This window comes from Kribbella rubisoli (assembly GCF_004217145.1).
In the GTDB taxonomy this organism is placed as follows: domain Bacteria; phylum Actinomycetota; class Actinomycetes; order Propionibacteriales; family Kribbellaceae; genus Kribbella; species Kribbella rubisoli.
Genome location: NZ_SHKR01000015.1, coordinates 228,862 through 343,271, shown reverse-complemented (window position 1 = coordinate 343,271; position 114,410 = coordinate 228,862). Strand labels below are relative to the sequence as shown.

The 114,410-nt window shown below is 68.1% G+C and carries 105 protein-coding genes (2 of these 105 only partly in view); 44 read left to right on the top strand and 61 right to left on the bottom strand.

What is annotated here, in order from left to right:
• Window positions 1-110: the 5' portion of a YciI family protein gene (locus tag EV645_RS31090; protein WP_130447612.1), read on the bottom strand. It extends 238 nt beyond the left edge of the window; 110 of the gene's 348 nt are visible here — the first part of the coding sequence; the start codon lies at window positions 108-110; its stop codon lies beyond the left edge, outside the window.
• 163 nt (window positions 111-273) lie between these two features.
• On the opposite strand from EV645_RS31090, the gene EV645_RS31085 reads away from it, so the two are divergent.
• Window positions 274-2,352: a hypothetical protein gene (locus EV645_RS31085; protein WP_130447611.1), complete on the top strand. Its 2,079-nt coding sequence runs from the start codon at window positions 274-276 to the stop codon at window positions 2,350-2,352.
• The gene (locus EV645_RS31080; protein WP_130447610.1) at window positions 2,349-2,993 is read left to right on the top strand and encodes an HAD family hydrolase; all 645 of its coding nucleotides are present in this window, start codon (window positions 2,349-2,351) and stop codon (window positions 2,991-2,993) included. The genes EV645_RS31085 and EV645_RS31080 overlap by 4 nt, the downstream gene beginning before the upstream one ends.
• Here the strand turns inward: EV645_RS31080 and EV645_RS31075 are convergent.
• Window positions 2,990-3,388 (bottom strand): DUF6855 family protein, encoded by a 399-nt coding sequence (locus tag EV645_RS31075; protein WP_130447609.1) that lies wholly within the window; start codon window positions 3,386-3,388, stop codon window positions 2,990-2,992. The two genes, EV645_RS31080 and EV645_RS31075, sit on opposite strands and share 4 nt — an antisense overlap.
• A 65-nt stretch (window positions 3,389-3,453) precedes the next feature.
• On the opposite strand from EV645_RS31075, the gene EV645_RS31070 reads away from it, so the two are divergent.
• The 4 genes from EV645_RS31070 to EV645_RS31055 all read left to right on the top strand — a co-directional run bounded on the left by EV645_RS31070 (window position 3,454) and on the right by EV645_RS31055 (window position 6,450).
• Window positions 3,454-3,774: an ArsR/SmtB family transcription factor gene (locus tag EV645_RS31070; protein WP_130447608.1), complete on the top strand. Its 321-nt coding sequence runs from the start codon at window positions 3,454-3,456 to the stop codon at window positions 3,772-3,774.
• A complete protein-coding gene (locus EV645_RS31065; protein WP_130447607.1) occupies window positions 3,771-4,199 on the top strand; it encodes an SRPBCC domain-containing protein in 429 nt (142 codons plus the stop codon). Before EV645_RS31070 ends, EV645_RS31065 begins: the two co-directional genes overlap by 4 nt.
• A 173-nt stretch (window positions 4,200-4,372) precedes the next feature.
• Window positions 4,373-5,359 (top strand): calcium-binding protein, encoded by a 987-nt coding sequence (locus EV645_RS31060; RefSeq protein WP_130447606.1) that lies wholly within the window; start codon window positions 4,373-4,375, stop codon window positions 5,357-5,359.
• Window positions 5,360-5,544: 185 nt separating this feature from the next.
• Window positions 5,545-6,450 (top strand): hypothetical protein, encoded by a 906-nt coding sequence (locus tag EV645_RS31055; RefSeq protein WP_242000777.1) that lies wholly within the window; start codon window positions 5,545-5,547, stop codon window positions 6,448-6,450.
• Between the two features lie 4 nt (window positions 6,451-6,454).
• Here the strand turns inward: EV645_RS31055 and EV645_RS31050 are convergent, their stop codons facing one another.
• Window positions 6,455-7,885, bottom strand: coding sequence for an alpha-amylase (locus tag EV645_RS31050; RefSeq protein ID WP_130447605.1), 1,431 nt, complete (start codon window positions 7,883-7,885; stop codon window positions 6,455-6,457).
• Window positions 7,886-7,962: 77 nt separating this feature from the next.
• On the opposite strand from EV645_RS31050, the gene EV645_RS31045 reads away from it, so the two are divergent.
• Window positions 7,963-8,913: a zinc-binding dehydrogenase gene (locus EV645_RS31045; protein ID WP_242000776.1), complete on the top strand. Its 951-nt coding sequence runs from the start codon at window positions 7,963-7,965 to the stop codon at window positions 8,911-8,913.
• Window positions 8,910-9,899, top strand: a complete 990-nt coding sequence (locus EV645_RS31040; protein WP_242000775.1) for an RNA polymerase subunit sigma-70 — start codon at window positions 8,910-8,912, stop codon at window positions 9,897-9,899. The genes EV645_RS31045 and EV645_RS31040 overlap by 4 nt, the downstream gene beginning before the upstream one ends.
• A 24-nt stretch (window positions 9,900-9,923) precedes the next feature.
• Here EV645_RS31040 and EV645_RS31035 read toward each other — a convergent pair whose 3' ends face one another.
• The 3 genes from EV645_RS31035 to EV645_RS31025 are packed head-to-tail and all read right to left on the bottom strand — an operon-like array spanning window position 9,924 to window position 11,607.
• A complete protein-coding gene (locus EV645_RS31035) occupies window positions 9,924-10,235 on the bottom strand; it encodes an antibiotic biosynthesis monooxygenase family protein (RefSeq protein WP_130447604.1) in 312 nt (103 codons plus the stop codon).
• Between the two features lie 10 nt (window positions 10,236-10,245).
• Window positions 10,246-10,560, bottom strand: coding sequence for a hypothetical protein (locus tag EV645_RS31030; protein WP_130447603.1), 315 nt, complete (start codon window positions 10,558-10,560; stop codon window positions 10,246-10,248).
• A 57-nt stretch (window positions 10,561-10,617) separates the two neighbouring features.
• Complete coding sequence (locus EV645_RS31025) at window positions 10,618-11,607, bottom strand: aldo/keto reductase (RefSeq protein ID WP_130447602.1); 990 nt, start codon at window positions 11,605-11,607, stop codon at window positions 10,618-10,620.
• A 120-nt stretch (window positions 11,608-11,727) separates the two neighbouring features.
• Between EV645_RS31025 and EV645_RS31020 the strand changes: the two genes are divergently transcribed.
• The 8 genes from EV645_RS31020 (at window position 11,728) to EV645_RS30985 (ending at window position 21,966) form a co-directional block, all read left to right on the top strand.
• Window positions 11,728-12,612, top strand: coding sequence for a helix-turn-helix domain-containing protein (locus tag EV645_RS31020; protein WP_130447601.1), 885 nt, complete (start codon window positions 11,728-11,730; stop codon window positions 12,610-12,612).
• 61 nt (window positions 12,613-12,673) lie between these two features.
• Window positions 12,674-14,272, top strand: a complete 1,599-nt coding sequence (locus EV645_RS31015) for a DHA2 family efflux MFS transporter permease subunit (protein ID WP_130447600.1) — start codon at window positions 12,674-12,676, stop codon at window positions 14,270-14,272.
• Between the two features lie 82 nt (window positions 14,273-14,354).
• Window positions 14,355-15,671 (top strand): epoxide hydrolase family protein, encoded by a 1,317-nt coding sequence (locus EV645_RS31010; protein WP_130447599.1) that lies wholly within the window; start codon window positions 14,355-14,357, stop codon window positions 15,669-15,671.
• A 54-nt stretch (window positions 15,672-15,725) separates the two neighbouring features.
• Window positions 15,726-16,685, top strand: a complete 960-nt coding sequence (locus EV645_RS31005) for an ArsR/SmtB family transcription factor (protein WP_130447598.1) — start codon at window positions 15,726-15,728, stop codon at window positions 16,683-16,685.
• 214 nt (window positions 16,686-16,899) lie between these two features.
• Window positions 16,900-18,099, top strand: coding sequence for a ferredoxin reductase domain-containing protein (locus EV645_RS31000; RefSeq protein WP_242000774.1), 1,200 nt, complete (start codon window positions 16,900-16,902; stop codon window positions 18,097-18,099).
• A gap of 18 nt (window positions 18,100-18,117) precedes the next feature.
• On the top strand, window positions 18,118-19,275 hold the full coding sequence (locus tag EV645_RS30995) for an ROK family transcriptional regulator (RefSeq protein WP_130447596.1): 1,158 nt from the start codon (window positions 18,118-18,120) through the stop codon (window positions 19,273-19,275).
• Between the two features lie 129 nt (window positions 19,276-19,404).
• Window positions 19,405-21,207, top strand: coding sequence for a bifunctional metallophosphatase/5'-nucleotidase (locus tag EV645_RS30990; protein ID WP_242000773.1), 1,803 nt, complete (start codon window positions 19,405-19,407; stop codon window positions 21,205-21,207).
• 402 nt (window positions 21,208-21,609) lie between these two features.
• Window positions 21,610-21,966, top strand: coding sequence for a hypothetical protein (locus EV645_RS30985; protein WP_130447594.1), 357 nt, complete (start codon window positions 21,610-21,612; stop codon window positions 21,964-21,966).
• Here EV645_RS30985 and EV645_RS30980 read toward each other — a convergent pair.
• From EV645_RS30980 to EV645_RS30970, 3 genes are all read right to left on the bottom strand, one after another.
• Window positions 21,963-23,441: a GntT/GntP/DsdX family permease gene (locus EV645_RS30980; protein WP_130447593.1), complete on the bottom strand. Its 1,479-nt coding sequence runs from the start codon at window positions 23,439-23,441 to the stop codon at window positions 21,963-21,965. The two genes, EV645_RS30985 and EV645_RS30980, sit on opposite strands and share 4 nt — an antisense overlap.
• An 86-nt stretch (window positions 23,442-23,527) precedes the next feature.
• Window positions 23,528-24,205, bottom strand: coding sequence for a GAP family protein (locus EV645_RS30975; RefSeq protein WP_130447592.1), 678 nt, complete (start codon window positions 24,203-24,205; stop codon window positions 23,528-23,530).
• A 4-nt stretch (window positions 24,206-24,209) separates the two neighbouring features.
• Window positions 24,210-24,425, bottom strand: a complete 216-nt coding sequence (locus EV645_RS30970) for a hypothetical protein (RefSeq protein ID WP_130447591.1) — start codon at window positions 24,423-24,425, stop codon at window positions 24,210-24,212.
• A 176-nt stretch (window positions 24,426-24,601) separates the two neighbouring features.
• Here EV645_RS30970 and EV645_RS30965 point away from each other — a divergent pair, with 176 nt between their 5' ends.
• Genes EV645_RS30965 through EV645_RS30955 form a run of 3 tightly spaced genes read left to right on the top strand, consistent with a single transcriptional unit; the run spans window position 24,602 to window position 28,691 of the window.
• Complete coding sequence (locus tag EV645_RS30965) at window positions 24,602-25,579, top strand: lysylphosphatidylglycerol synthase domain-containing protein (protein ID WP_157997189.1); 978 nt, start codon at window positions 24,602-24,604, stop codon at window positions 25,577-25,579.
• A gap of 35 nt (window positions 25,580-25,614) precedes the next feature.
• Window positions 25,615-27,570, top strand: coding sequence for a hypothetical protein (locus EV645_RS30960; protein WP_130447589.1), 1,956 nt, complete (start codon window positions 25,615-25,617; stop codon window positions 27,568-27,570).
• 2 nt (window positions 27,571-27,572) lie between these two features.
• A complete protein-coding gene (locus EV645_RS30955) occupies window positions 27,573-28,691 on the top strand; it encodes a S1C family serine protease (RefSeq protein ID WP_130447588.1) in 1,119 nt (372 codons plus the stop codon).
• Here EV645_RS30955 and glsA read toward each other — a convergent pair.
• The 9 genes from glsA to EV645_RS30910 all read right to left on the bottom strand — a co-directional run bounded on the left by glsA (window position 28,688) and on the right by EV645_RS30910 (window position 40,401).
• The gene (glsA, locus tag EV645_RS30950; protein WP_198681960.1) at window positions 28,688-29,632 is read right to left on the bottom strand and encodes a glutaminase A; all 945 of its coding nucleotides are present in this window, start codon (window positions 29,630-29,632) and stop codon (window positions 28,688-28,690) included. The two genes, EV645_RS30955 and glsA, sit on opposite strands and share 4 nt — an antisense overlap.
• A gap of 43 nt (window positions 29,633-29,675) precedes the next feature.
• Window positions 29,676-31,466: an SLC13 family permease gene (locus tag EV645_RS30945; RefSeq protein WP_130447586.1), complete on the bottom strand. Its 1,791-nt coding sequence runs from the start codon at window positions 31,464-31,466 to the stop codon at window positions 29,676-29,678.
• Between the two features lie 16 nt (window positions 31,467-31,482).
• Window positions 31,483-33,153: an AbgT family transporter gene (locus EV645_RS30940; protein ID WP_130447585.1), complete on the bottom strand. Its 1,671-nt coding sequence runs from the start codon at window positions 33,151-33,153 to the stop codon at window positions 31,483-31,485.
• Window positions 33,150-34,664 carry a leucyl aminopeptidase family protein gene (locus EV645_RS30935; RefSeq protein WP_198681959.1) on the bottom strand — a complete coding sequence of 505 codons (1,515 nt, stop codon included), beginning with the start codon at window positions 34,662-34,664 and terminating at the stop codon, window positions 33,150-33,152. The genes EV645_RS30940 and EV645_RS30935 overlap by 4 nt, the downstream gene beginning before the upstream one ends.
• A gap of 44 nt (window positions 34,665-34,708) precedes the next feature.
• On the bottom strand, window positions 34,709-35,191 hold the full coding sequence (locus EV645_RS30930) for a DUF1269 domain-containing protein (protein WP_130447584.1): 483 nt from the start codon (window positions 35,189-35,191) through the stop codon (window positions 34,709-34,711).
• An 83-nt stretch (window positions 35,192-35,274) separates the two neighbouring features.
• Window positions 35,275-36,228, bottom strand: coding sequence for an RDD family protein (locus EV645_RS30925; RefSeq protein ID WP_130447583.1), 954 nt, complete (start codon window positions 36,226-36,228; stop codon window positions 35,275-35,277).
• Between the two features lie 20 nt (window positions 36,229-36,248).
• Window positions 36,249-38,858, bottom strand: a complete 2,610-nt coding sequence (locus EV645_RS30920) for a LuxR C-terminal-related transcriptional regulator (protein WP_130447582.1) — start codon at window positions 38,856-38,858, stop codon at window positions 36,249-36,251.
• A 174-nt stretch (window positions 38,859-39,032) separates the two neighbouring features.
• Entirely contained in the window at window positions 39,033-39,875 is an 843-nt protein-coding gene (gene qcrC, locus EV645_RS30915; RefSeq protein ID WP_130447581.1) for a cytochrome bc1 complex diheme cytochrome c subunit, read from the bottom strand.
• 25 nt (window positions 39,876-39,900) lie between these two features.
• Complete coding sequence (locus tag EV645_RS30910) at window positions 39,901-40,401, bottom strand: hypothetical protein (RefSeq protein WP_130447580.1); 501 nt, start codon at window positions 40,399-40,401, stop codon at window positions 39,901-39,903.
• A 362-nt stretch (window positions 40,402-40,763) separates the two neighbouring features.
• Between EV645_RS30910 and EV645_RS30905 the strand changes: the two genes are divergently transcribed.
• Window positions 40,764-42,347 carry a DUF4139 domain-containing protein gene (locus EV645_RS30905; RefSeq protein WP_130447579.1) on the top strand — a complete coding sequence of 528 codons (1,584 nt, stop codon included), beginning with the start codon at window positions 40,764-40,766 and terminating at the stop codon, window positions 42,345-42,347.
• Between the two features lie 4 nt (window positions 42,348-42,351).
• Here EV645_RS30905 and EV645_RS30900 read toward each other — a convergent pair whose 3' ends face one another.
• Both EV645_RS30900 and EV645_RS30895 read right to left on the bottom strand, forming a co-directional pair.
• Entirely contained in the window at window positions 42,352-43,911 is a 1,560-nt protein-coding gene (locus tag EV645_RS30900; RefSeq protein ID WP_130447578.1) for a multicopper oxidase family protein, read from the bottom strand.
• A complete protein-coding gene (locus EV645_RS30895; protein ID WP_242000772.1) occupies window positions 43,904-44,275 on the bottom strand; it encodes a hypothetical protein in 372 nt (123 codons plus the stop codon). Before EV645_RS30895 ends, EV645_RS30900 begins: the two co-directional genes overlap by 8 nt.
• 102 nt (window positions 44,276-44,377) lie before the next feature.
• On the opposite strand from EV645_RS30895, the gene EV645_RS30890 reads away from it, so the two are divergent.
• Window positions 44,378-45,259: a LysR family transcriptional regulator gene (locus EV645_RS30890; protein WP_198681958.1), complete on the top strand. Its 882-nt coding sequence runs from the start codon at window positions 44,378-44,380 to the stop codon at window positions 45,257-45,259.
• On the opposite strand, the gene EV645_RS30885 is transcribed toward EV645_RS30890, so the two are convergent.
• Complete coding sequence (locus tag EV645_RS30885) at window positions 45,251-45,748, bottom strand: DUF2505 domain-containing protein (RefSeq protein WP_130447576.1); 498 nt, start codon at window positions 45,746-45,748, stop codon at window positions 45,251-45,253. The genes EV645_RS30890 and EV645_RS30885 overlap by 9 nt on opposite strands.
• 11 nt (window positions 45,749-45,759) lie before the next feature.
• On the bottom strand, window positions 45,760-46,206 hold the full coding sequence (locus tag EV645_RS30880; protein WP_157997187.1) for a GNAT family N-acetyltransferase: 447 nt from the start codon (window positions 46,204-46,206) through the stop codon (window positions 45,760-45,762).
• A 293-nt stretch (window positions 46,207-46,499) separates the two neighbouring features.
• Here EV645_RS30880 and EV645_RS30875 point away from each other — a divergent pair, with 293 nt between their 5' ends.
• The gene (locus EV645_RS30875; protein ID WP_130447574.1) at window positions 46,500-47,102 is read left to right on the top strand and encodes an RNA polymerase sigma factor; all 603 of its coding nucleotides are present in this window, start codon (window positions 46,500-46,502) and stop codon (window positions 47,100-47,102) included.
• Here the strand turns inward: EV645_RS30875 and EV645_RS30870 are convergent.
• Window positions 47,089-47,664, bottom strand: a complete 576-nt coding sequence (locus EV645_RS30870; RefSeq protein WP_130447573.1) for a TetR/AcrR family transcriptional regulator — start codon at window positions 47,662-47,664, stop codon at window positions 47,089-47,091. The genes EV645_RS30875 and EV645_RS30870 overlap by 14 nt on opposite strands.
• 73 nt (window positions 47,665-47,737) lie before the next feature.
• Here EV645_RS30870 and EV645_RS30865 point away from each other — a divergent pair, with 73 nt between their 5' ends.
• The gene (locus tag EV645_RS30865) at window positions 47,738-48,694 is read left to right on the top strand and encodes a zinc-binding dehydrogenase (RefSeq protein WP_130447572.1); all 957 of its coding nucleotides are present in this window, start codon (window positions 47,738-47,740) and stop codon (window positions 48,692-48,694) included.
• Here the strand turns inward: EV645_RS30865 and EV645_RS30860 are convergent.
• The 3 genes from EV645_RS30860 to EV645_RS41965 all read right to left on the bottom strand — a co-directional run bounded on the left by EV645_RS30860 (window position 48,691) and on the right by EV645_RS41965 (window position 50,079).
• A complete protein-coding gene (locus tag EV645_RS30860) occupies window positions 48,691-49,128 on the bottom strand; it encodes a hypothetical protein (RefSeq protein ID WP_130447571.1) in 438 nt (145 codons plus the stop codon). The genes EV645_RS30865 and EV645_RS30860 overlap by 4 nt on opposite strands.
• Before the next feature lie 196 nt (window positions 49,129-49,324).
• On the bottom strand, window positions 49,325-49,555 hold the full coding sequence (locus tag EV645_RS30855) for a hypothetical protein (RefSeq protein WP_130447570.1): 231 nt from the start codon (window positions 49,553-49,555) through the stop codon (window positions 49,325-49,327).
• Window positions 49,556-49,656: 101 nt separating this feature from the next.
• Window positions 49,657-50,079, bottom strand: a complete 423-nt coding sequence (locus tag EV645_RS41965; protein WP_157997186.1) for a MarR family winged helix-turn-helix transcriptional regulator — start codon at window positions 50,077-50,079, stop codon at window positions 49,657-49,659.
• A 151-nt stretch (window positions 50,080-50,230) separates the two neighbouring features.
• On the opposite strand from EV645_RS41965, the gene EV645_RS30845 reads away from it, so the two are divergent.
• Window positions 50,231-51,157 carry a hypothetical protein gene (locus tag EV645_RS30845; RefSeq protein WP_157997185.1) on the top strand — a complete coding sequence of 309 codons (927 nt, stop codon included), beginning with the start codon at window positions 50,231-50,233 and terminating at the stop codon, window positions 51,155-51,157.
• A 73-nt stretch (window positions 51,158-51,230) separates the two neighbouring features.
• On the opposite strand, the gene EV645_RS30840 is transcribed toward EV645_RS30845, so the two are convergent.
• Window positions 51,231-51,797 carry a putative glycolipid-binding domain-containing protein gene (locus EV645_RS30840; RefSeq protein WP_130447567.1) on the bottom strand — a complete coding sequence of 189 codons (567 nt, stop codon included), beginning with the start codon at window positions 51,795-51,797 and terminating at the stop codon, window positions 51,231-51,233.
• 40 nt (window positions 51,798-51,837) lie between these two features.
• On the opposite strand from EV645_RS30840, the gene EV645_RS30835 reads away from it, so the two are divergent.
• Both EV645_RS30835 and EV645_RS30830 read left to right on the top strand, forming a co-directional pair.
• Window positions 51,838-53,193, top strand: a complete 1,356-nt coding sequence (locus EV645_RS30835; protein ID WP_198681957.1) for an ADP-ribosylglycohydrolase family protein — start codon at window positions 51,838-51,840, stop codon at window positions 53,191-53,193.
• Window positions 53,194-53,260: 67 nt separating this feature from the next.
• The gene (locus EV645_RS30830; RefSeq protein WP_130447566.1) at window positions 53,261-54,496 is read left to right on the top strand and encodes an MFS transporter; all 1,236 of its coding nucleotides are present in this window, start codon (window positions 53,261-53,263) and stop codon (window positions 54,494-54,496) included.
• On the opposite strand, the gene hpnH is transcribed toward EV645_RS30830, so the two are convergent.
• Genes hpnH through hpnC form a run of 7 tightly spaced genes read right to left on the bottom strand, consistent with a single transcriptional unit; the run spans window position 54,493 to window position 62,946 of the window.
• Window positions 54,493-55,488 (bottom strand): adenosyl-hopene transferase HpnH, encoded by a 996-nt coding sequence (hpnH, locus tag EV645_RS30825; protein WP_242000799.1) that lies wholly within the window; start codon window positions 55,486-55,488, stop codon window positions 54,493-54,495. The two genes, EV645_RS30830 and hpnH, sit on opposite strands and share 4 nt — an antisense overlap.
• Before the next feature lie 2 nt (window positions 55,489-55,490).
• On the bottom strand, window positions 55,491-56,963 hold the full coding sequence (ispH, locus tag EV645_RS30820) for a 4-hydroxy-3-methylbut-2-enyl diphosphate reductase (protein WP_130447564.1): 1,473 nt from the start codon (window positions 56,961-56,963) through the stop codon (window positions 55,491-55,493).
• Window positions 56,960-58,864, bottom strand: coding sequence for a squalene--hopene cyclase (gene shc, locus EV645_RS30815; RefSeq protein WP_130447563.1), 1,905 nt, complete (start codon window positions 58,862-58,864; stop codon window positions 56,960-56,962). The genes ispH and shc overlap by 4 nt, the downstream gene beginning before the upstream one ends.
• Window positions 58,861-59,883 carry a polyprenyl synthetase family protein gene (locus EV645_RS30810; RefSeq protein ID WP_130447562.1) on the bottom strand — a complete coding sequence of 341 codons (1,023 nt, stop codon included), beginning with the start codon at window positions 59,881-59,883 and terminating at the stop codon, window positions 58,861-58,863. The genes shc and EV645_RS30810 overlap by 4 nt, the downstream gene beginning before the upstream one ends.
• A gap of 14 nt (window positions 59,884-59,897) precedes the next feature.
• Window positions 59,898-61,238, bottom strand: a complete 1,341-nt coding sequence (gene hpnE, locus EV645_RS30805) for a hydroxysqualene dehydroxylase HpnE (RefSeq protein ID WP_130447561.1) — start codon at window positions 61,236-61,238, stop codon at window positions 59,898-59,900.
• Complete coding sequence (locus tag EV645_RS30800) at window positions 61,235-62,104, bottom strand: squalene/phytoene synthase family protein (RefSeq protein WP_130447560.1); 870 nt, start codon at window positions 62,102-62,104, stop codon at window positions 61,235-61,237. Before EV645_RS30800 ends, hpnE begins: the two co-directional genes overlap by 4 nt.
• The gene (hpnC, locus tag EV645_RS30795) at window positions 62,101-62,946 is read right to left on the bottom strand and encodes a squalene synthase HpnC (protein WP_242000771.1); all 846 of its coding nucleotides are present in this window, start codon (window positions 62,944-62,946) and stop codon (window positions 62,101-62,103) included. The genes EV645_RS30800 and hpnC overlap by 4 nt, the downstream gene beginning before the upstream one ends.
• A 118-nt stretch (window positions 62,947-63,064) precedes the next feature.
• Between hpnC and EV645_RS30790 the strand changes: the two genes are divergently transcribed.
• The gene (locus EV645_RS30790) at window positions 63,065-64,255 is read left to right on the top strand and encodes a PucR family transcriptional regulator (RefSeq protein ID WP_130447559.1); all 1,191 of its coding nucleotides are present in this window, start codon (window positions 63,065-63,067) and stop codon (window positions 64,253-64,255) included.
• On the opposite strand, the gene EV645_RS30785 is transcribed toward EV645_RS30790, so the two are convergent.
• From EV645_RS30785 to EV645_RS30770, 4 genes are all read right to left on the bottom strand, one after another.
• Window positions 64,211-65,479, bottom strand: a complete 1,269-nt coding sequence (locus EV645_RS30785; protein ID WP_130447558.1) for a wax ester/triacylglycerol synthase domain-containing protein — start codon at window positions 65,477-65,479, stop codon at window positions 64,211-64,213. The two genes, EV645_RS30790 and EV645_RS30785, sit on opposite strands and share 45 nt — an antisense overlap.
• A gap of 29 nt (window positions 65,480-65,508) precedes the next feature.
• Window positions 65,509-66,279, bottom strand: coding sequence for an SDR family NAD(P)-dependent oxidoreductase (locus EV645_RS30780; RefSeq protein ID WP_130447557.1), 771 nt, complete (start codon window positions 66,277-66,279; stop codon window positions 65,509-65,511).
• A 35-nt stretch (window positions 66,280-66,314) separates the two neighbouring features.
• Entirely contained in the window at window positions 66,315-66,512 is a 198-nt protein-coding gene (locus EV645_RS30775; RefSeq protein WP_130447556.1) for a hypothetical protein, read from the bottom strand.
• Window positions 66,513-66,688: 176 nt separating this feature from the next.
• Window positions 66,689-66,952 carry a hypothetical protein gene (locus EV645_RS30770; protein WP_130447555.1) on the bottom strand — a complete coding sequence of 88 codons (264 nt, stop codon included), beginning with the start codon at window positions 66,950-66,952 and terminating at the stop codon, window positions 66,689-66,691.
• Between the two features lie 225 nt (window positions 66,953-67,177).
• On the opposite strand from EV645_RS30770, the gene EV645_RS30765 reads away from it, so the two are divergent.
• Window positions 67,178-67,954, top strand: a complete 777-nt coding sequence (locus EV645_RS30765; protein ID WP_130447554.1) for an NPP1 family protein — start codon at window positions 67,178-67,180, stop codon at window positions 67,952-67,954.
• 29 nt (window positions 67,955-67,983) lie between these two features.
• On the opposite strand, the gene EV645_RS42380 is transcribed toward EV645_RS30765, so the two are convergent.
• The 12 genes from EV645_RS42380 to EV645_RS30705 all read right to left on the bottom strand — a co-directional run bounded on the left by EV645_RS42380 (window position 67,984) and on the right by EV645_RS30705 (window position 84,453).
• Entirely contained in the window at window positions 67,984-68,577 is a 594-nt protein-coding gene (locus EV645_RS42380) for a TetR/AcrR family transcriptional regulator (protein ID WP_198681956.1), read from the bottom strand.
• Window positions 68,574-69,509: a GTP-binding protein LepA gene (locus EV645_RS30755; RefSeq protein ID WP_242000770.1), complete on the bottom strand. Its 936-nt coding sequence runs from the start codon at window positions 69,507-69,509 to the stop codon at window positions 68,574-68,576. Before EV645_RS30755 ends, EV645_RS42380 begins: the two co-directional genes overlap by 4 nt.
• 157 nt (window positions 69,510-69,666) lie before the next feature.
• A complete protein-coding gene (locus EV645_RS30750) occupies window positions 69,667-72,177 on the bottom strand; it encodes a X2-like carbohydrate binding domain-containing protein (RefSeq protein ID WP_157997184.1) in 2,511 nt (836 codons plus the stop codon).
• A 90-nt stretch (window positions 72,178-72,267) separates the two neighbouring features.
• The gene (locus tag EV645_RS30745) at window positions 72,268-73,719 is read right to left on the bottom strand and encodes a glucose-6-phosphate dehydrogenase (protein WP_130447553.1); all 1,452 of its coding nucleotides are present in this window, start codon (window positions 73,717-73,719) and stop codon (window positions 72,268-72,270) included.
• Window positions 73,720-73,767: 48 nt separating this feature from the next.
• Window positions 73,768-75,030 carry a hypothetical protein gene (locus EV645_RS30740; RefSeq protein ID WP_130447552.1) on the bottom strand — a complete coding sequence of 421 codons (1,263 nt, stop codon included), beginning with the start codon at window positions 75,028-75,030 and terminating at the stop codon, window positions 73,768-73,770.
• A gap of 26 nt (window positions 75,031-75,056) precedes the next feature.
• Window positions 75,057-77,078 (bottom strand): HelD family protein, encoded by a 2,022-nt coding sequence (locus tag EV645_RS30735; RefSeq protein ID WP_130447551.1) that lies wholly within the window; start codon window positions 77,076-77,078, stop codon window positions 75,057-75,059.
• 121 nt (window positions 77,079-77,199) lie between these two features.
• Window positions 77,200-77,577, bottom strand: coding sequence for an antitoxin YezG family protein (locus EV645_RS30730; RefSeq protein ID WP_130447550.1), 378 nt, complete (start codon window positions 77,575-77,577; stop codon window positions 77,200-77,202).
• Window positions 77,574-78,230 carry a DNA/RNA non-specific endonuclease gene (locus tag EV645_RS30725; protein WP_130447549.1) on the bottom strand — a complete coding sequence of 219 codons (657 nt, stop codon included), beginning with the start codon at window positions 78,228-78,230 and terminating at the stop codon, window positions 77,574-77,576. The genes EV645_RS30730 and EV645_RS30725 overlap by 4 nt, the downstream gene beginning before the upstream one ends.
• 40 nt (window positions 78,231-78,270) lie before the next feature.
• Window positions 78,271-80,910 (bottom strand): alkaline phosphatase family protein, encoded by a 2,640-nt coding sequence (locus EV645_RS30720; RefSeq protein WP_242000769.1) that lies wholly within the window; start codon window positions 80,908-80,910, stop codon window positions 78,271-78,273.
• Between the two features lie 123 nt (window positions 80,911-81,033).
• On the bottom strand, window positions 81,034-82,383 hold the full coding sequence (locus EV645_RS30715; RefSeq protein ID WP_130447547.1) for an ABC transporter permease: 1,350 nt from the start codon (window positions 82,381-82,383) through the stop codon (window positions 81,034-81,036).
• On the bottom strand, window positions 82,383-83,321 hold the full coding sequence (locus EV645_RS30710; protein ID WP_130447546.1) for an ABC transporter ATP-binding protein: 939 nt from the start codon (window positions 83,319-83,321) through the stop codon (window positions 82,383-82,385). Before EV645_RS30710 ends, EV645_RS30715 begins: the two co-directional genes overlap by 1 nt.
• Before the next feature lie 115 nt (window positions 83,322-83,436).
• The gene (locus tag EV645_RS30705; protein WP_198681955.1) at window positions 83,437-84,453 is read right to left on the bottom strand and encodes a ferritin-like domain-containing protein; all 1,017 of its coding nucleotides are present in this window, start codon (window positions 84,451-84,453) and stop codon (window positions 83,437-83,439) included.
• A 104-nt stretch (window positions 84,454-84,557) separates the two neighbouring features.
• On the opposite strand from EV645_RS30705, the gene EV645_RS30700 reads away from it, so the two are divergent.
• A complete protein-coding gene (locus tag EV645_RS30700; RefSeq protein WP_130447544.1) occupies window positions 84,558-84,971 on the top strand; it encodes a cupin domain-containing protein in 414 nt (137 codons plus the stop codon).
• Here EV645_RS30700 and EV645_RS30695 read toward each other — a convergent pair.
• Window positions 84,968-86,752: an ABC transporter ATP-binding protein gene (locus EV645_RS30695; protein WP_130447543.1), complete on the bottom strand. Its 1,785-nt coding sequence runs from the start codon at window positions 86,750-86,752 to the stop codon at window positions 84,968-84,970. The genes EV645_RS30700 and EV645_RS30695 overlap by 4 nt on opposite strands.
• Window positions 86,745-88,496, bottom strand: a complete 1,752-nt coding sequence (locus EV645_RS30690) for an ABC transporter ATP-binding protein (protein ID WP_242000768.1) — start codon at window positions 88,494-88,496, stop codon at window positions 86,745-86,747. The genes EV645_RS30695 and EV645_RS30690 overlap by 8 nt, the downstream gene beginning before the upstream one ends.
• Window positions 88,497-88,660: 164 nt before the next feature.
• Here EV645_RS30690 and EV645_RS30685 point away from each other — a divergent pair, with 164 nt between their 5' ends.
• From EV645_RS30685 to EV645_RS30675, 3 genes are read left to right on the top strand one after another with little or no spacing between them, the layout of a single operon-like run.
• The gene (locus EV645_RS30685; RefSeq protein WP_130447541.1) at window positions 88,661-91,210 is read left to right on the top strand and encodes a winged helix-turn-helix domain-containing protein; all 2,550 of its coding nucleotides are present in this window, start codon (window positions 88,661-88,663) and stop codon (window positions 91,208-91,210) included.
• Between the two features lie 54 nt (window positions 91,211-91,264).
• Window positions 91,265-91,504 carry a hypothetical protein gene (locus tag EV645_RS30680; protein WP_130447540.1) on the top strand — a complete coding sequence of 80 codons (240 nt, stop codon included), beginning with the start codon at window positions 91,265-91,267 and terminating at the stop codon, window positions 91,502-91,504.
• On the top strand, window positions 91,501-92,226 hold the full coding sequence (locus EV645_RS30675; protein ID WP_130447539.1) for a DUF4386 domain-containing protein: 726 nt from the start codon (window positions 91,501-91,503) through the stop codon (window positions 92,224-92,226). Before EV645_RS30680 ends, EV645_RS30675 begins: the two co-directional genes overlap by 4 nt.
• Here the strand turns inward: EV645_RS30675 and EV645_RS30670 are convergent.
• On the bottom strand, window positions 92,216-92,674 hold the full coding sequence (locus EV645_RS30670) for a nuclear transport factor 2 family protein (RefSeq protein ID WP_242000767.1): 459 nt from the start codon (window positions 92,672-92,674) through the stop codon (window positions 92,216-92,218). The genes EV645_RS30675 and EV645_RS30670 overlap by 11 nt on opposite strands.
• 54 nt (window positions 92,675-92,728) lie before the next feature.
• On the opposite strand from EV645_RS30670, the gene EV645_RS30665 reads away from it, so the two are divergent.
• Entirely contained in the window at window positions 92,729-93,238 is a 510-nt protein-coding gene (locus tag EV645_RS30665) for a winged helix-turn-helix transcriptional regulator (RefSeq protein WP_130447538.1), read from the top strand.
• Here the strand turns inward: EV645_RS30665 and EV645_RS30660 are convergent.
• From EV645_RS30660 to EV645_RS30650, 3 genes are read right to left on the bottom strand one after another with little or no spacing between them, the layout of a single operon-like run.
• Window positions 93,215-93,619 carry a hypothetical protein gene (locus EV645_RS30660; RefSeq protein WP_130447537.1) on the bottom strand — a complete coding sequence of 135 codons (405 nt, stop codon included), beginning with the start codon at window positions 93,617-93,619 and terminating at the stop codon, window positions 93,215-93,217. The two genes, EV645_RS30665 and EV645_RS30660, sit on opposite strands and share 24 nt — an antisense overlap.
• A gap of 30 nt (window positions 93,620-93,649) precedes the next feature.
• The gene (locus EV645_RS30655) at window positions 93,650-94,006 is read right to left on the bottom strand and encodes a VOC family protein (RefSeq protein WP_130447536.1); all 357 of its coding nucleotides are present in this window, start codon (window positions 94,004-94,006) and stop codon (window positions 93,650-93,652) included.
• Between the two features lie 54 nt (window positions 94,007-94,060).
• Window positions 94,061-95,257: an ROK family transcriptional regulator gene (locus EV645_RS30650; RefSeq protein WP_130447535.1), complete on the bottom strand. Its 1,197-nt coding sequence runs from the start codon at window positions 95,255-95,257 to the stop codon at window positions 94,061-94,063.
• Between the two features lie 119 nt (window positions 95,258-95,376).
• Here EV645_RS30650 and EV645_RS30645 point away from each other — a divergent pair, with 119 nt between their 5' ends.
• The 6 genes from EV645_RS30645 to EV645_RS30620 all read left to right on the top strand — a co-directional run bounded on the left by EV645_RS30645 (window position 95,377) and on the right by EV645_RS30620 (window position 102,124).
• On the top strand, window positions 95,377-96,312 hold the full coding sequence (locus EV645_RS30645; protein WP_130447534.1) for an ROK family protein: 936 nt from the start codon (window positions 95,377-95,379) through the stop codon (window positions 96,310-96,312).
• 31 nt (window positions 96,313-96,343) lie between these two features.
• On the top strand, window positions 96,344-98,059 hold the full coding sequence (locus EV645_RS30640; RefSeq protein WP_130447533.1) for an ABC transporter substrate-binding protein: 1,716 nt from the start codon (window positions 96,344-96,346) through the stop codon (window positions 98,057-98,059).
• Window positions 98,060-98,122: 63 nt separating this feature from the next.
• Complete coding sequence (locus tag EV645_RS30635) at window positions 98,123-99,121, top strand: ABC transporter permease (RefSeq protein ID WP_130447532.1); 999 nt, start codon at window positions 98,123-98,125, stop codon at window positions 99,119-99,121.
• Window positions 99,122-99,205: 84 nt separating this feature from the next.
• The gene (locus tag EV645_RS30630; protein WP_130447531.1) at window positions 99,206-100,138 is read left to right on the top strand and encodes an ABC transporter permease; all 933 of its coding nucleotides are present in this window, start codon (window positions 99,206-99,208) and stop codon (window positions 100,136-100,138) included.
• Window positions 100,119-101,096, top strand: coding sequence for an ABC transporter ATP-binding protein (locus EV645_RS30625; protein WP_242000766.1), 978 nt, complete (start codon window positions 100,119-100,121; stop codon window positions 101,094-101,096). The genes EV645_RS30630 and EV645_RS30625 overlap by 20 nt, the downstream gene beginning before the upstream one ends.
• Window positions 101,093-102,124, top strand: coding sequence for an ABC transporter ATP-binding protein (locus EV645_RS30620; protein ID WP_130447529.1), 1,032 nt, complete (start codon window positions 101,093-101,095; stop codon window positions 102,122-102,124). The genes EV645_RS30625 and EV645_RS30620 overlap by 4 nt, the downstream gene beginning before the upstream one ends.
• A gap of 40 nt (window positions 102,125-102,164) precedes the next feature.
• Here the strand turns inward: EV645_RS30620 and EV645_RS30615 are convergent, their stop codons facing one another.
• A complete protein-coding gene (locus EV645_RS30615; protein ID WP_130447528.1) occupies window positions 102,165-102,938 on the bottom strand; it encodes an SDR family oxidoreductase in 774 nt (257 codons plus the stop codon).
• 12 nt (window positions 102,939-102,950) lie between these two features.
• Window positions 102,951-103,751, bottom strand: coding sequence for an alpha/beta hydrolase (locus EV645_RS30610; protein ID WP_130447527.1), 801 nt, complete (start codon window positions 103,749-103,751; stop codon window positions 102,951-102,953).
• Window positions 103,752-103,910: 159 nt separating this feature from the next.
• Between EV645_RS30610 and EV645_RS30605 the strand changes: the two genes are divergently transcribed.
• The 3 genes from EV645_RS30605 to EV645_RS30595 all read left to right on the top strand — a co-directional run bounded on the left by EV645_RS30605 (window position 103,911) and on the right by EV645_RS30595 (window position 109,012).
• Window positions 103,911-105,281, top strand: coding sequence for an MFS transporter (locus EV645_RS30605; protein ID WP_157997183.1), 1,371 nt, complete (start codon window positions 103,911-103,913; stop codon window positions 105,279-105,281).
• Between the two features lie 332 nt (window positions 105,282-105,613).
• Window positions 105,614-107,599, top strand: a complete 1,986-nt coding sequence (locus EV645_RS30600) for a heparinase II/III domain-containing protein (RefSeq protein WP_242000764.1) — start codon at window positions 105,614-105,616, stop codon at window positions 107,597-107,599.
• Window positions 107,600-107,707: 108 nt separating this feature from the next.
• Window positions 107,708-109,012, top strand: coding sequence for a peroxidase family protein (locus EV645_RS30595; RefSeq protein ID WP_198681954.1), 1,305 nt, complete (start codon window positions 107,708-107,710; stop codon window positions 109,010-109,012).
• On the opposite strand, the gene EV645_RS30590 is transcribed toward EV645_RS30595, so the two are convergent.
• The 3 genes from EV645_RS30590 to EV645_RS30580 form a co-directional block, all read right to left on the bottom strand.
• Window positions 108,990-110,330, bottom strand: a complete 1,341-nt coding sequence (locus EV645_RS30590; protein ID WP_130447524.1) for an NAD(P)/FAD-dependent oxidoreductase — start codon at window positions 110,328-110,330, stop codon at window positions 108,990-108,992. The two genes, EV645_RS30595 and EV645_RS30590, sit on opposite strands and share 23 nt — an antisense overlap.
• A gap of 132 nt (window positions 110,331-110,462) precedes the next feature.
• The gene (locus EV645_RS30585) at window positions 110,463-110,960 is read right to left on the bottom strand and encodes a sigma-70 family RNA polymerase sigma factor (protein WP_130447523.1); all 498 of its coding nucleotides are present in this window, start codon (window positions 110,958-110,960) and stop codon (window positions 110,463-110,465) included.
• Between the two features lie 97 nt (window positions 110,961-111,057).
• Window positions 111,058-111,768 (bottom strand): alpha/beta fold hydrolase, encoded by a 711-nt coding sequence (locus EV645_RS30580; protein WP_130447522.1) that lies wholly within the window; start codon window positions 111,766-111,768, stop codon window positions 111,058-111,060.
• A gap of 129 nt (window positions 111,769-111,897) precedes the next feature.
• Between EV645_RS30580 and EV645_RS30575 the strand changes: the two genes are divergently transcribed.
• Together EV645_RS30575 and EV645_RS30570 are read left to right on the top strand one after the other, a co-directional pair.
• Complete coding sequence (locus EV645_RS30575) at window positions 111,898-113,628, top strand: L-aspartate oxidase (protein WP_130447521.1); 1,731 nt, start codon at window positions 111,898-111,900, stop codon at window positions 113,626-113,628.
• A gap of 58 nt (window positions 113,629-113,686) precedes the next feature.
• On the top strand, window positions 113,687-114,410 hold the 5' portion of the coding sequence (locus EV645_RS30570; RefSeq protein ID WP_130447520.1) for a class I SAM-dependent methyltransferase. The gene runs 26 nt beyond the window's last position; only the first 724 of its 750 coding nucleotides appear in the window; its start codon is at window positions 113,687-113,689; its stop codon lies beyond the right edge, outside the window.

Genomic DNA, 114,410 nt, shown 5'->3' with positions numbered 1-114,410 from the left:
GCGTCCTTCGCCTCCTGCACGACCGCGTGCGCCTCGTCGGCGACCTTGGGCAGTTCCTCCTCGGTGATATCCATCGCGCCGTCTTCGAACGAGATCAGGTACTGCGTCATCTGAGCGCTCCTTGTCCCGCGGCCGCTGTCCGGCCGCCTCTCACCCCTGCTACGAACGGCGTACCCCGGATCCGACAGATCCGGCGAAGAAAGTCTCACAGCTGCTGTCCAGTTCCTGACAGCACGCTGGCGCCCGGCGTGCCGGGCACGAAAGGGTTGACGTATGACGGACAAGCACCGTGAAGCGACCGGCTTTCAGGAGCAAGCGCCGTACGACGAATCGATCGACCTGCGCACCGATTTCGTCATGGTCTACGGCCTCAACGACACCACAGCGCAGCGCATCGCCCGGTGGCGGGAGGCCGGGTATCGCGTCCACCTGATGACCGGCATCTCGTGGGGCACGTACCAGGACTATCTCGACGGGCGGTGGGACGGCTCCGACCACTGGGCCGACGCTCAGACCACTGGCGACGGCAAGCCGATCCTGCACGGTCAGAGCACCGACATCCCGTACATGGTCCCGACGTTCAGCTTCACGGAGTACCTGGTCCAGAAGCTCCGCCCGATCATCGAGCTCGGTGTCGAGGGCATCCACCTCGAGGAGCCGGAGTTCTGGGCGCGGGCCGGCTACTCGGAGTCGTTCAAGCGCGAGTGGCAGGCCTTCTTCAAGGAGCCGTGGCAGCCGCCGCACAGCAGTCCCGAGGCGCACTTCCGCGCTGGACAGCTCAAGCAGCATCTCCTCTCCCGCAGCCTCGACCGCGTCACCTCGGTACTCCGCGACGAAGCGCTCCAGCAAGGCCGTGAGGTGCGGTTCTACGTCCCGACCCACAGCCTGCTGAACTACACGCAGTGGCAGATCGTCAGCCCCGAATCACGCCTGCGGACGCTGCCCTCGATCGACGGCGCGATCGCGCAGGTGTGGACCGGGACCGCCCGGACACCGAACGTGTACGCCGGCAAGGTCGCCGAGCGCACGTTCGAAACGGCGTACCTCGAATACGGCATCGCGCAGGACCTGACCCGCGGTACCGACCGGCGGATGTGGTTCCTGCACGACCCGATCGAGGACCACCCGGACCGCACCTGGGAGGACTACCTCGCCAACTACCAGCGCACCCTCATAGCGTCGCTCCTGCACCCGGGCGTCTCGCGGTACGAGGTGGCGCCGTGGCCGAACCGGATCTTCAACCGCCCGTACCTGCGCGAGGGAACCGACGAACGGGAGCTCATCCCGCCGGATACCGCGACCAGCTACCTGATCGCGATGAACAGCCTGCGCGATCTGGACCAGCCCGACGTGCGATGGGATCAGGAAGGCCCGCGGATCGGAATCGCGCTGTCGGACACCGCGATGTTCCAGCGCTGGTCCCCCGGCGGCGAGAGCGGGCACTACGACGGTCTGCAGGACGCGCTGGCGCTGGAAGGTCGTGAGCAGCTGCACTTCTCGGACTTCTACGGTCTTGCGCTGCCGCCGCTGTTCGACGGGCAGCGGGTCGCGCCGGTGCAGCTGGAGAACGTGATCGATACACCGGATGCGCTGGACGATGTCGACGTACTGGTCCTGAGCTACGAGTTCCAGAAACCGCTCGCGCCGAGCATCCACTACGCTCTCGCCGGGTGGGTCAACCGCGGCGGCAGCCTGCTGTACGTCGGCGATGGCGCCGATCCGTATCACGCGATCCGCTCGTGGTGGACCGGCCGCTACGACACCTGCGCCGATCACTTGGCCGAGGCGCTCGGGGCGGGCCGCGACGGCATCCAGTCGATCGGGAAGGGCCGGGTCCGATTCCTGCCGGTCCGCCCGGCCGATTTCACCGAGTCCCCCGAACGCGCCGACGAACTGGTCGCGGCGATCCGCGAGCTGGCCGAGGCGGGCGGTCATACCTGGCAGTCGACCAACTGGTTGTCGGTGCAGCGCGGTCCGTACCTGGTCGGGGCGGTCCTTGACGGGACCCACGTTGTCGAAGGCAACTATCTCGATCTGCTCGATCCGGCGCTGCCCTTCGTCTGCCGGCGCGAACTGGGCCCGGGGCAACTGACCTGGCTCCGCGACCTCAGCTACGACGAGCAGCCCTTGCTCGCCTCCGCCGGCCGAATCGAGGGCTGGAGCTCCGACGAGACCGGCATCCGCTTCACCTGCGAGGCTCCCCGCGGAGTACAGGTCACGACCGCCCTGCGCGTGCCGTCCGAGCCGACTGCCGTCAACGGCGACGACATCGAGGCGCGCTACGAGGACAACATCCTGTGGTTGCGTCATCCTGGCAATCCGGGCGGGACCCACGTAGAAATCAGGTTATGACGGATGCGGTGGTCTTCGATCTCGACGGGGTGCTGATCGACTCCGAACCGCTGTGGGACGACGTACGGCGAGGCGTCGTGGCGTCCGCCGGCCGGGACTGGCCTGCGGACGCCACGGAAGCCTTGCAGGGTATGAGCACGCCGGAGTGGTCGGCGTACCTGACCGACGTCGGGGTACCTGGGTCGGCCGAAGAGGTGGCGACCAGGGTCATTGATGGGATGGTGGAGCGCTATCGGTCCCACTTGCCGTTGTTGCCGGGCGCCGTCGAGGCGGTGCAGCGGCTGGCGAGTCGCTGGCCGTTGGGGTTGGCGTCGTCATCGCCGCGGCGGCTGATCGACACCGTGCTCGAGTCGGCACAGCTGACCGACCACTTCCGCGTCACGGTCTCCACCGAGGAGGTCGGCGCGGGTAAGCCGTCCCCCGCGGTCTACAACGAGGTGGTACGGCGGCTCGGGGCGGACTCGTCCCGGGTCGTCGCCATCGAGGACTCCACCAACGGACTGCGCTCGGCGTCGGCGGCGGGGCTGCGGGTCATCGCCGTACCGAATGCGAGCTACCCGCCTCAGGACGACGCGCTCGCCCTGGCCAGCGTCGTCGTCCACTCCCTCGACGAGGTCACCGTGGAGGTGGTCGAGGGCTAGAGCGCGCGGACGCGGTTGTTGCGCGGGTTGTGCTCGAGTTCGACGAGGCCGAGGACTTCGAGGACGGGCGGGACGTAGTTGGCGAAGCGGCCGCGGTAGCCCTTGCGGAGGCCGTACCAGCCGCCGACCGGATTGTCCTCGGAGCGCGCCCAGGCCTCGACCGTGCCCGGTGCGGCCGGCTTCTGCTCGTCGGCGTTGCCGAGCGGCATCCAGTCACCGTGCGCCTTCAGCATCGCGTGGAGATCGTCGATGCAACGCACGTCGTAGCTGAGCTTCGTCGTCCCGACCCGGCACACGAGGGCCGACTCGTCGCGATACACCTGGTACTGCGAGCTGCCGGGCGGCGTGGTCAGAACCCACGGATCCGCGGCCGTTCCCGAACCTTGTCCGTCCATGACTCCCCCTCTTGGTCCACTTTCGGTTACCGTAACACTCAAGTTACCGAGATGGGAGATTGCCAGTGGAACCGCGTGAGGCCGCGCCCGCGCTCGACGCGCTGGGTGACGCGAACCGGCGGGCGATCGTCGAGATCCTCGGCAGCGGCGCGCTGTCGGTCCGGCAGATCGCCGAGCAACTGCCGATCAGCCGACCGGCCGTGTCCCGGCACCTGCGGTTGCTGAAGAACGCCGGGCTCGTGAGCGACGTACCCGATGGGAATCGTCGGGTGTACCAACTCCGCGAGGAGGGCGTGGAGGCGGTGCGCGCGTACTTCGCGGAGGTGTGGGGGTCGGCTGCAACCCGGTTCCGGATCGTCGCCGAGAACACTGCGGAAGAGCGATGATCGAGCCTCTGGTAGTCGAGTTCGACGTGGACGCATCGGTCCCGCACGCGTTCGACGTGTGGACGCGCAAGTGTGCGAGTTGGTGGCCGACCAGTCACACCGTCAGCGGTGATCCGTCGGCGATCACTTTCGAGCCGTTGCCGGGCGGGCGGATCGTCGAGACCGGACCCGACGGCGCAGAGCACCTGTGGGGCGAGGTCCTCGATTGGGAACCGCCCGGGCGGCTGCGATTCGTGTGGCACCTCTTCTTCGACCGCAGCGAGGCCACCGAGGTCGAGATCACGTTCAACCCGCGCGGCGACGGCACCGTCGTCCGGCTCGAACAGACTGGCTGGGACAACCTTGGCCCAGCCGGCCGCCCACGCCGCGACCGAACGGGGGCGGCGTGGGCGGCGATCACCTCGCGCTACGTCGCGGCCCTGTAATCCATATTGTTGGCTTCCCCCACGATCTCCCTAGTTTCCCCTTGTGTGCCGTGCATACGAGCGCCGAACGAATTCGGTTCAGTGTGAACCGTCTTGTGTCGGCGCCCGTGTAGGGCCCATACATTCCGGCGAGTCGACTCGAGACGGCCGTGAACAACAGGGGAGAAAACATCATGAGTACTGTGGCAAAGCGTGTTCGGCGCGGACTCGCCGTAGCAGCTGTCAGCGCCGGCATCGCCGTGAGTCTTGTCAGTACGGCGTCCGCCGCGCCGGCCGGCAGCGTCGTGATCGACACCGGCCAGCTGATCGTCACCGGCACGAACCACGCCGACAGCATCACCCTCAGCGTGCCGGCCGCCGACACTTCGGTGGTCGAGGTCGACTTCGGTGACGGTACGGCGAAGCGCGTCGTGAAGCGGGCCGACTTCGGCCAGATCCACGTGGACAGCCGGGGTGGCAACGACACCGTACGCATCGACTACGGCGCCGAGGTGCAGCAGCCGGCCACGATCATCGACACCGGGAACGGCAACGACACCGTGTTCGGTGGCAGCGGCAACGAACTGATCCGCACCGGCGCCGGTAACGACAGCGTCGACGGGAACCGCGGCGCCGACACGGCGCTGCTCGGCAGCGGACGCGACACGTTCACCTGGGATCCGGGCGACGGCAGCGACGTCGTCGAGGGTGGTCGCGACCAGGACACGATGGTGTTCAACGGTGCGGCCGTCGCGGAGAAGTTCGTTGCCTCTGCCAACGGTGCGCGGCTGCGGTTCACCCGGGACGTGGGCAACATCGTGATGGACACCGACAATGTCGAGCGGCTCACGCTCAACGCCCTCGGCGGCGCCGACACCGTCACCGTCGGCGATCTGCGCCGTACCGATGTCCAGAAGGTCACCGTCGATCTCGGCGCACAGCTCAACACCAGGGGCGGCGACTCGGCGATCGACGCGGTGACCGTGACCGGCACCGCCGGCCGGGACCACATCCGCGTCTCCGGCTCCCACGGCGACGTGCGGGTGTCCGGACTGCGGGCCGACGTACAGCTGAAGGACGCGGAACCCACGGACCAGCTCACCGTCGACACGCTCGCGGGCAACGACCGGGTTTCCACCGGCAGGCTGGCGCGGGGCACCATCGGTCTCAGCATCCTCTGACCACCTCTGCCCGGCGTCCGCTCCCCCGGACGCCGGGCACTGCGCCGCGGGGCGCTGGGCCGGCCGGCGCAACTTTGGTCTCGCTGTGGGCATCAGGACAGGTGAGGGCCTTGCAGCGGAAGGGCGGTCATCCGTCTCCTGGGGCTGCCGCCGGGCGCTGAGCACCAGTCCGGGGGAGGACAGAGATGAATCGAACGCTCGTCGCAGGAGCCGTCGCGGCCGTACTCGCGGTCGGCTTCCTGCCGACATCAGCCGGCGCGTCGCCGCGCGCCACGACGGAAGCCTGTGCGGTGGATCTGGGATCGGTCACTGCCGGCGGCGACAGCTGGATGCAGTTCATGGCCGCGACCTCACCGCCGACCCGCACGTACGACCACATCGTCGGACGGGACGTGTATCCGGACGGTCAGGTCCGGCTCAGCGCCACGATGAGCGCCGACGCGAACGCGGCCGGCCCCGAGCCCAGCGGCTATCTCGTCCTGGGCGACGCCCTCTACAAGAGCTTCTACGCGGTCAACTTCGCGGACGGCGAGATCCTGCGCTCGGGCCTCAGCCGCATCGGCGGAGGCTGGGCCAGTTTCACCGCGGTCGACCAGTCGACGTACTCCAGCGGCTCGTTCTACCGGACGAACACCTACGGTCTGAGCGGCGACGGCGTGCTGTTCCGCTGGACCGTGGATACGCAGGGCGGGTGGCGGAACAAGGCGTCGTACCCCGGCTTCTCCGCGGTGAAATCGATGACGCTGATCAGCCAGACCCGGACCTACGACACCTTCCTGGCCAACACCCGCGGCGGGGCGCTGTACACGATCCACATCCCGACGGCGACGCCGATGAAGCCCGTCGTCAAGCTCGTCCGCGGCTCGACTTGGCAGGGCTTCGAAGCGCTGGTCGCAGAGAGGTGCGGGCAGTACGGCACGCTGCTGCTCGGCATCGACAAGGACACCAAGTCCGCCTATCTGTACGCCGTCGGCCACGCGAACGGCACCGCGACCGTCATCCAGAACCGCGGCAAGCTCCCGGTGAGTCTCGACGACCCGGTGTACTTCCACTGGACCGGCCCGGCCGCCGCACCGCCGTTCGGCGAGTGACGCTTCAGGAGACCTTGGCGCCGGCGTGTAGGGCGAGGCCGTCGGTGGCTGCGATGTCGGCGCGGAACCAGCCGTCCGAGTCGACGGTGTACGTCGGTCCGCTGCAGTGGCCGGGTGTGTAGTCGCCGTGGAAGACGTCGCAGTACACCCCGGCCGGGAGGTCGGTGTGGAAGCTGCGGCCGGTCAGGGCAGAGCTCTCGTCGTTGAGGACGAGGTACCCCTTGGTGCCGCGGCCGAAGGCGATCGCGTCGTTGCCGTTGTCCCACCATTCGGTGACGGCGGTCCCCCGCGTCGTGTTGTGGAAGCCGACCATGTTCGCGATCACGCGCCACTCGTGCTCGCAGCGCCACCGATTCGCGAAGCACGTCGTGTCGACGGTCTGCCCGGTGTTCGTCGACGGCGGGCCTTCGTCGTTCGAGCTGTACTCGTAGCTCGACATCACCTTCGGCGTACCGTACGTCCACGCCAGCATGAACGCGTTCGCCATCGCGTACCGGCCGTTGTCGCGGAACGTCAGTACGCCGCTCCCCCGCTGCGTGTCGTGGTTGTCGGTGAACACGACCGCGTGATCCGACGGCAGCGGCTCGGCGAACGTGTGCAGGTACGCCAGTCGCTCGGTGTTGAAGACCTTCGCGAGATCCGTCCCGTACCGGAACTCCAGCACGTCACCGTTGCCGACGTACTCGTCCGGGGTGATCGGCTCGCCCGCGCCGTAGATGACCTCCTGATAGAGGTACGCCGGACCCGACAGCTTCGCCTTGATCGCGGCGATGTCCGCGGCCGCCATGTGCTTGGAGGCATCCAGCCGGAACCCGTCGACGCCGATCGACAGCAAATCGTTCAGGTACGCCGCGATCCGGCCGCGCACGTAGTCGGTATCCGTCGCGAGATCCGCCAGGTCGACCAGCTCGCAGTTCTGCACCTCGTACCGGTCGTTGTAGTTGACGATGTCGTCGTTGCCGTTCCGCCCGCAGTGGTGGAAGTCCTGGTTCTGGTAGATCCCCGGGTAGTCGTAGTGCGTGTACGACGAGCCCGCGCTGCCGGCCCCGCCGGACGAGCCGCCGGTCATGTGGTTGATCACCGAGTCGACGTACACCTTGACGCCCGCGGCGTGACAACTGTTGACCATGGCAACGAACTCGGCGCGGGTACCGCGGCGGGTGTTGTCGATCTTGTAGCTCACCGGCTGGTAGTCCTGCCACCACGGATACCCCGACCCGGGCAGCACGACATGCTCCTGCGGCGGCGAGACCTGCACAGCGCCGTACCCCTTGGGACCGAGCACCGCGCCGCACTCGCGGCCCACGCTGTTCCAGTTCCACTCGAACAGCTGGACGATGACGTCCCGATCTCCGCTCGGCGCAGCCTGCGCGACCGGCACGCTCAACCACACCATCGACAAACTGGCCAGCAGCACGAGCACACGGCGAATCATCAGCACTCCCTAGGGGCGTCGGGAAACTTCATCAAACCAGACCGATTCCTTTTCGTCGCGGGGCCGGTCTACCTGACATGGAAATGCGAGCGCTGAAGCAGATGTCTTTCGACGGTCCTCGGGACATGCGACTGATCGCCGATACGGCGGTGCCGGTGCCTGGGCCGGGTGAGGTGTTGATTCGGGTCGCGGCGGCGGGCATCAACTTCGCCGACCTCTCGAAGAGTTATGGCGTGTTCGGCGGTGGACCGACGCCGCCGTACCTGGCTGGGTTCGAGGCGGCTGGGGAGATCGTGGCGGTAGGTGACGGGGTGAGCGAGGCGCGCTTGGGAGAACTCGTCGTCGGGATCGGGGACGGTGCGTTTGCGGAGTACATGGTGTTGCCGACGGCCGTGCCGGTGCCTGCGGGGTGGACGGCGCAGGACGCGCTGGGGATGGTGGTGAATTGGCCTACCGCGCTGGCTGCGCTGACGACGCTCGGCCGCGTTGCCGCCGGAGAGACCGTGATGATCCACGCGGCCGCGGGTGCGACCGGGCAGGCGGCGGTGAAGATCGCCAAGCACTATGGCGCTACGGTCATCGGCACCGCGTCGCCGAGCAAGCACGAGGTCGTGCTGGCGCTGGGTGCCGACCATGTACTCGACTCGCGGAGCGATGCGCTCGCGGCCGACGTACTGCGGCTCACCGGCGGCGTCGATCTGGTGGTGGAGACGGGAGGGACCTTCGAAGCCAGCCTCGCGGCCGCCAAGCGGGTCACTGGTCGGGTCGTCGTCATCGGAGCGGCAGGTGGCGAGGCTGCGATCACCAACTGGGACCTGGTGTACAGGCATCAAGTCCACGTGATCGGCTTCAACCTCGGAGTTCTCATCGAGACCGCGCCGCACATCTTCGGCGAGCTGTTCGGGCTCATCGCCGCCGGCGTCCTGTCCCCCGGTCGACCCACCACCTACGACCTGGCCGACGGGCCGAAAGCGCTCGCGGAACTGGAAGCCCGCGCGACCGTCGGCAAGCTGGCCCTGCTGCCTTGAGACAATTGCGTATGGGCTCGGACGAGCAGTTCGCCGCGGACACCGAGCGGTACCGGCGGGAACTGCTCGCGCTCTGCTACCGCATGGTCGGCTCCGCGCACGACGCCGAGGACCTGGTGCAGGAGACCTACCTGCGGGCCTGGCGCTCGTACGCCGGTTTCGAGGGCCGCGCTTCGATCCGTTCCTGGCTCTACAAGATCGCCACCAACGTCTGCCTCACGGCCCTCGACTCGCGACAGGGCCGGATGCTGCCCTCCGGTCTGGCCGGCCCGTACGACGGACCCGACCGCCCGCCGCTCCCCGCCGTACCGGGCGAGGTCTCGTGGCTCGAGCCCCTCCCGGACAGCTGGATCGCACCGGCCGCCGACGATCCGGCTGCGGTGGTTGTCGCCCGTGAGTCGGTGCGGCTCGCGCTGATCGCCAGCCTCCAGCTCTTGCCGCCACGCCAACGCGCGGTTCTTATCCTGCGCGAGGTCCTGGCGTTCCCGGCGACCGATACCGCGGAGATCCTCGGCACCACCACGGCGGCGGTCAAGAGCGCCCTGCAGCGGGCCCGTTCGACCCTCGACGAGGTGGAGCCCGACGAGCTCCTCGAGCCGACCGACCAGCGGGCACGCGCATTGCTCGACGGCTACATCACGGCCTTCGAGCGCTCGGACGCCAACCTGCTGGAGCAGGTACTCCGCGCAGACGCCACGCTCGAGGCAACACCGTTCCGCGACTGGCAATCGGGCAAGACGAGGTGCATCCACCTGCTCGAGGCTCACGTGTTCGGGCCGCCGGGCGACTGGCAGTTCATCCCCACGACCGCCAACGCCCAGCCCGCCGCAGCCGTGTACCACCGCGGCCAGGCGAGCGGCATCGTCGTACTGACCGCCACCACCACCGGCATCTCCCGAGTGGTCGAGTTCCAGAACCCCACCCTGGTCACAACCTTCGGCTTCCCGTCAGGAATCGAGAAGCGGGAACCGACCGCCCACCCCTAGCGTGAGTCGCAGACAACCACGTAGTCAGGTGTCCTCGGGTCTGACCTCGAAGTGGGTGACGGTGAGCTCTCGCTCGAGCAGGTAGTCGTCGTCTTCGGGGTAGTACTTCGCGTGCGTGATGTCGTCGCCGGCGAACGCGCGGATGTGGTCGAGGTCGGTCCACCAGCTGAGCGTGACGATCTCGGTCCGGCCGTCGCCGAGATCCCGGGTCAGGAGCTGCGCGCCCTGGTTCCCCGGGGTACGGCGGTAGCCGGACATGCCGGTGCGCTCGACGATCTCGGCGTACTCCGCGGCCTTCTCGGTCGGCACCCAGCCGCGCCACATCCGCGCGATCATGCGGCCGCCGTCAGGAGCGGTCGTAGTGGGACGGCGGGAACGGGTGGCGCTCGGTCAGGGGGTAGATCTCGCCCTCGGACTCCTCGCGGTCCAGCTCCGCCTTCGCCTCCTCGTAGACCTCTGACTGCGTCACGTCGGTCGGCACCGGCTCGTCGGTCGCCGGCGGGACCTCGTCCGGGTCGTACGCGTCGACACCGGCCTCGACCCGCTCCTCCTCGGTCCGGCGGTCCAGCTCGTCCTGGTCCGGGTGGATCGAGTCGCCGCCACCGTGCTCCCGCCGATCACGGTGCACGTTCTCCGAAGTCTCGAAAGGTTCGTCCGACATCGCTCCTCCTCAACCGGGGCTCAATGGGGTGCCGCACGACCCACACTAGGCCACGACCTAGAGATAGGTCTGGGCCTCCAGCTCATCCGGATACCGGCCGCCCTCGATCCTGATCCGGGACGACGCCTCGGTCAGCCGGTCGAGCTCGTCGGCGGACAGCGTGACGTCCGCGGCTGCGAGGTTCTCCTCCAGCCGGTGCAGCTTCGTCGTACCCGGAATCGGAACGATCCACGGCTTCCGCGCCAGCAACCACGCGAGCGCGATCTGCGCCGGCGTCACGCCGTTCGCAGTGGCGAAGGACTGCACCAACTCGACCATTGCAACGTTGTGCTGCAGAGCCTCGGCCCCGAACCGCGGGATGCGTGCGCGCAGATCGTTGTCCTTGTCAAAGGTGGACCCGACCGTACCGGTCAAGAATCCCTTGCCGAGTGGGCTGTACGGCACGAACCCGATCCCCAGCTCCTCACACGTAGCCAGGACCTCTTCCTCGGGTCGACGCCACCAGAGTGAGTACTCGCTCTGCACCGCGGTCACGGGCTGTACGGCGTGCGCGCGCCGGATCGTATTCGCGGCGGCCTCGGACATCCCGTACCGCTTGACCTTCCCGGCCTCGATCAGCTCCCTCACCGCCCCGGCGAACTCCTCGATCGGGTACGCCGGATTCACGCGATGCTGGTAGTACAGGTCGATCGCCTCGACCCCGAGCCGCCGCAGCGAGCCGTCGACAGCGCCCGCCACCTCGTCCGGCCGCAGCATCCGCCCGAGCGGCTTGCGCTCCACCGGATCGATCGCGTTCGCGAACTTCGTTGCCACCACCACCCGACCCAGGTACGGCCCCAGCGCCTCACCCACGAACTCCTCATTCGCATGCGGCCCATAGGTCTCCGCGGTGTCGAAGAACGTGACACCCCGCTCCACCGCAGCGTGCAGAAGCTTGACCATCTCCCCTCGATCCGGCCGCCCGCCGTACCCGCCGGTCATCGTCATACAACCGAGCCCGATCGCCGACACCACGGGACCGTCGGCTCCAAGAGTGCGTTCCTTCATTTGTCCTCCTAGTTGCTCACAGCCCAGCCAACCCCCGTCGGGGGGGCAGGCGGGAGGCCTGGGCGAACGGGGTACTGACAGAACCCCCCTCGCCGGCACCGGCGTTCGTAAGCTGGAAACGTGAGCACGGAGAACCGGAAGCAGGTGCGGGACTTCCTCGTCAACCGGCGCGGGAAGGTCACGCCGCAGCAGGCCGGGCTGCAGTACTACGGGGGCAACCGGCGCGTGCCGGGGCTACGCCGCGAGGAAGTCGCAACGCTGGCCGGGCTGAGCGTCGACTACTACGCACGGATCGAGAAGGGCAACCTCTCCGGCGTCTCCGAGACCGTCCTGCACGCCATCTCGGACGCCCTCCAGTTGGACGAAGCCGAGCGTACCTACCTGTTCGACCTCGCCCGTACTGCGAACGCCAGCCACCGCACCCCGCGCCGCGAACCGGCCCGACGGGTGAGGCCTGCCGTGCAGCGCATTCTCGACGGTATGGCGACCACGCCCGCGCTCGTCCGCAACGGACGTCTCGACGTCCTGGCCGCCAACCCGCTCGGGCGTGCCCTCTTCGCGCCGCTCTTCGACAGCCCGGTCACCGCTCCCGGGCAGGCGCCGAACCACGCGCGGTTCGGGTTCCTCGACCCGAGAGCGCACGACTTCCACCCGGACTGGAATCTGTCCGCGAACACCAATGTCGCGATCCTGCGCACCGAGGCCGGGCGCGACCCGTACAACAAGGATCTGACCGACCTGATCGGCGAGCTGAGCACCCGCAGCGAGGACTTCCGGACCCGCTGGGCCGACCAGAACGTCCGCCTGCACCGCACCGGCACGAAATCCTTCCACCACCCCGTGGTCGGCGTGATCACGGTCGATTTCGAAGCCATGGAGCTGTCCGCCGACGCCGGTCTCACGATCACGGCCTACTCCCCCGAGCCCGCCTCGCCTTCCGCGGACGCGCTGGCTCTGCTCGGGAGTTGGGTGACGACAGGGAGTCACGCCGGCGAAACCGGCTGACTTTTGGGGGGTGGGCGCGCGTAGGCTCTGGAACGACGTGCTCGTACCCAAGGGGGGACTCGTGAGTCAGCCTGATACGCAAGCCGAATACCCCGATCAGATCGATGCCGCAGTACTGAAGATCGCCGGTGTCGTGGTGCTCGGGGCCATCATGTCGATCCTCGACATCACCGTGGTCAACGTCGCGCTGCCGACGTTCCAGGACGAGTTCGGGACGCCGGGCAACCCGGTCGCGTACTCCACGGTCGCCTGGACGGTCACGGGGTACACGCTCGCACTGGCGACCGTGATCCCGCTGACCGGATGGGCCGCCAACCGGTTCGGCACGAAGCGGCTGTACATGGCCGCGATCTTCCTCTTCACCGCCGGGTCCGCGCTGTGTGCGACCGCCTCCAGCATCGACATGCTGATCGGCTTCCGCGTCCTGCAGGGTCTCGGTGGCGGCATGCTGATGCCGCTCGGGATGACGATCATGACCCAGGCCGCCGGTCCGCGCCGGATGGGCCGGCTGATGGCGATCCTCGGTGTGCCGATGCTGCTCGGCCCGATCCTCGGCCCGATCCTGGGCGGCTGGCTGATCCAGGTCGCGAGCTGGCACTGGATCTTCCTGATCAACGTCCCGCTCGGCGTGATCGCGCTGACCTACGCGTGGTTCGCGCTGGCCAAGGACCACGCGGAGCCGTCCGAGTCGTTCGACTTCGTCGGCGTGCTGCTGATGTCGCCAGGGCTCGCGCTGTTCCTCTTCGGCATCTCGTCGCTGCCGGCCGAGGGCGGTGACTTCACTGCGCCCCGGGTGTGGGTCTCGGTGCTGATCGGTGTGCTGCTGATGGCAGCCTTCGTCTGGCACTCGTTCCGGCCGGCGCACCCGCTGCTGGATCTCCGGCTGTTCCGCGACCGCAACCTGACCATCTCGATCATCACGATGTTCCTGTTCGCCGCCGCGTTCTTCGGCGGACTGCTGCTGGTCCCGACGTACTTCCAGCAGATCCGCGGCGAGTCCACGCTGCAGGCCGGCCTCCTGGTCGCGCCGCAAGGCATCGGTGCGATGGTGACGATGCCGATCGCCGGGCGCTTGGTGGACAAGGTCCCGGTCGGCCGGATCGTGCCGTTCGGGATCGGGTTGATCGTGATCGGCATGTTCGGCCTGACCCAGATCACCGCGACCACGCCGTACGGCATCCTGATCGCGATGCTCTTCGTGATGGGACTGGGCATGGGCGGCACGATGATGCCGCTGTTCACCACCGCACTGCGGACCCTGCGCGGCCCCCAGGTCGCACGCGGCTCGACACTGCTCAACATCAGCCAGCAGATCGCCTCCTCGTGCGGCGTCGCCACGATGTCGGTCATCCTGACCAACCAGCTGAACAACTCGCCGATCATCCCCGGCACCCAGAACATTCCCGGGCTCGGCGAGGGACTCCGCGAGACGCAGGCAGCGATTTTGTCCAACACGCGCCCCGCGAGCATCGTTCCGCTGCACCTCGACCCGGCCGTGATCGAGCGCGGCCTGACCGAGGCCGCCGCGGCGTTCGCCCACACCTACTGGGTCGCGTGGGTCCTGGTGGTCATCACCTTGATACCGGCGTTGATGCTCCCGCGGAAGCGCGAAGTCGTCAACCTGACCGACGAGAAGGCCCCGCCGGCAGTCATCGACTAAGACCAGGGGTTTCTACTGGGGCGACGCCGTCGCCGGCAGACGACGCTTTCACGAGTACAGAGAACTCGTGAAAGGGAAGAATATGTCTCCGTCAGCGTCCCCCAGGCCCAGTCGGCGCACAGTCCTGTACGGCGGGCTGTACGGCGGGCTGGCCGCAGGGCTCGCCGTACCGGCCGTGTCGGCGTTGGGCGACCAGGCCGTGGCAGCTCCGGCTGCTGTGTCGTCGCCGTCCGGCTCCACCGCGATCCGGCCGTTCCGCTTCACCGCTTCGCGCGATCAGCTCAACGAGTTGCGCCGGCGGGTCGCCGCGACCCGCTGGCCCTCCGAGGAGCTCGTCGCGGATCGCTCGCAAGGTGTGCAGCTGGCCACGAGTCAGGCGCTGGCGAAGTACTGGAACACCCGGTACGACTGGCGCAAGTTCGAGGCCAAGCTCAACGGGCTTCCGCAGTACACCACCGAGATCGACGGCGTGGACATCCACTTCATCCACGTCCGCTCCCGGCACGCGGATGCGATGCCGCTGATCATGACCCACGGCTGGCCCGGCTCGATCGTCGAGTTGCTCGAGACCATCGGCCCGCTCACCGACCCGACCGCGCACGGCGGCAGGGCCGCGGACGCGTTCCACCTGGTCCTGCCGTCGGTCCCCGGGTTCGGCTTCTCGGGTCAGCCGACCGAGACCGGCTGGGACACCGGCCGGACCGCGAAGGCGTGGGCCGAGCTCATGCGACGCCTCGGCTACCCGAAGTACGTCGCCCAAGGCGGCGACGTCGGCGCCGCCGTCACGGACAGCCTGGGTCGGCTCGCACCGGCCGGTCTGCTCGGCATCCATTTGAACCTCCTCGTCCCCGCCCTCGGCGGCGTGCAGTTCCCGGCGACCACTCCGGACGAGGTAGCTGCCACCCAGGCGCTCGGCGAGTTCGCCCGGAGCGGCAACGGCTACATCGTCGAGCAGTCGAACCGTCCGCAGACGATCGGCTACGCACTACTCGACTCGCCCGTCGCGCTCGCTTCCTGGATGCTCGACCACGACACCGACAGCTACTACAAGATCTCCCGCGCGTTCCGTGGCGGACTTGTCGCCGGCAACCTCACCCGCGACCACGTCCTCGACAACGTCACGCTGTACTGGCTGACGGGCACCGGAGTCTCGTCCGCCCGCGCGTATTGGGAGAGCGCCATGGCCCGCGGTGGACAGACCCCGCCGCCGGTCACCGTGCCGGTCGGATTCAGCGCGTTCCCGGGCGAGATCTTCCAGTCGCCGCGCAGCTGGGCCGAGCTCGCCTACCCGACCCTTGCCTACTACAACAAGCCGGCCCGCGGCGGTCACTTCGCTGCCTGGGAAGAGCCGCAGCTGTTCACCGAGGAGGTCCGCGCGGCGTTCCGATCGCTCCGGTAGCCTCCGACGGAACCTTCCGGCGCGTACGGTGAACAAGGGCAGGAAGGGGAGGTCATGCTGCGGATCCGTTTCACCAGCGCGGATCTGGCGCGCGTCCGGGTGGCGAGCGGACCGCATCCGTTGTGGGAGTCGGTCCTGAGCATCAACGGCTTGCAGTACCACAACCTCCCGGCCCGCTACTGGGCCTGGCGAAGCGCGCTGAGCGAGCATCAGGACATCTTGCGCGCGGCGTACTCCGTCGTCCCGGCGTCGGGGAACTTCGCCGACTTCCTGACGCCGTCCTCGCCTTCAGGACCGGACGTCGACGAGCAGTTCGAGGCGATCCGGCAGGTGCCGCGGGCCGTCGTCCGCGACGATCTCGCCCGCACGTACCCGGCCGCCGTACCGACGCCGCAGTGGGCGGGGCACGCCTACGACAGCGGTCGGCTCGACCCGGTCGTACAAACCCTCGAGCGGTACCACCACACCGCCGTACGCCCGGTCTGGAGCGCGATCCAGACCGGGGTCGAGCAGGCCCGACAGCGCCTCACCGCCTTACTGCTGAACGCCGGGGTCGAGGGCATGCTCGGCGGCCTGCACACCTCGATCCGCTGGCGTGCGCCCGTCCTCGAGGCCGACTACTTCACCGATCAGACGCTGGACCTCGACGGCCGCGGGCTGCTGGTCGTCCCGTCGTACTTCTGCTTCGGCGCGCCGGTCACGTTCATCGACGGCGATCTGCCGCCGACGCTGGTCCTCCCGATCCAGCCGGACGACGAGCCGTTCGACGAGGCGACCGGCGACCTCGACGTACTCGTGCGCCTGCTCGGCCCGACCCGCGCGAAACTCCTGGCCGGCCTGGAGAACGCCGCATCCACTACCGAGGTCGCCCACCGCCTCGGCGTCTCCCCCGGCTCGATCAGCCAGCACGCCAAGGTCCTCCGCGAAAGCGGCCTGATCACTACCACCCGCTTCGGCCACTCGGTCAACCACACCCTCACTCCCCTCGGCCGAGCAGTACTGCGAGGGCTCTAACCCGAAGTCGCCGATTGTTGAGGTTGTGTTGCAGTGGTGCCTGACCGATCAACCTGATGGGGGTCGCGGGGCGTCTCAGCCTGCATTACCGGGGTGATTTGGAAATTCTGGGGGAATTTTCATGGCTGGGTTGCAGGTTCTCGCACGTCCTGATGTTGTTCTGTTGCCGGCGAAACTGCCGTGGATCCGGAGGATTCTCAAGCATCCACGCTTGATGCAGAGCAATCGACTGGCTCTGCTCGTCGTGGTTGCGAACGTTGTTGTCTTGCTGAGCGGAGTGCATGGGGTCGCCGATCTCGCGCTGGTGGCTCAGGTGAATTTCGCTGTGGGAATTCTCGTCCGCCAACAACTGCTCGTGAATTGTCTTTCCCGTCTGGTGATGAAGGTCCCGAAGTCCTGGCCGCTGCGCGTCCGGTGGGCCTTCGCGAAGGGTTATCACCTGGGCGGATTGCATGTCGGCGGCGCTGTCTGCGGCACCCTCTGGTTCCTCGCGCTGACCGTCGCCGCAATCGGACAGGTCGGCGCGGCATTGCAACTCGTGTACTGCGTTCAGGCGGTCCTGCTGCTCGCCATCGTGATCACCGCACGACCCAAGGCCCGCGCCAAGCACCACGATCGCTTCGAGCGCGTCCACAGGTACGGCGGGTGGACCCTGTCGATCCTGTTCTGGATCGGCGCGCTCCTGCTGGCGGCCGAACGTCGCGGTCCGCTGCTCACCGCAATGGCCGGCACGCCGACCGTCTGGGTGCTGGTCGTCACCACACTGAGCTCGCTAGCGCCGTGGATGCTGCTGCGGCGAGTCCCGATCGACGTCATCCGGCCGTCGTCGCATGTCGCCCTGGTGCACTCCCGCTACGGCAGGCCGATGGCCGGCTCGTCGCGCTCCATCGCACGGCACCCGCTGCAGCAGTGGCACAGCTTCGCGGTGATCCCGACGCCCGGCGTACCGGGGTTCCGGATGGCGGTCTCGCGGGCCGGCGACTGGACCGGCGAGTTCATCGACGACCCGCCGTCGCACATGTGGGTGCGTGGCGTCGCGACCGCCGGCATGGCGAACTACGGCCTGGTGTTCCGCCGGGTGGTGTACGTCGCCACCGGCAGCGGCATCGGCCCGATCCTCGCGCACATCCTGGCGAGCCGCGTGCCGAGCAAGCTCGTCTGGGTGACGCGCGACCCGGTCAAGACGTACGGACAGCACCTCGTCGACGAGATCCTCGCCGCGCAGCCCGACGCTCTCATCTGGGACACCGACGCACACGGCAAGCCGGACATGGTCAAGCTCGCCTACTCGGCGTACGCCGACTCCGGCGCGGAGGCCGTGATCTGCGTGTCGAACCGGAAGGTCACGTGGTCGGTCGTGCACGGACTCGAACAGCTGGGAATCCCTGCGCTCGGCCCGATCTGGGACTCCTGATATTAAGCTGGCGCGATCATGGGGTCGACGACGCCGGACGCCGGGGATCAGTCCCGGTTGCGGCAGCTCAACGAGCGAGCCGTACTCGCGGCGGTGCGCTCCGCCGGTGACGTGCGGGTCGCACAGATCGTCGAGCAGAGCGGCCTCGGACGTACTGCGGTCGAGGAGGTCCTCGCGAGCCTCCTCACCCGTCGCTGGCTGGTCGAGGAGAGCCCGGCCATCCGGGGCCGCGGCCGGCCGGCGCGGAGCTACCGGTTCCGGGCCGAGGCCGGGTACGTCGTGGGGCTCGACATCGGCGCATTCTCGGTCCGCGGGGTGCTCACCGACCTGAACGGGCAGACGCTCGCGAGCCAACGGCAGTCCGTGACGCCCGAGACCCCGCGCCCCGAACGACTTGCGGCGGCCGACGAGGTGGTCGCGGCGTGCGCGCGTGAGGCCGGTGCGGAAGTGTGGGCCGTCGGCGTCGGCACGACCGGGCTGGTCGATGCCGCCGGCACCGTCGTACGGGCGAATGCGATCCCCGACTGGGCCGGCACCGACCTCGCGGAGTACTTCGGGCGATCGGCACCGCTCGTTGTCGTGGATAACGACAGTCAGCTCGCCGCTCTCGCCGAGCAACGCCGCGGTGCCACGGACATGGTGTTTCTGCACGCGGGCCGACGTACCGGGTTGGCGCTGGTTCTCGACGGACAGTTGCGGCGGGGTGCGTACGGCGCGGCGGCGGATATGTCGGCGCTGCGCGGAGTCGCGTGGGAGGTGGCGCTCGAGCACCTGCACGCCGTCGTACCGGCGGAGATCCCCGAGATGGACAAGGCCGAGCGGGCGTTCGCAGCTGCCCGTGACGGCGATCGGGCCGCGGTGAACGCCGTACGGAAGTATGCGCGGGCGATGGCGGTCGCGGCCGCAACGGCCATCTCGATCGTCGATCCGCGGCTGCTGGTGCTGGGCGGCGCGTTCTCGCAGTCTGCCGACGTACTGATGGAACCGCTGGCCGCCGAGCTGGACCGGCTGTGCCCGCGCGTGCCGGAGCTGCGAGCTTCTTCGCTGGGCGCACTGTGCGTCGCGCTCGGCGCCGCGTCGCTAGCTCTCGACGCCGTCGACGGGCGCCTGCTCGCCCGCTCGCGCGGCCCGCTGCCGACGCTGGCAGCCACCAGCCTCGACTCCCCCAAGCGCTGACTCGCGTTCGCCGATTGTTCAGTCAGGCGTTGACGCCTGCCCGCGGCGAGGCTATTAATGTCGGAAAGAGGCAATAATGCGCACAAACGCGCGCCCTCCCCCATGAAGCCCTCAGGAAGTAGGTTCGCAGTGAACAGACGGATCCGCCGCCGGACGTTCCTCACCACCACCGGAGCCGTCGCCACCGCCGCAGCGGTCGGCGACCTCGCCTACGCCGGCCCGGACGCTCTCGATGACGCCGCAGCCGCGGGGTACGTCGACGTACAGCTGCTCAACATCACCGACCTGCACGGATACCTGCAGCCCACGACTCCCGGCCAGGGCAGCGTGATCACCGGCGCGGGCGGCGTCCAGGTGACCGTCGGCGGGGTCGGCTACCTGGCGACGCACCTCAAGCAGCTGCGCGAGGGACGACGGAACTCGCTCTTCTTCTCGTCCGGGGACAACTTCTCCGGCTGGCCGTTCGAGATCGACGCGCACGCGAACGAGCCGACCGTCGAGGCGCTCAACGCGCTGGGGCTGCAGTTCAGCACGGTCGGCAACCACGAGCTGGACCAGTCGGTCAAGTTCCTCGTCGACCACATGGAGCACGGTGCGCCGTACCCGGTCAACGGGCGCGACGACAACTTCGTCGACTCGACCGGTCACCGGTTCCGCGGCGCGAACTTCCGCTTCTACACGGCGAACATCGTGCACGCCGACACGGGCCGGACGATCGTCCCGCCGTACAACATCGAGTGGGTGGACGCCGGACGCGGGCGTAAGTTGCCGATCGCGTTCATCCACCTCACGGTGATGGACACCCCGACCGGGTCCACGTCGTACCAGCCCGAACTGCGCGCGCTGTCCGACGTCGAGCAGGCCAACAAGCTGGCCGCGCAGCTCAAGAAGCGCGGGATCAACGCGATCGTCATCAACATCCACGACGGCGGCGTGGCCGGCAACGACTACAACGCGGGCACGAACCCCTCTGGGCCGGTCTTCCAGCTGGCCGCGCAGGCCTCGCCGGACATCGCCGCGATCGTGACCGGGCACTGGCACTGCCGGTTCAACATGATGGTCCCGGACCCGAACGGCGTACCGCGGCCGGTCGTCGAGGCCGGCAACCACGGATCGCTGATCAACGAGATCAACCTCAAGCTCGACCCGCGGACCGGTCACGTGATCCGTGAACTCACCACGTCGACCAATCACGCCAACACCCGCGACGTACCGGTCGACGAGGAGTTGCAGTACATCGCCGACTACTGGACCGCGAAGGGGGCGAAGCGCTACGCCACACCGGTGGTGAAGGTGACCGGCGACTTCACGCGTACGCCGAACAGGTCGGGCGAGTCGACGATGGGCAACCTGGCCGCCGATTTCGCGTACTGGGACGCGAACCAGCATCGTGGCGGACGTGCCGACCTGGCGCTGATCTCGGTCAAGCCGGTGTCGGGCTCGAACGCACTGACCGGCGATCTCTTGTTTGCCAAGGGCACGAATCCGGCCGATGCCGACGGCACCGTTCTGTTCGGCGAGGCGTGGAACGCGTTCGGCTACGGCAACCCGGTGCTGACCGTGACCCTGCCCGGCACGCAGCTCCATGCTGCCTTCGAAGCGCAGTGGGTGGCGCAGGCGAACGGGACGGAGAAGTTCGCGCCGTTCGCGGTCTCGCACAACGTGAGCTACACCTACGACACGACGAAGCCGATCGGCCGGCGCGTCGATCCCGCCAACGTTCGGATTGATGGCAAGCCCATCGATCTGAACCGCGACTATCGCGTTGCCGCGCTCGCCTACACACTGATCGGCGGCGACGGCACGCAGGTCTTCACCGGCTTCACCGACCCGTACCGCAACGATCGCGACCACGAGGGCTTCATCGCCTACCTCCGCGCGCACCCGACCCTGACGCCGTCCACCCTCGACCGCGCCCGTCCGGTGAGCTGAGTTCGGAGTGGTCTTGTCCGGTTAGCGGTCAAGTCGGCGGAAATCGGCACTAGCCGGTCCGCCGGGCCCTAGGGTGGAAGTGTTCGCCTGGCGGTATACCCCACAAACCGGGCTGACAGGCCGATTGTGCAGACCGCGCGACCCTCATCCCCGAGACGTGCAGGTGCCCCCAACGGTCCAGTCCACGCCCGAGCCGCCAGGCGAGCCCTTCAAGCCGTCCACAGGCCCTTGGGGCTCGCCCGGCGTCGAGATCGAACGCTCGGCGAGCGCGTCGTACACCTCCCCCCGGAACGTCCGGCCGAGGCAACAGGTTCGCCCGGTGGCCAACAATTCGGGGTCGGTCGAAGCGTTGGCCGTCGGTTGCGGCAGGCTTTGCCGTACGGCTCACGCGGAGGTGAATGGATGGAGCGCAGTCCGGCGCTGCAGGGTGTTGCGTTCGGTGTGTCGATCCTGAGTTTCTTCGCACTCGCCTGGCTGGGCTGGGGTACCGGCAGTCACCTGCACACGGACGCCATCGCCCCCGTCATCTGCGCCGGCGTCGGGTTGCACTTCGTCCCGCTCGCTCGGCTCTTCGGCGTTCGCGCGTACTACGCCACCGCCGCCGTCATGTGTCTCCTGGCCGCTGTCACCTTCGTCCTGGCGGCGTCGGCACCGGCTCTGTGGACCATGCTCCCCGGCATCGGCGCCGCGATCACCCTCTACGCGACCTGCATCGCTCTCCTCGCCTGGAATCCGGCGAAAGACCTGACTACCGCCTAGAGGAAGGTTGACAGTAGCAACGTCATGGCGAGGCCGATCACGGAGATCAGGGTCTCCATCACCGACCAGGTTTTGATGGTCTCGCCAACGGTCATGCCGAAGTACTCCTTGACGAGCCAGAAGCCGGCGTCGTTGACGTGCGAGAAAAACAGCGAGCCGGCGCCGATGGCCAGGATGACGAGAGCTATGTGCGTGGAGTTCTCGCCGACGGCCAGCGGTGCGACGATGCCGGCGGCCGTCACGGTGGCGACCGTTGCGGAACCCGTGGCCAGCCGGATCAGTACGGCGACGATCCAGCCGAGCAGCAGCGCGGACAGGTTTGCGGCGATGGCGATCTTCGCGATCGCCGTACCCGTCCCGCCGTCGACCAGGACCTGCTTGAATCCACCGCCGGCGCCGACGATCAGCATCACCCCGGAGATCGGCAGCAGGCTCAGGCCGATCTTCTTGCTGAGCACGGGGATCCCGAAGCCGATCGAGGTACCGAACGTGTACATCGCCAGCAGTACGGCGAACAGCAGCGCGAACACCGGATCTCCGATGAACTGCAGGACTGGATAGAGCGCATTGTCCTTGCTCATCCACACGTCCGACGCGGCCTTCAGCAGCATCAGTACGACGGGGCTCAGCACGGTCACGATCGTCCAGGTAAAGCTCGGCGTTCTGGTCCGCTGAGCCTGCTCCGTGGCGGTCTCGACTCCACCGGGACCCGACGGCGACCCACCCGTTGCACCCGGCTCACCGTCCTGCGCGCCGCCCGCTACCTCCAGTCCGGCACCGGCCGCGCCGATCGGCACCCAGCGAGCAGCCAGCTGTCCGAACAGCGGTCCGGCGATGACGACAGACGGGATCGCCACCAACAGCCCGAGCGCCAGCGTGATACCCACGTTCCCGTGCAGTACGCCGATCGCGGCCAGCGGTCCCGGGTGCGGCGGGATGAAACCGTGCAGCACCGACAGGCCCGCGAGTGCCGGAATGGCGAGCAACATCGCCCGCACACCCGTCCGCCGGATCGCCAGCACGACCACGGGCACCAGCAGCACCAGCCCGATCTCGAAGAACATCGGGATGCCGATGATCGCGGCGATCAGCGCCATCTTCCACGGGAGCACGGACCGTTTCCCGCGGAGCAGCGTGTCCACGACCTGATCGGCGCCGCCGGAGTCCGCCAGCAGCTTGCCGACCATCGCGCCGAGCGCGATCAGCACACCGACGTACCCGAGGACGCTGCCGACGCCGAGCTCGTACGACTTCGTGACGTCACCGGCCGGGATGCCGGACGCCAGCCCGACGAACAGGGCTCCGATCGTCAGCGACAGGAACGCATGCACCTTCAGCACCACGATCAGCGCGACGATGATGCCGATCCCGATCACGGCGACGATCAGCACCCGTGTGTCGTGCCCGTTCCAGGGCGCGTGCACATCGCCGTTCGCCGCCAGGGGAATTGCGGTGACTGCATCGGTCAGACCCATAGCTTCACGCTCCTCCACAGATCAACCCCCTTCCGCAGTCTCCCACCGCGTCGCCGCCGAAACCCCCCAACGGCGCGCCGCCCGCCTCACCGGAAGAGGTCGAGGCCCTTGCCGACCAGAACGGTGGACAGCACGGCCAGCAGAACGACGGTGATCGTGTTCAGGTTCGCCAGCAACCAGGTCTCGACCGACCTGAGACTCCGCGCGGACTGCGACGGCCCGACCAGTACGACGGCCAGCAGCGGGCCGATGACCGTCAACGAGGCCGCGAGCACGAAGATCGCCACCGCTGCGATCGCCTGCGACGTACCGAGACCGGCGCCGCCCAGCAGGCTGCCCGCGCTCAGAACCAGTGGAAGGTTCTTCAGGTTCGCCAGCGCGGCCGCGGCCCCGGCGAGCAGGAGCCCCGGCGCGGACAGCGTCGCCATCCGATCGACGATCGCCGGTCGCGGCGGAGTCGTCCCAGGCTCCGGCCGCTTCCGCCAGTACCGGACAGCAAGGACTCCGAACAGTACGCCGACCGCCAGCTGCAGTACGTCGACTCCGTCGCGCGCGGACTCCTCGTGTCCTTCCGCGACCGTGTCCGTCAGCCATGCGACGAGCCCGACTGCGATCGACAAGGCACCGACCCATCCGACCGCGAAGCACAGCCCGGCGCGGACCGGCCGGTCGGACAGCAGCACGAGCACGATGCAGATCATCGGTATCGGACTCAGCGCAATGGCCATCGCCTGCGGCAGGACCGTGCCGACGACGGGCCACACGTGCTCAGTGTCCGTTCGCCGGTGGCGGGACCTGCAGGACTTCGACGATGCTGATGCCGAGCATGTCCAGGTGGTTCAGGATGCCGGCCAGCGCCGCCTGGTCGTCGAGGTACCCGTGCAGGACGGTCTGCGGGGGCTCGGTATCAGCGGTCATCGACGGGAACGCGTCGGTCAGGTCGCGCGACAAGGTTCCCTTCACCCGGATGACGTAGTGGCCCATAGGACGCCCCCTTCACGGCCGTCACTTAGGACTCTGCGGCTGTCGTAGGCAACTCGGCTCCCCCGGATCGGGGGATGGTGCTTGTCCGCGCGGTCAGCAGGCTGGGAGATGTGGCTGAGTCTGCTCCACCGACGGCGCCAACTCCTCGAGCTGCTCGGCGGAAGATTCCGAAACCCGTGGTGCAGCTGGCCCGGCTTGTCGTCATCGCCGTGGTGGCGTGGCTCCTGCTGCGGTTGCTGCGAGGCATCGACTGGAGCGAGGTCGGCTACGCCCTCACCCATCTGAGTGCCTGGCAGATCGCGGTCCTGCTGGTGGTGATCCTGTTCCGCCGGGCGATCCTGGCTGCTCCGCTGGCCCTCCTCATTGCCGGTCTCAGCTACCTGAAGGCGATGATCAGCGATGTCGCGGCAGCCTCCATCGCCACGATCGCGCCCTCGCCCGGCGACGTCGTACTGCGTCTGGCCATGCTGCGCTCCTGGGGTATCGACAACACCGACGCCGCCTCGGGCCTGACGCTCAGTACGACGATCTTCTACATCGCCCGCCTCGCCGCACCGGTGATGGGCTTCGTGATCTTCTGGGCGACGCGCGACTTCTCCGCGCCGTTCGCCTGGGCGGCGCTGGTTTTCGGCGCGGCAGCCGTCGTACTGCTCGTCGGCCTGCTCTATGCGCTGCGGGCCGAGCGTACGGCGGCAACGATCGGGCGTCTGCTCGGACGACTGATCCGGCGGGTGCGGCCGTCCAGTCCGGGTCCGGCGGTGTGGGAGGAGCGACTCGTGTCGTTCCAGTCGCACAGCGCGGGGCGGATGCAGCAGCGTGGGTTGCTCGCGATTCTCAGCCAGCTGCTGCTGGTGGGCGTCGAAGCGGGTGTGCTCGTTCTGTGCCTGGGGTTCGTGGGGGTGAAGCTGGACGGGCCGACCGTGACCGTCATGTTCTGCAGCTTCATGGTGCTCTATCCGCTGACCGGGCTGCCGCTGATGGGCGCGGGCATACTGGACGCGACCTATGCGGCCTTCGTGTCGGACCACACTGCCGTCGAGGCGACCGACCTCGTTGCGGGGCTGCTCGTGTGGCGGGTCGCCATCCAGTTCCTGCCGGTTGTCGTCGGGCTCCTGACGATCATGGTGTGGCAGCGGTTCACCCGTAACGGGTGACCCGGCCAGGAACTGTGGGCACCCACCCTTGTCGCATGACGGTACGCGGGACGCTGGTGTTCGCCCTGGCCGGCGCCCTGTTCGTCGGGCTGGCCCAACCCGCTGCGGCGGCGGTGTCGCCCGAGGACACGGCGGCACAGGCACTCGCCGACCGCTACGCCCCCGTCGTCCGGCTGCAGAAGCTCGGTACGAGCTGCGACGACGGCGAACAATTCCAGCCGACCGACGTCAACGCCGTACTGGGCGATCAGCAGGTTGCCCTGCGCGGCCCGTGGCGACCGCCCGACCTCGTCAAGACTCAGCCTGAGGGTACGGACCTCGTCCACGGGTACCCGGGTCACTTCCTCGATTTCCCGGGCGATCCGTTGCGCCCCGGCTGCGACTACGCCGAGTGGTCCGCTCGCATCAACAGCACGCACCCGGCGACCGTCTACGCTCACGTCGCCGACGATCCGGCGTACCCGGGGAAGCTCTCCTTGGAGTATTGGTTCTTCTACATCTTCAACGACTACAACAACACGCACGAAGGCGACTGGGAGTCCGTCCAACTGGTCTTCGACGCGGCGACGCCGGAGGCCGCGCTGGCCACGAGCCCGACGGCGGTCGGGTTCAGCCAGCACGGCGGCGCGGAGCGGGCCCGGTGGGGCGACACCAAGCTCGAGATCGTCGACGGCACGCATCCTGTCGTCTATCCGGCGGCGGGTTCGCACGCCAACAAGTACGGCCGGCGCTTGTACCTCGGTCGCGGGTCCGAGGGTCTCGGCTGCGACGACACGACCAGGCCGGCGACCGAGCTCAGACCGACCGTCGCCTACGTGCCGATGGCGCGCGCGGACTACCTGAGGGAGTACCCGTGGCTGGGTTTCGAGGGCCGGTGGGGCGAACGGCAGCGGTCGTTCTTCGACGGGCCGACCGGGCCTAGCCAGAAGGCTTCCTGGGTGCGGCCGATCCAGGACGCCGAGGCGACGTGGCGTGACGACAGCACGATCGTTCCCGCCGGCAGGGTGCTCGGGCCGAGCGGCACCGGCGTCTTCTGCACCGCTGTAGGCACCGGATCGAACCTGCTCCGCGAGACCCTCGACCGGATCTGGTTGCTCGTGCTGATCCTGGCCGCGCTCGTCGCATTGATCTGGTTCGCCGCGAGCCGGACCCGCTGGAGCGACGCAGCGCCATTGCCCGCTCGCAGGCGGCGCGCGTGGGGGCAGACGGTGGCGTCGGCGCTCCAGTTGCTCCGGCGACGTCCCGGGCTGTTCGGGACATTCGCCGCAGTGTTCGTCGTACTGGGGCTGGCCACGCTCCTGCTCGCGGACCTTCAGGCGATGCGGCGCGATTCGCCGACCGATCTGGGCGCGCCGACCGAGACTGCGACCGGCTTCTGGGCCTCCCTGCTCGCGCTCGCGATCACGGTCCTCACCGCCGCGACGTACGTCGCCCTTCTGGCCGCGGTCACGTCGACACTCGACCGACTCGACCGAGACGCCCCGGTGTCGACCGCACTCACCTGGCGTGACGTGCGAGCGAATGTCCGGCCACTGGCAGCTGTGTCAGTGCGGTACTTCGTAGTCATCGCCGTACTCACGATCATCGTCGCGACGATCCCACTGGCCATCTGCTACGCGGCCAGTCGCGCGTTCGCGATACCTGTGGTTATGGCCGAGCGGGTCTCAGCCAGTACGGCGCTGAAACGCAGCCGGCTCCTGGTGAAGGGCCGATGGTGGCGAACCGCCGGGCCGCTCGCGATCATCGTCGGACTCGGCCTGTCGATCGGACCGATCGCCGGGATCATCCTGCTGCTCGCGACGGACCTGCAGCCGAGGCTGATCAACGTGGTGTCGTCGCTGTTGTTCGCGGTGGCCATGCCGCTCGTCGCGGCCGCCGTCGTCTACCTGTACTTCGACCGCGCCGTCGACAACACCGTCACCCACGCGGAGTCGCCCGGATCAGGTGACCTCCCGGATCCCGACCGTACCTATTCTCGGCAGGGGAGGTAGGGATGTCCCAGGCTGACGGCGGTCCGCAACAGCCCGCGGTGAAGCGCGGCCCGAGCCGGCTGCTGATCACCGCCATCGCGGAAGGCGTGATCGTCGCCGCGCTCGTCGTCACGCTGATCATCGTCAGCGTGCGCCGCAGCGGAGACACCGCCAGCGCGTCATCGGCCGGCGGCCAAGCCGGTACGGCGATGTGTGCGGCGATCCCGGTCGCGAATCAGGTCCTGCCGTCGATCGTCACGATCTCGGCGAGCAGCGGCGCCGCGGCCGGCACCGGTTCGGGGCAGGTGTTCCGGGACGGCGGTTACATCCTCACCAACGACCACGTCATCTCGCCGGCAACCGCAGGCGGTGCGATCTCCGTCCAGTACAGCGATGGCCACAGCGCTGCGGCGACGATCGTCGGGCGTGATCCGAGTACCGATCTCGCCGTACTTAAGGCTGCTGACGAGGCGAAGGGGTATCCGGTGATCGGGGTCGGCTCGTCGGCGAATCTGCAGGTGGGCCAGCCGGTGGTCGCGCTCGGTGCTCCGCTCGGTCTCGCGAGCACGGTGACGTCGGGGATCGTCAGCGCGCTCGATCGCTATGTACCGGTGCCGGGTGACTCGGTGACGCACCACTTGATCGGCGCGATCCAGACCGATGCCGCTATCAACCCTGGCAACAGCGGCGGTGCGCTGGTCGACTGTGCCGGGAAGCTGGTCGGGGTGAACGCCGCGATCGCCACCGTCCCGAACGCGTCAGGGGTCAGCGGTGGCGGAAGTGTCGGCCTTGGCTTCGCGATCCCGATCGATCTCGCGAGTCCGATCGCCGACGAGCTGATCCGGACCGGGAAACCTGGGCACCCGACGACCGGGCTGCAGGTCCAGGAGATCCCGCCGGCGCTTGCTCAGGCGTCGGGTGGGCCGAGCGGACTCTTCGTTCTCGCGGCGACCGGGCCGGGCGCCGAGGCCGGTCTGAAGGCCGGCGACGTGATCACCAAGGTCGACGGTCAACCGGCCGTCAGCAGCGAGCAGATCGTCGTCGCGACGCTGACGCGCAAGGTCGGCGACACCGTCGAGCTGACCTACGTACGCGCAGGCGCCGCGGCAGCCACCGCCAAGCTCACGCTCGCCGCGCCCTAAGAGGCGGGTGGGACGGGTTGGGATGCCAGCAGGTCGAGGCCCAGCTGCCGTGCCAGGAATTGTGCGGCCAGCTGGCCCTGCACGCTGTTGCCCGCCCGGTCCAGCCGCGGCGCGAACGTGCCCAGCGCACCTTTGCCAGGCGAGACCGTCACGATGCCGCCGCCGATCCCGCTCTTCCCCGGTACGCCGACATCGAGCAGCCAGTCCCCCGACGTCTCGTACAGCCCCGCGATCGCCATTACCACCAACGTCACCCGAGCGACATCCGCGTCGACGACACGTTCCTGAGTCAGCGGACAGACCCCGCCATCCGCCAGCGTCGCACCCATCACCGCGAGGTCTGTCGCCGCAACGCCCAAACAGCTCTGCCGCGTATAGAGCTCGGTCGCCTCAGCAGCATCACCTGCCAGGCCGCCCACGCTCTTCAGGAGAGCCGCCAGCGCACGATTGCGATGGTTGGTAGCCAGCGCTGACTCCAACACCTCTTCATCCAGCTCAAGCGCACGACCCGCGAACCGAGACAACCCGCTGACGATGAACTGCCAGCGATCCTCCAGCGCACTGCCCGGCGTCAGACTGGTCGTTGCGATCGCCCCCGGATTCACCATCGGGTTGGTCCGCCCGGCGGGCGACCGTTCGACCGCTTGCACCGAGTTGAACGGCAGACCGGTCGCGTTCATCCCGACCAACTCACGGATCGCATCGACACCGACCGCCTGGCACATCAGCGCGAACACGAACGGCTTGGCGACGCTCATGATCGTGAACGGCCGACGCGCGTCACCCGCCTCGAACAGCCGTCCGTTCGTCGCCGCGACACACACCCCGAACGTGTCCGGATCGACCCGGGCCAACGCCGGGTACACCTCGGACACCGCCCCTTCGGTGACGCCCCGGTACCGCTCGTACGTCGCCCGCACCAGATCGTCGACAATCGACACATCGGGCAGTCCACCCGTCGAGATGTACCGGCCGGCCGACACCTCAGAACGACCAGACGAGCGGGACTATGATGATTGCTGTCAGCAACCACCACGCCATCACGACCAGCCCGAGCTTCCAGTAGTCCCCGAACCGGTAGCCCGCCGGACTCATGATCATCATGTTCGCGGGCGTCGAGATCGGGGTCAGCAGCGAGGCCGCACCGGCGACCGCGATCAGCATCAGCACCGGTTTGACGTTGGTCCCGGTGCCCTCAGCTGCCGCGACCGCGATCGGCGCCACGATCAGCACCGTCGCGGTATTGCTGACCATCTGGCCCAGCGCGGCCGTGACCACGAAGAGTGCCAACAGCAACAAATACGGCCGGCCCGGCCCGACGGCATCGATGATCAGGTCGGCGATCCGGTCCGCGCCGCCACTGGACTGGATCGCGCCGGACAACGGGATCAGCGAACCGATCAGGACCACGATCTGCCAGGAGATCGCCCGATAGGCCTGACTCGGACCGACCACCCGCGTCAGTACCATCGCCGTCGCGGCCAGCAGACCAGCCATCGCCGGCGGCACCGCGCCGGTCGCCAGCAGCACGACCATCGCCGCCAGGATCGCGACGGCCACGGAAGCCTTCGGCCCCCACGGCACAGCCTGCCGCCGTACCAGCTCCGGCGAGTCGACGAGCAGGATGTCCCGGTCCCGGCTGAGCTCCTCCAAGGTCTCCCACGGACCGTGCACGAGGAGCGCGTCGCCCTCGGCCAGCTGGGTGTGCCGGTTGCCCCGGTCCTTGCCCATCCGCTGTACGGCGATGATCACCAGGTCGTGACCGCGGTGCATCCCCGGGAAGACCGTCTCGCCGACGAGTGCGGACCGCGGCGGGATCACCGCCTCGACCACACCCGAATCCCGCGTCAGTAGATCGTCGACAGGTGTCATGCTGACCGCGAGCAGATTGTCGACAACCAGATTGCTGACTTTCTCCGACGGCCCGGTCACCACCAGCACGTCACCCGCGTCGATCGCCGCGTCCGTGCGGTTGTGCCCCTTCCCGTCCTGTACGCCGACGATCTCCACCCCCGGGTACGGCGTGAGGTCGAGCTCGCGCACGCTCTGCCCGAGGAACGGCGACAGATCCCGTACCTGCAGGCGGTAGAAGCCGTCCCGCAACGCGTAGTGCACGTCGAGCGTCCGGGCATGCACCGCGAAGTCGGTCGCCTGGTGCGTTGGCCGGGCGGACGGCAACAGCTTCGGACCGAGCAGCACCGAGATCGCGATCGTGCCGAGCACCAGCGGCACGCCGACGATCGCGAACGAGAAGAACGGGAACGGACCCGCACCCGCATCGCTCGCCGCCTCCGACACGATGATGTTCACCGGCGTCCCGGTCAGCATCAGCAACGATCCCGCACTGCCCGCGAACGTGAGCGGCATCAGCATCTGGGACGGCGGCTGGCCGATCCGGATCGCGAGCATGACCACGAGCGGGAGCAGCGCCGCGACGGATCCGTTCAGCGTGATGAGGGCGGACAACACCGCACACAACGCCGTGACGGCGATCAACAGCCGGGTTCGCGTGGTTCCGGCGTACCGGACGATGGTCTGGCCGGCCCACGCGGTCACGCCCGTCGAGTCGACGCCCTCGCTCACCACGAACAACGTGGCGATGAAGATCACCACCGGATCGCCGAAGCCCGCCAGGACATCGGTGAAACCCAGCACGCCCGTCGCCCACAACGACAGGGCGACGAGCACCGCGACGACATCGACGGGCAGCCTGTTCCACACGAACAGTACGACGGCCGCTCCGAGGATGATCAGGCTGAGCGTGCCGTCATCCATCTCTGGTCCCGACTGCCTAGCCGAGGTGAACCGGAGCGGACGGACCCCACGGAATCCCGATCAGGTACCAGACGATGTAGAACAGCGTCCACGCGACCAGCACGATCCCGGTGTACGGCAGCATCATCGACACGACCGTGCCCATACCGGCCTTCTTCCGGTACCGCTGGCAGACGAGAACGATGAACGGCAGGTACACCATCAGCGGTGTGATCACGTTCGCCGGACCGTCCCCGACCCGGTACGCCGCGATCACGGTCTGCGGCGCGATGCCGAGCCGGTAGAACAACGGGATGAAGATCGGCGCCAGGATCGCCCACTTCGGGATCACGCCGGGCATGATCAGGTCGATGATGAAGACCAGCAGGATGAAGCCGATCAGCAACGGCAACGCCCCGATGTCCGCGCGCTCGAGCAGGTCGGCCAGACCGGTCGCGGCCAGCTTCGACATGTTCGAGTAGTTGAAGTAGGCAATGAACTGCGCGATCAGCAGCATCAGGAAGATCAGCCCGCCGAGCCCGTTGAACGTCTTCACGATCGCGTTGATCACGTTCGTGCTGCCGACCAGCGACTTCGCGCCCCGGCCGTAGCCGAGACCCGCCGCGAGGAACAGCATCGAGATGATGAAGAGCAGGCTGCTCATGAACGGCGAGGACCCGAAGATCTCGCCGGTCTCCGGGTTGCGCAACGGAGCGTTGGGGATGAACGTCAGCGCCGACACGATCGCGACCGCGACGAGCAGGTAGTAGACCGACCACCGCAGTCCGCGGGACTCCAGCTGCATCTCCTCTTCGCTCGGCTTGTGGTCGACCGGCGCGTCGTCGGGCGCCTCGGCCGGGTCGTACTTGCCCAGCCGCGGCTCGAGGAGGCGCTCGGTGATGAACGTCATCACCGCTGCGCAGAACAGGGTCGCGGCGATGCTGAAGTAGAGGTTCTGCGTGACGTTCAGGTGGACGTCGGGAGAGACCAGTTTGATCGTCTCGTTGGTGACCTCGGTGATGATGCCGTCAGCCGGAGTGATCAGGATGTTCACGAAGAACGCCGCACTCACACCGGCGTACGCCGCCGCGATGCCGGCCAGCGGATGCCGCCCGAGCGACGCGAACGCCGCCGCGCCGAGCGGTATCAGGACCAGATAGCCCGCATCGGACGCGACGCTCGAGATGCCGCCGAGCAGCACGATGATGAACGTGATCGCCCCCTTGGGCGCGACTTTCACCATCTTCCGGATCAGCGCGGCGATCAGCCCCGCCTCCTCGGCGACGCCGACCCCGATCATCGCGACCAGGATCACCGCGACCACACCGAAGTCGTTGAAGTTCTGCACCGCCGTGGTGAAGATGAACCGGATGCCGTCGCCGGTCAGCAGGCTCTCGGCGGTGATGGTCTCGTGCTTGACCGTGTAGTCCGGGATCGCCGGCGCGGGCGGTGCGTCGTTGCCGGCGACGCTGGTGCCGCCCTCGTACTCGGGTGCGACCTGGGCCGTGGCCGGCTCGGCGACCTCGGTGGTCACGCTCGTCCCGGCCGCGGACAGGATCGCCGACAGGGCGATCACGAGCACGATCAGCCCCAGGAAGATCAGCGCCGGGTGGGGGACCTTGTTGCCGACCCGCTCGATGCCGTCGAGGACGCGCTGCATCCCGCCCTTCTTCACCGGCTTGTCGTCGGGAACCGCCTTCGCGTTCATGCGGCTCCGTCCTTCGGTGCGGCGAACCGGAGCGCGAACTCGATCAGCAGCTTGGTGCCGAAGCCGGTCGCGCCCTTGTTCCGCCACGTCCGCGGCGCCGGGAGTTGCGCCGTACCGGCGATGTCGACGTGGGCCCAGGGCAAGCCGGCGACGAACTCCTCGAGGAACAGGGCGGCGGTGATCGAGCCGGCGTTGATCCCGCCCATGTTCGTCATGTCCGCGATCGTCGATTCGAGCTGGGACCGGTACGACCGGTGCAGCGGCAGCTCCCAGACGGGCTCGTCCACCGAGTCGCCGGCCCGTCGCAGTTGCTCCACCACAGCTGGGTTGTTGCCCATCACGCCCGCGATCTCGACGCCGAAGGTGCGCAGACAGGCGCCGGTCAGCGTCGCGATGTCGACGATCGCGTCGACGGGTTCCTCGGTCGCCAGCGCCAGCGCGTCGGCCATCACCAGACGGCCTTCCGCATCGGTGTTGAGCACCTCGACCGTGGTGCCGTTGCGCATCGTCAGTACGTCGCCGAGCTTCATCGCCGACCCGGACGGCATGTTGTCGGTACACATCAGGTAGCCGGTCACAGCCGCCGTACAGCCGAGGTCGCGCAGTGCCGTCATCGATGCGAGTACGGCGGCCGCGCCCGTCATGTCGTTCTTCATCTGGGCGTGCGACTCGTCGCTCGGCTTCAGGCTGATGCCGCCCGAGTCGTACATGATTCCCTTGCCGATCAAGGCGATCCGGCCGGTCGGATCGGCAGGTTGGTAACGCAACCGGACCATCCGCGGCGGCTCGACGCTGCCCCGGTTGACGCCGAGGAGTCCACCGCACCCCATCGCGATCAGCTGGTCCTTGTCGAAGACCTCGACCTCCAGACCCGACGCCCCGCCGACCTCGACGGCAACTTCAGCCATTCGTACGGCGGACAGCGTCGTCGCCGGGCAGTTCGCCAGGTCGCGACCGAGACTGCATGCGGTCGCCACGATCCGGCCGCGTTCGGCACCGATCTCGGCTGCCGCGGTGTCGTCGTCGGAGGCAACGATCAGCAGCGATTCCAGCGGGGGTTGCTCGGCGTCGCGGCCGACGAAGTACCGCCAGCGGGCCAGCAGCACGCCTTCGGTCACGGCCTGCGCGAAGTCGGCGACCGAGACCCCGAAACCCTCGGACGCGACCTCGATGGCGAGCTTGCGGTGCCACGGAACCGCGCGCGCGAACTCGGCGGCCAGATCACGGACCAGGGCCGGGTCGGTCTCGCCGCGCTCGCCGATCCCGACCGCGACGCGGACGGGACCGTCGGCACGCGGCAGAACCAGCGTTTGACCGCGCTTACCGGTGAAGCCGGCCGACTCGAGACCGGCCAGGTCGGTTCCCAGTTCCTCCGGGGGTTCGACGCCGGCGGCGACCGGTACGGCGAGCGCGTCTGCCTCGTCCGCGGCCTGCTTGAGCGAAACGACAGCGACCCGAACCTGGTACCGGGTCGAAGGAATCGGATCGAAGTCGCGTGGGATCGTGTTCACGAAACCTCCTCAGTACCTCGGTCTCACACCAGATCAGCCCGGGATCAGCTCTGCAGGGCCTGGATGAGCTCTTCTTCGCGTTCCTTCGTCAGGTTCGTCTGGATGACCGTCGGGCTGAACGGCTTGAGCGCATCGACTACGCGATCGACGGTCGCCGACCGGGCCAGCAGGAACACGGCGGCATGGCCGTCCTGCAACTCCTGCCCGACGTGCTTGATCAGGTCGTCGTTGATGCCGACATCAGTGAGCTTGCCGGCCACCGCTCCGGAGGCCGCGCCGACGGCGAAGCCGGCGAGCGGGTTGAGGAAGATGAGTCCGATCAGCGTGCCCCACAGTGCGCCGCTCGCGGCGCCGGCCCCGGTGAGGTTGACGGACTGCTGAATGCGGACCTTGCCCTTGGCGTCCTTGTAGGCGTACGCCGCGTCCTCACGCTGCAGCAGCTGCTGCTTCGCAAGATCATCGGTCAGTGCGATGACGCGCTCGGCGTCTTCACGACTGTCCAGACCGAGAACCACCAGATGGGTCATGCGAACTCCTCGAGGCAGGCGCGTCCCTGTGCCGCGCTGGACGCCTCATCCCATCAACCGGACCCGCTACCGGCCTCCTCCGATTAGGGTGAACCCCCGTCCTCGTGCCGGGCGAGGAACGCGGACAACGGGCCGGGCAGCTCGGCGGGACGTTCGCCCCAGTCGTAGACCACCGCGGTGCCCGCGATCAGGTCGTGCAGCGCACGATGCTCGCGCTGGAACACGATCAGCGCGAATCCCAGTCCGAACAGGACGACGCTCAACGGGAACGCGACGACCCACCTCAGTGCCTGTCCCGGACGGATCGTGCCGCCGTCGGAGCGCACGACCCGGAGGCCGATGATGCCCTGGCCCGGCGTACGGCCGGCGACCGCGAGGAACCCGAACGCATAGGAGAACGCGAAGACCGCCAGCGCGATCGTTGCCGGGAGCGCCCGTACTTCGACTCCCCAGAACGAGCTGGTCAGCAGGTTCACGCCGGCCAGACCGATCGTGAATGTCGTCGTGATGATCAGGATGTCCAGTGCGGTGGCGGTCGCCCTGCTCACGACACCGGCGTACTCACCCGTGACCGTTCGGGACCGTGGCGCGGGTTCTCGGCGGAGAAGGCGGGTGACGCCACGGCTGATGATGGCGTCGAGGCCGGCCAGTTGCCGACGGACCAGGTCGATGAGCGAGCCTGCCAGCCGGGTCTGGCTCTCGACGACGATCTGAGGCAGACCGGATCGCTGGACCAGGCTGTCGATGTCCACACGTTCGAGCAAGCGCTCGACATCGACACGGTCGATCAGTCGGTCCATGTCGATGCGATCGAGCACCAGGTTGAGGTCGATGTGTTCGAGGAGCAGGTTGAGGTCGACGCGTTCCAGCAGCTGGTTCAGGTCGACGCGCGCCAGGGCGCGGTTGAGGTCGACGCGGTCGACCAGGGCATCCACATCGACATGGGACAGCACCAGGTCCGGTTGAACTGTTTCGACGACCCGCTCGGTGACCTTGCCGGCCAGCCGTCCCAGAACCCCGCCGGGACGGGAACTCACCCGCTCCGGGTGATCCACGGCTAAAGCAGCCCGACGGTACGGGCGGTCCGCAGGGCGGCGGATCGCTTGTCCACACCGAGCTTGCGATAGAGCGAAATCAGGTGGGTCTTCACCGTGTTCTCGGTGATGAACAGTGCCTGCGCGACCTCGGCGTACGAACTGCCGAGCGCGAGCTGGTCGAGTACTTCGGCCTCGCGGGCGGTCAGCCGGATCCGGGCGCCGTTCACCACGGCGTCGAGCCGGCGCGGCGGCGGGACGTTCGCGTCCGGCCTGGTCCGCCCCAACGGCGTCATCCCGCCCGCCTGGCTCCATCCGGACTGGTAGTCGGACAGCTTCTCGAGCGCGGCGGCCGCGAACGGGTGCGGGTTCGGACCGGTGACATGTCTGCGCAGGCGGTCCAGGAAGGCGGGCTCGTCGCCGGCCGAGGTGAGGACGTGGAGCATGCGTTGCGGCGTGACCCGGTTCAGGGTGTCGACCAGCGCGGCTTCGGCGGCGGGATCGTCGCCGGTCCGGTCCAGCAGGACAGTCCGGAACGAGGCGGCGGCCGAGGCCAGCGGTGGGTAGATGTCTGCATGTTCGAGGCCGGCCTCGATCAACTTCAAGGCGGTCTGCACGTCCTCCTGGACCATCGATGTCATCGCGCGGATCAGCTCGGCCTCGGTCGCGTTGCCGGTGCGCTCGAGCACCGTGAGCTGCGCGTCGACCGTGGTCTTGTCGCCGAGCAATGTCGCCAGCCAGGACCGCAGCAACGCCAGATCGCGCGAGAGGAACGTCGGCAACGGGCCTGCGGCCACCGGGTCACTGGTGAGCTCGGTGAGGGCCTCGCTCAGACGACCCCGCTCGACGAGGAGGACCGCACGCAACATCGCCCGCAGACCGGCGACCACCGTGTCGGACCCGGCCACGTCAGCGGCCGCGACCTGTTGGAGATAGGCGCACGCGGTGTCCAGCTCGAGCTCGCTCACCGCTGCGAATCCCAGCACGACTTGCGCGCGTACGGCGTACTCCGGAGGAAGGCCGCGCGCTCCCCCGGCGTCGATGGCGGCCTGCGCCGACTGGGCCGCGCTCTGGACCTGGCCGCGCACGTGCTGCACGACCGCGCGGTAGGCAAGGCCACCTGCGATGAGCTGGCGATGGCCAGCCATCCGCGCGGTCACGAGGGCCTCGTCCAGATGGCTGAGCGCCGCATCCAGCTCATCCGCCCACGTCTCCGCCGCCGCGAGCTCGATGAGCAACCAGGCCAACCGCTCAGGACCGAGTACGGCGCGCGTCAGCAGCGACCTGGCCCGTTCGATCGCCACGTGCACGTCATGCCAGCCGTAGCGCGACTCCCACAACCGCAGCAGTACTGCGTCCGCCTGCACCTCTGGAGCCGATTCGTTCGCCAGCTCGTCGGCCGAGGCGGCATCCTGAACGGCGCCGGCAACGTCTCCGGTCACTCGGCGCAGCAGTCCGCGGACACCGAAGAGGTGTGGATGCTGGTCGACGTACCCGGCTGGGAGCGCGTCGAAGGCCGCCTCGACCAGCTCGGCCTCACCCGCGGCGAGCAGCGCCGGCCCATGACCGAGCAGGATCCGATCGACCAACCCGACGTCGTCGGCGTCCAAGGCGCTGCGTAGCGCAGCCTCGCTGTCGCCGTGGCTCTCGTAGTACAGGGCCGAGCGGTGTTGCGCGGTGACGACCAACTGCCGGTCCTCGGCGTTGGTGGCGATGCGCCTTCGAAGCAGCTCGACCAGGAGCGGGTGGTAGCGGTAGAGCGGGTTGCTGGCCGTCTCATCGGCGTACGCCGTGACCAGCAGACCGCTGCCTGCCAGATCCTCGAGCATCGAGCCGGCCTCGCTGTCACCGCTCAGTACGGCGGCCAGCTGCCCAGTCAGCGAGCTGGCCGCGAAGGTGCTGAGGAGCATCGCCAGGACCCGCTCGTCGAGGGTGTTCAGCGTCTCGCCGAGCAGCAGGTCGAGCACCGGCCGCTGGTTGGCGAGCGGCCACACGACATCACCGGAGGCCTGCAGGGTTCGAGCGGCGAGTACGAGCGCGGCGGCCCAGCCGGCGGTCTTCTCCTGGACCAGCGAGATGTCGTCCGCGGTCGCGTGCTCGGCATGCGCCTGCACCAGTTCGGTTGCCTCGGCATCGTTGAAGCGCAGGTCGCGCGAGCGAAGCGTCAGTGCCATCCCCCGGATCTCCAGCTCCGAGATCGGCAGCGGCAGGTCGTACCGGGTGGCGAGCAACAGCCGGAGCGCGTGCGGCGCCTCCTGCAGAACGCGGGCCAACGCGGCGACGGTTGAGGCAGGCAACAAATGGGCGTCGTCGACGACGATCGGGTCCAGCATCTGGGAGCCCTCGGCACCATCCACCCGCTCGAGGAATCCCTGCAACGAACCCGGCGACTGTCCGGGCACCCACACCACCGGCTCGCCGGTGCGTCGCCGGCGCGTCACCCAATCCGACAGCAGGACTGTCTTTCCGGTGCCGGCCGGTGCGATCACCATGGTCAGCGGCGAACCGACGCCCAGATCAAGAGCTGAGTGCAGCCGTTCACGAGTCACAAGCGTGAGCGGCGGCCGCGGCGTCTTACCGTCCGCCGACTGCCGGAATGCGTCGCGCTCTCGATCGAGCCCCGGGCTCGTCACGCGCGTCACCCCTCCCCTGGGCGGGCGTGCTATGTCCGAATCCTTGGTCCCCACTCCTCGTACATGTCTCGAAAATCGAGACTAACCGGTTCGGGTCGATTGCGGCAGGGGTTGAGCGTGATGGACCGCAGCCGGGCGTGGCGTGCCGCGGCGGGTGCTGGGTCAGCTGCCAGGTCAGTTGCGGCGGCGGATCCGGGGCACCTTGGCCCCGATCCAGACCGCGACCACGACGAGCAGACCGATACCGATGAGCCATCCCCACAGGCCCTCGGAGACCGGTCCGAGCCGCCCGAGGCCGAATCCGCCCGGGTCGTCCGCCTGCTGCAGGGCGACGATGTAGGCGATGATCGCGCGCTTGTCCTCGGGCAGCATGACGCTGTCGGAGAAGACCGGCATCTGCTGCGGTCCGGTGAGCATCGCCTGGTACATGTTGCGCGGCGTCGTACCCATCAGCGACGGCGCGTAGCGGCCGTTCGGGAGCGCTCCGCCGCGGCCGGCGAAGTTGTGGCAGGCGGTGCAGTTGGTCCGGAACAGCTCGCCGCCGCGGACGATCTCCTCCTGGGTCACCTTGCTCACGTCGTACTCGTCGGCGGACGGGATCGCGGGCCCGGGTGCGAGCGAGGCGATGTACGCCGCCAGCTGGGCGATCTCCTCCTCGGTGTAGACGGGCGGCTTCTGCGGGATCTGCGCCTTGGTCTGGGCGGCCGGCATCCGTCCGGTGCTGACCTGGAAGTCGACCGCGGCCGCACCGACGCCGATGAGCGACGGCCCGGCGACCCGGCCCGCTCCGGTGGTGCCACCCTCGGCGTGCAGGCCGTGGCAGCTGGAGCAGCCGACCGCGAACAGCCGCCGTCCCGCGTCGATCTGGTCGGACTGGGGACCGTCCGCACCCGTCGCGCTGCGCGGCACCAGCACGGTGTACGCAAGACCGACCGTGACCAGCGCAGCGCCGATCACCAGTGTCTTCGCGAACTTCCGTCGACGCACCGGACCAGCAGACCCTGGTAGCAGACGCATTGTGATCCCCCGATTCGGGTGAGCTTCAGCGAGAGTCGCGCTTCGCCTGCCGGCGGGCACCCATCGCCCGCGTCGAGGCGTCCTTCTTCAGTCCGCCGGTGGTCTTCTTCGCAGTCCGCGCCCTGCTGACCACTTCCGGCTTGGAACCGTCGGCCGAGCCCTTGGCCGGTGCCGCCGTCTTGGCAGCCCGCGCCGCTTCGAGTCGCTCGGTGCGCAGCTGCATCGAGGCCCGGTTGGCGACCACGGAGACTTCACGACTGACTTTCGCCAGCACCGATTCGAACAACTCCGCCTTGTCGCGGTCCCGTTGGTTCCGCGGGTACGACATCCCGCGACCGCCGACGCCCGACACCGCCGCGCTTGCCGCCCGCCGGTAGTTCTTCACGTACTTCGTCCGCGCGCGCCGGATCCGCTGATGCAGGTCCAGCAGTTCGTCTTCGTCCAGACCCTTCAACGCGTCCCGCTCGGTCTCCGCGACCAGCAGACGCTCAGCATCCGTCAACGAGTTCAGCAAGCCTTGGTTCATTGGATTCTCCTTAGCCGCCTTCGCAGACTACGGACATCCAGGCAACCCCGACAACCCACCAAACCGACTTCACTGCCGCCGATCCACGTCCGACGTACCGCTCGCACCGGCAGGTCGCACTCGTGCTGAGGTAGGCATGAGTCGGCTTTCCGGAACATAACTGCCACTGAGCGCAAACTTCTTTCCGGAAATCGGGCCGTCTGCGCTCGGGGGTTTGTTCAGCGCCGACACCCGAGTCCTGGGACACGCCGACCGGCACTGGACCGGCGGTCCCGGCCAGGCATCCAACTCCCGGTCTACCTCGTGTCTTTCTCTGTCTCCCTCAGGCTTCCTCGTCCCACTCGGCGGCTACTGTCGGAGGCATGGACCAACTCGTGGTGGATGCGCCGATCGTTGCAGTCACTGTCTATCCGGGTCGCGCACGAGTGACGCGACGCGGGCAGATCACCGTGCCCGCTGGGGATCAGACCGTGTACGTCGAACCGCTGCCGCTGTCCCTCGAAGAGGACTCGGTACGCGTTGCCGGCCGAGGACCCGCGACCGTGCTCGGCGTGGACGTAGCGATCCAGCATCACCCGCAGGCGCCGGACGAGACCGTCGCGGCCTTGGAGCAGGCGCGGCTCGACGCACAGGACGAGGTCACGCAGCTCGTCGACGCTGATGACGTCCAGGCGCAGCTCGACACGTTCCTCGCACAGCTGGCTCGCCGCGCCGGCAACAGCTTCGCGCGCACGCTGGCATCCGGCGAGCCAGGTGCGGAGTTGAGCGGGTTCACCGACTCGCTCACCGAGCGGCTGTCCGCCGTACGGGAGACTCGGCGCGCCCTCGCCGCGCACCGTCGCGAGGCCGAGAAGCGACTCGCTGCCGCGGACCGTCGGCTGGCGGCGATCATTCAGCAGCGCACGCCCGACCGGCGCACGGCTGCGATCGCGCTCGCGCTGGAGACCGAGGCCGAGGTGGAGATCGAGCTCTCGTACGTCGTACCCGCCGCCAACTGGACCAGCTCGTACGACGTCCGTCTCACCGGCGACCGCCTCACGCTGAACTGGTACGGCCTGATCACGCAGCACAGCGACGAGGACTGGCCGGAGTGCGACCTGACCCTGTCGACAGCGCGCCCTACTGTGACCGCGAAGGTCCCCGAGCTCGACCCGTGGTACCTCGACCGCTTCCACCCACCTGTGCCGGTAGCAGCTCCCGGGGCGCCCGTCTCACTCGGAATGCAAGTGGCCGGCGGGCGAGAGCATCTCCAGTCCCGCCGGGCATCCGCGGGCCTGGTCCAGGAGCAGGCAGCATTCGAGGCCGTCGAGGCGACCGTCGAGCAGGGCATGACCGCCGCGAGCTACACCCCGCCCCGGCCCGTCGCCGTGCCCGCGGACGGAGCGACGCACCGCGCGACGATCGCGTCGATCGACCTCGACGCGGAGCTGGACTACATCACGGCGCCGGTGCGATCGACTGACGTACATCTGCGCGCCACAGTGGTGAACTCGTCCGCGCACACCCTGCCCGGCGGCAAGGCCTCCGTGTTCCACGAAGCGGAGTTCGTCGGCTCGGCCGCGCTGCCGTTGTGGGCGCCCGGTGAGGACGTCGAACTCGCGCTCGGCCTCGACGACCGCATCCGTGTCGAGCGCAAGCTGGTACGCCGGGAAGCGAGCAAGGCGACGCTCGGATCGACGCGCCGTCGTCAGGTCGAGTACGAGACCAAGCTCGAGAACCACACGCCGCGCAACGCCCGCATCACGGTCCTCGACCAGTTGCCGGTGGCACGCGACCACGAGATCACCGTCAAGCCGCTCAGCGCCGAACCCGAGCCGGCCGAGACCACCGACCTCGGCGTCCTCACCTGGAAACTCGACCTCCCAGCAGGCAAGGAAACGAGCATCAAGCTCGCGTTCCGCGTCGACACCGCCAAGTCCGTCGACCTCACCGGCTGGCGCGAGTAGCCGCTCAGGTGATCTGGAGGTTGGCCATCATGCCCATGTCCTCGTGCTCGGCGTTGTGGCAGTGGAACAGGTACCGCCCGCGATAACCGTCGAACCGGGTGATGAGCTCGGCGGACTCGCCGGGCCGCAACGACACGGTGTCCTTCAGACCCGCGTCCTGCGGCAACGGCGGGCCGCCGCCCCGCGACAACACCCGGAAGCCGACCAGGTGCAGATGCACCGGATGGTGTACGTCGGCCACCAGCCGCCAGATCTCCACGTCCCCGAGCCGCGTGGTGACATCGGTCCGAGCCGGATCGAACGGCTTGCCGCCGATCAACCACCCGTGACCGTCCCCCATCTGCCCGGCACGGAACGAAAAGTCCCGCACCCGCACCGCTTCCGACCGCTGCCACTCGGGCAAGTCTGAGCACAGCACGTCGGGCACCCGGCTCTCATCAACGGCCTTCCGTACGACGTGGAACGCCATCACGTCACGCGCACGACCGGACCCGAGCCGATTCACGATCCGGACCCGGCTTCCCATCGGGACACGCGCGAAGTCCACGATCACGTCGTACCGCTCGGCCGGGGCGATCGGCAGGTTCTGATGTGTGACCGGCACGTGGAGCAGGCCCTGGTCGGCGCCGATCTGCACGAGGTCGAGCCGATGTCCGTCGTCGAGGACGGCCTCGAGGTCGTAGTGCCTCGCGTTCGACGCATTGAGGATCCGCAGCCGGTACCGCGCCGCATCCACCTCATGCACCGGCCATGGGGCGCCGTTCACCAGGATCACGTCGCCGAGCACGCCGGCGACGTACGGTTCACGGACGCCCGGCCGTTCGCGCAACGTCGGGTCGAGCGCGGGGTAGGCGAGCGATCCGTCGGCGGCGAATGCGCGGTCCGTGATCATCAGCGGCAGTTCGCGGGGACCCGTCGGAAGCCCGAGCGACTCCTCGGCGTCGTCGCGCACGAGGTGCATCCCGGCGAGTCCGCGCCAGATCGCCGGCGCGGTGAAGTCCATCCGGTGGTCGTGGTACCAGAGCAACGTCGGCCGCTGGTCGAGCGGGAATGTGTACTCCCGCGTCACCTCGGTCGTCATCGCCTGCGGATCGTGCATGTGGTGATCCCCGCTCCAGCCCGCGGGCAGGACGAGGTCGGTCGGGTACCCGTCGAAGTCCGCGGGCGTCCGTCCCCCGTGCAGATGGACGACGGTCGGCACCGGCAACTCGTTGCGGTGGGCAACCGTGACCGAGCGGCCCCGCCGCGACTCGATCGTCGGTCCCGGGAAGGTTCCGCCGTACGTCCACAACCCGGTCGGCACACCGGGCAGGATCTCCGCTGTCACCTCCCGCTGGACAAGCTCGTACCGATCGAAACCATCCGCCGTGCTCACCGGCGCCAACACCGACGGAACCGGCAGCGGCACCTGGAACGGCGACGGCAGCGGTACGGCGCTACGCAGTTCGGCGCCCGTCTGCGCCGGGCGAAGCGACAAGGCGGCCGCGGTCGACAAGCCGCCGGCGGCCACCACGCCGAGCGCTCCCCCGATGCCCAGCACCTGGCGCCTGCTCAGCTCACGCATGGCGACGCACCAAAGGCTGTCGCCACACGGCGATGAACAACATGACCACCGCCGCGACCGTCATCACTCCCAACGGGATGTGCAGCCAGAGAGCGCCGCCCGTCCCGGCGAAGTACTGCACCGTCTCCGCCACGACCACCGCGAGCGATGCGACGAACGGCCAGCTCTGACGCAGCCGCACCCAGACCACCACCGCCGCGATCACCTGCAAGTAGCCGATGGACGTGGTGATATTCGCGCCGGCGGCGTGCATTCGCAGGCCGTCGAAGTCACCGCTCAGATAGACGCCGGCGAACACCGGCTGGCCGGCGATCGCCACCAGGTGCGCGCTGACGAGTCCACGTAGTACCCACTGGCTGACCACCAGCTGCCTCCTCATTCGTGTTCTCGGTCAGCCGTGACACTATGTTTCGGCAGTTATGAGCGTCCAAGACCAATATCGCTATCTCGTTATGATCGAAGAGGCATGATGGACCTGAACATGCTCCGGCAGTTCGTCGTCGTGGCCCGGCTCGAGCACCTCAGCCGCGCGGCCGACGAGCTCCACATCGCCCAGCCGTCGCTGAGTCGCACCATCGCCCGCCTCGAGCACGAGCTCGGTACGCCGCTGTTCGATCGCGCCGCCCGACTGCGACTCAACTCGGCCGGCATCCTCTTCCGCGGGTACGTCGAACGCGCGCTCGGCGAGCTGGATGCGGGTCGACGGGCCGTCGCGGAGGCCACCGAGCAAGGATCTGGCACCGTGCGGCTCGCGGCCGAGAACTTCCTGGCCCTCACCGAACCGCTGGCCGGCTTCAAACGCGACCATCCCACCATCGAGATCGAGCTGCGGCAGATGCCGGCCGAGGACATGGCTCGCCGATTGCATGCCCAGGACATCGACCTGTGCGTCGCGTCCCAGCCGGTGCCGAGCGCCGGCCTCGAATCCGTTGTCCTGCTGGACGAAGCCGTACATGTGGTCACACCATTGGACCACCGGTTGGCGGACCGCTCCTCGGTGCGTGTCGAGGAACTGGTGGACGAACCGTTCGTCACCTCGAGAAGGGGCCATTGGCAACGAAGCCTGCTCGATCGGCTCTTCGCCGAGCACGGTCTGACCCCGAGGATCGTCTGCGAGAGCGACGAGGCCGGCGCCATCCAGGAGCTGATCCGCGCGGGTCTCGGCATCGGCTTCAACCCCGACATCGCCCGGCGTTCGGCTCCCGGCTATCCGGTCGCGTGGATCGCCGTCGACCATCCCGGCTGTCGCCGTACGCTCTCGTTGCTGTGGAGCGCGGCCGGCCGGCCGGCCACGGCAGCCCAGCTGATGCGAACCAGAATCACCAACTGGGACTGGGATTCAGAGTGAGCCCGACAACCAGGCTCGTGCGACCTCGAACTTCTTCTCCAACCGGACTCGCACCGCATCGGCTACGACCTGCTCGATGCCCTTGCCAACCATCGGCACCGAGGCCGTCACCTGCAGGTCGAACGCCTGGGTAGTCCCCCGCCCCTCCGGGACGATTCGGGTCGTGCCGGTCACCTTCACCGGTACGCCGGTCACTTCACCGTCGACGTCAGCCTCACGCGCGCCGTCGACATCGGGCCGGTGCCACACCTTCAGCTGAGCCAATTCCAACGTGTTCCCGACGAACCGCCGAGCAACCACCGGTACGTCGAACGGCTGCGTCTGCCAATGGCACCGCATCCTCAGGTCGTCCCCCGCATCACCCACCACGACGTCGTACGACTGCACCCGCAGCCGCTCGAACACCTGCTCCTGAAACGTGATGTCCGTAATCATCGCAAACACTTCCTCCGGAGAGGCGTCGTACGACGTGGCGAGCGTCAAATGCATAGTGCACTGAATCACAAGGTGAGGCGCATCCGAATCTTCGGGTGCTCCACGGCAACCACCGCGAACCCGAGCCGTTCGTACAGCTCACGCGCCCGGTTGAGCTCAAGCACATGCAACTCGACGGCCGACGATCCCGCCTCCTTCGCACGCTCGACGAGCACCCGAAACAACGCCGTTCCCACGCCGCGATCCTGCACTTCGGGCGCGATCTCGATCCGGGACACGTAGAACGTGGTGGCGTCGGCCGGCCCTGCCTGGATCATGCCGGCCGGTTGCCCGTCGACCAGAACGATCTCGATGGTCTCCGGCGTGAACCATGCCTGGTGGAACTGTCGTTGTACGTCGTCGTTCCACGGGCCCCACGTTGCTTCGATGACGTCGCCGAGGGTGCGGCGGTGCAGGTCGTACAGGAAGTCGTCGTCGGCGAGCGTTGCCGGGCGGAGCCGGACGTCTTCCATGGCGTCTCCGGGAGGTTGCTTGGAGCAATGGTTAGGCGAAGACATCGACCGGCGTTGCCCCGGCTGGGCACCAGCGCAGACCGCGGTTCGATGGCCATCCTTTTCCCCCGGTCACACAGGAAGTCAGTCCTTACCCGATGGTCGGCCCGGCCGGGGTCATCGACCAACCTTTCAACGATCCTCGAAGTGTTTGCGGTCACGCGACGGAAGGGGAGTGACACGGTGCGCGACTTTCGGTAACCTTTTCGTGATGTTCACCGCGTAGCTGACTGAGAACGGGGCTTGGGAAGCGCATGGCCATCGCAGGTGCAAGCACGGCTGCCCACAGGGCCGCCGACCACAGATACACCGACGATTCCGACGACGAGGACGAACTGATCCGGCTCGCGCAAGCGGGCGACGGCGCCGCCTTCGGGCAGCTCTACGATCGGTACCTGCCGTCCATCTACCGCTACACCTACAGCAAGACCTCGTCCCGCAGCGCGGCCGAGGATCTGACCAGCGAGACGTTCCTGCGAGCGTTCCGCGCGATCGCCCGCCGGCCGCGGGCACAGCTGAACTTCGCGGCCTGGCTCGTCACTATCGCCAGGAACGTCGTGATCGACCACCACCGCTCCGGCTGGAGCAGGCTGGCGATCGTCACCGACGAGGTCGACCCACAGGTCGACGATGCGGTCGGACCGGAGCAGGCCGCACTGCTGTCCGTGAGCACGGCGACAGTGCGCGATGCCCTCACCCGACTGCCCGACGATCAGCGCGAATGTCTCGTCCTGCGCTTCTTCGCCGGCCTGTCGATCAGCGAGACCGCAGCGGCGATGGACCGCACCGACGGCGCGATCAAGCAACTCCAGTTCCGAGCCACGAACCGTCTACGCCAGGTGGTCAAGGACCGCTGACGAACGCCTGCATAACAAGGGTTGCGAACCGGCGCGACGCCGTACTGCGGGTTGCCGGGTCCGACACGTGCAGTCCGCGATGTGCGGTCAGCATGATCATCAGGTCGGACAGCTCGAAGTCCTTGCGCAATCGGCCGCGAGCCTTCGCGCGCCGCGCCAAGGTGGCGACCGACTTCAGCGTGAGCTCCCGGCTCTCGGCGATATCGACCGTATCCGGGTAGGTCGCCAGGAACGCGTCGGTGAATCCCCTGTTCTGCAGGTGCAACTCGCAGATCCGCTCGATCACCCAACAGAAACCCTGCCACGGATCCGGCATCGCCAGACCTTCGTCGACAATCGCCTGGCACGCACGGGTCTGCTCGGCAAACGCCTCGGTCGCGAGCAGCTGTTTCGTAGGAAATCGGCGGTACAGCGTCGCCGGCCCGACCCCGGCTTGCCGCGCGATCGCCCGCATCGGAACAGTCAGCCCCTCGCTGGCGAACAGCGCGCGGGCCGACTCGAGAATGCGATCGCGGTTGTCCTCCGCGTCGGAACGCAGTTTCTGAGGCAATTGCTCGGTCATCACTCTCACTCTAGCTAAGTGGACGCCTGCGTCCACATAGTCTCGGTGCTCAACCGACCGAGAGGAACTGAAAGTGAAGGCCGTGATCATCAAGGCGTTCGGCGCACCGGAAGGGCTGAGCGTCGTCGATCTCCCGGACCCGACACCCGGACCTACCGAGGTGCTGATCGCGGTCGACGCGATCGGCGTCGGCGGTGTCGACGCGCTGATCCGCAACGGGAGCCTCGCCGGCTGGGGGTTCACCGAAGGGCTGGTGCCCGGTTCGGAGGTCGCGGGCACGGTGGCTGCCGTCGGCAACCAAGTCGACGAATCGTGGATCGGTCGGCGGGTCTGGGGCTTCACCGGCCTGGGCGGCGGGTACGCCGATCATGCGACCGCCGCGATCGACCACGTCGTACCGCTTCCGGACGACCTGTCCGCCGTCGACGCCGTGACGCTGGGCAGTTCGGGAGTCGTTGCGCATTTCGCCTTGGAACACGCGCATTTCGAGCCCGGCGAGTCCGTCCTGGTTCGCGGCGCCGCGGGCAGCATCGGCATCCTGACCGTGCAGTTGGCTGCCCAGCGTGGCGCATCCGCCGTAGCGGTCACCACGTCGTCGGCGAAGCGCGGCGAACGGCTACGCGAACTCGGTGCGACCCATGTTCTGGACCGGTCCACTGCGGGCGACGCTCCCCCGGCGTACGACGTCATCGTCGATGTCGTTGCTGGTCCCGACCTGCCGACGTACTTCGGCAAGCTGAATCCGAACGGCCGGCTCGTGGTCGTCGGTGTCGTGGGTGGCCAACCGCCTGCCGACTTCGGTACGGCGTTGATGTCGGCGTTCCGCACTTCGTTGACGTTCTCCACCTTCAGCGCCGACACCGTGCCGGCCGAGGAGCGTCGTACGGTCAGGGCCGAGCAGTTCGCCGCGTCGGCTCGAGGTGAGCTGCCGTCGGTGGTGCATGAGCAGCTATCGCTGGACGACGCGGCCCTTGCGCATCACAAGATCGACGCCGGCGAGGTGTTCGGGCGGATCGTGCTGATCCCCTAGAAATCGTCGACAGGTTCGGGGGTTGCGAGCGTGATCAGGCGTTCGGCGACGAGAGCGCAGCGTTGTTCGGCGGCATTGCGGCCCGTGCCGGCGTACCGGAGGCGGGCTGCTGCGGTTATGGGCTCGGCACTCACCTCGATCAGCGATCCGCCGGGCCGCGGCTGAACTCTGACAGCGATCTGGACCCAACCGCCCAGCCCACTGCGCAGCCGCACGGTCAGCTCCCGATCAGGTCGCCAGCGATCGACGATCGCAACGATCAGGCCGCGGTTCTGCATGTGGCGACCGCGCATCTCCCGGCCGGTGTCGCGTTGCACCACGCAACCGGTCTCCGGCCAGCTCGGTCCGGCCTTGAGCGGAGACGGTACGGCGACCATCCAGTCCGCGAACGTCGCGGGGTCACGGATCACCGCCATGACGGCATCAACGCTCACGGCGCCGAACCGCCACACCATCACCATCGAAGCCGTTTCCCTGTCCGCCGCCCGTGCCGAGTCTTGTGTCTACCAGGTAGCCCGGTCACACGGCAGCTTTCACACGCCTCGTTGAACTACCAACGAACACAAGCCGAGTCGTGTATGTCACAGGGTCACTTCGGTATCGCTCTCAACCAGACAGCCTTCAAGCTCTTTACAGCTCGTAGGCCGGGACGGCGACCGCCGTGACCACGACGTGCATCAGCATCAGACCGGCAACCGCGATCCCGGAGGTGTGCGGGATGAATCCGGTTGCCAGCAGCAACAAGTCCGGGATCATCGAGAGCACGAGCACCGCCGGGGCCGCGACGACCGCGGCCGCCAGCAAAAGCGTCAGCCGTCGGCGGCCGAGGGCCACCGGTTGCCGCAAGTCGATCGACGTCATCGGACATCTCCCTTAACAGTACGAAGCTCGTACTAATGAAGCTAGCCAGCACCACAGCCTCAGCACCAGAGATCCGGCCAAATAGTCCAAAACTCGTACTGTTAGCCGTCCTGGCCGGCGATCACCGCGGTCAGCAGTACGCCGAGCGTTTCCCGTTCGGAAGCATCGAGCACCTGCAGCATCCGCCGTACCTCGGTCCGCAGCTGCCGCTCGAACTCCGCGGCCACCTTGATGCCGTGATCGGTCGGCGTGACCACGAAGTTCCGCCGGTCGGCCGCGTCCGGGACGCGCTCGACCAGACCGGCCGACTCCATCCGGGCGACGACGCCGGTCATCGTCGACTTGGTCAGCCGGAGCGCCGACCCGAGGCCGAGCATGTTGGTCGGCCGGCGGTGCAGGATGAACAGCAACCGCGCCTGCTGCATGGTCAGGCCGAGGCCCGAGCTGATCCGCTCGTAGTGCTCAGTCACGGCGGTCGCCGCCCGGATCAACGCCGGTCCCGCCGCCAAGTTCTTCGCCGCCATACCTCCCCCTCCGGTCCCCGTCAGCCCCAACCCTAGTCCGGCCCGGCCCGAGATTTTCCTGCAACTCGGCTGTGAACTTTTCGGCGGTGTCCGGAATCCAATGCGGTACGACGGAGGCGAGGATGCTTCCGCACCAGGGGAGGAAATCCACATGTTTCGCAAGACCGCAAGTCTGGCCTCGGCCGCGGTGCTCGCACTGGGGCTCGGCGCGGCCGCAGCATCGTCGGCGCAGGCGAAGCCGGCCACAGAGTCCGCCACCACCGCGGCGTGCGCGCTCCGGCTCGGATCGGTGACGGCCAACGGAGCCTTCACCAGCCGGATGATCAACGCCACCGCGCCGATCACCGTCGGCGGCGTCCGGGGTACGGCCGGCGTGTTCGGGGCCAACCAGGTCCAGCACATCAGCACCGTCAAGGGCACGCTGCTCGGCGCCGGCGGCGAGACGAGGACAGGGATGACCGTGATGGGCGGCGCGCTGTACTCGAGCACGTTCACCGTCGACACGGAGAGCCAGATCGACCCGCACTACCCGCACACCAACCTGCGCGTCGGCGGCGGCTGGTCCAACTACCGCTGGATCGACCAGTCCATCCACCAGAAGGTGGGCTCCCCCACCCGGACGACGCTGTATGCCCAGCGCACCAACGGACAGCTGGACCGTTGGGTCGCCGAGGGCTCCGGCTGGCGCTCGACCGGCGGGGTCGGCGGCCTCAGCACGGTGAAGTCGATGACTCTGATCGGCCGCACCGACACCACCGAGACCTTCATCGCCAACACCCGCGCCGGCGGGCTGCTGACGGTCACCTGGCCGACGAAGACCAACGCCACGACGGTCGGCAAGGCGGTTCGCACCTCGACCTGGCAGGGCTTCGAGCAGCTGATCGCCACCAAGTGCGGCACGAGCGGCACGCTGCTGCTGGCGATCGACCGGGACACGAAGTCCGGTTACCTGTACGCCGTTGGTCACGCCAACGGTACGAGCACCGTGATCAAGAGCCTGGGCAAGGTCCCGCTGACCTTCTCGGACCCGCAGTACTTCCGCATCGCCCCGAACTTCGACACCCTCAACGGCGGCTGATCCCAACAGCCGACCGCTGATACGCCGTCCTCCAGAGCCCCACGCTCAGGAGGACGGCGTTCGTCTGCCGGGGTCAACGGTCGCGGACGGCGATGCCCGGGTAGTCCAGGACGAGGCCAGAGGCGTCGTACGTCAGCTCACACGCGAAGTCGAACGTGGCGGACTCGTAGTGGAAGACGTGCCGGTCCTCATCGGAGCTCAGCAGGGTGTAGCGCTGTTCCAGCCGGATCACGCTCAGGTCGTCGGCCTGCACGAACGCGGCCGGCACGTCGTACGTGTCGCCGACGACGAACGGCAGCCGGTGAATCGGGAGCGTGTTCGTGACCGCTGACGACTCGAAGTCCACGTCCAGGCATCCGTCGAGGTCCGGGCGAGCCACCCCTTCGACGGTCCAGCCGGTCGTAGTCCGTTCGAGCACGGTCTCGCGATCACCCGACGCGGTCGAGTTGATCGCATGCACGGTCCTCGTCTGCCAGTCGGCGTCGACGTCGATCTCGTACCCGACATACCACGTCGACTCACCCTCGCGGGCCGACGTACGGCCGCGCAGCCGATGACCGTCCGGAAAGAGCACTTCGAACCCGACCCGCACCTCGAGGTGCAACCAGGACGCGGCCCGGGGCATCGATTTCAGCTGCATGCTGAGACCCTAGCCACATCGGCCGACACCAGGAGGCGCTGTGGAGCTGGGGACCGGGTACTCGAGTGGACACTACGACGCGATGCGGCCGGCGGATCTGCTGTACGCCGAGGTGCGGCAGCGGCGGGAGACGGGGTACGACGTCGACGAGCTGGTCCGTGAAGCCAACCGGACCGACCCGGCGGACCGGGTCGCGGTGCTCGACCTGGTCGACCGGATGTCGTTGGCGGCCAGGCTGCCCGGCTGGAAGTACGTCGAACCGGACGAGCTCGACGACATCCAGGAGACGCTCGGTGCGCTCCCCGAGGCGGTCGAGGTGACAGAGGTGGCCGACCTCGCCGACAAGATCCACGCCGCCTGGCTCGGGCGGATCGCCGGGTGCAACGTGGGGAAGCCGGTCGAGTCGGGCGACTACTGGACGTCGGCCCGGATTCGCGACTACCTGACGCTCGCGGACGCGTACCCGCTGCGGGACTACGTGCCGGTGCTCGATCCGATGCCGGACGGGTTCGAGCTGACGTCGTGCTGGCCGGAGACGACGCGTGGGAACGTGAAAGGTTCGGCGCGCGACGACGACATCGACTACCCGATCCTGGCGCTGCACCTGCTCGAGACGCACGGCAGCCGGCTGCGGCCCGAGGACGTCGGCGCGGCGTGGCTCCGGCTGTTCCCGGTCGGCCAGGTGTTCACGGCGGAGCGGGCGGCGTACGTGAACCTCGTCGACGGGTTCACGGTGCCTGAGGTGGCGCGGCGGCGGAATCCGTACCGCGAGTGGATCGGCGCGCAGATCCGCGGAGACGTCTTCGGGTACGTGCACGCCGGCGACCCGTGGGCGGCTGCGCGACTCTCCTACCAGGACGCTGCGTTGTCGCATGTCGGGAACGGGATCTACGGCGAAATGTGGGCCGCGGCGCTGGTGGCGGCCGCGTTCACGGCGTCTTCGCCTCGCGAGGTGGTCGAGCGGGCGCTGGCAGTCGTGCCTCCGCAGTCTCGGTTGGCCGAGGCGATCCGGGACGTGCTGGCGCTCGAGGGCTCGTGGGAGGACGCGCTCAGGGTGATCCAGGAGCGGTACGGGCACTACTCGTGGATTCACACGATCAACAACGCGGCGATCGTCACGGCAGCGTTGCTCTGGTCGGAGGGTGACTACCTGACCGGTGTCGGACGGGTAGTGATGAGCGGCTGGGACACGGACTCGAACGGCGCGACCGTCGGGTCGGTCCTCGGCATCTTGAGCGGCACCCGGAACCTCCCTGAGCACCTCATCGCGCCGCTGGAGAACCGGACCCGCTCCGCGCTCTTCGGCTTCGACAACTCGGTGATCTCGGACCTCGCCGAGCGGACGGTCAGGCTGGCCGGTCGGTTGTCGGAGGACGGCCTGTTGTTCGAGGACTGACACGGTTAAGCAAGATCCCGGCATAACGCCTATCGTTCGAGGCAGGCGCTTTCCGTTGGAGGGGTGGATGCTGGACCGGTCGGAGTCGGCGCTGGGCACTGTGCTTCGGTCGCGGTTCTACCGTTCGGCATTCCTTTCGCTGCTGATCGCCGGGGTCGGGCTGTCGGCAGCGACTCCGCAACTCACGCTCTTCCTGGTCCGCGACCTCGGTACGCCGTTGCCGCTCGCCGGGCTGTACTACGTGACGAACGTGGCCTCCCCGATCGCCGGGTTCGTCGTCGGCCGCTGGTCGGACCGGAGCCACGACCGGCTGCTGTGGTTCCGGATCTGCTCGGTGGTCGGAGCGGCCGGCTGGCTGCTGATGGCGTCGGCGAACGCCGTGTGGATGCCGTTCGTGATCAGCACGGTGGCCTTGAGCGTCGCGGGCGGGTCGATGGCGCAGCTGTTCGCCGCCTGCCGCGACGAGCTGAGCCGCCATCCGACCCGGGCCGAGAACCGGGTCATCGCGACGATCCGGATGGCGTTCACGACGGGCTGGATCCTCGGGCCGGTGTTCGGCAGCTGGTTCGGCGGCGTGTTCGGGCTGCGGGCCTTGCTGGTCGCGACCGCGGTCTGCGTGTTCGCCGCGATCATCCCCCTCGGCCGTCAGCGCGTCGAGCGGTACGACGCACCGGCGATCGTCGCTCCCCATGACCAGTCCGAGCGCCGGCGGATCGACGGCATGATGCCGTTGCTGGTGTTCACCGCGGTGTGCGTCCTCGCGATGACCGGCGACACGATCAAGTTCGGCTACCTCCCGATCTACATGGCCGAGCAGCTCCAGGTCTCCGACTCCGTGCGTGGCCTCGTGATCGGCATCCAGCCGCTGCTCGAGCTGATGCTGCTCCCCGTCGTCGCCCGCCTCGCCGACCGTTTCGGCCCGATGCGAGCCATGACGGCCGGCGCCGTACTCGGCCTGTGCGGCAACCTCGCCTACGCCCTCAGTACGTCGGTCGCCGGACTGTTCCTCGGCCAGATACTGAACGCCGGTCTCTGGGCGTGCGTGGGCGCGCTCGGCGTCTCGATCGCCCAGCACCTGTACCCGGAAGGCGCCGGCACCGCGTCCGGCGTCTTCCTGGGCGCGATCCCGCTTGGCTCGGCGATCGGCGGCACGATCGGCGGGATCGGCGTGGCGGCGATCGGTCTCCCCCATGTCTTCTTCATCCCCGCCACGCTCACCGCCTTCGCGATCGCCGCCTTCGTCGTACTCAGCATCCGCGAAGGCAGAGTGCGGACGCTGCTGGCCAACGATGCGCCGCGCTAGCTGACGGCCGCCCGGATCGACTCGCGGAGTGAGCCGAGGGTCGCGACGACGGCAGTCGGTTCGTAGCCGCAGTGGGCCATGCAGTTCGCGCAGCGCGGGTCCTTTCCGCGGCCGTAGCTGTCCCAGTCCGTGTCGTCGATGAGCTCCTGGTACGTGCCGACGTACCCGTCGTCCATCAGGTAGCACGGGCGTTGCCAGCCCTTCAGCGAGTACAGCGGGATCGCCCACGCCGTACAGCTGAAGTCGACCTTGCCCTCGAGGAAGTCGAGGAACAGCGGCGAGTGGTTAAGCCGCCACTTCTTCCGCCGGCCGTCGCCGAACGCCTTACGGAACAGCTGGCGGGTCTCCTCCGGGCCGAGCCAATGCTCCTGGTCGGGCGCCTTCTCGTAAGCGAATCCCGGCGAGATCTGCATATTGTCGATCTTCAGATCGTCGTTCAGATAGTCGAGTACGTCGATGACGTCCTGCGGGCTGTCGGTGTCGAAGAACGTGGTGTTGGTCATGACCCGGAAGCCGGCCGCCTGCGCCTGCTTGATCGCGTCGACGGCCTGGTCGAATACGCCGTCCTTGCAGACTGACTGGTCGTGCCGCTCGCGCAGACCGTCGATGTGCACCATCCACGCGAAGTTCTTGTGCGGCATGAACTTGTGCAGATGCTTCGGCATCAGAACGGCGTTCGTGCACAGGAAGACAATCTTGCCCCGGGCAAGCAACTGCCGGACGATCTCGTCGATCTCCTTGTGCATCAGGGGTTCGCCGCCGGCAATGGACACCATCGGCGCACCGCATTCCTCGACCGCGGCGACCGCCTGTTCGACCGACATCCGCTTCTTCAGCCAGTCGTGGGTCTGCTGGATCTTGCCGCAGCCGGCGCATTTCAGGTTGCACGCGTACAGCGGCTCGAGCTCGAGCAGGATCGGGAACTTCTCCCGGCGCCGGAGCTTCTGCTTCATCAGGTATCCGCCCAGGCGGATGGACTGCCGTAGCGGCATGCTCACGGCTGACTCACCTCTTTCGGTAGCGCGAAGCGGACGTCCTCGGTCAGCGTCCCGTTCTCGGTGACGGACACCGGGCCCAGCCCGGACAAACAGCGGATCAGATTGTCGACAAGCTCCGGCGGGGCCGACGCTCCCGCGGTGATACCGATCCGCTTGGCACCGGCCAGGAGGGCCAGCTCGAGCTCGCCGGCGTCGTCGACGAGTACTGCGCGGGTGCCGGCGGCCTCGGCGACTTCGGCGAGGCGTTTGGAGTTGGACGAGTTCTGCGAACCGAGCACGATCACCAGGTCGGACTGCGCGGCGATCTCGCGGACGCCGGCCTGGCGGTTGCTGGTCGCGTAGCAGATGTCGTCTGTTCTTGGACCGGTCAGTGCTGGGAAGCGTCGTCGCAGTACTGCGGCTGTCTCGGCCGCCTCCTCGACGGCGAGCGTCGTCTGCATGGCGTAGCCGACGTTTGCCGGGTCGGGGATGTGAACGTTCTCGGCTTCGGCTGGGTTGGACACGACGATCACGTGCTCCGGCGCCTCGCCGATCGTGCCGATCACTTCCTCATGGTCGGGATGACCGATGAGTACGACGGTGGTGTCGCGGGCGGCGTACCGGCGTACCTCGTGGTGCACCTTCGCGACGAGGGGGCAGGTGGCGTCGATGACCCTGAGGTGACGCTCGTCCGCCTGCCGTCGTACTGCGGGGGCGACACCGTGGGCCGCGAGCACGACGAGGTTGCCTTCGGGGACGGCATCCAGTTCCTCGACGAAGACCGCGCCGCGGCGCTCGAGGTCATTGACGACATGCCGATTGTGAACAATCTGACGACGTACGTAGACCGGTGCCCCGAACCGCTCCAACGCCCGCTCCACCGTCTCGATCGCCCGCTCAACCCCAGCGCAGAACGACCGAGGCGCCGCCAGCAACAGCTCCCGCTCCCCCACAGCCTTCGCCCAAGCATCAATCGCTGGTGCGGTACGCCGAAGCCGCGCGAGCGCCCTCACCCCACGAGCCGGCATCCCAACCCGCCGCAACGGCAGCGCCGGCGTATCAACCACCACCCGCACAACGACGGTCTGCGCGTCATCCCCCGCCAACAGCCCAGACTCGGTGTCAACAGCAATCGCCCCGGTGGCCGCCAACCTCGCTCGCTCCTCCGACGAGTCGACAACGTGGTCCGTAGTCACCATCGGCCCGAGATGAACAGTCATCCCCAACCGCCGTAACTCCCCCGCCACAAGCTCAGCCCCAGAGCACAACGTCACGCCTTGACCCGCGCGGCTCAGGTGGCGGATTTCGGTTGCGACGATTACGTCGCCTGGGGCGATGTCGTTGGTGAGGGCGCCGGCGACTCCGGCGATGAGGGTGGGACCTTGGGTCGGTCTTCCGCGGGAGCGACCGGTGCGGACGAGGGGGGTGGTGAGTTTGTCGCGGAGGGCGAAGTACTCGGAATATAAGGGGGTGTAGACGACGGGGGTCATCGGTTTCTCCCGAGGTAGCGGCCCAGGGCCCAGATCGGGAAGACGACGCGATACAGGTGGTAGCCGATGTAGAAGTCGCCCGGGAAGCCTGTGCCGGTGTAGCGGTGTTCGTCCCAGCCGCCGTCCGCGCGCTGGGTGTCGACGAGGTAGCCGATGCCCCGGCGTACGGCGTCACCTCCTTCGTCGGCGGCGAGGAGCGTGAGGAGCGCCCACGCGGTCTGCGACGGGGTGGAGTCGCCGCGGCCGATCCACGACGGGTCGACGTACGAGCGCAGGTCCTCACCCCAGCCGCCGTCCTCGTTCTGGTGCTCCTCCACCCACCGCACCGCCCGCTGGATGACGGGATCGCGCGCTGACATGCCGACAGCGATCAACGCAGGTACGACGGCGCCCGTGCCATAAACGTGGTTCGTCCCCCAGCGCCCGAACCACGACCCGTCCTTCTCCTGCGAATCCAGCAACCACCGCACCCCACGCTGACACTCGGCAGATTCGGTCCGCCCTTCAGCCGCCAGCATCTCGACCACATGCGCAGTCACATCAGCCGACGGCGGATCGATCACCGCGCCGAAGTCGCAGAACGGCAGCTTCAACGGCGTCGTGTCCGTGTTGTCCGCATCGAACGCACCCCAACCGCCATCAGCAGACTGCATCCCAGCCGTCCACTCGACCGCATCGTCCAACGCTCTCCGCAACCGACCCGGCTCAGGATGCTCAACCCGCCGCAACGCCAGCACGATCTCCGCGGTGTCATCGGTATCCGGATAACCGTCGTTCGCAAACTCGAAGGCCCACCCGCCAGACACCAACCCAGGCCGCCGCACCTGCCAATCGCCAGGCGCATCGATCTGCTCCGCAAGCAACCAATCAGTTGCCTTGAGCACCGTCTTGTCATCCGCCTCGACCCCCGCGTCGAGCAACGCCCCGACCGCCAGCCCGGTATCCCACACCGGAGACTGACAAGCCTCCAACCACCGCACCGGCCCGTCGGCAGTCTCCGCGTGCACAGTGAAACCCTCGAGCCCGCGCAACCCCGCCGCCATCACCGGATGATCGATCGCATACCCCATCAGATCGAGCGCGATCAGCGAGTACACCCATGGCGGCTGGATTCCGCCCCATCCGCCATCGGCCTCCTGCCGAGCGACGATCCACTCCACGGCCCGTCGCATCGCCAACCGCCGCAAGGCTTTCGACGGCCCGCGCGGCCCCCAGCGCGAGTACGCGTTCAGTACGACGTCCAGCCGCTGAAACGCCCCCTCAAGCGTCCAGGGCGCCAGGCGCGGCGCGACCGCCGTACCAGCCCGCAACTCCCCCACAGTGAACGACACCGGACGCACCGGACGATGCGCGCTCACGATCGTCAGCGGCACGATCGTCTGCCGCGCCCAGCACGCCCAGTTGTAGACATTCAACGGCACCCAACTCGGCAGGAAGATCAACTCCGGCGGCAGATCTGGGCAGTCGTCCCACTCCCACAAACCGAACAATGCCAGCCAGATGTGCGTGAACACCCGAGCCTTCTCGACCCCACCCGCGGAACGGATGAACCACGCGGCCCGAGCCATGTGCGCGGCGGCCGGATCATCGCCCGCCATCCGCAACGCGACCCACGACTCGACTGTCGTCGACAGATCACCAGGCCCGCCCGGGAACGTCGCCCAGGTACCGTCCTCGCGCTGCTGCGACCGGATCCACCGTGCCGTCTCCGCGTCGGTCTGCGCAGTCGCCACGCCGAGGAAGTGCCGCAGCATCAAGTCCTCGGCGTCCATCGTCACGTTTGTTGCCAGGTCGCCCTTCCACCAGCCGTCGTCGTGCTGCAACGAACGCAGGTACGCCACCGCCGCGTCGAGGCACTCCCCGACGCGCAGGTCGGCGTCGGCCACCTGTTCGGCCGTCACAGCTGCCGCTCCGCGATGAACTGGGCCAACCGATCGAGCTGATCCCGGTTGGCCGGAGCGATACCCGCGGCGTCGAGCGCCTTCCCGGCCTTCCGCACCCGCTCCTCGGCCTCGGCCAACGCCCACTCCCGACCGCCCGCGTTCTCGACGAGTACGGCGGCCCGTCGTACGTCGTCCTCGGTCGGAGCACCGGTCTCCGCGAACCACGCGGCCAGTTCGCGGCCGTGCGCACCGCCGTACTCGAGGGACCACACCACGGGCAGCGTCTTCTTGTGTGCGCGCAGGTCGGAGAACACGGGCTTGCCGGTCTTCTCCGGCGCTCCCCAGATGCCTAGTAGATCGTCGACAATCTGAAAGGCCAGCCCGAGCTCCCAGCCGTACGTGCGGAACGCCTCGCAGGTCGCGGCGTCGGCACCTGCGAGGATCGCCCCGAGCTCTGCCGATGCACCGAGCAACGAACTGGTCTTGCCTGCTGCCATGTCCACACACTCCGGCAGGCTGACCGAGTCGCGCCGTTCGAAGGCCACGTCGAGTACCTGCCCACGGATCAGCTCGCGGGTGGCGACGGCCAGCGCGTGTCCGGCATGGACGGCGTACGGCGAGTTGCACTCGGCAAGCACTTCGTCCGCGAGACAAGCAAGCGCATCGCCGACCAGGACCGCCATCGCGTCGCCCCAGATCGCCCACACGGTACGCCGGTGGCGGCGTTGCGTGTCGCGATCCATCAGGTCGTCGTGGATGAGCGAGAAGTTGTGGATCAGCTCCACCGCAACACCGCCGGGAACCGCCGGTTCGGGTGATCCGCAGACCGCCTCTGCGACGAGCAGGGTCAGCCCTGGCCGGATCGCCTTGCCGGAGTTGGCGCCGGTCGGTCGTCCGTGTTCGTCACACCAGCCGAAGTGGTACGTCGCCACCAGCCGGGTGTGCTCGTCGAGCCGTTCCAGCGCGTGCCGCAGCTGCGGATCGACCAGCTCCCGCCCGCGGGCGAGCAGATCCAGCACGTTAATTGCCGAAGGCATCCTCTCCACAGCCGTCACAGGACCACATCCCCAACTGCCGGCTCCGCGGTTCGGGTCAGGACGGAGGTTGCGGCTGCTTCGCCGCTGCGGACGGCGCCTTCCATGGTGGCGGGCCAGCCAGTGGCGGTCCAGGCGCCGGCCAGGTGCAGGCCGGGGCGGTTGGTGGTCGCGTCGGGGCGGAAACGGCCGGTGCCTGGTGCCGGCCGGAAGGTGGCATGTCGCTCTCGGGTCACGAAGAACTCCTTCACACGCGCGTCGGCGGCCGCGGGGAGCAGCCGCCGGAGGGCAGGCACCAGCACGTCGCGCAGTTCGGCAACCGGGGTGTCGATCAGCTCATCGGCCGCCGACAACGAGACGGCGATGTACTGCTCGGCCGGATTGCTTCCACTCTGGACGGTCCGGTCGAACACCCACTGCAGTGGACTGTCGACGCCGGCAACGAACGGCTCGTCGAGCACCACGCGGTCGAACACCACGTGAGCGTTGACGATCGGGGAGCTGCCGAGTGCCTCCGCCCACCCGGCCGGCAAGTCCACCGCATCGTCCGGCAGCAGGCCCGCGGCATCCGAGGGCGGCACCGCCAGTACGACGTCGTCGTACCGCTCCCCCTCGATCGCCCACGCACCATCCACCGCGTCCAGAGCCCGTACCCGCGCCCGCAACCGGACAGCAACACCTGCAGCCGCCAGCGCACGTGCAGCAGCCTCCCCGTGCAATTGCTGCAACGGCACCAACGACCACCCGATATCAGCAGCATCACTCCGCTCAAGCAGACCAACCTGGAACACCGTCGCCGCGACAGCAAGGGACGCGTCGTCGGCACGCGCGTTCAGCGTCGCGATCCCGATCAACTCCCACAGCGCCTCCACCGTCCGCGCGTCCTGCCCGTGCGCCGCCAGCCAACCGCCGAACGACTGCGCATCCGTCTCCGCAGCCGTCCGATCCACCCGCCCCATCGCCAACGCGCCTCGCACCGCAGCAACCCGCTCAGCCAAACTCAACCAGCGGTACGTCGCCAGCGCCGGACCGAGATGCAACGGCGCCGGCATTCCGTTCCGCCGGATCCGCCCGACGCCGCGACGCTTCCCACTCCGCACCGGCACGTCGAGCCGCGACTGCAGCTGCACCTGATCCCGCACCCCAAGCCGATCAAGCAGCCTGAGGTACGACGTGCAACAGCGAAGGAACACATGCTGCCCGTTGTCGATCCACCGCCCGTCCCGCTCGAAGGAATGGGTCAGTCCGCCCAACTTCGGCCGCCCCTCCAGCAGCACCACCTCACACCCGGCATCAGCCAACTGCAGCGCCGCGGTGATCCCCGCCAGACCACCTCCGACGACCGCGACCCTCCTCATGAGCGGGCTCCCGCGAGCGAGGCGAGCGCGACCTGTGCCTTCTCCCCCGCCGACAACGACAAACGCTGGTCGTACACCAACACCGGATTCGCTCCGATCCGGCGGAGCAAATGGTGGTAGATCCCCGACATCGCCCGGCAGGACGCGCCGCTACGCCAGTCGAGGTACGGCAGCAGACGCCAGCCGAGCGAGTACCAGTCCTGCGCGCGGCCGGCGGCGTACCGGATGTAGCCGGCCAGCCGGCCTTGTGGATCGTCGAGGTTGCCGTGCTCGTCGAGCTCGATCCGGACGTCGAAGCGTTCGAGTTCGTCGGCCGGCAGGTAGATCCGGTCGTTGGTCAGGTCCTCGCGGATGTCGCGGAGGATGTTCGTCTGCTGCAACGCGATACCGAGCTGGTCGGCGTACAGGGCGAGCGTCTCGAGGTCCGACGATCCGGTCGGGCCGAAGATCGACAGACACAGCCGACCCACGGAACCCGCGACGCGCCGGCAGTACACGACCAGCTCATCGAAATCACCGATGCGTACGTCGGCCAGGTCAGTCTCCACCCCCGCGACCAGCTCCTCGAAAGCACCAAGCGGCACCGGATACCGGCGCGCCGCGTCGGCAACCGCGACGTACACGGGCTCGTCGACGTCCCCGAGCCGACCGAGATCCTTGCGTACTCCAGCAAGTGCCGTGCGCTTCTCCTCCAGCGGCAGGTCACCGTCGCCGATGTCGTCGATCCGCCGCGCCAACGCATACAGGGCCGACAGGGCGTTGCGTTTCGGCGGTGGCAGCAGCCGGATGCCGTAGTAGAAGTTGCGTGCCTCGGTCCGGGTGATGTCCAGGCAGGCGGCATACGCCTCCGCTACGGTCGACGTCATCGGGCGACCGCCCGTACCAGCAGGCGGACGGTATCCAGCTTGGACGGCTGGGCCTGCTGAGCCAGCACATCGCCTCCGGTACAACGCAACGCCCTCACCGTCGCTTGCCCGCCGGCCACAAACCCGGCCACCGATATCCGCGCCCAGCCGTGCAACCGGCCAACGATCGTCGCACCGTCGTCGAGCATCTTTTCGGCCCTCGCCGTCTCGAAAGTCATCAAGTCGCGGAGTTCCTGGGTCGCCTTGCCCTGATCGAGATCGGTCTCAGCAACGCCGTACGTCGCGAGGTCGGCCTGCGGCAGGTAGATCCGGCCCGCGCGGCGATCCTCGGCGACGTCCTGCCAGTGCTCGACCAGCTGCAGCGCCGTACACACCAGATCGGACAGGCGCTCGGTCTCGGGATCGTGGACGTCGAAGACGCCGAGCACCATCCGGCCGACGGGATCGGCGGACAGCCGGCAATAGCCGATCAGGTCCTCGAAGGTCCGGTAGCGCGTGACCGTCTGGTCCTGCAGGTTGGCCTGGATCAAGTGGTGGAAGGGATCCGCCGGTAGGTCGTGCTGCCGGACGATCGGGCGCAGCCGGCGCAGCACCGGATGCTCCGGCTCGCCATCGGTCCAGATGCGATCGAGGTCGATCGCGAACGCGCGCAGGGCCGCCTTACGGTCACCCGCGTAGCTGTCGCCGAGTTCGTCGACGGTCCGCGCGTAGCCGTAGACAGCGTGCAGCGACTCCCGGTGCGCGGCGGGCAGGAGCTTCAGTGCGACAGGAAAGTTCTCGGTGTGTTCCTTTCTGCCCAGTTGCCGGTCGGAAGCTACGTTCTGCAGTCCGTCTGGATGCACAGTTCCATGATGGGAAGCGGTTTCATGCCAAGTCTGCCCCGGTGACGAACATTCGGCGGGACAGAATTTGTCACGGGATTACAGTTGGGCTTGATTGGTTCCCCCGGAGGAGTCTTCAATGACCATCGCAACCTTCGACCGCGCGCGGCTCGAGGACGCTTTGCTCGACGGACTACCTGACCTGGTGGCCGAAGTGCGGGACCGGCTGGTCGAGCACTGGCCGGACTACGCTGCCTTTCTCGACACCGACCGGGACGCGGTCGTGAAGCCTGCCGAGCTGTTCGTGCATCGCCTGCTGGACATGTCGATCGCCAACCTGGCCAACCCGCAACAGACCACCCTCGACCGCGCCGACGAGACGGTACGGCGGGTCTTCGAGGAGATCGGGCGACGCCAACTGCAGGAGGGCAACGATCTCACCCGATTGCTGACAGCCTTTCAGCTCGGCGCCCGGGTCGCCTGGCGGCATGTCGCCGCCACCGCACTCCGCCTGGACTTCGCGCCGGACAATCTCGCCGCGCTGGCCGACTCGGTCTTTGTGTTCGTCAACCAACTGTCTTTCTCCGCAGCGAACGGCTATCTGCAGGAGCAGATCGAGGACGCGATGGCGCGCGAACGCCGCCGCGAGGATCTCGCCAACCTGCTGCTCTCCGGACGGGCCGGCACGGAAGCCATCCGGACCGCCGCGCAGCAGGCCGCCTGGCGCATCCCTGAGACCGCAGCGGTCGTCATCTACAGCGACGGCGACCAGGAGTCGGCCGGGACGCTGGTGGCCCGGCTCGAGCCCGGTGCGCTGCCGATTCGTCGCAACGCGGTCGTGGTCGGCGCGATCATTCCGGAACCGTCCGGTCCGGGTCGCCGTCTGCAGTTGAGCCGCGAGCTCGCCGGGATGGGCGCAGTGGTCGGCAATTCGGTCGCGCTGGCTCAGCTCCCGCGCAGTCTGGAGATCGCCCGCATCGCGGTCCGGTTGCGCAACACCGGCGTACTCACCGATGACCCGGTGTTCGCGGACGAGCATCTCGACGCGCTGATCGTTTGGCGGGACGAAGCCCTGGTGGCCGCGTTGCGGGAGGAGATGCTCGCGCCGCTCGACGGCGAGACGGAGGCCGCCCGCGAGCGGCTCGCGGAAACGCTGGCCAGCTGGCTGAAACACTTCGGCGACCGGCAGGCGATCGCCCGTGAGCTGAGCATCCACCCGCAGACGGTCCGCTATCGCATGGCCCGGCTCAGGGCCTTGTACGGCGATCGCCTGGACGACCCTGAATCACGCGCGCGCCTCTTCCTCGCCCTCGAGTGGCCCGGTCCTTAACCGCGCCAACGCCTGGTTGAGGTGAGCGGCCAGCGCCGGACCGTCGATCAGCTGCGGATCGGTCGCGAGACCGACTCCCAGGATGCCTGTCCAGCTCAGCGCGCCGGCGGCGAGCGGAGTCCCCGGCACCAGCGGCAGGATCGGATACACCCGATCGTGGGGCACACCCGCGAACGACATCTGTTCGGTCGTGCCGGGCATGTTCGAGACCACCGCGTGCAGGAATCGTTGCCCGTACACGGTCGGCGCGAACCACCGCGCGAACGGCTCCGGCACGATCCGCAGCCCAGTCGCCAGCACGAACCGGGAAGCCAGCGCTCGCGTCGGCCGCTGCAGTCGCTTCGTCCGCGCTGACACCTCGGTCAGCAGCTCGTCGAACGGACGTCCGTCCACCGGCACCTCGACCATGATCGCGGCCGTCGCGTTGCCCTCCGCTGCGCTGTCCGGCGTTCGTACCATCGTCGTCACCGAAAAGCGCAGGTGCCCGTTCACCGCTTCTGCGAGCCCGGGCGCGACGGCGTACACGCTGTCGGCCAGCAGGGCGATCAGCAAATCGGTGACGCGTACGCCGCGGGCGGACGCGGCTCGTCGTACGACGTCGAGCTCGACCGCCGCGGTGTCGAACTCGCGGCGCAGGGAGCTCGGCGGCAGTTTGGCCGCCGTACCGTCCGTTGCGAGTTGGGCGAGGCCGACGGCTGTCGCGACGGCTCGCGCCAGCCGGCCGGGAGCAGCGCCGGAGGGCAACGCGATCTTGGTCGGCGGCTCGAACAGGCTGAGGGCCTGCAGAACCGTTCCGATGCCGTCGGCAATCGAATGATGGACCAGAACCACCAGCCCGTCGGCGCCCCCCGGGCCGATATCGCGGACGATCGCGATCCGCCACAGCGGACGGTCTCTGGGCATCGGCTGCTCTGCAAGGTCGCCGACGTAGCGCAGCAGACCGGCGTACCCGTCGGTGGACCGGTGCTCGACGACGTGCCAGTCCAGGTCGACTGCGTCGGCCTCGATCCAGCGCGGCCGACGCCAGCGGGACGTCGGTCCGAGGCGCTGGTGCATCCGCGGCAACTGCGCGAAGCCGTCGGCAACGAGCTTGCGGACCTCGTCGATCGTCGGCCGTCGGTCGGACGGTTCGAGGACGACGATGCCGCCGACGTGTTGCGGTGCGCCGGTCCGCTCGATGTGCAGGAAGAACGCGTCGGCCGACGGTACGACGATGCCTCTCACCGTGGCCTCACCGTGGCCTCACCGTGGCCTCATCGTGGCATCACCTGCTCGCCGAACCGGGCCGACAGCCGCCGGTACAGTCCCGGCGCAAGCGCGCGGACGGCGGGGGCGACGCGCAACCAACGAGGAATCCAGATCTCGGCGCGGTCGTTGGTGATGCCATCAACCAGCGCCCTCGCGACGTCGCCCGCGGGCACAGGGCGCGGGCGCTCGCGGTCGTACGGCCGGCCGCGAGCGCTGAAGAAACCGGTGTCGACGACGCCCGGGACAGTCAGGCTCACGGATACACCACTACCACGAATCTCGAGCCGAAGGCTCTCGGCGAAGATGTCGAGTGCGGCTTTGGTGGCGGCGTACACGGCTTCACCGGCAACCGCCGTACGACCCGCGATCGAGCCGACCAGCGCGACGTGCCCGCTGCCCCGCTCGACCATTGACGGAAGCAAGCACCTGACCAGCTGCAGCGGCGCCAGCAGATCCAGCGCGACCAGATGATCGATCTCCTCGGCTCGCATCTGCACGAACGGCCCGGACCACCCGAGCCCGGCGTTCGCGACCAGGACGTCGATCCGCCCATGAACAGCCAGCGCAGCATCCGCGACCTCAGCAGCAACACCAGGCATAGCGAGGTCGCCAAGAATCGGTACTCCGTCAACCCGCGCCGCAACCTGACCGCTTCGCTCCGCGTCGCGCCCGTGCACCACCACCCGAGCGCCCGCTGCTGCGAGCCGTTCAGCAACGGCCGCACCGATCCCCGCCGATGCACCGGTGACCAGAGCAACCTTCCCGTCCAGCTGCATCACACCTCCTGTCCTCAGCATGATGCCAACAGCAACTACTCGGCCAGATGCGCGATCCTGGCGACGTACATGTTCGAACCGACGTCCCGGAGGAGGTCCGCGGCGTGCCGGGCAGTCCGACGGTCGTTCCGCAGCTCAGCCCGGCTCAGCGCGCGCCTGAGCCGGGAGATCGCTGCCTGCATCGCGGCCCGCGGGTTCGACGGCAGGTCCTCGCCCCACACGTCGTACAGCAACTGCTCATCGGCGACGACCTGGTCCGGTCACAGCAGGAGCGCGGCCAGCAGAGTCCGGACGCGCTCCCCGGGGATCACCGTGCGGACGTCGTCGATCGACGCCTCGACCGCCCCCAGCACTCGAAACCGCACTAGCCCATTCTCGTCCGGCGCGGGCTCACACGCGCGCCGAACGATCAGGCGCGGACGGCAAGTGCTGTGAGCAGCGCGGACACGATCCCGCCGTACAGCACGAGCAGAGCAATGAACGGCAGCACGCTGCCGACCGGTGCTCGGCTGCGGATGCTCTTGGTGTCGAAGTAGTTCAGGCTTGGACCCCAGCCGAACGGCGACAACGGTGGCTCGCCGTTGGTGCTCCCTGGCAGCCCGTGACCGGCGTAGGTCGGCATTGATCCATCTGGCAACGCAGGCGGCGGCGCCGCCTTCTCCTCAAAAGGCACGGCTGTTCCTCCCCAGGAACCACCTGCCGTCGCTCCTCAGCATCCCCAGCCGGCAGGTGTCAGACCCCACTCTGCACTACCAATACGAGACCTGGCACCCCACTAATTCCGGGTGTTCACAGACCGTCAACCTGTAGGCACGTGACGTATAGGCGCACGTGTACCGCGACTGGCATCCTCGTGCCGTTCCTTTCCGCCCTGAACTAAGTTCTGAAGGAGCATTCGATGAAAGTGTCCGCCCGCCGCACGCTCGGCGTGGTCCTCGGAACCGCCGCCCTGATCGTCACCTCGGCCGCAGTGGCGTTCGCCGCCCCGCCGCCGAACCTCCCCCAGAACGCCGACGGGTACGAGCAGTCGTTCTCGCCGGCGTACGACTACGACACCGACGGCTGCTACGCGACTCCCGCCATCGGTGCCGACGGCACGCTCAACCCCGGCCTCAACCCGACCGGCGCCGTGAACGGCAACTGCCGCGACCAGTCCGACCTCGACAACTCACAGACCTACTCCCGCGAGAAGTGCAACAACGGCTGGTGCGCGGTCGTGTACGCCAGCTACTTCGAGAAGGACCAGGCGTTGCCCGGCAGCAGCCTCGGCGGCCACCGGCACGACTGGGAGCACGTGATCTCCTGGATCAACCAGGCGTCGAACCAGGTCGAATACGTGACCACGACGCAGCACTCGAGCCAGGTCACCTACGCCCGCTCGCAGGTCCGCTTCGACGGATCGCACCCGAAGGTCGTCTACCACAAGGACGGCGCGAGCACGCACTTCTTCCGCCTCGCCAACAGCAACGACGAGCCGCCGGAGAACCACTACCACAACTGGCGGTACCCGCCGCTGGTCGGCTGGAACGGCTACCCGAGCACGTCGCTTCGCGACATCCTGATGAACGCCGACTTCGGCTCGGCCACGATCAAGATCACCGACAAGGACGACCGTTTCCGCAATCTGCTGAACGCGTCCAAGCCGTCCGGGATCCCGTTCGATCCCTGGGCCTGACCTGACATGACCTGATGAGGGCGGCGCGCTCAGTCCTGCTGGGCGCGCCCGCCCGGTGTGGTCAGCGAATCCGCGACCAGATCGATCATCGCCTCGTGCCGCTCGGCCGCGGTCTCGGCCTGACCGAGCGCGACCGTGTCGAGGAAGACCCGACTGACGACCAGCTCAGCCGCCGTCTGCACCCGGTCCGGCTCCGCGACGACGTCATCGGCTCCACGCAGTACGTCGGCCACCGTCCCGGTCGCCTCGGCGAACAACTCGGCCGCCCGCTCCGCGATCTCCGGCCGGCCCTGCGCCTCCCGGAACACGATGATCCGGGCGGCGCGATCGTGCTCCAGCTCCTCGGCCATCGTCGCCACGATCGCCTGCAGCCGCCCTCGTACGGTCCGGCCGCGGGCGGCGGACCGCAGTACCTCGCTCGGCGTCGGGCGCTCCTGCACGATCGCGAGCAACAGGTCGAGCTTGGTCGCGAAGTGGTAGAACACCAGGCCGGACGGCACGCCGGCCTCGTGCGCGATCCGCGCCGTCGACGTCGCGTCGTACCCGTGCTCGGCGAACAGCCGCTCGGCAGTCTCGATGATGACCTGCCGCTTGGTGTGACGCGCGTGCGCGGGGGCGGTCATGATCCGGTTCGTTCAGCGGCTGGCCAGGCCTCACCCTTCCGCTCGGCAGCCAGCTCCGCGGATCGCCGCAGCGCCTTGAAGACGTAGTCCGGCACGCGCAGTCCGCGCCGGTGCGCGAACATCAGCTCGTACTCGGCGCGCCCGACCTTCTGCGCGTACTCCCGCAGGTCGTCCTCGCCGCCCCTGCTGATGTCCAGTGCATGCATCACGTCACCGAACTGGGTCCGCTGAAGCTTGTTGTAGGCACCCACAACATCGAACGTACGCTTCCGCAGCCCGCGGGTCAGCCACCGCTGCCAGCCGGAGAGTTGCCCCCAGAGCTCTTGCGCCGCCATCTGGTAGTAGGCGAAGTGCCCCGGCTCCTGCCGCTTGATCGGCGCGACCACGGTCGCGGCGATCGCCCGCTCGCCCAGCTCCAGCAATCCGGAATGAAGCTTGTTGTAGGCAAGCACTGCGGAGCGCTCGGTCGCCAGTCCGGTCAGGTAGTAGAGCATCCGGCTGATGTCCTGTACGCCGGGCACCTTGCCGAGCGCACCGAGCAGCTTGAGCCGGAAGTCGACGTCGGTCAGGTTCGGCTCGTGCGCCTCGATCCCGGCCAGCTCCTGCATCTGGTCCAGGATCAAGCCGTGCCGCGTCTCCTGCGGCATCCACACGTCCGCGTAGAACCGCCGGTCGACCTCGGGCGGATCCGGCAGCAGGATGTTCAGCTCCAGCACGTTCCGCTCGACCTCGAGCTCGACCCGGGTCATGTAGGCCAGCACCGACCCGAAGCGCTCGGCCAGCAGCCGCGGACGCTTCATCGTGTAGTCGACGCTCTCGAGCGGAATCGGCGGATGTTCCTCGCCGAGGCGGTCGACATGGTCGACCAACTTGGAGTCTTCCCGCCGCCGACGGCTGCGCCGGCGCGGGACGGTGATATCGCTCAACGACATAAGGCGGCACCTCGCTCGATCGACAGGGATGCCAGATCGATCCCCCACAGGCAAGCCTAACAAAGTAACTGACTGATCAGTCAGTCAGACCTTGTGATGCCGACAACAAGAAGGCGGGCGGCGGTCCGTCCGGACCACCGCCCGCCCGTCTTGCGTGCTACTTGGCGATCGCGTAGCTGACCGTGTCGTTACGCAGTACGTCGCCGTCGACCTTGACGATCCGCAGCGTGTGCGGCCCGTTCTTGAGGCCGGTCGCGCTGAACACCTGCTGGTTGGTCACGCGGGCGTCGCCGTGCAGGTTCACCCGGCGTACGAGCTTGCCGTCGATGAAGACGTCGGCGTTGCCCTGGTCCGGAGCGAGCTCCGTGCTCCACGCGACAGCCGTGCCGGTGAAGGCGAAGTTGACCGCCGCGCCGTTCGTCGTGGTGGCGTGGATGTCGTCGCGGTAGTCACCCCGGAACCGGAAGTCGAGCGGCACGTTGCCCGCCGCCGAGGTCGCGAGGTACGCCGCCTTGATCGTCACGACCTTGCCGGCCACCGTGTAGTCGGTGCCCTTGACCAGGTCATGGCCGGCGTTCGAGATGCCTGCCAGCTCACCGGGATCGCGGCCGAGCTCGACGCTGACGTCGGCCGGGGCGCTCTTGTCGAACGTCGCCGAGTCCGGGTTCAGCAGGCTCTCCTGCCGGATGTTCAGCTTGTCGAGCAGCATGAACTGACCGGACTTCTTCACCGCGCGGATCGTGTGCGAGCCGTTCGGCAGATCCGAGACGCTGTAGACGACCTGCTGCGGTTTGTTGTGTCCCTGCGACGGATCCAGGTACGTGCTCACCGTCTGCTTGAACTGACCGTCGATGTAGATGTCGACGTCACCCTGTCCGGGATCGGTCTCCGTCACGTAGTCGACGCCCGTGCCGACGAAGCTGTACGAGAACGAGTCGCCGTCGGTCTCGGACCACGCCACGTCGTCCTTGTAGTCACCGAGCCCTCGTCCCGTGCTCTGGTGCCAGTTGCCCGTGTAGGTGATCTGCGAGTCGTCGTTGTTGACCTCGAGGGTCCGCGAACCCGCGTCCGCGGTCTTCGCCTGCGACGAGTCGGTGACCGTCACGGCCAGCGGCTCGGACACCGCCGGTACCTCGTAGTTGTTGTTGCGCTGCCACGCGCCGTCGTACGCGACCCGCAGGTCGTCGTCGTTGACGCGGATCGAGGACCCCTTCTGCGGCGTGACCTTCAGCAGCTGGACGCCGTGAATCGGGATGTCCTTGCCGGTGAAGCCGCTCGCGAACTGGCCGAGGTCCTTGTGCGCCCACAGGTCGCGGACCTTCGCGGGGCCGGTCAGGCCGAGGTCGGACCAGTTGACCGTCATGTCGGAGTCGGTCTGCCCGAGGTTGAACAAGGCAACGGTGTAGCTGCTGTCGGGGTTGAGCGAGTACCAGACCTGTTTGTTGGTCTTCATCGACAGCGGCTGCGCCGGGCGTCCGGCCTGGTTGACCGCGATCACCTCGGGGTTCGTCAGCAGGCTCACGCCGTAGTCGTCCAGCCGGGTCATGTCGTTGCCGACGTACATCGGCGCCGCCGAGACTGCCCACAGGGTGGCCGCCGTACGGCGTTCGTCCTTGGTGAGACCGTCCATCTGGCCGTTGCCGACGTCGAGCGAGTCGAGGTCGTTCCAGCCGCCCGGCCCTGCGTAGCGCCACCAGTCCGCCAGCTTCGGGAACAGCCGGTTGATGTTCTGCCACTGCGTCAGCGCGACGCCCGGGCAGTAGCACTCGACGTCCCACTCGATCCGCCACCCGTTCGCGTACTGCTTCCAGGTGTCGGCGTAGTTGATGTCGACCGCCCAGGACAGCTCGAGCCAGATCTTGTGCCGGGCCAGCGCCGCGGACCACGCCTTCACGTCACCGCGGGCGTCGAGCGACAGGTCGCTGATCCCCGAGCCGGGCGTGACGCTGTCGAACTTCAGGAAGTCCAGGCCCCACGAGCCGAAGAGGTCGGCGATCGAGTCGATGTACTTCTGCGCGCAGGGCTTGGAGAAGTCGATCTTGTAGCCGATACCCCAGTAGTCCGCCTTCTGCAGCGGCTGCACCGGCAGGTCACCGGTCTTGCACTCGGGAGCGCCGTACACCGGGAGGTTGGCGTCGATGACCTCCTTGCCGATGCCGGGGATCGCGTACAGGCCGACCTTCTGGCCGTTGGCGTGGATGTGGTCGATCACCGCCTGGAGCCCGTTCGGGTAGAGCTTCTTGCTCGGCACCGGCCGGCCGTACGCGTCGATCCCGTCGTTCCAGCCGGCGTCGATGTTGATGTTCTTGTACCCGTACGGCTGGAGCTTCTTGTGCATCGCGTCGGACTGCTTGATCAACTGGTTCGCGGAGATCCAGTTCCCGGCGCCGTCGTACACCTGCATGCTGTAGCTGCTCCACCCCATGTACGGGTGCAGCGCGATATCGCCGGCCGGGCCGCCGGACTGGACAGTGGACTGGACGCTGCTGGTCGCAACCGCCGGAGCCTGGACGGCCTGCTGCGGGGCAGCCGTCTTCGGCGCGATCGGGGGCGTGGTCTCGGGTGCTGCTGCGGACGTTGTAGCCGTCAAACCTGCCGGCAGCAGTACGGCGGCGGCGAGACCGGTAAGCACGGTCCGCACCCTCCTGCTCCGAACGGATCTGGTCATGGCGGTGACCTCTCTGAGAGAACCGAATCGGATAGGATATTGGTTCTATTTACTTAACCGTGTCAAGATTCTGTGCGATATCGGCCCGGATTACTTCCAGGTCGCCGGTCCGTTCGAGCCTGCGTCGTACTCGTCGAGGGGTACTTCGCCGGCGCGCCACGCGGCGAGGACAGGCTCGACGATCTCCCAGCACCGTTCAGCGACGTCGCCGCGCACCGAGAGGAGTGGGTCGCCACGGAGGATGCCGCTGAGCACCTCGCCGTACGGCAGGACGGAGGACGACGGCAGCGTCGCGTCGAGGAAGACCTGGCCCATCGTGTACGGGCCGTCGACACCGAGCGCGGGGACGGACAGGGACAGCTCGCCCGGGTTCAGACCGATGCGCAGCGTCTCGCCGTCGCGCGCGCCGTTCAGACCGGAGGGCAGGTGCCGCAGCGGCTTGAACTTGACCACGATCTCCTTGCGCGCGACCCCGAGCGCCTTGCCCGAGCGCAGCGTGATCGGCACACCGGCCCAGCGGTTCGTGTCGACCTCGACCATCACCTCGGCCAGCGTCTCGGTCCCCCGCTCCGCGTCGACCCCGCTTTCATCGGCGTACGACGGAACCACGCGATCGTCCGCGATCCCCGCGGCGTACCGGGCCCGCCGACCCGCCTCGATCGCGGAGTCGCGGTAGAGATGCGTACTGCGCAGCGCACGCGCCATCTCGCTGCGCACCTCGACGGCGTCCATCGTCGCCGGTGCGTCCATCGCGAGCAGTGCGAGGACGAGCAGGAGGTGGCTCTGGATCATGTCGACCAGCGCGCCGGCGTTGTCGTAGTACTGCGCGCGGCCCTCGAGGCCGAGCGTCTCGTCGTACACGATCTCGATGCTCTCGATGTGCTCGGCGTTCCAGACCGGCTCGAACAGACGGTTCGCGAACCGCAGGCCGATCAGGTTCAGGACCGCGGTCCGACCGAGGAAGTGGTCGACGCGGTGCACGTTCTCCTCGGGCACGAGCGAGCCGACGAGCTGGTTGAGCTCGGCGGCGGACTCGGCGTCGGTGCCGAACGGCTTCTCGAACGCGAGCTCGGTCCCTTCCGGCAGCTCGAGCCCGCGGAGCTTCTCGACGATCGCGGTCGTCACGGCCGGCGGGAGGGAGAAGTACAGGACCGGCGCAGGACCCGCGAGCTCCAGAAGCGCGCGGAGGTGCTCGACCTCGGTCGGGTCACCGGCGACGTACTCCGTCGTTGCCAGCGTGTCCGCTGCCGCCGAACTGATCTCGCCGCGGGACTCGAAGGCCGACCGGACCCGATCCGTCCACTCGTCCGCTGCGAGCTGGGACCGGCCGGTCCCGATGATGCGCACACTGGTCGCCCGCGCTCCGGCGAGCAGACTACCCAGACCGGGCAGCAGCAACCGCGAGCTCAGATCGCCGCTGGCGCCGAAGATGACCAGGGTTCGTTGGCCGGTATGTTGACCTGTACCCGCCGAGGTTCGCTCGACCGGTAGCAGGGCCGCATGCGTAGTGATGATGCCTCCCAAGACTCGTGGCTCATCCATGGAGCCACACCCAAAGACGCAACCGCGCCGAGGGTAATCGCATTCCCGCTACGGAACCGGCGATATCTCAGGGGCTGGGTAGGGCGAATCCGGGAGACCGAGATTCCGCCAGACGAATCGCGGGACCCGGGCCAGGAAGCCGCGGACGAACGCCGAGCAGCCCGCGATCGCGGGCTGGCTGTGCTCGCCGGGCGAGAACCAGGCCCACTCCTCCTCGATCGTGAACGAGGCCGGCGGGTTCGCCATCAGGTACTGCATCTGGCGCGGGTGGATCACGTCGTACGCGAACTTCACGTCCGGCGAGTGCACCGCGAACTGGCGGTTGAACGCCTCGCTCTCGAAGCTGATCCCGCCGCCGAACCCCTTCCGCCCGACCTCCAGCCGCGGCATCCGGATCGGCAACTGGAACCCGAGGATCGGCTCGCTGTGGTTCTCGGTCACCGTCCGGGTCTGCGTGCGGCCCTCGCTGTCGGTGTACGACTCGGTCCGCGTCGTCTTCCAGTGGTGCGTGAACGCGACGAACGGCGGCCCGTCGCCGTCCCGGCCACGGATGACCTCGCTGGTGCTGTGGGCGTGCCCGCCACGGTTCACCGGTGTGAACTCCAGCAGGCTGTCGTCGACGCCGATCCAGTACCAGTCCGGGTGGTGATAGAACGTCAGCCGCGGCTGCGGCTCCGGCTGGATCCAGCGGTCCAGCGGCGCCGCGTCGATCGCCATTGCGACGGCACCGAGCTGCTCCAGCCACGCGGCAAGCAGGTCGGGCTTCTCGCGCGGCGGGTTCAGCACCACAAGCTGATCGCTGTCGATGCCCACGTTCAACCCCGGCAGGCCCGCCGCCATCGCGCTCAGCTGCGAACACACCTGCGGATTCATCAGCTCCGCGGCGAAGTCCGGCTCGAGCGCACCGACCTGCCAGCCCGGCCCGAGCTGCGGCGGAGCAGGCACGGCGTGCGCGAGAACGCCGTACCGCGGACGGGTGTCGCCGCCGGTGATCCACAACTCGGGAAGCCGCCGCGACAACGTCACCATGCCGACCCAGCCCGACCAGTGCGAGGTGCTGTACTCGATCACCTGGAACGGACGACCTTGCGCGGTCAGCCCGGTGATCTGGTCATCGGGCTTCCGCACAAAACCGAGCCCGAACGGCGGATTGTTCAACCGCGCAACGGCATCGAACGTCGGACTGTTGACGAAGCTCCACCCACGCTGCCGCAACGAGTCGATGTACCGCTGCCGGCGTACGAGCGCGACGATGCCCCAGGTGAGTCCGGCCGCGAACAGCACGATCACGACCACCACGAAGAGCTTCATCGCGCCACGATAGCTGTGCGAGGGGATCAGCCCAGGGCACCCGGAAGCGGCTCGGCGTGGATGATCTGGAGGCGGCTGACGGCTCGGGTGAGGACGACGTACAGGCGGTGGAGGCCGCGGGGCTCGGCGGCGACGATGTGGGCGGGCTCGGCGACGATGACCGCGTCGAACTCGAGGCCCTTCGCGAGGGTTGCCGGGACGCAGACGAGCCGGACGGTGTCGATCTCGTCCTCGGTCTCGCCGATCAGGGCGACCTCGAGGCCTGCGGCGGCGATCGCGTCGCGCAGCCTCGCGACCTGGTCGTCCGCGGCGATGAGGGCGACCGAGCCTTCGCCGGCGAGCGCTGACTTGCATGCGGCGATGACCTCGTCCGCGAGGGTCGACTCAGTGGCCGGCACGACGCTCAACGCGTCAGCGACCGTCCGGACGCCGCTCGGCGTACTCAGGGTCGGAGCGATCTCGGGCAGCAGCCTCGCCGCGAAGCGGATGATCTGCTCAGGCACCCGGAACCCTCGGTCGAGCTCCTCCACCACACCGTCGCTCTTGTCGAGATGACCGAGGACGCGGTCCCATGACCCCGCGGCCCACGGCGTCGTCGCCTGCGCCAGATCGCCAAGCACAGTGGCCGAACCGGTCCGGCAGCGTCGGCCCAGCGCCCGCAGCTGCATCGCCGACAGGTCCTGCGCCTCGTCCAGGACGAGGTGACCGAGCGAGCCGGTACGCCGTTCGATCAGGTCCTCGAGCTCGTCGAGCAGGACGGTGTCGGCGAACGACCACTTCGCCGACTTCCACGATCGGACCGGCTTGCTCCACAGCAGCGCCGTGCGTTCCTCGTCGGTCAGCGCCGGAGCGGCCTGCGCCAGGAATTCCGCATTGGAGAGGAGGCGATGCAGGATCTGCTCGGGTGCGACGCGCGGCCAGACCGAGTCGAGCACGTCCTTCACCGGCTTCGAGCGGGCGACCGCGTTCTGCACGCGGTCGTCCGGTGACTCCGCCCGCTCCTCCATCCGGACCAGTACGACGTGAGCGATCCGCTGCGCAAGCGCGTTCCGGCCGGGCGCGTAGCGGGTCGACTCACGCAGGTCCGACACGATGTTTACGACCTCGTAGTCGTGCACCCGGTAACGCCGGGATCCCTTGCTGTAAAGGACTCCCTCGGTCGGCGTACCGACGTACGACCACAACGCGCGCCGCAGTACGTCGGCCATCCGGGCATCGCCCTTCAGCCGCTCGGCCTCGGTCTCGTCGATCGCGACGGTCGGTCGGGTAATCAGCTCGTCGATCGTGATCTGCCGTACGTCGACCTCGCCGAGCGCGGGCAGGACCTTGCGGATGTACGACAGGAAGGAGCGGTTCGGGCCGACGATCACGACGCCGCCGCGGCCGAGGCGTTCGCGTTCGGTGTAGAGCAGGTACGCGACCCGGTGCAGGCCGACGGCGGTCTTGCCGGTGCCGGGCGCGCCTTGCACACAGACGCTCGGGTGCAGCGGAGCGCGGACCAGGTCGTCCTGCTCCGGCTGGATCGTGGCCACGATGTCGCGCATCGGACCGGTGCGCGGCCGCTCGATCTCGGCCCGCAGGAAGGCATCCGCCTGATCGGTCTCGATGACGCCGGTCAGCGGCTCGTCCTCGAAGCCGGTCAGCTCGGCGTGGTCCGAGAACCCGTACCGGCGGCGCATCAGCACCCGCTGCCGGTCGCTGTGGGTCGCCCGGTAGAACGGCACCGACACCGGCGCCCTCCAGTCGATCACCAGCGGTACGCCGCTGCCGTCATGGACGTGCCGGCGTCCGATGTAGATCTGGTCGAGGTCGGGGATCGTGCCCTGCTCGTAGTCGAGCCGGCCGAAGAACAGCGGTACGTCGGGCAGGTCGAGGAGCGCGTGGGTGCGCATCTCCTTGGCCCGCTGGTTGGCCTCGTTGGTGAAGCGTTCGTCGTTGTCCTCGCCGCCGATCACCTGGACGTCGCGGTCGACGACCTCGGCGTACATCCGGTGGAGAGCGACTTGGGCAGTGGTCAGGAAGGCCCGTTCGGCCTCGAGTTCGGCCATGGGAGAGTGCCTCGAATCGTGAACATGGGTCCCGCCCCGGAGCTGATCCATCCGGTTCGATTCGATCCCGAAAAAGACAGGCTCGCGACGTTACCAGCGCCCTTCGGGCACCGCCACCGAATTAGATGCGCATCCACGCCGGTACGTCGTCACGCGGGAACTCGGCCAGCTCGGCCGCGTAGATACCTGCGTCGACAGGCATCGACCAGGCCGGCTCGGTCTCGTAGTCGAAGTCGGTCGCGAAGTGCCCGTCCGACGTGACACTGATCGACGCCGTCAGCCAGGTGCCCCGGCCCGACTGGTACATCTCCCGCCGCAACGCCTCGAAGTGGTCCTCGAGCGCATCGGGCAGCGGATCGACCTGCTCGCCGTCGACGGTCGCGTCGAGTTCGGCGTACGTCGTGGTCGCGCGATAGACCGCGGTCACCTCACGCCACCCGGCCGGCAGGCCGCTGACCAGCGCGCGGGCGATCTTGTCGATCTCGCCGATCTCGGTCATTCCGCTCCCCTGCCGGTGGGTTTGGTCTCCCTGAAGATACGCCGCGGCGACCGGCGACCCTCGTGGCGGTCGATCACGGCCCGGCTCGACGGCCGCAGCGTCGTACCGTTCTGATGCCGGACGTCGATGGCGGCGTGCACCTGCACCCCCGATGCGCGCAGCGCCTGCCAGCTCTCCTCCATCCGGCGCCAGTTGTCCGGGCTGCCCTTGACCGCCTGGTTCTGCGACCGGGACTGCGCGGTCAGGTTGATCGACTCCCCCGGCCCGTCGAACACGGTCCCGAACAGGTGGCCGCCGTCGTCGTTGCGCTCCCGATCCGGCTTGCCGGCCTCGCGTTGCGCGTCAAGGTTGCGGCGCGCCTCGTTCTTGTCCGACGGCAGCCAGCCGAGCCAGCCCTCCGCGTGGGTGACCCGGGCCGCGCTGTCGGTGACGTACAGGTATCGCTTGTCGACGACGTACACCGAGGACGGTTCCGGGGTCATCAGCTCGTCGTTCCAGTGATCGACCCGCCCGGATTTCTCTGTGTGCACAGGCAGTTCGGCGTACTTGTCCGGAACCACCGGAACGTCGCCGGGTCCGTAACCGACGACGCGGACGTCGCCCGGATCGGCAGGTTGCTCGATCCGGCGCGACGCCCGCGCTCGCTTAGGCATGCAGTGGTTCTACAGGCCCTGTCTTAACACGTGGTTGCGATCAGCCGTCGTTCTCGTTCGCCGGGATGATCGCGCCCGGTACGTCGTTCGGGGCGACGATCTTGGCCTCACCGGGGTACGGCGTTGCCCAGTTGTGCGCCTCGTACCAGTCGTAGTGGTTCATCTGCGACGGGTTCGCGAAGTCGGCCTTGGCGTTCGGGCCGGTGGTCCGCTGCTGGTCCTTCCACGCCGACCAGGTCGCCGCCATCGTCTCCATGCCGGCCGGCACGGCCGCCGTCGGAGCCGCCGCGACGTTCGGGTTCTGCGCCGCGGGAACGTCCGCGCCGCAGGCCGGCAGCGGGTTCACGCCGCCGGTCAGCGAGGTCCGGTTCGGGACCGTGGTGAACGTCGAGTAGTTCGGCTTGTTGGTGAACGCGCCGAACATCGGGGTGGCCGCGGTGTCCTTCTGGTTCATCGGGTGGATCCCGAGGATCTGCTCGATGGTCCGCATCATCGTGATCTGCGTGTAGTAGTGGCTGTCCGTCACGCCGTGCTGCGCGTACGGGCTGATGATCTGGATCGGCGCCCGGTGCCCGTCGATGTGGTCGAGCCCGGCCTGCGAGTCGTCCTCGACGACGAAGATCGCCGAGTCCTTCCAGTACTTGCTGTGCGTGATCGCGTCAACGGTCCGGCCGACGGCCAGGTCGTTGTCGGCCACCTGCGCCGGGCCGTTCGCCGTCCCGCCGGTGTGGTCGTTGGAGTACCAGAACATGTTCAGGTTCGCCGGACCGTTCTTCTTGAAGTCCTTCTCCCAGACCTGTTCCTTGTAGATGTCAGGCACCGTGGTGTCGAACTGCGGGAAGCCCTGGACCGCGACCTTGTTCAGCGACGGGATCGCCGAGCCGACCTGGATCGGGTACTTCGTGTCGGCGCCGGTCTGCATCTGCTTGGTGTCGCAGTACAGGTTCTGCCAGCTCGCACCGGCCGGCTTCTGCTCGATCGACAGGAACTCGCCGTAGTCCTTGACGGTCTTGCCGGCTGCCTGGGCCCCGGTCCAGATGAAGCCGCTGGCCTGGTGGCCGAGGGCATCGTTCTCGGTGTCGTAGCTGCGCAGGTACTCGCCGGCCGAGGACTCGGTGTACTCCGGGTTGTCGGCCTGCATCAGCCAGTTGTGGCCCTCGGCGGAGTTCGTGCCGACGTCGTAGGTGTTGTCGTACAGCCCGAACTGCTTGGCCAGCGCGTGCTGGTTCGGCGTCACGTTCTCGCCGTACTGCGTCAGCGCCGGGTCGCCGTTGCCCTCCGGCATGTCGCCGTACACCTGGTCGTAGGTCCGGTTCTCCTTGACCAGCAGGAACACGTGCTTGATCGTCGACGGGTCACCGAGCTTGGCCGGGACCGCGACCGGGGCGCGGTGCCCCTTGTCGGTGGCCAGCTGAGCCGAGTTCTTGGTCCAGCCGTTCTGTGCGAAGACCGTGGCGGTGTACTTCGAGATCGCGTGGTCGTCCGGCAGCTTGAACTTGGTCAGGCTCGACGTGGTGTCGTGCGTACCGCGGCCGGCGGCCGTGGTGTCGCGACGGGCGTCGATACCACGGGTGTTCGAGACGACGATGTCCTTACCGACCTGAGCGAGCTCGGCCGGGAAGTAGTCGGTCGGCAGCAGGCCGACGTAGCTCACCGGCTCCAGCGGGTTGCGGAACTTGTAGACCGCGACCGCGTTCGCGCGACCGAGCGAGACCAGCAGGTGGCCGTCGTCGGTCAGCGCGATGCCGTTCGGCTCGTACCCGACCTTGGCCTCGGCCCACGGCTGGGTGGTGATGGTCTGGGCGACCTTGTCCCACTTGGTGTTGATCACCGAGACCGTGTTGCTGGAGGTGTTCGCGACGAACACGGCACCGTTCTTGGCGTACACCGCGGTCGGGTGCAGACCGACCGGGATGCTGCCGACGGCGGCACCCGCGTTCTTGGTGTCGATCACGCTGACCGTACCGGTCGTGGTGATCGAGTTCTGGTTCGCGACGACCGGCGTGCCGTACGAGTCGAGCGTCGAGTCGCCGGGCCGCGCGGTCCGGCCGCCCTCGTTGGTCACGTACAGCTTGCTGCCGACCATCACCATGTCGCGCGGCGCGTTGCCGGTCGCCCAGCTCTGCGTGATCGTGCCGCTGGCCGCGTCGATCGCGACGACCCGGTTCTGGCCGTTCACCGCGGCGTACACGGTCTTGGAGTCGGCCGAGAAGACGGCCTCACTGGCGAGGGCGTGCTTGGCGCCGTCGGCGGCGATCGAGACGAAGGTCGGGTTCGCGAGCGAGCCGTCCGCGTTCACGTCGAACTTGCGGTAGCCGTCGGTTTGACCGAGCCACAGCTGCTTGCCGTCGGGCGAGTACGTCGGGCCTTCCTGGCCGATGTCGTTGCCCGGGATCTTCAGGTCCGCGGCGGCGTTGTTGCCGACGTATTGCTGGACCTTCCAGTTCTTCAGGTCGACGATCGCCAGCGCCATCCCGCCGTCCGTCACGCCGGCGGCCAGGTGGCTGCCGTCCGGACTCGTGGTGGACGACATGATCTTGCCCTTCTGGAGGACGAGACGGTCGCCGAGCGGCTTGATGTACTGGTCGGATGAAATGACCTGGCCCTTGTCGGTGACCTGGCCGACCTGGTCGTGTCCGAAGCCGGTTGTCGAGGCGACAGCGGTGCCTGCGAGCGTCACGGCAACAGCCGTAGTGCCCGCTGCTACCAGTGGTACTCTGCGCCGGAGGCGACTCGACGAGCCCTTTTCGTCACGCCTGCGGCGGCGTGTTACCTGCATGGGAGCTATCCCTTCGGGTTGGTCTTACTTGGCAGGTAGCAGTTCGATATTGCCGTCGAACTGCCACAGTGGGTTCGGTTCGTCTCCCGATGGGGTCCGGACCAGGAAGAAGCCGTTGACTTCTTTCGGTCCGTCCCCGTCGGACACGTACCGACCGAGTGGGTTGATGTCGAGCTGGTAGATCGCCGAGCCGGCGACTGCCACCCCGGGGATGTGCCAGCTGACGACGCACCGCCAGTCGTTGCCGGGCCCGCGGGCGGCGACCTGGTCGCCGCCCTTGGTGCACTCGGCGGCACTCTGCAGTTGCTCCTCGGTGACATCGGCCCGATTGAGCTGCTTGGTCTGCAGACGGTAGAGATGCGCGAACTCGACCGCGACGGCCTTCTGCACCTTGTCCTGGTCGATGCCCGAACCGAAGCCGCTCACCGGAGCGATGACCGCGGTGCTGACTACGAGCAGTCCGACGAGCGGCAGCAGGCCGGCCGTCAACGCCCGGCGGCCGGAGCCGTCGTGCGTCGGGTTCGTGAAGTCACGGCGTACGAAGAGGAAGTAGGCGAGGCCGGTCGCGGCGATCGCCCAGACCAGGCTGACCGCGACTCCGATCAGCAGCGGCCCGCGTTGGGCCGGGCTGGTGAAAAGGCCGTTCCAGCTGATGAAGGCGTAGCCGGGAAGGGCGAGGCGGAAGGCGACCGGGACCGGCAGTTGCTGGACGATCTGCATCGCCAGCGCGACCACTGCTGGGAGCAGCAGACCCATGGGCGACCGGCCGAGCGCGACCGAGCCGAGCAGGCCGATCGCAGCCAGGGCCAGCGTCGGAGCGAGTGCACACAGCCAGGCGAGGAAGACCGCCCCGGCCGCGTGCCCCGGCGAGAGCAAGTGCCCGTCGAGACCGATCAGCTCGCGGTTGCCGATCACCAGCAGGCCACTGACCGTGCTGGACACGACCAGCCCGATCACCAGCACGAGGATCACGGTCAGACTGGACAGTGCTTTCGAGACGAAGATGCGGCGCGGCGAGCGGACCGCCACCAGCAGGTGGCGCCAGGTGCCGAGCCGATCCTCGGACGCGAACACGTCACCGGCGATCAGCGACGTCAGCAGCGGCAGCGCCCACGATCCCGAGAAGCCCAGCAGGACAAGGGGTCCGGCCCATCCGGTCGCGTGCATCATCCGGCCGAACAGCGTGTCGACCGGGAGCGAGGCCTGCTGGCTGATGATCGCGACGAAGGCCGCGGGGGCCAGCCAGCACGCGATGATCAGGACGCGGACCCGCCACTGCGAGAGCAGCTTGACGAGTTCGAAGCGATACCCGCGGGCGACCGAGACCTTCCGGGCCACGGGCGCATCTATGGTGGTGGCGGCGGTGGCCGTCATCAGTTGGTCTCCTGCTGCTCGGTGAGGGCGAGGAACGCGGCTTCGAGGGGCGAGACGACCGGTGCCAGCTCGCGTACTGCGATGCCGTCGTCGACGAGTTGCTTCACGAACTCGTCCAGCGACGGGATCGGCGCCGAGATGATCAGGAGCTCTACACCGTCCTTGACGGTTTCGTCGTCGCGCAGCCGGATCCCGTGCGTCTGGCGGGCGATCCGGCGAGCGGCTGCCGGCTTCGAGGTGAGCACGCGGTAGTCGAGCTCGCTGTCCTCGGAGGCCAGCTTGCTGATCGGGCCGGAGAACGCGACCCGGCCGGTGGACAGGATCGTCACCTCGGAGCAGAGCTGCTCGACGTCGTCCATCCGGTGACTCGAGAGCATCACCGCCGTACCGTCTGCGGCCAGGCGGGTGAGTACGCCGTACACGTGCTTCTTGCCGGCCGGGTCGAGGCCGTTCGAGGGCTCGTCGAGGATGAGCAGCTTGGGCTTGGTGAGGAGGGCGGCGGCGAGGCCGAGGCGCTGGCGCATCCCGAGTGAGAAGCCGCGGACGCGGTCGTCGGCCACATCGGTGAGGCCGACCTGGGCGATCGCCTCGTCGATGTTCATCGTCTGTGTCGGGTCACCGCGCAGTGCTGCCAGGGCGGTGAGGTTCTGTTTGGCGGTCATCGACGGGTAGAGGCCGGGGCCGTCGACGAAGCCGGCCACGCCGTCCGAGACGGCGAGGGCACGGCCTACCGGCGTACCGAGGATTTCGAGCGTGCCGCGGTCGGCGACGGCGAGTCCGAGCAACAGGCCGAGAAGCGTGGTCTTGCCGGCGCCGTTCGGTCCGACAATGCCGTGGATCTGGCCTGGTGCGACGTCGAGGTCGACGCCGTCGAGCGCGACGACCTCACCGAAGTACTTGGTGATTCCGCGGGCACGGACAGCGGGCGGTGTGTCCATGGTTAATACATTAGGAAGGAATGTACGGTCAGGTGAAGACCGAACGTTAACAAATGGCGAACTGGAGGCGGCTCTTTCTGCGAAACGTCTCAGCGGGTTCTCAGTTGTCTGCTGCTCAGCGGCGCTGCTCCGGATCGACGTAGCCGAAGGTCGGGCCGGCCACCGTTCGATCGTCCTCGCTGAGCTGCATCAGCTTCAGCGCCTCGGCCTTGAGGCCGTACATCGCGCGGACGGAGTCGCGGATCAGTGTCGGCTCGCCGGTGAACGCCTGCTCGAGAACGTACAGCAGCGTGCAGTAGGAGTCGTCGAACTCCTCCTGCGCGGCGCGGATCTGTGCGTTGTCCGATCGGTGCGGGTTCGGCTGCATCGGGGACACACCTGCCAGGTCGAGCGTGATCGGCTCGCCGGACGGACCGGATTCCGGAGTGTCGCCGCGCTGGTAGCGCCGGCCGAGCTTGAGCTCCATGAAACGGAAGTAGTGCGCGACCTCGTCGCGGTCCGGGTGGAAGATGTCGTGGTCGCCGTCCCAGACCTCGCCGCGCGACGTGCCCTCCCCCTGCTCGACGATTTCGTCCAGCGCGGCCAGCGCCGACCTGAGATCGGTGATGGGTTGCACTGCGCCGCCGGTGTGCTGGAACGGTCCCGCCGTCACCTGACGCGCCGAGTCGCCGGAGAACACCTTCTCTTCGTCCAGCGTCTCGCACAAGTAGCGCAGGCCTTCTTCGATCGCGTCGTAGAACTGCCCGATCGTCTCGTAGTGATCGCTCTCGGCCGGTGAGCCCGGCGCCTCGGGCTTCTCGAGCCGCAGGAACATCTCCAGCGCCTCCGGGCCGAACGGCAACAGCGACAGCTCGACCTGACCGTGCGGAAGGCGGCGCGGGTACCCGGGCAGCATGCCCGGATAGTCCAGGCGCGGCTCGCCGCCGACGGCGTTCAGCAGGTTGGCCGCCAGCGACAGATGGATCATCTCCTCGACGAACACGCTGCTGACCAGCTCGACCGCATCCGGGTTCCGCGCCGGGTCCAGCGAGTACAGCGCACACAGGTACGGCGGGAGCGTGGCGTGCTCGAGCTCGATCGCCCACTGCAGGTGCCGGTGAAGGTCGTCAAGGGTCTCGATGCGCTGGCTCATATCCGTTAAGACAGCCCAGCCCGCTCCCCTGTGACCGTCACACCGCATCGCGCTGCCCTGTCTTGTGTGGAGAGACCCGAATACCGACTGGAAGGTGAGCTTCGATGACCGACACGACCGAACAGCGGTCCAGCACCTGGCAGAACGCTTTCACGATGTTGCAGGAGATTGAGCCGCCGTTCGTGCCTGACGGGTTCCACGCGATGACGGTGGTGATCGAGTATCCGGCCGGCGATCCCGGTGCGCCGCCACATCGGCACTCCGGGCCCGCGTTCGGGTACGTCTTCGAAGGCGAGATGTTGTTCGAGCTCGAGGGCGAGGCGCCGCGGGTGATCAAGGCCGGTGAGGCGTTCTGGGAGCCGGGCGGCGACGTGATCCACTACCACGACGGCAACAACCGGTCGGATATCCCGCTGAAGTTCACCGTGACGATGCTGTGCGCGCCGGGCGGGCAGATGATCACGCTGGTCGATGAGGACGAGCTGGCTGAGCGTGCGGATCGGCGGGTGCAGGCCTAGCGATAGGCGCGAGCCTGGAGCTCGAAGAGTTCGGCGTACCGGCCGCCGGCTGCGAGCAGGTCGGAGTGGGTGCCGAACTCTTCGACCCGGCCGTCGTGCAGGACGACGATCAGGTCGGCCATCCGGACGGTCGAGAACCGGTGTGAGACCAGGACCGTGATCCCGCCGGTCTCGGCCGCGGCGACCTTCGCTGCATCGGCGTACTGCTCGTAGAGCCGGTGTTCGGCCTCCGGGTCGAGCGCTGCTGTCGGCTCGTCGAGCAATAACAACAATGGACGTTCACGCATGAACGCGCGGGCCAGCGCGAGCCGCTGCCACTGCCCGCCGGACAGCTCGACACCATCGGCGAACTTCTTGCCCAGTTGACTGTCGAGCCCGTGCGACAACCCGGCGATCACCGACTCGGCATCACCGCGCAGGATCGCGGTGTGTACGGCGTCCTCGTCGTCGGCGCGCGCCACGTCGCCGATCGCGACGACCTCGCGCGCGGTCAGCTCGAACTTCACGAAGTCCTGGAACCCGGCCGAGAGCTGTGACCGCCACTCGTCCGGCTGGATCGTCGCGAGGTCCACGCCGTCGATCAGAACGCTTCCGGTCGTCGGGTCGTACATCCGCGCGAGCAGCTTGACCAACGTCGTCTTCCCGGCGCCGTTCTCCCCCACCAGCGCGACCGCCGCACCGGCCGGCAGCGTCAGGCTGATGCCGCTGAGGACCGCGGATTCCGAACCAGGGTAGGAGAATCCGACGTTCCGCAGTTCGATCCCGGAGGTGAGTCGCTCCGGGGCCGGGGTCGCGCTGGAGCGCCACGAGTTCTGCTTCGCGTACTCGCGCAGCCAGTCGTAGCGGCTGAAGCTGCGCACGACCTCGCCGACCCAGTACACGTTCTGCGCGATACCGCCGGTCATCTGATCGACCTGCGGCGCGAGCAGCAGCACGAGTACGACGTCGCCGGCCGTCTGCTCACCGTGCCGAGCGCGGGCGACCACCCAGACGATCGCCGCGGCGTACGCGAGACCGAACACCAGCCGCACCGAACTGTCGACCTTGCCGCCCCAGCGGGCGGCCGCGACCCGGCGGGCGAACCGCTCGGTCTGCAACGCGAAGATCCTGTCCAGCAAGACCTTCCCGAGCCCGAACACCCGCAGTTCGAGACCTGTCCGCGGATCCTTCGCGACCTCGATCAGCCGGTCGACCAGACGCTCCTGCGGCAGCGAATCCTCCCAGGCCTTCTGCTGCCGCGTGCTGCTCAGGTACGCCGACCAGATGCGCGCGCAGCCGAGCAACGGCAGCACCAGCAGCACCGGCTGCACCGACCCGAGCAGCGTGAGCACAGTCGCGGTGTTTGTCACCGTCGCGAACGCCCAGAGCAGCACCTCGGCGCCGACACCCATCCGCCACGCGCGCTCGCGCACTAACTCGAGCCGGTCGGCGACATCGGGCCGCTCGTGGTGCGACAGCCCGGGGATCCCGGTCGTCACGTCGAGCAGGTCCGCGTGCACGCGCCCGGCCATCCGTTCCTGCGCGGTGTCCTGCAACGGCCAGCCCAGTCCGTCCGCGACGAACGAGACCGCAAGGCCGCCGACGATGATCGCGATGCCCAGGGCGATCGTGTCCGAGCTGTCCGACGCGATCCCGTCGACGAGCCGGCTCACGCCGTACGTCTGGGCCGGTGCGGTGATGGCGCGGGCCGCGACGAGGACGGCCGAGATCGTCATCAGCCCGGGCGCCGCGCGGAACGACGTACTCAGCCAGAGCCAGAGGATGCGGAACGTCTTAGGCATCGACAGCCTCCGGTCCGGTCACATACCGCTCGGCCTGCAGCCGGAACATCGTGGCGTACTCCCCGTCCGTGGCGAGCAGCTCCTCATGCGTGCCGTCCTCGACGATGCGTCCGCCGGACAACACACAGATCCGGTGGGCGTTGCGCACGACGGAGAACCGGTGCGAGATGATCAACGACGCCACACCGGAGGTCAGCTGGAGATACCGCTCGACCAACTCGGCTTCTGCACGTACGTCGAGCGCCGCGGCCGGCTCGTCCAGCACCAGCACGCCCGCACCGGCATGGACGGCGAACAACGCGCGGGCCAGCGCGACCCGCTGCCACTCGCCGCCGGACAGGTCGACGCCGCCGTCGAACGTCTTGTCCAGCACGGTGTCCCAGCCCTTCGGCAGACCGCGGACGACAGCGTCGATCCCGGACTCACGGGCGACCTTGGCCAGCGTGAGCTCATCCCCTGCACGCTCGACCGCACCGAACACGACGTTGTCCGTGACCGACAGCGGAAACCGCAAGAAGTCCTGCACGATCGCCGCAACCCGTCGCTGCCAAGCCGCGAGATCGAGCTCCGCGAGATCGACACCGTCGACGAGAATCCGCCCGCTCGTCGGCTTGTAGGCACCGCCGAGCAGCTTGACCAGCGTTGACTTGCCGGCGCCGTTGATGCCGACGAGCGCGAGCGCCTCGTGCGCGTGGAGCGTGAAGTCGAGCCCCCGCAGTACGTCGGCCTCTGAACCCGGGTAACGGAAGCTCACGTTCTCGAAGCGGATCTCGCGGGCCGGCATCGTCTCGATCCGGTGCTTGTTCTCCGCGACCGGCTCCGGGTGCCGCTCGGCGATCGTCTGCGGCAGGTCCCGCATCGCGCGGTACGCAGAGAGTCCGCGGCGGACCTGGACCACGCCGTACCCGTTGTTGGACTGGCCGATCGCGAGGATCGCGGGCAGCGTCGTCGCGACCTGGGTCAGCGGCAGCGAGCCGTTCAGCGCCGCGCGGCCGACGGCGACGATCGCGATGCCGTTGGCGATCAGGTGCACGCCGCCGATCAGGATCGAGAACTTCACGTTCTTGCGGCGGCGCGCCCAGACCGGGCGGAAGCCGGCCGTCCAGTCGCGGACATAGCGCTGCACCAGCCAGTTGTGCAGGCCGAACACGCGCAGCTCTTTCGGGGCGTCGCGCATGCCGAGGTCGAACAGGTACTGCGCGCGGCGCTGCTCCTCGGTGTTGCCCCACCAGGTGTCGATCTCGCGCTCGACCAGGCGACCGCCGTACCACTCGAGCAGTAGTGACACCGCGACCAGCATGGCCGCGACCCACCAGGTGAACATCGCGCCGACGATCACTGCCGAGCCGAGCAGCGTGATCCGGCTGGCGAGCAGATACGGCAGCTGGCTCATGCCCTGGGCAAGGTGGAATCCGCCCTTGCCTTTCGCCCGCTCCTGCACGTCCAGGACCTCGGAATCCTCGAGGTGCCGCACGCGACGCGGGCGCAGCAGCGGCTCGGTGATGCCGGTGCCGATCGCGCGGACCATCCCGGCGTCCAATGTCAGCGAGGCGACCTGCTGCAAGGCCGGCATCAGGCTGTCGATGACGAAGACCGCCAGCAGACCGCCGAGCAGCCAGCTGAACTCGCTGAGCGACATCGCATCGGGACGTCCGTCGATCACACCCGGGACCGCTCCGACGACGCCGCCGGTCAGCAACGTGACCGCCATCCCCAGCAGCGAGCCGAGGACAGCCAGACCCATCGTCAGAAGGGTGCTCCCAGGTGCAACACGAACGCCGTAGCGAAGCAGAGTCAGCACTCGACCGACCGTAACCGGGCCCACCGACAAAAGCATTCGAGTTTCCGGGCAGGCCCGCAATCCTCGGCCTATTCTCATCCTGACGACGTCGTGCCGGAGGGGGTGTGATGGCCGGACTTCTTGTCGAGACCAAGCTGTATCGCCCGCGGAGTCGCGAGGGCCTGGTGCATCGATCGCGGCTCGACGAACGCCTGCTGCGCAAGGACGGCACCGCGCTCACGCTGGTGTCCGCACCGGCCGGCTTCGGCAAGACCACACTCGTTTCAGCATGGGCCGCCGACGACGCGGCCTGGGTCTCGCTGGAGGAGAGCGACCGGGATCCCGTCACCTTCTGGACGTATGTCTTGACCGCGCTCGATCGTGCCGCGCCGGGCATCGCGGAAGACGCCCTGGCGTTGCTCCAGTCCGGTCCCGCGCCGATCGAGACCGTCCTGGCCGGCGTACTCAATGAGCTGAGTGTTCTGCCGGGCGAGATCGACCTCGTCCTCGACGACTACCACCTCGCCGACGGCCTCGAGATCAGCCGCGGCATGACTTATCTGCTCGACCATCTCCCGCCGCAACTCCACCTGCTGATCAGCACCCGGGCCGACCCCGCACTCCCCCTGGCTCGGCTGCGCACTCGCGGCGAACTCGTCGAAGCACGCGCGGCCGACCTGCGCTTCACGCTCGAAGAAGTGCACAACTACTTCACCGGGACAGGGCTCGACGCCGACGCCATCGCAACGCTCGAGGAACGCACCGAAGGCTGGATCGCCGCTCTTGGACTGGCGGCGCTGTCGTTGCGCGGCCGCAGCGACGCGAGCAGGTTCATCGACGACTTCGCGGGCGACGACCGGTACGTCGTCGACTATCTCGTCGACGAAGTCCTCGACCGCCAACCGGAGCAGGTACGCCGGTTCCTGCTCGAGACGTGCGTGGTCGATCGACTGACCGGCCCGCTGTGCGATGCCGTCACCGGGCAGCCCGGCGGCAGAGCGATGCTCGAATCGCTTGAGCGCCAGAACCTGTTCGTCGTCCCGCTGGACGATCGCCGGCAGTGGTACCGCTATCACCACCTCTTCGCCGACGTACTGCGGGCGCGTCTGCTCGCCGAGCGCGGCGACGTTGCGGAACTGCACCGACGCGCCGCCCAGTGGTACGACGATGCGGGCGACACAGTGGCAGCCGTGCACCACGCCGTCGCGGCCGGAGACGTCGACCATGCTGCGGATCTCGTCGAGCTCGCGGTCCCTGGGCTCAGGCGCGAGCGGCAGGAGGCCACGATCCGGCGCTGGCTCGACGACATCCCCGACGACGTCGTACGGCGGAGGCCGGTGCTCGCGATCGGATTCGTCGGGGCGTTGATGGCCAGCAACGAGTTCGCCGGAGTCGAGCAACGGCTCCAAGACATCGAGCGGCAGATCTCTGGCGACGAGTTCGTGGTTGTGGATCGCGAAGAGCTCGAACGCCTGCCGAGCGCGATCGAGACCTACCGCGCCGCACTCGACCTGATTGCCGGCAATCCGACCGGTACGATCGAGCACGCCGCAGTGGCGATCCAGCTCGCTCTCCCCGGCGACGACCTGACCACGTCGGCTGCCTCGGCGCTATCGGCTCTAGCCTCGTGGGCGGGTGGAGATATCGAGTCCGCGCACCGCGGGTACGCCGCCGCGGCGGCGGGGCTGGAACGCGCCGGCCACATTGCCGACGTCCTCGGCTGCTCCGTGACGCTGGCCGACCTCGAGATCACTCAAGGCCGGCTCCGCCGAGCGCAAGCGACACTCGAGCGAGCGCTGGACATTGCCGGTCCCGGCATGCGCGGCACGTCCGACATGTACGTCGGTCTGAGCCGGATCGCCTGGGAACGGAACGATCTGGACGCAGCCACCGACTACCTGCGCCGCGCGGAGGGGCTCGGCGCCGACCTCCCGCAGAACCCGTACCGCTGGCGACTCGCGATGGCCCGGATCCGCGAGGCCGAAGGCGATCTCGACAGCGCACTCGAGCTGCTCGACGCCGCCATCAAGGTGTACGTCGGCGACTTCTCACCGAACGTCCGCCCGCTGACCGCCGTACGAGCACGGCTGCTGATCAGACGAGGCGATCTCTCCGCGGCTCAGGAGTGGGCAGAGAGCGTGCCCGATGAGTTGTCTTATCTGCACGAGTACGAGCATGTGACGCTGGCCCGGCTCATGATGGCCCACGGCGAGGACGCCGTACCGCTTCTCGAAAGGCTGCGAGCGGCCGCGGAGAACCGGACCGGCAGCCTGATCGAGATCCTCGTCCTCCAGGCGCTTGCCGCCCGCGATCCTGCCCCGCTGGAACGAGCGCTGGCACTGGCCGAACCCGAGGGATACGTCCGCGTCTTCATCAGCGAAGGCACCTCGATGCTGCAGCGGATCCGGTCGCCGTACGCGCGCACGCTCCTGGACGCGGCCGGCCGGCCCACACGCGTCAGCACCCCGCAGACGCTCATCGATCCGCTGAGCGATCGCGAGCTCGACGTACTGCGGTTGCTCACCAGCGAACTCGACGGTCCGTCGATCGCACGGGAGCTCGTGGTGTCGCTCAACACCGTGCGTACGCACACCAAACACATCTACACCAAGCTCGGCGTGAACAACCGCCGCGCGGCGATCCGGCGGGCCCATCAGCTCGGTCTCCTCACCCGCTGATGATCACCACATGATGTGATGCGCGGTCACCAGACCCGCTCCTACTTTGCAGGCATGAACCACGAATCAGCCTGGTACGAGATCCGCCTCGAAGGGCGCATCGATCCCCGGTGGGCCGCGTGGTTCGACGGATTGACCGTCAGCGCGCACGCCGACGGCACCTCCGTCATCCACGGCCAGGTGGCCGACCAGGCGGCCCTGCACGGACTCCTCCAGCGACTCCGCGATCTCGGTCTGCCGTTGCTCTCGGTCGACCGGGTCGATCCCGACCAAACGCAAAGGAAACTGTCATGACCATCACCGCACCTGCCCCGGCCACCACCGTCGGCACCACCGATCCGGACCGCGGCCACGCCCGCGCCGCCGGGATCTTCTACCTGGTGACGTTCGCCGCCTCGATTCCCGCGCTGTTCCTGATCGGTCCCGTGCTGAACGACCACAACTACATCCTCGGCTCCGGACAGGATGCCCGCGTGCTGTGGGGATGTCTCCTCGACTTCGTCAACGCCCTCGCCGGCATCGGCAGCGCGGTCGCCCTCTTCCCGGTGATGAAGCGGTACAAGGAGTCCCTGGCGCTCGGCTTCGTCACCTCACGGACGCTCGAGGCGGCCGTCATCATGATCGGCGTCGTCAGTCTCGTCGCCGTCGTCACCCTGCGACAGGATCTCGCCGGCGCTCAGGGCACCGACTCCGCGGCACTTGCCACCGTCGGGCAGGCGCTCGTCGAGGTCCGCAACTGGACCTTCCTCTTCGGCCCCGGCACCATGCCCGCGATCAGCGCCATCCTGCTCGGCACCCTGATGTACCGCTCCCGCCGGGTCCCGCGGTTCATGCCGGTCATGGGCCTCATCGGCGCACCTCTGCTGCTCACCGCCAACATCCTGACGCTCCTCGGCCACAACAGCCAGCTGTCCGCGTTGTCGGGGATCGCCACCGTCCCGGTCGCCCTCTGGGAGCTGTCGATCGGTCTCTACCTGACCTTCAAGGGCCTCAAGCCGGCCGGCCTCAACCAGTGATCTGCGCGGCGTGCGCCTCGGCGTACCCCGCCGCGGCCAGCCGGTCGAGGGTTCTCTCCAGTACGGCGGTGTCCTCGAGCGTGCACACCTCGGTGATCTTGCCCCACCGGATCCGGAGGAACTGATGAACCACGTTCTCGTACGTCGAACCGTCCACGACGCCCACGTGGACGGTGACTGCTGTCGCGACCCGGGTGTTCCACGGCCAGCCGTTGACGAGCACGTCCCGCACCTCGAAGCGGGTGTTCGGCAGCAGCCGGAAGCACCGCTCCCACCAACTCCGCAGCGCCTCGTGGGTCCGGCGCTCGCCGCCGAGAGCGTGGTCCCCGTAGAACCGGTACGTGAACGAGGGCGCCATCCCGGCCACCATCGCCTCCCAGTTGCCCGCGCTGATCTGCGCGAACGCGTTCCGCACCTGCCGCGCCACGATCCGGTGGTAAATGCCCATACGACCACCCTAGGGTTAGTGAGTTCAATGACGCAACTGACTACACTCGGGGGCATGCGGAACACCAGCTTCGCCTCGATGCACTGCTCGCTCGCCCAGTCCCTGGAGCTGATCGGCGACTGGTGGACGCCGCTGGTGCTGCGCGATCTCTACCTCGGCCTCAACCGGTTCGACCAGTTCGTCACGGATCTCGGGATCTCCCGCAATCTCCTCACCGACCGGCTCACGACGCTGGTGGACGGCGGCCTGGTACGACGTACGCCGTACCAGCAGAACCCGGTCCGGTACAGCTACGAGCTGACCGAGGCGGGGCAGGAGCTGGTGCCGATCCTGATCGCGCTGACCGCGTGGGGCGATCGGTGGGCGACTCCCCCGGCCGGCCAGCCGCTCCGGTTCACGCACACGACCTGCGGCAAGGTGACGACGGCAACGGTGTGCTGCTCGGAGTGCGGCGAGACGCTGGAGATGGACGACGTCAGGCCATCGCCTGGACCGGGCGGCCGGACAGCACCCGGAACGGCGTTGATCGAGAGCGTGCTGTCAGGACTCAAGCCGAAGGCGTAGCAGCTCGGCGAGTGGCAATGACTCGCCGTCGCGGGCGCCTTGGCCGACGACGAGCGGCGGGTCGGACGGTACGACGTGTACGCCGGCGACGCGGGCCTTGAGGCTCGCGGGCACGCCGAGGATGTAGAAGTTGCCCTCGACATCCACGGCGAGCGAGCGGTTGCGGCGCAGGTACCACCCGGTGAGGTTGGTCCGGTAGCTCGTGTTCGTCCCGACGACCTGCGCGCGCAACGGCTCCGGCTCGACGCCACTTTCCTTCAGCGTCGCGATGAAGTCGGTGAGGAGCTGACGAGCCTGAGCGGTCTCCCCGGCCTTCCGGCGTTCGAGCGCAGCCGCATGCTCGACCGCCGCCTGCCGCCGTTCCTCGCGCCAACTCGTCACACCCCAACCCTAGGCGACCCCTGAGACTGATCAGTCGACGCAGAGACAGAACGGGTGCCCCGCCGGATCCTGGAGGACACGGAACGTCGTCCCGGGCTGGTGCTCGGGCTTGGTCGCCCCCAGCTTCAGCACCTCGGCCTCTGCCTCGTCCAGGTCGCGGACCATGACGTCGAGGTGCATCTGCTGCGGCACGTCCTGACCGGGCCAGGACGGCGGCTTGAAGTTCTCGACCTGCTGGAACGAGATGCAGTTGCCCCCGTCCTCCGGCTTGATGTCGGCCCAGCCGTCGCGGGCCTCCACCTTCCAGCCCAGGATCTCGGCGTAGAACCGGGCCAAGACCCCGGCGTCGGGGCAATCCATCACAAAGCTCGGGTACATAGCGATCATGGCTCGAACCCTACTGACCATTCCGGACGATCCACGCCCGGAACTCGAACCAGATCAGCCCTGAGTTCCAACTCGGCCGCCGAGGGTCTTCCAGGAGCGGTCCAGCCCCGCGGCCAGGCATCCCGCGACGACAGACTCGCGGCCGAGGACGCTGGCCTTGACGTCGGGCATCACCGGCGCAAGCTTGTGAAGTTGCTGGGAGACGGCTTCGAGGAAGCCCGGCGCTTGTCCGATACCGCCGCCCAGCACGACCAGCTCGGGATCCACCACCGTGATCACCGTGCACACCGCCTTGGCCACGAGCACCGCCTCCTCCGCAACGACGGCGGCCGCGACAGCGTCACCGCGAGCGGCGGCCGCAAACACCTTCTCGGCTGTCGACGCCCCTCGCACGCCGGCCCGCCGCGCGGCTCGCACGACAGCGGCCGCGGACGCCGACGCGTCGAAACCGCCGCGTTTGCGGGCATCCCGCGGATCGCTACCACTGCCTTCGGTGAACGGCAGGTACCCGATCTCGCCCGCCACCCCGTGCGATCCGTGCCGAAGTTTCCCGTCGAGAACGAGTCCCATACCGATTCCGGTACCGACCGAAACGAAGGCGAAGCTGTCGACGTTCCGTCCGTGTCCGTGCACCCGCTCGGCGATCGCGGCGGCATCGACATCGTTCTCGATCATCAAGGACGATCCGAAGCGGTCTCGTAATGCCGCCAGCGTCGCCGGTGAATCCCACCCGGACAGGCGTCCCGTCAGCGTCAGCGCATCGAGTCGCGGGTCGTAGACACCGGGAGACCCGAGCACGGTCTGGGTCAGCTGCGTGACGTCGATCCCCGATTCGGTCGCCAGGGTCGTGCTCAGGTCGGCGAGCTCCTGGATGCGAGCCATGGCGTCACCGGCCTTGGTGCGAACACTCAGTCGCGCACGCACGGTGCCCGCGAGATCCGAGATCGCCCCGCGCAGGTATTCGCGCCCGACATCGAGCCCGAGCACGTACCCCGCGTCCGGCCGCACCTCGTACAGGCTGGCCGCCGGTCCCGGTACGCCGGTGCGCTGGCCGGTCACGTGCACCAGACCGGTCCGCTCCAGCGAGCCGAGCGCCGCCGACACGGTCGGCTTCGACAATCCGGTCAGGCCGGCGAGCTCTGTCCGCGAGATCGGTCCGGATCGCCGGATGTGATCGAGCAGCACCTGTTCGTTGATCTCGCGGATCAACTGCGGGCGTGCCGCGGATGCGCCTGGCGCAACAACCGTCACGTCGACCCCCTCGCTGTTAACAACTCGGCCACCAACTCGTAGTTAAGCCTTGTGGTCCGTTGGTTGTTAAGTTAGTTTCCTATCGATTCTATTGGTTGTCCCGAGGAGGTGCCACCCCTGTGGTTCCAACGCCGGTCGTCCTCGGACTCGACTTCGGCGGGACGAAGATCGCCTTGGCGGTCAGCGACCTGTCCGGCCGTCGACTGGGAACACGGACCATCGACAGCCGCGCCGAGTCCGGTGGCGCTGCTGAAGCCATGGCCCGCGGCCTGACCGCTGCCCACGAACTGCTCGCCGAGGTCGCCCCCGGCCAGGAGCTCGCCGGTGTCGGCGCGGCCACCCTCGGCATCCCGTACGACGACCGCGTCGAGCTGGCCCCCACTTTCCCGGGCTGGGACGACCTTCCGTTCGGGCGGCTGGTGCGGGACGGCTTTCCCGGCGTACCGGTGCGGCTGGCAACCGATGTGAAGGCGGCCGCTGCGGCCGAGCTGCGCTGGGGCGCACTCGCCGACTGCGACCCGGGGCTGTACGTCAATCTCGGCACCGGTCTCGCGATCGCGATCGTTGCCGGCGGCACCGTGATCACCGGCGCGCACGGCGCGTCCGGCGAGATCGGCTACAACTTGCGCTCGGCCGGCGACGTGTACGTCGACGCGGACGAGCGCACGATCCTGGAACACGTCGTCAGCGGTCAGGCACTCGAGACCACCGGGTCCGCCCGGCTCGGGCAGCCGGTCACGGCCGCCGACGTCTTCACGATGGCGCGGACCCAGCCGGACGCCGCCGTCCTCACCGACGAGTTCGTCCGGGAGCTGGCGATGCACCTGGCCAACCTGGCCATCGCGGTCGATCCGGTCCGGATCGTCGTCGGCGGCGGCCTGGTTCGTTCCTGGGACCAGATCGAAGCCGGCCTGCGTCGCGCCCTCGACGCAGCCGTCCCCTTCCCACCGGAGTTGTCGGTGGCCCGGTTTCCTTCGGACGCTCCGCTGATCGGGGCGCTCGCCCTTGGCGTCGAGGCAGCGGGAGTTGTCCTCGGTGCAGAAGCATTCGCATGAGCAGGATTACCAGTAGCGAAAGGCAGAGACGATGAGGGGCATCACACGCATCGCGGTCGCCGCGATAGCGGTCGGCGCACTGACCGCCGGGTGCGGCGGCGGCGACAAGCCGATCGGGAGCGGGGCGTCGTCGGCCAACCCGTCGTCCTCGACGAGTAGCGGCGGCAGCACCGGCCAGTACAAGAAGGGCGGCTCGGTCACGATCGCCAACGTCGGCGGACAGACCTGGCCGTGTCAGTTCAACCCGTTCAACCCGTCGGTCAACGGCGTCGCGGGCGGTTTCGTCTACGAGCCGCTGACCTTCGTCAACGTGCTGAAGGCCGGCGCCACCACGCCGATGCTGGCCACCGACTTCGCCTGGTCGCCGAAGAAGGACTCGATCGTCTTCACGATCCGCGACGGTGTGAAGTGGAGCGACGGGCAGCCGTTCAGCGCCGACGACGTGGTCTACACGTTCAACCTGATGAAGGCGCAGCCGGCCCTGGACATCTACGCGCTGTGGACCGGCGCCGGGCTGACCAGTGTCACCGCGGCGGGCAACAAGGTCACGCTGAAGTTCAAGGGCGCGGCCGAGCCGTACTTCTTCAACTTCGCCAACCAGGTCAACATCGTCCCGAAGCACATCTGGTCGACCGGTGATGCGGCGTCGAAGCCGGCCACCTGGGCGGACCCGAAGCCGGTCGGCACCGGGCCTTACACGGTCGAGTCCTGCAGCCCGAACAACATCTCCTACAGCGCCAACCAGTCGTACTGGCAGCCGGGCAAGCCGTACATCCAGAAGGTGCAGTACCCGGCCTACCTGGACAACAACCCGGCCAACCTCGACCTCGCCAGCGGCAAGGCGCAGTGGGGCGGTCAGTACATCCCGAACATCGACAAGTTCTACAAGTCGAAGTCGCCGGAGAACAACTACTGGTTCCCGCCGACCGCGAACGTCGCCCTGGTGCCGAACAACGACCCGTCCCGCCCGGCGACCAGCAAGCTGGCGGTCCGGCAGGCACTGGCCTACGCGCTCGACCGGGAGCAGATCTCGAAGATCGGTGAGAGCGGCTACCAGCCGGCCGCGAACCAGACCGGTGTCGTCACGCCGACCTTCGACAAGTACTTCGACAAGGACGCCCTGGCCGCGGCCGGGTACGACAAGCCGAACCTCGACAAGGCCAAGCAACTCCTGCAGACCGCCGGGTACTCGGAGTCGAACCCGCTCAAGCTCAACGTCATCACGGTCACCGGCTACACCGACTGGGACGCGTCGCTCGCGGTCGTCAAGCAGCAGCTGGCCAAGGTCGGCGTCGAGCTGAGCATCCAGGACCTGCAGCAGCAGTCGTACAACCAGAAGCTGTACACCGGTGACTACGATCTGGCCTACTCCAGCCTGTCCGGCGGACCGACGCCGTACTACGAGCTGCGGCAGCTGCTGTACTCGAAGAACACCGCGCCGATCGGCAAGCAGGCCAACAGCAACTACTCGCGGTACAGCAACCCCGAGGTGGACAAGCTGTTCGACCAGTACGCCAGCGCGGATCCCGACACCCAGGTCAAGCTGATCAAGCAGATCTCTGGGTACATGATCAAGGATGTCCCGCTGATCCCGACGACCGAGTCGGTCGACTGGTACCAGTACAACACCAAGGACATCGAGGGCTGGCCGACGCAGGACAACCCGTACGCCCAGCCGGCGCCGTACAACATCCCGGACGCCGGACAGGTGCTGGCCAACCTGTACTCGAAGGCCGCACAGAAGTAGTCCAGAAGTAGTCCAGAAGTAGTCCGGAAGTCACGACAGGGTGAGCACGAGGAGCTATTTGCGGTGAGATACCTGCTACGACGTCTCGGGTTCTTCGTGCTCACGCTCTGGGCCGCGATGACGCTGAACTTCTTCATCCCGCGGTTGATGCCCGGCAGTCCTGAGGAGGCGCTCCGGGAGCGGCTCAGCAAGGGCGGCTCGGTCGTCACGGCGGAGCAGTTGCGGACCGTCCTGGCCGAGTTCGGCTTCCAGCCGGACAAGAACATCGTGTTGCAGTACCTGGAGTACCTGAAGGCGATGGTCACCGGGCACTGGGGTGTGTCGATCGGCAGCAGCCTCGGCGTCCCGGTGACCACGCTGATCAGCAGCGCGTTGCCGTGGACGCTGGGACTGGTCGGGATCACGACCATCCTGGCGTTCGCCCTCGGCACGCTGATCGGCACGATCTCCGGCTGGCGCCGGGGCGGGCTGATCGACGGGATCGTGCCGCCGGTCTTCATCGTCACCTCGGCGCTGCCGTATTTCTGGGTCGCGCTGCTGTTCATCTCGCTGTTCGCGATCGGCGATCACGCGATCCTGCCCAACGACTTCAACTACGACCAAGGATTGACGCCGGGATTCAACGGCGAGTTCATCCTCAGCGTTGTCAAGCACGGCATCCTGCCGGCCGCGACGATCCTGATCACCGCGGTCGGCGGCTGGATCCTGACCATGCGGAACAACATGATCACCACGCTCGCCGAGGACTACGTCCGGATGGCGCGGGCCAAGGGCATCCCGAGCCGGCGGATCATGTTCGGCTACGCCGGCCGGAACGCGTTCCTGCCCAACCTGTCCGGCTTCGCGATGTCACTCGGCTTCGTCATCTCCGGCACGATCCTGGTCGAGTACGTGTTCAACTATCCCGGGCTCGGCTACATGTTCTACAACGCCACCGTGAGCACCGACTATCCGTTGCTGCAGTCCCTCTTCCTGCTGGTGACGCTGGCCGTGCTGATCTGCGTCCTGCTCTGTGACTTCGCGGTGTTCCTCCTCGACCCACGAGCCCGGACGAAGGGATAGCCCCGTGAGCGAGCGAAGCGAGATCACCATCAAACACAGTAGCGACCCGCGCTCATCGGCGCCCGGAGCGAAGCGAGGACGCCGATGAGCGCAATCGTCACCGGCGCAGCCGCGCCGACAACGACTGCCACCCGCCGACCGCGCGGTGGACTGTTGCGCGCGATCATGCGCAACCGCAAGGCCATGATCGGCGCCGGCCTGCTGGTGCTGTTCGTCCTGCTCGCCGCGTTCCCGCAACTGTTCGTCCCGGGTGCGCACCACGATCCGCAGGCGATCGGCGACCTGCCGCTGCAGTCCCCGTCCGGCCAGCACTGGCTCGGCACGACCGGCCTCGGCCAGGACGTGTACGCACAGCTGATCTACAGCACCCGGGAATCCCTGGTGATCGCGGTCGTCGCCGGCGCCGGCGCCACCATCCTGTCCGTGCTGATCGGCGTCTCGGCCGCCTATCTCGGCGGGTTCGCCGACGACGGCCTGTCGATGCTGACCGACATCTTCCTGGTGCTCCCGACGTTCCCGCTGATCATCGTGCTCGCGACGTACGCCGGTAAGGGCAACCTGACCGTGATCATCGTCGTGCTGATCCTGACCGGGTGGTCGTACGGCGCCAGACAGATGCGGGCGCAGGCGTTGTCGCTGCGGAACCGCGACTTCCTCGAGTCGGCGCGGGTCCGCGGCGAGCGATCGTCGTACATCATCGTGGTCGAGGTACTGCCGACGATGACTTCGCTGATCGTCGCGAACTTCCTCGGCGCCGCGCTGTACTCCGTGCTCACCGCCGCCGGCCTGCAGTTCCTCGGCCTCGGCGATCCCAACTCGCTGAGCTGGGGCACGATGCTCTACTGGGCCCAGAACCAGGGCGCCCTGGTCAACGGCCTGCCCGCGTGGGCGTTGTCGCCGGGTCTGGCGGTCGCGCTGCTCGGTGTTTCCTTTGCCCTGCTCAACTATGCGTTCGACGAGATCAGCAATCCCGCGCTGCGGCCGGTTCGGAGGCGACGTGCCCGATCAGCTTCTTGAGGTCCGTGATCTCACCGTCGAGTACGACACCGGTGCACACCCGGTCGTCGCGGTCGACCATGTGGATCTCGACGTACAGGCAGGTGAATTCGTCGGCGTCGTCGGCGAATCAGGCTGCGGGAAGTCGACGCTGCTGTTCGCGATCGCGCACCTGCTGAGTTCGCCGGCCGAGATCACCGGCGGCAGCGTGAAGTTCTTCGGGCAGGACCTGGTCACGATGAGCGAGAAGAAGCTCGCGTCGATGCGGTGGCGGGACTTCTCCGTGGTGATGCAGAGCGCGATGAACGCACTGAACCCGGTGAAGAGCATCGGCGCGCAGTTCCAGGACACGATCATGGCCCACGACGAGGTGGTCGACGACAACCGGCCGGCCGAGGTACTGCGGCTGGTCGGCATCGACCCGATCCACCTGAAGAGCTACCCGCACCAGTTGAGCGGCGGCATGCGGCAGCGGGCGATGATCGCGATGGCGCTGCTGTTCACGCCGGACCTGATCATCATGGACGAGCCGACATCCGCGCTCGACGTGGTCGCGCAGCGATCGCTGATGGTGCAGATCAAGGAACTGCAGCGCAAGCTCGGGTTCGCGGTCATCTTCGTCACCCACGACATGTCGCTGGTCAGTCACTTCTCCGACAAGCTCGTGGTGATGTACGCCGGGCAGGTGGTCGAGTTCGGTGCGACGCGCGCGGTCTTCGATCACCCGGCGCACCCGTACAGCGAGGGTCTGCTCGACGCGTTCCCGTCGATCCGCGGGCCGAAGGTGCCGCTGACCGGCATCCCCGGCAGCCCGCCGAACCTCGCCGACCCGCCGCCGGGCTGCCGGTTCCAGCCGCGCTGCCCGAAGGCCTTCGAGGACTGCCCGAAGATCGAGCCGGAGCTCTATCAGGTCGGCGCCGTCCAATCTCGTTGCCTACTGCACGCACCGTCGATCGCGCCCGCCCGGGAGGTGTCATGACGTCGCTGGATGTTGAGGCCGGTGTGACCGAATCGGCCGCCGCGCCGGTGATCGAGGCGCGGGAGCTGACCCGGCACTTCAAGGTCGGGCGGGGTTTCTCGCGGCAGATGCTGCACGCGGTCGACGACGTGAACCTCTCGATCGGGCGCCAGGAGATCGTCGCGCTCGCCGGTGAGAGCGGCAGCGGGAAGAGCACGATCGCGCGGCTGCTCGCGGGTGTGTACAAGCCGACCGGCGGTGAGATCTTCTACCAGGGCCGGGCGATGTCGACGTTCAAGTCCCGCAAGGACCAGTTGTCCTACCGCGGCGACGTACCGATGGTCTTCCAGGACCCGTTCAGCTCGCTGAACCCTGCGTTCCGGGTGTCCCACGGCGTCCTGCGCAGCCTCAAGCTGCACCGGCCCGAGTTCAGCCGGCCGCAGCGCGAGGAGGAGGCCGCGCGGGTGATCGAGGCGGTCGGGTTGACTCCGGCCGGCGACATCATGCACCGCTACCCGTACGAGCTGAGTGGTGGCCAGAGGCAACGAATCGGGTTCGCGCAGGCGCTCGCGCACAAGCCGAAGCTGATCCTGGCCGACGAGCCGGTGTCGATGCTCGACGTGTCGATCCGGATCGGCCTGCTGAACCTGATGGCCGACCTGCGCAGCTCCGAAGGCGTCTCGTTCCTCTACATCACCCACGACATCGCCAGCGCGCGGTACGTCGCGGACCGGCTGATGATCATGTACGCCGGGCATATCGTCGAGTCCGGTCCGACGGAAGCGGTGCTCGCGAACCCGAAGCACCCGTACACGGACCTGCTGCTCGGTGCGGTGCCGGATCCGCGTGCGCCGCTCGCCGAGGGGATCGCGGGTGACACGGGCGAGCCGCCGAAGGTCATCGACCCGACGCCGGGGTGCCGCTTTCGCTGGCGCTGCCCGTTGGCGATCGACAGGTGCCATGTGGAGACGCCGCTGCCCCGTCGCCTGGGCGAGAACCACGAGGCAGCCTGCCACGTGGCCGAGCCCGACCCGGGCTTCGCCGCCTGACAGCTCGATCCCGGCGCTGGTCCTGCAGCGCCGGGATCGGTCAGATCGTCGGTGTCAAACCTCCGTCGAGGATGATGTCGGCGCCGGTCAGGTTTCCGGCGCGGTCGCTGGCCAGGAACACCACCAGGTCGGCGACCTCCTCCGGACGCGTGAAGCGACCGGTGACCGAGCCCTTCGCGGCCTGAGCGGCGATGTCCTTCGGTGCAGCCCCGACCGCACCGCCGACGGTCTCCGCGACGCCGCCCTTGCCCAGCCACAGGTCGGTCGCTACCGGGCCGGGGCTGACGGTGTTGACGCGGACGCCCTGCGGCCCGAGCTCCTTCGACAGCGACTTGAAGAAGCTGAGGCAGGCGGCCTTCGCGGCGCTGTAGTCGATCACCAGCGGGTCGGGCAGGGTCGCGTTGACCGAGCACACCGTGACGATGACGCCGGACCGCTCGATCAGCACCGGCAGCGCGGCGCGCGTCGTACGGACGGCTGACATCAGGTCGAGGTTGAGCGTCTCGAGCCAGTCGTCGTCGGTGACGGAGGCGAAGCCGCCGGGGCGCGGGTGCACGCTACCGACGTTGTTCACCAGGATGTCGAACCCGCCGGCCCTGGTGATCGCCTCGTCGACGAGCTGCGCCGGACCGTCCGTCGTACCGAGATCGACGGCGAACGCCTCGACCGGTAGCCCTTCGAGCTCGGCGCCGATGGTGCGCGAACCCGCGACCACCTTCACGCCTTCGTCGAGGAGGGCCCGCGTCACCGCGAGCCCGATCCCCCGGCCGGCACCCGTGACCACTGCCGTCTTGCCGCTCAGGTGCAGATCCATCCGCAGTACCTCCTAGAGACCCTGCTCCTTCAACCAGCCCAGGACGGCGTCGGCAACCTCACGCCAGCCGTGGTCGATCGCGAGCGAATGTCCCCGCCCCTCGAACGCGCGCAGCTCGGTGACCGCCGTGGAGTCACGGTACTGCTTCAGGGTCGACTGAGTGACCACCGCGGGTGCGGTGTGGTCCTCGGCGCCGGAGATCAGCAGCAACGGGCCGCGGGTCGAGTTCGCGGTGTTGACCTTTGCCTGCGAGTGCATGACGAAGTTGGCCGCCGCGGCCTGGAAGATCGGGCGGGCGGGTGACGGGATGGCCCACTTCTCGTACAGCTCGTCCGACTCCGCCTCGGGCAGCGCGTTGCCGAAGCCGTAACGGAACTCCTTCGCCGTCAGCGACACCGCCCGGTGCAGGTTGGCCGGGTTCCCGAGCGCCGGCAGGGCCGAGCGCAGCTGGGCGAACGGCAGCGGCAGCACGCCCTTGATCTGCGCGGGATCGATCGCGACCCCGGCGACGCCGTACCCCTCGCCGAGCAGCTTCTCGGTGATCAGGCCGCCGAAGGAATGGCCGATGATCACCGGGCTCGCCGGCAGGCCGTCGATCACCTTGCGGAAGCCGTCCGTCGCGTCTTCGATGCTGAGGTTCGCGACCAGCTCGGGCGACTGCCGCGCCTCGGCGACAGTGGCGGGTTCGTTCGGCCAGCCCGGTGCGACCGGGTCGTAGCCGGCCTCGCTGAACAGCTCCATCCAGGGTCCCCAGCTGGTTGCATGCAGCCACAATCCGTGCACAAAGACAACAGGCCGCCGGGCTTCGCTCATGGTCCCCTCCAGGATCTGGTCACTCGTCGAACCAAGCGAACACGATCCGGACCCTGCGCGTCCAACACACGCCGCATGCTGGTCCGCGAGAGCCGGTGTGGATTCCGGCCCTCGGATAATTGTTCGACGTGTATCGAACAGCGACGTAGGGTGAGTGGCATGCCCTTCGAGCACCGTCGGTCGGTTGTCGCGCTGGCCTTGATCGCCTCGTTCATGGTCTTCGTCGACAGCACGATCGTGAACGTCACCCTCGCCCAGCTTGCCACCCACCTGAACGCGTCCCGCGCGGAGCTCGAGTGGTCGCTCAACGCCTACACGCTGTCGTTCGCAGCACTGATGCTCGGGGCTGGGGCGATCGCCGACACGCTCGGTGCGAAGCGGGCGTTCCTGACCGGGCTCGTGGTGTTCACCTTGTCGTCCGCGGTGTGCGCGGTGGCCGGCTCGATGCTGATGCTCAACCTCGCCCGGCTCGTGCAGGGCGCGGGCTCGGCGCTGCTGCTGCCGAGCGCGCTCATCCTCGCGACCGCGTCGGCAACCGACGAGCACAGCCGGCACCGCCTGGTCAGCTGGTGGGCCGCGGCGGGTGGTGCTGGGATGGCGGCCGGTCCTCTCCTGGGCGGCGGCCTGGTCGCGCTCGCGAACTGGCGAGCGGTCTTCGCCGTCAACGTGGTGATCGGCATCCCGGCCGCGATCTGGGCGGTGCGCTCGATGCCGTCCGTCGTACGCCGGGCTCGCAGGCTGGATCTTGCCGGGATGGGGACCGCTACTGCGTTCATCGGTGGACTGGTGTTCGCGTTGATCGAGGCGCCGACGCGTGGCTGGCTCGATCCGGCGGTGTTGGGCGCCGTCGCGCTGACTGTCGCCGGGCTGGTCGCGTTCATCTTCGTGGAGCGTTCCGTCGGGGCGCCGTTGCTGCCGCTCAAGCTGTACGCCGACCGCGGCTTCGCGGCCGCCGCCGCGCAGGGCACGCTGCTCAACTTCGCGTTCTACGGCGTGCTGTTCACGATGAGCCTCCTGCTCCAGCAGGGCCGCGGCCTCAGCCCTCTGGTCACCGGCCTCCTGTTCCTGCCGCTGACCGGCCTGATCTCGATCGCCAACCTATGCTCCGCGCCGCTCACCCGTCGCCTCGGCCGCCCCGCCGTACTTGCCATCGGCCAGGCCGTCCTCACCCTCGCCCTCCTCGGGCTCGCCTGGGCCAGTACGTCGTCCGCCGTCTGGCCGATGGTCCTCGCCCTCGTCCCGATCGGCTTCAGCTCCGGCCTCCTCGTCCCCACCATGACCGCGCAATCCATCGCCGCCGTAGAACCTGACCTCCACGGCGCCGCCTCGGCCGCCTTCAACACCTCCCGTCAGATCGGCGGCGCGATCGGCGTAGCCACCTTCGGCCCTTTGCTGGGCACAGCCCACAACCTCCGCACCGGCTTCATCACCTGCACGATCGTCGCCGCCGGCGCCAGCATCATCGGCCTCGGCGTCACTGCCTTCGCGGCCACGATCCGCCGCACCCGCGTCCCCGTCCCTTCGGCGTGACCTCAGGCGCACGAGGCGTCGTACGCTCAGGCGCATGCGGTTCGTGACTCGCGCCGGCTACGCCTGCTACGAGGGTCCGGTCAGCGGTTGGTCTTGAGCTGTGCGATTGCGAGAACGGTGGGGTCCGGATCCATTCCGATCACCCACGCCGCTGGCTCAGCGCGCTGCAGCAGGCAATTTCGGTCATGCCGGTAACCTTCCTCACGATGCGGTGACGGATCTTGAACAAATCGCTCGTCCGGGCTGCAATCGATTGAACTGGGGCTGGACGCAACGAATCGCGCGAGTCGGAGCGTCTTGCTTGGTGAGAGCCGGGCCGGGAGGGGGCGCGAGTGGCGTCGCAGCGCAAAAGGCGGTTGAGCACGACCGTCGCGCTGACGCTTGCCTGCGTCCTGGTGTGTGCCGTCGCGTTCGCCGGTGCCGTCTTCGTGCTGATGCCCGGGACCCGTGACCGCAGTACGCCGGTTGTGGCCAGCGGCTCGCCGACGCCGACCCGGGCGAAGTCCAGTGCGCCGAGCCCGAAGCCCACCCTCCCGGATTCGACCGAGGAGCCGCTCCCTGGCGTCGACACGCCGGCCACTCCCCCGCCTGCGACGCCGGTCGCCAACACCGGCACGTACGAGTGCCCCGGGTACAGCGGCATCCAGGTCCCGGTGGCGATGCTGATGAACGACACGTTCTCCTGGGGCGACGATCCGCCGTACAAGGTCGGCAACGGGAACGGCGATATCAACTGGCGCTCGGATCCGTACAAGAAGCCGAGCTGGTACATGTGGCTGCATTCGTTGCGCTGGCTGGGTGCAGGCATCGAGGCCGGGCAACGCGGCGACCGGAAGGTGCTCGCGCACACGATGGCGATCATCCACGACTGGGTGCAGGACAACCCGTACTCGTGGAAGGGCGACGTCGGCGCTTGGGAGGCCACGATGCACCGCACCAACGTGTTGCTGTGCGCGCGCCAGGCAGTTCTTACCGGGATGCATGTCCGCACGCTGCCCGCGCAGTACGCGTGGCTCGACAAGGCCCTGATCGACCATGCGCAGTTCATGATCGTGAACTTCAGTGGCATGTCGAACCACGGGACCGACGAGAGCATCGCGCTGTTCGGGGTCGGGTGCACGCTGAAGCGGCCGGAGTTGAAGACGCTCGCGGTCAACAGGCTGACCGAGGCGATCACCACCGCGATCGACACGCAAGGCTCGACGAATGAGCAGTCGGTCGGGTACGCGATGTTCAACTACCTGTTGTGGGGCCGGGCGACCACGGCCTTGCAGCGGTGCGGTTCGAACCCCGGACCGGTGATCTCCCAGCGGCGGGCCGCGCTCTCGGAGTGGCTGGCGCTCGCGACCAAGTCGACCGGTTACCTGCAGCAGGTCGGTGACGCCGTGGCGCAGAAGCCGACCGGTGCGGCCGGCACCCCGCTCGACTACGTCGCCTCGCTCGGGAAGCGCGGGACGAAGCCGTCGAAGCGGATCGCGGTGTACGACGCGGGGTACATCTTCGGCCGGACCGGCTGGGGCGAGACGCGACCGTTCGCGCAGGAATCGACGTACAGCATCCGGTACGGCGTGGCGCGCACGCTGCACGGTCATGACGACCACATGTCGATCACGTACTCGTCGCACGGCCGCGACGTGCTGATCGACCCGGGGCACTCGGGCTACCAGCTCGACAAATGGCAGGCGTGGTCGAAGAGCGCGGCCGCGCACAACGTGATGACGATCCCATCGGCCGACATGGCCTCCGTGGAGACGCAGTTGGTGCAAGCATCGATCACGCCGACCGCAGAGTCGTACTCGCTGGCCGATTCCCCGGCGCCGGGCGTGACCCGCAAACGCGACGTACTCGTCCTGAAGGACCCCGACCTGATCATCACGCTGGACCGTGGGCAATCCGTCGGCCCGCAACGCTATGAGACCCTATGGCATCTGGCGCCGGATCAGAAGGTCACGGTCCAGTCCCCCACCACGGCCATCGCAGCCAAGCCGGGCGACAAGTCCAAGACCTACCTGCTCCAGATCCCGTACAAACAGCAGCCGCCCAAAGACGGCATCACGGTGGTCCAAGGCCAGCAGGACCCGGTGCAGGGCTGGTACTACCCGGACATCTTCCACCGTGAGTCGGCCCCGGTCGTGAAGTTCGGCCGCAACGGGACGAGCGCCACCATCCTCTCCGCTATCGTCCCCGCCAACTCCACCGAAACGGTCACCTACAAGACCCGGACGGTCGGCACGATGCTCTTCGTCGACCTGACCGTCGGCGCGCGCAAAACTACCATCCGCGTCCTGCCCGACGGCCGACTGACCCGCATCAGCTGAGTACGCCGGTCACAAGAGGCATGCTTGGGCTGTCTTTTCCTGTGGATCTGAATCTTCGGGAGGTAGGAAATGACTGTTCATCCGGCGGCGAGGGATCACTGTTTGAGCTTGGCGCGCAGTGTGGATCGGCCGACCGGCGGGGCGCGATACGGGCGGATGTTTCCGAAACTCGAACCGCTGGGGACCGATCCGCATCTGTTGATGCGGGCGGGCAGTGACGGCGGGATCTGTGACGCCGCGGCCACGCTGGACCTCGGTGCCGGCGGCGACGACGCGGAGGAGGCGGCGGGGTGGCCGTTCTTCGGGCAGTTGCTCGCGCATGACACCACCGCGGACCGGTCGCCGCTGATGGGCGGCGTCGAGACGGATGCCTTGCGCAACTCGCGATCGCCGCGGCTCAACCTCGAGATGCTGTACGCCGACGGGCCGATCGGTTCGCCGTACATGTTCGACCTGAACGATCCGGCCAAGTTCCTGCTCAGCCCCGACGGGTTCGACGTACCGCGGAATCCGCAAGGGGTCGCGCTGATCGGGGATCCGCGCAACGACGTACATATCTTCACGTTGAGCCTGCATGTGGCGTTGCTGCACGCGCACAACCGGATCGTCGATCACCTGCGGGCGGCGCGTGTCGTCCCCGAGGAGGACGTGTTCGACAAGGCGCGGATCACGCTGACCTGGCACTACCAGTGGATCGTCGTGCACGACTTCCTGCCGCGGCTGGTCGGGCCGGCGCTGGTCGACGAGGTGCTCGAGGACGGCGGGAAGTGGTTCCGCCCGGAGCCGATGAAGGCGTTCATCCCGCTCGAGTACGCCGACGCCGCGTACCGCTACGGGCACGGCCAGATCCGGCACGCGTACCACCTGGTCGAGGGCGGGCCCGAGCTGCCGCTCTTCCCGGACCTGGTCGGCTTCGGCCCGCTGCCGGTCGATCGGCGGCTCGACCTCGCGCAGATCTTCGACGTACCGGGTCGTCCGCGGGCGCAGCGTGCGAAACGACTCGACGGCCGGCTGGCCGCGAGCCTGATCGGGTTGCCCGAGCGGATCACCGGCGCGGTCGACGAGTCGGCGTACCGGTCGCTGGCCGTTCGCGATCTGCTGCGCGGCGACACGACGGGCCTGCCGAGTGGCGAGCAGGTCGCCGAACTGCTCGGCGTACCGCCGCTGACCGAGGACACGTGGGCCGGCGGTACGCCGCTGTGGTTCTACATCCTCAAGGAGTCCGAGCACCTCGGCAATGGCAACCGGCTCGGTCCGGTCGGCGGGCGGATCGTGGCCGAGGTCCTGATCGGGTTGCTGCGTGCGGATCCGGCCAGCTACCTCAGCCTCGAGCCGGACTGGCAGCCGATCCTGCCCGCCGCCGGTGACCCGTTCGGCCTGACCGACCTGCTCATCCCGGTCGGCTCGCGCTGAGAGTCCGCGCCTTGGCCTCGGTCTCGAACGCCTCGCGCGGACTCTGGACCGAGGCCAGCGACACGATGTCGCGGCCGTAGAAGAACGCCGCCAGCCAGATCGCCAGCACCCGCACCTTGCGGTCCCACGTCGGGACCGCGAGGACGTGGTACCCGCGGTGCATCAGCCAGGCGAGCACGCCCTTGATGACGAGCCGCTTGTACTGGAAGATCCCCGTCCCGAGACCGAGCGTCGCGATCACGCCGAGGCTGTGGTGCTCGTACTCCTTCGGCGCATGTCCGCGCAGCGACCGCAGCAGATTCTTCGCGAGCAGCTTCCCCTGCCGTACGGCGTTCTGCGCGTTCGGCACCGTGTACGCCCCCGGAGTCGACGACGTCAGATCGGGAACCGCCGCGTCGTCACCGGCTGCCCACGCGTCCTCGATCACCTCGGTGTCGGTCCCGATCCGCAGATCGGCCCGCACCTGGACCATCCCGCGCTGGTTGTGCGGCAGGTCGGTGTGGTTGCGCAGCAGGCGGGTCGCGGCGTTGCCCGCCGTCCAGACGATCAGCTCCGAGTCGAACTCGGATCCGTCCGACAGCACCACGTGGCCGTCGTCGGCCGACTGCATCGTGGTGTTGAGGTGCACGACCGCGCCGCGCTTCTCGAGCAGGTTCACGACCCATTCGCCCGGCTTGTCGCTCACCTCGGGCAGGATCCGGCCGCTCGCCTCGACCAGGTGGAACGCGAGGTCGCTCTCGGACAGCTCGGGGTACCTCTTCAGCAACGCCCGCGCCAGCGACAGCAGCTCCGCGAACCCTTCGACGCCGGAGAACCCGCCGCCGACGAAGGTGACCGTCATCAGCTTGCGCCGCAGCTTGCCCGGCTCCAGCCCGGCCGCCTCGTCGAACGCGGTGAACATCCGGTCCCGGATCGCGACCGCTTCCTCGACGTGCTTCATGCCGATCGCCCGGTCGGCCACACCCGGTACGTCGAAAGTCCGCGTCACCGCACCGGCGGTGACCGCGATCACGTCGTACGTCAGCGTGTAGTCGGGCCCGTCCGCGGGCCGGATCGTCACGGTGCGGTCGGCATGCGCGATGTTGACGACCATGCCGGACACGATCTTCGTCCGCTTGAGGTTGCGTCGCAGCGACACCGCCGCGTGCCGGGCCTCGACCGAACCGGCGACCACCTCGGGCAGGAACGGCTGGTACGTCATGTACGGCCGCGGGTCGACCAGGATCACCTCGGCCTCGCCCCGCCGTAGTTTCTTCTCCAGCCGCCATGCCGTGTAGAACCCGGCATACCCGCCGCCCACCACCAGGATCCTGCGCACCGTTTCTCCGTCCATAGTCTCTACTGAATAAGACACCCCGCGCCTGCCGATTGTGACGGGCTGCACCCTCCCAGGTGAGGCTACGGGCGAACAGCGATACAGGTACAGGACCCTCGGGTGTCGAAACTGCGGTCAGACCGCCAGATCAGCCATCCGATCGCGGGCGCGCTTCACCAGTTGCCGAGCGTTCGGCGCCCCGATCCGCAGTGTTTCGGCGATCTGCCGGTACGGGCAGTCGAAGCCTTCCCGCAGCACGTAGGTCGCTCGCTCGGCCGGCGACAACCGCTCCTTCATCAGGTGTACGGCGACCGCGTACGCTTCCCGCGCCTCGGCGTGCTGATGCGGATCGACACCGGTGGCGACCCGCTCGTCCGGCAGCCGGTCCACCGCCGTCTCGTGCCGCCGGTACGCCGACTTCACCACGTTGATCGCGAGCCGGGACACCGTGGTCGACAGGAAAGCCTGCGGGTCGGCGACGACCGTACGGTCGGTCCGTTGCCAGCGCACCCAGACATCCTGGACGAGCTCCTCCGCCTCGTGCGGATTGCCGACGATCCGGTGGGCGATCCGGAACAGCCGCGGTCGTGCCTGGAGGAACTCGTCCAATCCCTGACCTGGGACGGTATTCATGATGTGAACTCCTCGCGCCGGGGGTGCTTTCAGCGTCACCTCCCGCGGTCCCCCGACGCGCCCTGGAGCCTCGTAGTCGAGTACGTGGTCCGTGCTCCTATGCGTTCATGGCCGCCAGGATCGCGGCGGTGACGGCCGCTGGCTGGGACACGCTCAGGGCGTGCGAGGCGCCGGCGATCTCGCGGGTGTCCTTCGCGCCGGCCCGCTCGGCCATGAAGCGGTGCAGGGCGACCGGGATGTTGAGGTCGAGGTCGCTGAACACGAACCACGACGGCGTCGACTTCCACGCGGGGCTGTCGGTCGCCAGGTCGGCGGTCAGCGCTGCCTCGGTGGCCGGGCGCTGCGTCGCGGCCATCAGCGCCGCCACGTCCGCCGGTACGTCGGCGCAGAACTGCTGGTGGAAGACGTCGGGCCGGATCGCCAGGTCGTTGCCGCCGGTGCTGACCGGGTACGCGTTCAGGGCGTCACCGAGGGTGCTGCCCGGGAACTTCGCGGACAACGCGAACGCGCTCTCGCCCTGGTCGGGTGCGAACGCGCAGACGTAGACGAGCGCCTTGACCGCGTCGTTGTTCGCCGCGGCCTCGGTGATCACCATGCCGCCGTACGAATGACCGACGAGGACGACGGGCCTGCCGATGCCGGCGATCACGTCGCGGACGTACTGCGCGTCACCCTCGAGGCTGCGCAGTGCGTTCGGCGCTGCGACGGCCTCGATCGACTGCGCCTGCAGGCGCTCGATGACGCCGTTCCAGCTGGCCGATTCGGCGAACGCGCCGTGGACCAGGACGACGACCGGATTCTCGCTCATGGGTTCCCCTTCTTTTCGGACTCTCTGAAGAGACCGAACAGACACGACGGTTGTGACCGGCGAGACAGTCACAACCGGGTCTGCTGCGCTGTCCTGATTGGTGAGAGCACCGAGCGCGAGGGAGAACCAATGAGCATCACCGAACAGCAGATCGCCACGTCGATCCTGGTGATCGGAACCGGTGGTGCCGGTCTGCGGGCAGCGATCGAGCTGGCCGAGCAGGGCGTCGAGGTTCTGGCCCTCGGCAAGCGCCCGCGTTCCGACGCGCACACGTCGCTGGCGGCCGGCGGTATCAACGCGGCGCTGGCCACGATGGATCCCGAGGACACCTACCAGCAGCACGCGGCCGACACGCTGCAGGAGAGCTACCTGCTCGCGAACCCGATCACGGTCGAGATCGTCGCCCGGGGCGCCGCCCGCGGGATCGAGGACCTCGAGCGCTGGGGTATGCCGTTCGCCCGCGAGGCGGACGGTCGCATCTCACAGCGGTTCTTCGGCGCGCACACCTACCGCCGTACGGCGTTCGCGGGCGACTACACCGGTCTGGAGATCCAGCGGACGCTGATCAACCGCGCGGTGCAACTCGGCGTACCGATCCTGGACACGGTCTACGTGACGTCGATCCTGGTCAAGGACAACACCGTGTTCGGGGCGTACGGGTTCGACCTGACGACCGGGCGCCGTTACGTCATCCACGCCGACGCGGTGATCCTGGCCGCGGGCGGTCACACCCGGATCTGGCGGCGTACGTCGTCGCGTCGCGACGAGAACACCGGCGACGCGTTCCGGCTCGCGGTCAACGCGGGCGGGAAGCTCCGCGATCCCGAGCTCGTCCAGTTCCACCCGTCCGGGCTGATCGAGCCCGAGAACGCTGCCGGCACCCTCGTCTCCGAAGCGGCCCGCGGCGAGGGCGGGCAGTTGCGCAACGCGCTCGGCGAGCGGTTCATGGCCCGGTACGACGCCGAGCGGATGGAGCTGTCGACGCGGGACCGGGTCGCGCTCGCGGAGTACACCGAGATCAAGGAAGGCCGCGGCACCCCGAACGGCGGCGTCTGGCTGGACGTGTCCCACCTCCCCCGGGAGACGATCATGCGCCGGCTCCCGCGCGTCTACCAGACGCTGCTCGAACTGCAGATGCTCGACATCACCAAGCAGCCGATCGAGATCGCCCCGACCGCGCATTACTCGATGGGCGGCGTCTGGGTCCGGCCCGAGGACCACGGCACCGGCGTCGACGGGCTGTGGGCGATCGGCGAGGCGGCCAGCGGGCTGCACGGCGCGAACCGGCTCGGCGGCAACTCGTTGATCGAGCTGCTGGTGTTCGGGCGGATCGTGGCCGAGGAAGCCGCGAAGTACTCGATCGGGCGGCAGGCGCAGCTGCGCTCCGCGGACGCGGTCGCGCAGGCCCGGGCCGAGATCGACGACCTGCTGGCGAACGACGGCCCGGAGAACGTCCGCGCCCTGCAACGGTCCCTGCGCGACACCATGACCGCGCGGGCCGGCGTCGTCCGCGATGAGCACGGTCTGAACGCCGGGTTATCCGAGCTGGTCGAGCTCGAGGAGCGGAGTAAGGAGGTCGGAGTACACCCGGACATCGCCGGCTTCCAGGACCTCGCGCACGCGTTCGACCTGAAGGCGTCGGCGATGGCCGCGCGGGCGACGCTCGACGCAGCCCTGGTACGCCGGGAGACGCGCGGGTGCCACAACCGCTCCGACTACCCCGAGCTCGACGACTCGCTGCAGGTGAACTTCGTCTGGTCGGGGCCTGGTGAGATCGAGGCCGAGCAGATCCCGCCGATCCCGGACGAGTTCCGGGGACTGATGCGGCACGTCTCCAGCGACGGCAAGCTCGTCGAGTGAGGCTTGCCCGGTGGGTACCGGCTGGGTCGAGCGAGGTGTCGAGTGAGGTGACGGGACAGTGACGACGCCGGGGATGGTCGCGGAGTTCGACGACGTCGCCGCCTGGACGGCGGAGGCCGTCGGACAACTCGGTGACGGGCACGCGATTCCGGCGGCCTGCCGTGGCAGCGCCAGTCCGGCTGCGCTCGCGTGGCTGGCCGAGGCTTGCGAGCTGTCCGCGGGCGACCGACTGCTGGACGTCGGCGCGGGTAGCGGCGGTCCAGCCGCGTGGGCGGCCAAGCGCTTCGGCGTACGACCGATCCTGCTGGAGCCGATGCCCGCCGCGAGTCGGGCCGCATCGAAGCTCTTCGGCCTGCCCGTCCTCACAGCCGACGGTCAACGCATCCCCTTGCGTGCAGATTCGGTGGATGTCGCATGGTGCCTCGGCGTCCTCTGTACAGTCGAGGACAAGGCCGCCGTACTGCGGGAAATCCACCGCGTGCTCGTGCCGCACGCGTCGCTCGGACTTCTCGTGGTGGTCGCTTCCCGGCCCATCGCCGACCCTCCGGACGGGAACCACTTCCCGCTGCAGTCCGAGCTCGTCGACCTGCTCGACACGTGCGGCTTCGACCTGGTCGAGCAGACCGAACGGCCGGCCGCCGTACCCCTGTCGTGGAGCCGTCGCGCGCAAGAGGTGACCGCCCTCATCTCGGCCCGCTATCGCACCCATCCGGCGTACACGCTGGCCAGCCGCCAGGACACGCGCCTCAACGATCTCTTCGACAACGGCGACCTCTCGCTCC

What these genes read in the sequence shown, in the direction of transcription:
- EV645_RS31085 (WP_130447611.1), top strand. Translation starts at nt 274, where the DNA reads ATGACGGACAAGCACCGTGAAGCGACCGGCTTTCAGGAGCAAGCGCCG.
- EV645_RS31080 (WP_130447610.1), top strand. Translation starts at nt 2,349, where the DNA reads ATGACGGATGCGGTGGTCTTCGATCTCGACGGGGTGCTGATCGACTCC.
- EV645_RS31075 (WP_130447609.1), bottom strand. Translation starts at nt 3,388, where the DNA reads ATGGACGGACAAGGTTCGGGAACGGCCGCGGATCCGTGGGTTCTGACC.
- EV645_RS31065 (WP_130447607.1), top strand. Translation starts at nt 3,771, where the DNA reads ATGATCGAGCCTCTGGTAGTCGAGTTCGACGTGGACGCATCGGTCCCG.
- EV645_RS31060 (WP_130447606.1), top strand. Translation starts at nt 4,373, where the DNA reads ATGAGTACTGTGGCAAAGCGTGTTCGGCGCGGACTCGCCGTAGCAGCT.
- EV645_RS31055 (WP_242000777.1), top strand. Translation starts at nt 5,545, where the DNA reads ATGAATCGAACGCTCGTCGCAGGAGCCGTCGCGGCCGTACTCGCGGTC.
- EV645_RS31050 (WP_130447605.1), bottom strand. Translation starts at nt 7,885, where the DNA reads ATGATTCGCCGTGTGCTCGTGCTGCTGGCCAGTTTGTCGATGGTGTGG.
- EV645_RS31045 (WP_242000776.1), top strand. Translation starts at nt 7,963, where the DNA reads ATGGAAATGCGAGCGCTGAAGCAGATGTCTTTCGACGGTCCTCGGGAC.
- EV645_RS31035 (WP_130447604.1), bottom strand. Translation starts at nt 10,235, where the DNA reads ATGATCGCGCGGATGTGGCGCGGCTGGGTGCCGACCGAGAAGGCCGCG.
- EV645_RS31030 (WP_130447603.1), bottom strand. Translation starts at nt 10,560, where the DNA reads ATGTCGGACGAACCTTTCGAGACTTCGGAGAACGTGCACCGTGATCGG.
- EV645_RS31025 (WP_130447602.1), bottom strand. Translation starts at nt 11,607, where the DNA reads ATGAAGGAACGCACTCTTGGAGCCGACGGTCCCGTGGTGTCGGCGATC.
- EV645_RS31010 (WP_130447599.1), top strand. Translation starts at nt 14,355, where the DNA reads ATGTCTCCGTCAGCGTCCCCCAGGCCCAGTCGGCGCACAGTCCTGTAC.
- EV645_RS31005 (WP_130447598.1), top strand. Translation starts at nt 15,726, where the DNA reads ATGCTGCGGATCCGTTTCACCAGCGCGGATCTGGCGCGCGTCCGGGTG.
- EV645_RS31000 (WP_242000774.1), top strand. Translation starts at nt 16,900, where the DNA reads ATGCAGAGCAATCGACTGGCTCTGCTCGTCGTGGTTGCGAACGTTGTT.
- EV645_RS30995 (WP_130447596.1), top strand. Translation starts at nt 18,118, where the DNA reads ATGGGGTCGACGACGCCGGACGCCGGGGATCAGTCCCGGTTGCGGCAG.
- EV645_RS30985 (WP_130447594.1), top strand. Translation starts at nt 21,610, where the DNA reads ATGGAGCGCAGTCCGGCGCTGCAGGGTGTTGCGTTCGGTGTGTCGATC.
- EV645_RS30980 (WP_130447593.1), bottom strand. Translation starts at nt 23,441, where the DNA reads ATGGGTCTGACCGATGCAGTCACCGCAATTCCCCTGGCGGCGAACGGC.
- EV645_RS30970 (WP_130447591.1), bottom strand. Translation starts at nt 24,425, where the DNA reads ATGGGCCACTACGTCATCCGGGTGAAGGGAACCTTGTCGCGCGACCTG.
- EV645_RS30960 (WP_130447589.1), top strand. Translation starts at nt 25,615, where the DNA reads ATGACGGTACGCGGGACGCTGGTGTTCGCCCTGGCCGGCGCCCTGTTC.
- EV645_RS30955 (WP_130447588.1), top strand. Translation starts at nt 27,573, where the DNA reads ATGTCCCAGGCTGACGGCGGTCCGCAACAGCCCGCGGTGAAGCGCGGC.
- EV645_RS30945 (WP_130447586.1), bottom strand. Translation starts at nt 31,466, where the DNA reads ATGGATGACGGCACGCTCAGCCTGATCATCCTCGGAGCGGCCGTCGTA.
- EV645_RS30940 (WP_130447585.1), bottom strand. Translation starts at nt 33,153, where the DNA reads ATGAACGCGAAGGCGGTTCCCGACGACAAGCCGGTGAAGAAGGGCGGG.
- EV645_RS30930 (WP_130447584.1), bottom strand. Translation starts at nt 35,191, where the DNA reads ATGACCCATCTGGTGGTTCTCGGTCTGGACAGTCGTGAAGACGCCGAG.
- qcrC (WP_130447581.1), bottom strand. Translation starts at nt 39,875, where the DNA reads ATGCGTCTGCTACCAGGGTCTGCTGGTCCGGTGCGTCGACGGAAGTTC.
- EV645_RS30910 (WP_130447580.1), bottom strand. Translation starts at nt 40,401, where the DNA reads ATGAACCAAGGCTTGCTGAACTCGTTGACGGATGCTGAGCGTCTGCTG.
- EV645_RS30905 (WP_130447579.1), top strand. Translation starts at nt 40,764, where the DNA reads ATGGACCAACTCGTGGTGGATGCGCCGATCGTTGCAGTCACTGTCTAT.
- EV645_RS30900 (WP_130447578.1), bottom strand. Translation starts at nt 43,911, where the DNA reads ATGCGTGAGCTGAGCAGGCGCCAGGTGCTGGGCATCGGGGGAGCGCTC.
- EV645_RS30890 (WP_198681958.1), top strand. Translation starts at nt 44,378, where the DNA reads ATGATGGACCTGAACATGCTCCGGCAGTTCGTCGTCGTGGCCCGGCTC.
- EV645_RS30885 (WP_130447576.1), bottom strand. Translation starts at nt 45,748, where the DNA reads ATGCATTTGACGCTCGCCACGTCGTACGACGCCTCTCCGGAGGAAGTG.
- EV645_RS30880 (WP_157997187.1), bottom strand. Translation starts at nt 46,206, where the DNA reads ATGGAAGACGTCCGGCTCCGCCCGGCAACGCTCGCCGACGACGACTTC.
- EV645_RS30875 (WP_130447574.1), top strand. Translation starts at nt 46,500, where the DNA reads ATGGCCATCGCAGGTGCAAGCACGGCTGCCCACAGGGCCGCCGACCAC.
- EV645_RS30870 (WP_130447573.1), bottom strand. Translation starts at nt 47,664, where the DNA reads ATGACCGAGCAATTGCCTCAGAAACTGCGTTCCGACGCGGAGGACAAC.
- EV645_RS30855 (WP_130447570.1), bottom strand. Translation starts at nt 49,555, where the DNA reads ATGACGTCGATCGACTTGCGGCAACCGGTGGCCCTCGGCCGCCGACGG.
- EV645_RS41965 (WP_157997186.1), bottom strand. Translation starts at nt 50,079, where the DNA reads ATGGCGGCGAAGAACTTGGCGGCGGGACCGGCGTTGATCCGGGCGGCG.
- EV645_RS30845 (WP_157997185.1), top strand. Translation starts at nt 50,231, where the DNA reads ATGTTTCGCAAGACCGCAAGTCTGGCCTCGGCCGCGGTGCTCGCACTG.
- EV645_RS30840 (WP_130447567.1), bottom strand. Translation starts at nt 51,797, where the DNA reads ATGCAGCTGAAATCGATGCCCCGGGCCGCGTCCTGGTTGCACCTCGAG.
- EV645_RS30830 (WP_130447566.1), top strand. Translation starts at nt 53,261, where the DNA reads ATGCTGGACCGGTCGGAGTCGGCGCTGGGCACTGTGCTTCGGTCGCGG.
- hpnH (WP_242000799.1), bottom strand. Translation starts at nt 55,488, where the DNA reads ATGCCGCTACGGCAGTCCATCCGCCTGGGCGGATACCTGATGAAGCAG.
- ispH (WP_130447564.1), bottom strand. Translation starts at nt 56,963, where the DNA reads ATGACCCCCGTCGTCTACACCCCCTTATATTCCGAGTACTTCGCCCTC.
- EV645_RS30810 (WP_130447562.1), bottom strand. Translation starts at nt 59,883, where the DNA reads ATGCCTTCGGCAATTAACGTGCTGGATCTGCTCGCCCGCGGGCGGGAG.
- hpnE (WP_130447561.1), bottom strand. Translation starts at nt 61,238, where the DNA reads ATGAGGAGGGTCGCGGTCGTCGGAGGTGGTCTGGCGGGGATCACCGCG.
- EV645_RS30800 (WP_130447560.1), bottom strand. Translation starts at nt 62,104, where the DNA reads ATGACGTCGACCGTAGCGGAGGCGTATGCCGCCTGCCTGGACATCACC.
- EV645_RS30790 (WP_130447559.1), top strand. Translation starts at nt 63,065, where the DNA reads ATGACCATCGCAACCTTCGACCGCGCGCGGCTCGAGGACGCTTTGCTC.
- EV645_RS30780 (WP_130447557.1), bottom strand. Translation starts at nt 66,279, where the DNA reads ATGCAGCTGGACGGGAAGGTTGCTCTGGTCACCGGTGCATCGGCGGGG.
- EV645_RS30765 (WP_130447554.1), top strand. Translation starts at nt 67,178, where the DNA reads ATGAAAGTGTCCGCCCGCCGCACGCTCGGCGTGGTCCTCGGAACCGCC.
- EV645_RS42380 (WP_198681956.1), bottom strand. Translation starts at nt 68,577, where the DNA reads ATGACCGCCCCCGCGCACGCGCGTCACACCAAGCGGCAGGTCATCATC.
- EV645_RS30755 (WP_242000770.1), bottom strand. Translation starts at nt 69,509, where the DNA reads ATGTCGTTGAGCGATATCACCGTCCCGCGCCGGCGCAGCCGTCGGCGG.
- EV645_RS30750 (WP_157997184.1), bottom strand. Translation starts at nt 72,177, where the DNA reads ATGACCAGATCCGTTCGGAGCAGGAGGGTGCGGACCGTGCTTACCGGT.
- EV645_RS30745 (WP_130447553.1), bottom strand. Translation starts at nt 73,719, where the DNA reads ATGGATGAGCCACGAGTCTTGGGAGGCATCATCACTACGCATGCGGCC.
- EV645_RS30740 (WP_130447552.1), bottom strand. Translation starts at nt 75,030, where the DNA reads ATGAAGCTCTTCGTGGTGGTCGTGATCGTGCTGTTCGCGGCCGGACTC.
- EV645_RS30735 (WP_130447551.1), bottom strand. Translation starts at nt 77,078, where the DNA reads ATGGCCGAACTCGAGGCCGAACGGGCCTTCCTGACCACTGCCCAAGTC.
- EV645_RS30730 (WP_130447550.1), bottom strand. Translation starts at nt 77,577, where the DNA reads ATGACCGAGATCGGCGAGATCGACAAGATCGCCCGCGCGCTGGTCAGC.
- EV645_RS30725 (WP_130447549.1), bottom strand. Translation starts at nt 78,230, where the DNA reads ATGCCTAAGCGAGCGCGGGCGTCGCGCCGGATCGAGCAACCTGCCGAT.
- EV645_RS30715 (WP_130447547.1), bottom strand. Translation starts at nt 82,383, where the DNA reads ATGACGGCCACCGCCGCCACCACCATAGATGCGCCCGTGGCCCGGAAG.
- EV645_RS30710 (WP_130447546.1), bottom strand. Translation starts at nt 83,321, where the DNA reads ATGGACACACCGCCCGCTGTCCGTGCCCGCGGAATCACCAAGTACTTC.
- EV645_RS30705 (WP_198681955.1), bottom strand. Translation starts at nt 84,453, where the DNA reads ATGAGCCAGCGCATCGAGACCCTTGACGACCTTCACCGGCACCTGCAG.
- EV645_RS30700 (WP_130447544.1), top strand. Translation starts at nt 84,558, where the DNA reads ATGACCGACACGACCGAACAGCGGTCCAGCACCTGGCAGAACGCTTTC.
- EV645_RS30695 (WP_130447543.1), bottom strand. Translation starts at nt 86,752, where the DNA reads ATGCCTAAGACGTTCCGCATCCTCTGGCTCTGGCTGAGTACGTCGTTC.
- EV645_RS30690 (WP_242000768.1), bottom strand. Translation starts at nt 88,496, where the DNA reads ATGGGTCTGGCTGTCCTCGGCTCGCTGCTGGGGATGGCGGTCACGTTG.
- EV645_RS30685 (WP_130447541.1), top strand. Translation starts at nt 88,661, where the DNA reads ATGGCCGGACTTCTTGTCGAGACCAAGCTGTATCGCCCGCGGAGTCGC.
- EV645_RS30680 (WP_130447540.1), top strand. Translation starts at nt 91,265, where the DNA reads ATGAACCACGAATCAGCCTGGTACGAGATCCGCCTCGAAGGGCGCATC.
- EV645_RS30675 (WP_130447539.1), top strand. Translation starts at nt 91,501, where the DNA reads ATGACCATCACCGCACCTGCCCCGGCCACCACCGTCGGCACCACCGAT.
- EV645_RS30670 (WP_242000767.1), bottom strand. Translation starts at nt 92,674, where the DNA reads ATGGGCATTTACCACCGGATCGTGGCGCGGCAGGTGCGGAACGCGTTC.
- EV645_RS30665 (WP_130447538.1), top strand. Translation starts at nt 92,729, where the DNA reads ATGCGGAACACCAGCTTCGCCTCGATGCACTGCTCGCTCGCCCAGTCC.
- EV645_RS30655 (WP_130447536.1), bottom strand. Translation starts at nt 94,006, where the DNA reads ATGATCGCTATGTACCCGAGCTTTGTGATGGATTGCCCCGACGCCGGG.
- EV645_RS30640 (WP_130447533.1), top strand. Translation starts at nt 96,344, where the DNA reads ATGAGGGGCATCACACGCATCGCGGTCGCCGCGATAGCGGTCGGCGCA.
- EV645_RS30630 (WP_130447531.1), top strand. Translation starts at nt 99,206, where the DNA reads ATGAGCGCAATCGTCACCGGCGCAGCCGCGCCGACAACGACTGCCACC.
- EV645_RS30620 (WP_130447529.1), top strand. Translation starts at nt 101,093, where the DNA reads ATGACGTCGCTGGATGTTGAGGCCGGTGTGACCGAATCGGCCGCCGCG.
- EV645_RS30615 (WP_130447528.1), bottom strand. Translation starts at nt 102,938, where the DNA reads ATGGATCTGCACCTGAGCGGCAAGACGGCAGTGGTCACGGGTGCCGGC.
- EV645_RS30610 (WP_130447527.1), bottom strand. Translation starts at nt 103,751, where the DNA reads ATGAGCGAAGCCCGGCGGCCTGTTGTCTTTGTGCACGGATTGTGGCTG.
- EV645_RS30605 (WP_157997183.1), top strand. Translation starts at nt 103,911, where the DNA reads ATGCCCTTCGAGCACCGTCGGTCGGTTGTCGCGCTGGCCTTGATCGCC.
- EV645_RS30585 (WP_130447523.1), bottom strand. Translation starts at nt 110,960, where the DNA reads ATGAATACCGTCCCAGGTCAGGGATTGGACGAGTTCCTCCAGGCACGA.
- EV645_RS30580 (WP_130447522.1), bottom strand. Translation starts at nt 111,768, where the DNA reads ATGAGCGAGAATCCGGTCGTCGTCCTGGTCCACGGCGCGTTCGCCGAA.
- EV645_RS30575 (WP_130447521.1), top strand. Translation starts at nt 111,898, where the DNA reads ATGAGCATCACCGAACAGCAGATCGCCACGTCGATCCTGGTGATCGGA.